The 111618-nt window shown below is 68.3% G+C and carries 111 protein-coding genes, 3 tRNA genes and 1 pseudogene (2 of these 115 running past the window's edge); 41 read left to right on the top strand and 74 right to left on the bottom strand.

Annotated elements, in window-relative coordinates; translation table 11 throughout:
* The 4 genes from DS837_RS04300 to cobD all read right to left on the bottom strand — a co-directional run.
* Positions 1-1259: the 5' portion of a methyl-accepting chemotaxis protein gene (locus DS837_RS04300; RefSeq protein WP_149163561.1), read on the bottom strand. Its footprint begins 49 nt before the window's first position; only the first 1259 of its 1308 coding nucleotides appear in the window; the start codon lies at positions 1257-1259; its stop codon lies beyond the left edge, outside the window.
* Positions 1234-1785, bottom strand: coding sequence for a PAS domain-containing protein (locus DS837_RS04295; protein WP_149163560.1), 552 nt, complete (start codon positions 1783-1785; stop codon positions 1234-1236). Before DS837_RS04295 ends, DS837_RS04300 begins: the two co-directional genes overlap by 26 nt.
* Before the next feature lie 255 nt (positions 1786-2040).
* Positions 2041-3642, bottom strand: coding sequence for a sensor domain-containing diguanylate cyclase (locus tag DS837_RS04290; protein WP_149163559.1), 1602 nt, complete (start codon positions 3640-3642; stop codon positions 2041-2043).
* A gap of 155 nt (positions 3643-3797) precedes the next feature.
* Positions 3798-4820 carry a threonine-phosphate decarboxylase CobD gene (gene cobD / locus DS837_RS04285; protein WP_149163558.1) on the bottom strand — a complete coding sequence of 341 codons (1023 nt, stop codon included), beginning with the start codon at positions 4818-4820 and terminating at the stop codon, positions 3798-3800.
* A gap of 35 nt (positions 4821-4855) precedes the next feature.
* On the opposite strand from cobD, the gene cbiB reads away from it, so the two are divergent.
* A complete protein-coding gene (gene cbiB, locus DS837_RS04280) occupies positions 4856-5818 on the top strand; it encodes an adenosylcobinamide-phosphate synthase CbiB (protein WP_149163557.1) in 963 nt (320 codons plus the stop codon).
* A 42-nt stretch (positions 5819-5860) separates the two neighbouring features.
* On the opposite strand, the gene DS837_RS04275 is transcribed toward cbiB, so the two are convergent.
* From DS837_RS04275 to DS837_RS04235, 9 genes are all read right to left on the bottom strand, one after another.
* Positions 5861-7279 carry a homospermidine synthase gene (locus DS837_RS04275; RefSeq protein ID WP_149163556.1) on the bottom strand — a complete coding sequence of 473 codons (1419 nt, stop codon included), beginning with the start codon at positions 7277-7279 and terminating at the stop codon, positions 5861-5863.
* A gap of 140 nt (positions 7280-7419) precedes the next feature.
* A complete protein-coding gene (locus DS837_RS04270; protein WP_149163555.1) occupies positions 7420-8694 on the bottom strand; it encodes a type III PLP-dependent enzyme in 1275 nt (424 codons plus the stop codon).
* A gap of 421 nt (positions 8695-9115) precedes the next feature.
* A complete protein-coding gene (locus DS837_RS04265) occupies positions 9116-9940 on the bottom strand; it encodes a hemerythrin domain-containing protein (protein ID WP_149163554.1) in 825 nt (274 codons plus the stop codon).
* Between the two features lie 132 nt (positions 9941-10072).
* A complete protein-coding gene (locus tag DS837_RS04260; protein WP_149163553.1) occupies positions 10073-10636 on the bottom strand; it encodes a 1,2-dihydroxy-3-keto-5-methylthiopentene dioxygenase in 564 nt (187 codons plus the stop codon).
* Between the two features lie 100 nt (positions 10637-10736).
* Positions 10737-11972 carry an MFS transporter gene (locus DS837_RS04255; RefSeq protein ID WP_149163552.1) on the bottom strand — a complete coding sequence of 412 codons (1236 nt, stop codon included), beginning with the start codon at positions 11970-11972 and terminating at the stop codon, positions 10737-10739.
* A gap of 133 nt (positions 11973-12105) precedes the next feature.
* Positions 12106-12978 (bottom strand): VOC family protein, encoded by an 873-nt coding sequence (locus DS837_RS04250; protein WP_149163551.1) that lies wholly within the window; start codon positions 12976-12978, stop codon positions 12106-12108.
* Between the two features lie 89 nt (positions 12979-13067).
* Positions 13068-13580, bottom strand: a complete 513-nt coding sequence (locus DS837_RS04245) for a thioesterase family protein (RefSeq protein ID WP_149163550.1) — start codon at positions 13578-13580, stop codon at positions 13068-13070.
* Between the two features lie 46 nt (positions 13581-13626).
* Positions 13627-14019 (bottom strand): MerR family transcriptional regulator, encoded by a 393-nt coding sequence (locus DS837_RS04240; RefSeq protein ID WP_094302185.1) that lies wholly within the window; start codon positions 14017-14019, stop codon positions 13627-13629.
* A gap of 135 nt (positions 14020-14154) precedes the next feature.
* Positions 14155-15873 (bottom strand): long-chain-fatty-acid--CoA ligase, encoded by a 1719-nt coding sequence (locus tag DS837_RS04235; protein WP_149163549.1) that lies wholly within the window; start codon positions 15871-15873, stop codon positions 14155-14157.
* 235 nt (positions 15874-16108) lie between these two features.
* On the opposite strand from DS837_RS04235, the gene DS837_RS04230 reads away from it, so the two are divergent.
* The 3 genes and pseudogenes from DS837_RS04230 to DS837_RS04225 all read left to right on the top strand — a co-directional run bounded on the left by DS837_RS04230 (position 16109) and on the right by DS837_RS04225 (position 16874).
* Positions 16109-16417 carry an SCP2 sterol-binding domain-containing protein gene (locus DS837_RS04230; protein ID WP_014240763.1) on the top strand — a complete coding sequence of 103 codons (309 nt, stop codon included), beginning with the start codon at positions 16109-16111 and terminating at the stop codon, positions 16415-16417.
* Positions 16418-16449: 32 nt separating this feature from the next.
* Positions 16450-16566 (top strand): annotated as a pseudogene (locus DS837_RS32535) (DUF6134 family protein); the annotation flags it as partial.
* Positions 16567-16589: 23 nt separating this feature from the next.
* Entirely contained in the window at positions 16590-16874 is a 285-nt protein-coding gene (locus DS837_RS04225; RefSeq protein ID WP_038527656.1) for a DUF1488 family protein, read from the top strand.
* 84 nt (positions 16875-16958) lie between these two features.
* Here the strand turns inward: DS837_RS04225 and DS837_RS04220 are convergent, their stop codons facing one another.
* The 3 genes from DS837_RS04220 to DS837_RS04210 are packed head-to-tail and all read right to left on the bottom strand — an operon-like array spanning position 16959 to position 19515.
* The gene (locus DS837_RS04220) at positions 16959-17711 is read right to left on the bottom strand and encodes an ABC transporter ATP-binding protein (protein ID WP_038527654.1); all 753 of its coding nucleotides are present in this window, start codon (positions 17709-17711) and stop codon (positions 16959-16961) included.
* Positions 17699-18463, bottom strand: coding sequence for an ABC transporter permease (locus DS837_RS04215; protein WP_186452926.1), 765 nt, complete (start codon positions 18461-18463; stop codon positions 17699-17701). The genes DS837_RS04220 and DS837_RS04215 overlap by 13 nt, the downstream gene beginning before the upstream one ends.
* Before the next feature lie 5 nt (positions 18464-18468).
* Positions 18469-19515, bottom strand: a complete 1047-nt coding sequence (locus DS837_RS04210) for an ABC transporter substrate-binding protein (RefSeq protein WP_149163548.1) — start codon at positions 19513-19515, stop codon at positions 18469-18471.
* A gap of 262 nt (positions 19516-19777) precedes the next feature.
* Between DS837_RS04210 and DS837_RS04205 the strand changes: the two genes are divergently transcribed.
* The gene (locus DS837_RS04205; protein ID WP_149163547.1) at positions 19778-20665 is read left to right on the top strand and encodes a hypothetical protein; all 888 of its coding nucleotides are present in this window, start codon (positions 19778-19780) and stop codon (positions 20663-20665) included.
* A gap of 63 nt (positions 20666-20728) precedes the next feature.
* Here the strand turns inward: DS837_RS04205 and cysC are convergent, their stop codons facing one another.
* From cysC to DS837_RS04190, 3 genes are read right to left on the bottom strand one after another with little or no spacing between them, the layout of a single operon-like run.
* Positions 20729-22603, bottom strand: coding sequence for an adenylyl-sulfate kinase (cysC, locus tag DS837_RS04200; protein ID WP_149163546.1), 1875 nt, complete (start codon positions 22601-22603; stop codon positions 20729-20731).
* Between the two features lie 18 nt (positions 22604-22621).
* Positions 22622-23419: a sulfate adenylyltransferase subunit CysD gene (gene cysD / locus DS837_RS04195; RefSeq protein ID WP_035674621.1), complete on the bottom strand. Its 798-nt coding sequence runs from the start codon at positions 23417-23419 to the stop codon at positions 22622-22624.
* Positions 23416-24126 carry a phosphoadenylyl-sulfate reductase gene (locus tag DS837_RS04190; RefSeq protein WP_425599233.1) on the bottom strand — a complete coding sequence of 237 codons (711 nt, stop codon included), beginning with the start codon at positions 24124-24126 and terminating at the stop codon, positions 23416-23418. The genes cysD and DS837_RS04190 overlap by 4 nt, the downstream gene beginning before the upstream one ends.
* A 233-nt stretch (positions 24127-24359) precedes the next feature.
* Between DS837_RS04190 and DS837_RS04185 the strand changes: the two genes are divergently transcribed.
* The 6 genes from DS837_RS04185 to DS837_RS04155 all read left to right on the top strand — a co-directional run bounded on the left by DS837_RS04185 (position 24360) and on the right by DS837_RS04155 (position 30743).
* Positions 24360-24917, top strand: coding sequence for a precorrin-2 dehydrogenase/sirohydrochlorin ferrochelatase family protein (locus DS837_RS04185; protein ID WP_149163544.1), 558 nt, complete (start codon positions 24360-24362; stop codon positions 24915-24917).
* Positions 24914-25753 carry a uroporphyrinogen-III C-methyltransferase gene (gene cobA / locus DS837_RS04180; RefSeq protein ID WP_149163543.1) on the top strand — a complete coding sequence of 280 codons (840 nt, stop codon included), beginning with the start codon at positions 24914-24916 and terminating at the stop codon, positions 25751-25753. Before DS837_RS04185 ends, cobA begins: the two co-directional genes overlap by 4 nt.
* A gap of 24 nt (positions 25754-25777) precedes the next feature.
* Positions 25778-26110, top strand: a complete 333-nt coding sequence (locus DS837_RS04175; protein WP_149163542.1) for a DUF2849 domain-containing protein — start codon at positions 25778-25780, stop codon at positions 26108-26110.
* Positions 26111-26145: 35 nt separating this feature from the next.
* Positions 26146-27834, top strand: coding sequence for a nitrite/sulfite reductase (locus DS837_RS04170; RefSeq protein WP_149163541.1), 1689 nt, complete (start codon positions 26146-26148; stop codon positions 27832-27834).
* Positions 27821-28318, top strand: a complete 498-nt coding sequence (locus DS837_RS04165) for a DUF934 domain-containing protein (RefSeq protein ID WP_149163540.1) — start codon at positions 27821-27823, stop codon at positions 28316-28318. The genes DS837_RS04170 and DS837_RS04165 overlap by 14 nt, the downstream gene beginning before the upstream one ends.
* Positions 28319-28976: 658 nt before the next feature.
* The gene (locus DS837_RS04155; RefSeq protein WP_149163538.1) at positions 28977-30743 is read left to right on the top strand and encodes a cation:proton antiporter domain-containing protein; all 1767 of its coding nucleotides are present in this window, start codon (positions 28977-28979) and stop codon (positions 30741-30743) included.
* 139 nt (positions 30744-30882) lie between these two features.
* Here DS837_RS04155 and DS837_RS04150 read toward each other — a convergent pair.
* The 8 genes from DS837_RS04150 to DS837_RS04115 form a co-directional block, all read right to left on the bottom strand.
* Positions 30883-30959: transfer RNA gene (locus DS837_RS04150), tRNA-Pro, on the bottom strand.
* Positions 30960-31044: 85 nt separating this feature from the next.
* Positions 31045-31578: a MerR family transcriptional regulator gene (locus DS837_RS04145; RefSeq protein WP_149163537.1), complete on the bottom strand. Its 534-nt coding sequence runs from the start codon at positions 31576-31578 to the stop codon at positions 31045-31047.
* A 40-nt stretch (positions 31579-31618) separates the two neighbouring features.
* Positions 31619-31957 carry an integration host factor subunit alpha gene (locus DS837_RS04140; RefSeq protein WP_014240747.1) on the bottom strand — a complete coding sequence of 113 codons (339 nt, stop codon included), beginning with the start codon at positions 31955-31957 and terminating at the stop codon, positions 31619-31621.
* Positions 31958-32095: 138 nt separating this feature from the next.
* A complete protein-coding gene (locus tag DS837_RS04135) occupies positions 32096-33067 on the bottom strand; it encodes a beta-ketoacyl-ACP synthase III (protein WP_149163536.1) in 972 nt (323 codons plus the stop codon).
* 4 nt (positions 33068-33071) lie between these two features.
* Positions 33072-34124 carry a phosphate acyltransferase PlsX gene (gene plsX / locus DS837_RS04130; protein WP_149163535.1) on the bottom strand — a complete coding sequence of 351 codons (1053 nt, stop codon included), beginning with the start codon at positions 34122-34124 and terminating at the stop codon, positions 33072-33074.
* Positions 34125-34173: 49 nt separating this feature from the next.
* Complete coding sequence (gene rpmF, locus DS837_RS04125) at positions 34174-34359, bottom strand: 50S ribosomal protein L32 (protein ID WP_014240744.1); 186 nt, start codon at positions 34357-34359, stop codon at positions 34174-34176.
* A 105-nt stretch (positions 34360-34464) separates the two neighbouring features.
* On the bottom strand, positions 34465-35073 hold the full coding sequence (locus DS837_RS04120; RefSeq protein ID WP_149163534.1) for a YceD family protein: 609 nt from the start codon (positions 35071-35073) through the stop codon (positions 34465-34467).
* A 132-nt stretch (positions 35074-35205) separates the two neighbouring features.
* Positions 35206-35763 carry a ubiquinol-cytochrome C chaperone family protein gene (locus tag DS837_RS04115; protein ID WP_149163533.1) on the bottom strand — a complete coding sequence of 186 codons (558 nt, stop codon included), beginning with the start codon at positions 35761-35763 and terminating at the stop codon, positions 35206-35208.
* A 129-nt stretch (positions 35764-35892) separates the two neighbouring features.
* Between DS837_RS04115 and DS837_RS04110 the strand changes: the two genes are divergently transcribed.
* The gene (locus tag DS837_RS04110; RefSeq protein WP_149163532.1) at positions 35893-36360 is read left to right on the top strand and encodes an outer membrane protein assembly factor BamE; all 468 of its coding nucleotides are present in this window, start codon (positions 35893-35895) and stop codon (positions 36358-36360) included.
* Positions 36361-36445: 85 nt separating this feature from the next.
* On the opposite strand, the gene DS837_RS04105 is transcribed toward DS837_RS04110, so the two are convergent.
* The 11 genes from DS837_RS04105 to rpiB form a co-directional block, all read right to left on the bottom strand.
* Complete coding sequence (locus DS837_RS04105; RefSeq protein ID WP_149163531.1) at positions 36446-38548, bottom strand: sodium-translocating pyrophosphatase; 2103 nt, start codon at positions 38546-38548, stop codon at positions 36446-36448.
* A 205-nt stretch (positions 38549-38753) separates the two neighbouring features.
* Positions 38754-39218, bottom strand: coding sequence for a hypothetical protein (locus DS837_RS04100; protein WP_149163530.1), 465 nt, complete (start codon positions 39216-39218; stop codon positions 38754-38756).
* 99 nt (positions 39219-39317) lie between these two features.
* The gene (gene thiL / locus DS837_RS04095; RefSeq protein ID WP_149163529.1) at positions 39318-40337 is read right to left on the bottom strand and encodes a thiamine-phosphate kinase; all 1020 of its coding nucleotides are present in this window, start codon (positions 40335-40337) and stop codon (positions 39318-39320) included.
* On the bottom strand, positions 40315-40887 hold the full coding sequence (gene nusB / locus DS837_RS04090; RefSeq protein WP_149163528.1) for a transcription antitermination factor NusB: 573 nt from the start codon (positions 40885-40887) through the stop codon (positions 40315-40317). Before nusB ends, thiL begins: the two co-directional genes overlap by 23 nt.
* Before the next feature lie 33 nt (positions 40888-40920).
* Positions 40921-41385: a 6,7-dimethyl-8-ribityllumazine synthase gene (locus tag DS837_RS04085; protein WP_014240735.1), complete on the bottom strand. Its 465-nt coding sequence runs from the start codon at positions 41383-41385 to the stop codon at positions 40921-40923.
* Positions 41386-41406: 21 nt separating this feature from the next.
* On the bottom strand, positions 41407-42531 hold the full coding sequence (gene ribB, locus DS837_RS04080; protein WP_149163527.1) for a 3,4-dihydroxy-2-butanone-4-phosphate synthase: 1125 nt from the start codon (positions 42529-42531) through the stop codon (positions 41407-41409).
* On the bottom strand, positions 42528-43115 hold the full coding sequence (locus tag DS837_RS04075; protein WP_014240733.1) for a riboflavin synthase: 588 nt from the start codon (positions 43113-43115) through the stop codon (positions 42528-42530). The genes ribB and DS837_RS04075 overlap by 4 nt, the downstream gene beginning before the upstream one ends.
* Positions 43116-43228: 113 nt before the next feature.
* Positions 43229-44347, bottom strand: coding sequence for a bifunctional diaminohydroxyphosphoribosylaminopyrimidine deaminase/5-amino-6-(5-phosphoribosylamino)uracil reductase RibD (gene ribD, locus DS837_RS04070; protein WP_149163526.1), 1119 nt, complete (start codon positions 44345-44347; stop codon positions 43229-43231).
* 17 nt (positions 44348-44364) lie between these two features.
* On the bottom strand, positions 44365-44829 hold the full coding sequence (gene nrdR, locus DS837_RS04065; RefSeq protein ID WP_014240731.1) for a transcriptional regulator NrdR: 465 nt from the start codon (positions 44827-44829) through the stop codon (positions 44365-44367).
* A 33-nt stretch (positions 44830-44862) separates the two neighbouring features.
* Complete coding sequence (glyA, locus tag DS837_RS04060) at positions 44863-46173, bottom strand: serine hydroxymethyltransferase (RefSeq protein ID WP_145625939.1); 1311 nt, start codon at positions 46171-46173, stop codon at positions 44863-44865.
* Between the two features lie 54 nt (positions 46174-46227).
* Positions 46228-46659 carry a ribose 5-phosphate isomerase B gene (gene rpiB, locus DS837_RS04055; RefSeq protein WP_149163525.1) on the bottom strand — a complete coding sequence of 144 codons (432 nt, stop codon included), beginning with the start codon at positions 46657-46659 and terminating at the stop codon, positions 46228-46230.
* 539 nt (positions 46660-47198) lie between these two features.
* Between rpiB and DS837_RS04050 the strand changes: the two genes are divergently transcribed.
* Entirely contained in the window at positions 47199-47642 is a 444-nt protein-coding gene (locus tag DS837_RS04050; protein ID WP_014240726.1) for a Ros/MucR family transcriptional regulator, read from the top strand.
* 144 nt (positions 47643-47786) lie between these two features.
* Here the strand turns inward: DS837_RS04050 and DS837_RS04045 are convergent, their stop codons facing one another.
* Complete coding sequence (locus DS837_RS04045) at positions 47787-48098, bottom strand: hypothetical protein (RefSeq protein ID WP_247889750.1); 312 nt, start codon at positions 48096-48098, stop codon at positions 47787-47789.
* Between the two features lie 328 nt (positions 48099-48426).
* Positions 48427-48669, bottom strand: coding sequence for a DUF6898 family protein (locus DS837_RS04040; protein WP_149163524.1), 243 nt, complete (start codon positions 48667-48669; stop codon positions 48427-48429).
* A 127-nt stretch (positions 48670-48796) separates the two neighbouring features.
* Between DS837_RS04040 and DS837_RS04035 the strand changes: the two genes are divergently transcribed.
* The 5 genes from DS837_RS04035 to DS837_RS04015 all read left to right on the top strand — a co-directional run bounded on the left by DS837_RS04035 (position 48797) and on the right by DS837_RS04015 (position 51263).
* A complete protein-coding gene (locus tag DS837_RS04035) occupies positions 48797-49309 on the top strand; it encodes a YciE/YciF ferroxidase family protein (RefSeq protein ID WP_149163523.1) in 513 nt (170 codons plus the stop codon).
* A 113-nt stretch (positions 49310-49422) separates the two neighbouring features.
* Positions 49423-49845: a hypothetical protein gene (locus tag DS837_RS04030; RefSeq protein ID WP_149163522.1), complete on the top strand. Its 423-nt coding sequence runs from the start codon at positions 49423-49425 to the stop codon at positions 49843-49845.
* A 79-nt stretch (positions 49846-49924) separates the two neighbouring features.
* Positions 49925-50344, top strand: a complete 420-nt coding sequence (locus DS837_RS04025; RefSeq protein ID WP_149163521.1) for a hypothetical protein — start codon at positions 49925-49927, stop codon at positions 50342-50344.
* Complete coding sequence (locus DS837_RS04020; protein WP_149163520.1) at positions 50341-50805, top strand: DUF488 domain-containing protein; 465 nt, start codon at positions 50341-50343, stop codon at positions 50803-50805. The genes DS837_RS04025 and DS837_RS04020 overlap by 4 nt, the downstream gene beginning before the upstream one ends.
* An 8-nt stretch (positions 50806-50813) precedes the next feature.
* Positions 50814-51263, top strand: a complete 450-nt coding sequence (locus DS837_RS04015) for a GNAT family N-acetyltransferase (RefSeq protein ID WP_149163519.1) — start codon at positions 50814-50816, stop codon at positions 51261-51263.
* Positions 51264-51278: 15 nt separating this feature from the next.
* Here the strand turns inward: DS837_RS04015 and DS837_RS04010 are convergent, their stop codons facing one another.
* The 3 genes from DS837_RS04010 to DS837_RS04000 all read right to left on the bottom strand — a co-directional run bounded on the left by DS837_RS04010 (position 51279) and on the right by DS837_RS04000 (position 54751).
* A complete protein-coding gene (locus DS837_RS04010; protein WP_149163518.1) occupies positions 51279-52052 on the bottom strand; it encodes a hypothetical protein in 774 nt (257 codons plus the stop codon).
* A 135-nt stretch (positions 52053-52187) separates the two neighbouring features.
* Positions 52188-53765 carry a cisplatin damage response ATP-dependent DNA ligase gene (locus DS837_RS04005; protein ID WP_149163517.1) on the bottom strand — a complete coding sequence of 526 codons (1578 nt, stop codon included), beginning with the start codon at positions 53763-53765 and terminating at the stop codon, positions 52188-52190.
* On the bottom strand, positions 53762-54751 hold the full coding sequence (locus DS837_RS04000; RefSeq protein WP_149163516.1) for a ligase-associated DNA damage response exonuclease: 990 nt from the start codon (positions 54749-54751) through the stop codon (positions 53762-53764). The genes DS837_RS04005 and DS837_RS04000 overlap by 4 nt, the downstream gene beginning before the upstream one ends.
* Positions 54752-54900: 149 nt before the next feature.
* Here DS837_RS04000 and DS837_RS03995 point away from each other — a divergent pair, with 149 nt between their 5' ends.
* Positions 54901-55821 carry a pseudouridine-5'-phosphate glycosidase gene (locus DS837_RS03995; RefSeq protein ID WP_149163515.1) on the top strand — a complete coding sequence of 307 codons (921 nt, stop codon included), beginning with the start codon at positions 54901-54903 and terminating at the stop codon, positions 55819-55821.
* Between the two features lie 110 nt (positions 55822-55931).
* Positions 55932-56345, top strand: a complete 414-nt coding sequence (locus tag DS837_RS03990) for a hypothetical protein (RefSeq protein ID WP_149163514.1) — start codon at positions 55932-55934, stop codon at positions 56343-56345.
* Between the two features lie 79 nt (positions 56346-56424).
* Here the strand turns inward: DS837_RS03990 and DS837_RS03985 are convergent, their stop codons facing one another.
* The 4 genes from DS837_RS03985 to DS837_RS03970 all read right to left on the bottom strand — a co-directional run bounded on the left by DS837_RS03985 (position 56425) and on the right by DS837_RS03970 (position 64600).
* Positions 56425-57309, bottom strand: a complete 885-nt coding sequence (locus DS837_RS03985) for an S-methyl-5'-thioadenosine phosphorylase (RefSeq protein ID WP_149163513.1) — start codon at positions 57307-57309, stop codon at positions 56425-56427.
* A gap of 77 nt (positions 57310-57386) precedes the next feature.
* Positions 57387-58085 (bottom strand): rhomboid family intramembrane serine protease, encoded by a 699-nt coding sequence (locus DS837_RS03980; protein ID WP_149163512.1) that lies wholly within the window; start codon positions 58083-58085, stop codon positions 57387-57389.
* Positions 58086-58211: 126 nt separating this feature from the next.
* On the bottom strand, positions 58212-62546 hold the full coding sequence (locus DS837_RS03975) for a translocation/assembly module TamB domain-containing protein (RefSeq protein ID WP_149163511.1): 4335 nt from the start codon (positions 62544-62546) through the stop codon (positions 58212-58214).
* Positions 62547-62659: 113 nt separating this feature from the next.
* Positions 62660-64600, bottom strand: a complete 1941-nt coding sequence (locus DS837_RS03970) for an autotransporter assembly complex protein TamA (RefSeq protein WP_247889749.1) — start codon at positions 64598-64600, stop codon at positions 62660-62662.
* 271 nt (positions 64601-64871) lie between these two features.
* On the opposite strand from DS837_RS03970, the gene typA reads away from it, so the two are divergent.
* On the top strand, positions 64872-66698 hold the full coding sequence (gene typA, locus DS837_RS03965) for a translational GTPase TypA (protein ID WP_149163510.1): 1827 nt from the start codon (positions 64872-64874) through the stop codon (positions 66696-66698).
* 109 nt (positions 66699-66807) lie between these two features.
* Positions 66808-67284 carry an OsmC family protein gene (locus tag DS837_RS03960; protein ID WP_149163509.1) on the top strand — a complete coding sequence of 159 codons (477 nt, stop codon included), beginning with the start codon at positions 66808-66810 and terminating at the stop codon, positions 67282-67284.
* A gap of 35 nt (positions 67285-67319) precedes the next feature.
* Here DS837_RS03960 and DS837_RS03955 read toward each other — a convergent pair whose 3' ends face one another.
* From DS837_RS03955 to DS837_RS03945, 3 genes are all read right to left on the bottom strand, one after another.
* The gene (locus DS837_RS03955) at positions 67320-67502 is read right to left on the bottom strand and encodes a hypothetical protein (RefSeq protein ID WP_149163508.1); all 183 of its coding nucleotides are present in this window, start codon (positions 67500-67502) and stop codon (positions 67320-67322) included.
* Positions 67502-67678 (bottom strand): CsbD family protein, encoded by a 177-nt coding sequence (locus DS837_RS03950; protein ID WP_149163507.1) that lies wholly within the window; start codon positions 67676-67678, stop codon positions 67502-67504. The genes DS837_RS03955 and DS837_RS03950 overlap by 1 nt, the downstream gene beginning before the upstream one ends.
* Positions 67679-67799: 121 nt before the next feature.
* Complete coding sequence (locus tag DS837_RS03945) at positions 67800-68213, bottom strand: HIT domain-containing protein (RefSeq protein WP_149163506.1); 414 nt, start codon at positions 68211-68213, stop codon at positions 67800-67802.
* 436 nt (positions 68214-68649) lie between these two features.
* Here DS837_RS03945 and DS837_RS03940 point away from each other — a divergent pair, with 436 nt between their 5' ends.
* A complete protein-coding gene (locus DS837_RS03940) occupies positions 68650-71259 on the top strand; it encodes a glycosyltransferase (protein ID WP_149163505.1) in 2610 nt (869 codons plus the stop codon).
* Between the two features lie 109 nt (positions 71260-71368).
* On the opposite strand, the gene DS837_RS03935 is transcribed toward DS837_RS03940, so the two are convergent.
* On the bottom strand, positions 71369-71653 hold the full coding sequence (locus DS837_RS03935) for a hypothetical protein (protein WP_149163504.1): 285 nt from the start codon (positions 71651-71653) through the stop codon (positions 71369-71371).
* 240 nt (positions 71654-71893) lie between these two features.
* Between DS837_RS03935 and DS837_RS03930 the strand changes: the two genes are divergently transcribed.
* Complete coding sequence (locus DS837_RS03930; protein WP_149163503.1) at positions 71894-72688, top strand: Crp/Fnr family transcriptional regulator; 795 nt, start codon at positions 71894-71896, stop codon at positions 72686-72688.
* 233 nt (positions 72689-72921) lie between these two features.
* Positions 72922-73335, top strand: a complete 414-nt coding sequence (locus tag DS837_RS03925) for a response regulator (RefSeq protein ID WP_149163502.1) — start codon at positions 72922-72924, stop codon at positions 73333-73335.
* A gap of 25 nt (positions 73336-73360) precedes the next feature.
* Here the strand turns inward: DS837_RS03925 and DS837_RS03920 are convergent, their stop codons facing one another.
* A complete protein-coding gene (locus tag DS837_RS03920; RefSeq protein WP_149163501.1) occupies positions 73361-74068 on the bottom strand; it encodes a Crp/Fnr family transcriptional regulator in 708 nt (235 codons plus the stop codon).
* A gap of 162 nt (positions 74069-74230) precedes the next feature.
* Here DS837_RS03920 and DS837_RS03915 point away from each other — a divergent pair, with 162 nt between their 5' ends.
* On the top strand, positions 74231-74644 hold the full coding sequence (locus DS837_RS03915; protein ID WP_149163500.1) for a hypothetical protein: 414 nt from the start codon (positions 74231-74233) through the stop codon (positions 74642-74644).
* On the opposite strand, the gene DS837_RS03910 is transcribed toward DS837_RS03915, so the two are convergent.
* Together DS837_RS03910 and DS837_RS03905 are read right to left on the bottom strand one after the other, a co-directional pair.
* The gene (locus DS837_RS03910) at positions 74616-75155 is read right to left on the bottom strand and encodes an isoprenylcysteine carboxyl methyltransferase family protein (protein WP_149163499.1); all 540 of its coding nucleotides are present in this window, start codon (positions 75153-75155) and stop codon (positions 74616-74618) included. The two genes, DS837_RS03915 and DS837_RS03910, sit on opposite strands and share 29 nt — an antisense overlap.
* Before the next feature lie 11 nt (positions 75156-75166).
* A complete protein-coding gene (locus DS837_RS03905) occupies positions 75167-76216 on the bottom strand; it encodes a type III polyketide synthase (protein WP_149163498.1) in 1050 nt (349 codons plus the stop codon).
* 166 nt (positions 76217-76382) lie between these two features.
* On the opposite strand from DS837_RS03905, the gene DS837_RS03900 reads away from it, so the two are divergent.
* Positions 76383-77108, top strand: a complete 726-nt coding sequence (locus DS837_RS03900) for a DUF502 domain-containing protein (protein WP_149163497.1) — start codon at positions 76383-76385, stop codon at positions 77106-77108.
* Between the two features lie 21 nt (positions 77109-77129).
* Here DS837_RS03900 and recG read toward each other — a convergent pair whose 3' ends face one another.
* The 4 genes from recG to cobU form a co-directional block, all read right to left on the bottom strand.
* Positions 77130-79211, bottom strand: coding sequence for an ATP-dependent DNA helicase RecG (recG, locus tag DS837_RS03895; protein WP_149163496.1), 2082 nt, complete (start codon positions 79209-79211; stop codon positions 77130-77132).
* A gap of 372 nt (positions 79212-79583) precedes the next feature.
* Complete coding sequence (locus DS837_RS03890; protein WP_149163495.1) at positions 79584-81059, bottom strand: cobyric acid synthase; 1476 nt, start codon at positions 81057-81059, stop codon at positions 79584-79586.
* Positions 81060-81062: 3 nt separating this feature from the next.
* Positions 81063-81689, bottom strand: coding sequence for a cob(I)yrinic acid a,c-diamide adenosyltransferase (gene cobO / locus DS837_RS03885; protein WP_149163494.1), 627 nt, complete (start codon positions 81687-81689; stop codon positions 81063-81065).
* The gene (cobU, locus tag DS837_RS03880) at positions 81686-82210 is read right to left on the bottom strand and encodes a bifunctional adenosylcobinamide kinase/adenosylcobinamide-phosphate guanylyltransferase (protein ID WP_149163493.1); all 525 of its coding nucleotides are present in this window, start codon (positions 82208-82210) and stop codon (positions 81686-81688) included. The genes cobO and cobU overlap by 4 nt, the downstream gene beginning before the upstream one ends.
* 162 nt (positions 82211-82372) lie before the next feature.
* Here cobU and DS837_RS03875 point away from each other — a divergent pair, with 162 nt between their 5' ends.
* Together DS837_RS03875 and DS837_RS03865 are read left to right on the top strand one after the other, a co-directional pair.
* On the top strand, positions 82373-83368 hold the full coding sequence (locus DS837_RS03875; protein ID WP_247889748.1) for an extracellular catalytic domain type 1 short-chain-length polyhydroxyalkanoate depolymerase: 996 nt from the start codon (positions 82373-82375) through the stop codon (positions 83366-83368).
* 427 nt (positions 83369-83795) lie between these two features.
* On the top strand, positions 83796-84188 hold the full coding sequence (locus DS837_RS03865) for a hypothetical protein (RefSeq protein ID WP_149163492.1): 393 nt from the start codon (positions 83796-83798) through the stop codon (positions 84186-84188).
* Positions 84189-84218: 30 nt separating this feature from the next.
* On the opposite strand, the gene DS837_RS03860 is transcribed toward DS837_RS03865, so the two are convergent.
* On the bottom strand, positions 84219-84680 hold the full coding sequence (locus DS837_RS03860; protein WP_149163491.1) for a hypothetical protein: 462 nt from the start codon (positions 84678-84680) through the stop codon (positions 84219-84221).
* A gap of 163 nt (positions 84681-84843) precedes the next feature.
* Between DS837_RS03860 and DS837_RS03855 the strand changes: the two genes are divergently transcribed.
* The gene (locus tag DS837_RS03855) at positions 84844-85497 is read left to right on the top strand and encodes a DsbA family oxidoreductase (RefSeq protein ID WP_149163490.1); all 654 of its coding nucleotides are present in this window, start codon (positions 84844-84846) and stop codon (positions 85495-85497) included.
* Positions 85497-85916 (top strand): alternative ribosome rescue aminoacyl-tRNA hydrolase ArfB, encoded by a 420-nt coding sequence (gene arfB / locus DS837_RS03850; protein ID WP_014240675.1) that lies wholly within the window; start codon positions 85497-85499, stop codon positions 85914-85916. Before DS837_RS03855 ends, arfB begins: the two co-directional genes overlap by 1 nt.
* Positions 85917-85922: 6 nt before the next feature.
* On the opposite strand, the gene DS837_RS03845 is transcribed toward arfB, so the two are convergent.
* Positions 85923-86366, bottom strand: a complete 444-nt coding sequence (locus DS837_RS03845) for a PRC-barrel domain-containing protein (protein ID WP_149163489.1) — start codon at positions 86364-86366, stop codon at positions 85923-85925.
* Between the two features lie 157 nt (positions 86367-86523).
* Here DS837_RS03845 and DS837_RS03840 point away from each other — a divergent pair, with 157 nt between their 5' ends.
* On the top strand, positions 86524-88398 hold the full coding sequence (locus DS837_RS03840) for an AI-2E family transporter (protein WP_149163488.1): 1875 nt from the start codon (positions 86524-86526) through the stop codon (positions 88396-88398).
* Between the two features lie 3 nt (positions 88399-88401).
* On the opposite strand, the gene DS837_RS32335 is transcribed toward DS837_RS03840, so the two are convergent.
* The 4 genes from DS837_RS32335 to DS837_RS03820 all read right to left on the bottom strand — a co-directional run bounded on the left by DS837_RS32335 (position 88402) and on the right by DS837_RS03820 (position 94241).
* The gene (locus DS837_RS32335) at positions 88402-89337 is read right to left on the bottom strand and encodes an ACT domain-containing protein (protein WP_247889747.1); all 936 of its coding nucleotides are present in this window, start codon (positions 89335-89337) and stop codon (positions 88402-88404) included.
* 52 nt (positions 89338-89389) lie between these two features.
* Entirely contained in the window at positions 89390-93016 is a 3627-nt protein-coding gene (gene mfd / locus DS837_RS03830) for a transcription-repair coupling factor (RefSeq protein WP_149163486.1), read from the bottom strand.
* A gap of 10 nt (positions 93017-93026) precedes the next feature.
* Positions 93027-93329 (bottom strand): FAD assembly factor SdhE, encoded by a 303-nt coding sequence (locus DS837_RS03825; protein WP_149163485.1) that lies wholly within the window; start codon positions 93327-93329, stop codon positions 93027-93029.
* Between the two features lie 132 nt (positions 93330-93461).
* Positions 93462-94241, bottom strand: coding sequence for a crotonase/enoyl-CoA hydratase family protein (locus tag DS837_RS03820; protein WP_149163484.1), 780 nt, complete (start codon positions 94239-94241; stop codon positions 93462-93464).
* 198 nt (positions 94242-94439) lie between these two features.
* Between DS837_RS03820 and DS837_RS03815 the strand changes: the two genes are divergently transcribed.
* From DS837_RS03815 to DS837_RS03805, 3 genes are all read left to right on the top strand, one after another.
* Positions 94440-95036, top strand: a complete 597-nt coding sequence (locus tag DS837_RS03815; protein WP_149163483.1) for a hypothetical protein — start codon at positions 94440-94442, stop codon at positions 95034-95036.
* 176 nt (positions 95037-95212) lie between these two features.
* Positions 95213-96511, top strand: a complete 1299-nt coding sequence (egtB, locus tag DS837_RS03810; protein ID WP_149163482.1) for an ergothioneine biosynthesis protein EgtB — start codon at positions 95213-95215, stop codon at positions 96509-96511.
* Positions 96512-96594: 83 nt separating this feature from the next.
* On the top strand, positions 96595-96927 hold the full coding sequence (locus DS837_RS03805; protein WP_149163481.1) for a (2Fe-2S) ferredoxin domain-containing protein: 333 nt from the start codon (positions 96595-96597) through the stop codon (positions 96925-96927).
* Between the two features lie 61 nt (positions 96928-96988).
* Here the strand turns inward: DS837_RS03805 and DS837_RS03800 are convergent, their stop codons facing one another.
* Positions 96989-98152 (bottom strand): nicotinate phosphoribosyltransferase, encoded by a 1164-nt coding sequence (locus tag DS837_RS03800; RefSeq protein WP_145625986.1) that lies wholly within the window; start codon positions 98150-98152, stop codon positions 96989-96991.
* Between the two features lie 363 nt (positions 98153-98515).
* Between DS837_RS03800 and DS837_RS03795 the strand changes: the two genes are divergently transcribed.
* The 3 genes from DS837_RS03795 to DS837_RS03785 all read left to right on the top strand — a co-directional run bounded on the left by DS837_RS03795 (position 98516) and on the right by DS837_RS03785 (position 101560).
* Entirely contained in the window at positions 98516-99028 is a 513-nt protein-coding gene (locus tag DS837_RS03795; RefSeq protein ID WP_149163480.1) for a flagellar basal body-associated FliL family protein, read from the top strand.
* A gap of 113 nt (positions 99029-99141) precedes the next feature.
* Positions 99142-100494 (top strand): glutathione-disulfide reductase, encoded by a 1353-nt coding sequence (gene gor, locus DS837_RS03790; RefSeq protein ID WP_149163479.1) that lies wholly within the window; start codon positions 99142-99144, stop codon positions 100492-100494.
* Positions 100495-100663: 169 nt separating this feature from the next.
* Positions 100664-101560 carry a manganese catalase family protein gene (locus tag DS837_RS03785; protein ID WP_149163478.1) on the top strand — a complete coding sequence of 299 codons (897 nt, stop codon included), beginning with the start codon at positions 100664-100666 and terminating at the stop codon, positions 101558-101560.
* 54 nt (positions 101561-101614) lie between these two features.
* Here DS837_RS03785 and DS837_RS03780 read toward each other — a convergent pair whose 3' ends face one another.
* A complete protein-coding gene (locus DS837_RS03780) occupies positions 101615-102964 on the bottom strand; it encodes an AmpG family muropeptide MFS transporter (RefSeq protein ID WP_149163477.1) in 1350 nt (449 codons plus the stop codon).
* A gap of 216 nt (positions 102965-103180) precedes the next feature.
* Between DS837_RS03780 and DS837_RS03775 the strand changes: the two genes are divergently transcribed.
* Positions 103181-104566: a class II 3-deoxy-7-phosphoheptulonate synthase gene (locus tag DS837_RS03775; protein ID WP_149163476.1), complete on the top strand. Its 1386-nt coding sequence runs from the start codon at positions 103181-103183 to the stop codon at positions 104564-104566.
* A gap of 117 nt (positions 104567-104683) precedes the next feature.
* Here the strand turns inward: DS837_RS03775 and DS837_RS03770 are convergent, their stop codons facing one another.
* From DS837_RS03770 to DS837_RS03745, 6 genes are all read right to left on the bottom strand, one after another.
* Positions 104684-105136, bottom strand: a complete 453-nt coding sequence (locus tag DS837_RS03770) for a flagellar basal body-associated FliL family protein (protein WP_149163475.1) — start codon at positions 105134-105136, stop codon at positions 104684-104686.
* A 141-nt stretch (positions 105137-105277) separates the two neighbouring features.
* Complete coding sequence (gene gabD, locus DS837_RS03765) at positions 105278-106771, bottom strand: NADP-dependent succinate-semialdehyde dehydrogenase (protein ID WP_149163474.1); 1494 nt, start codon at positions 106769-106771, stop codon at positions 105278-105280.
* Between the two features lie 141 nt (positions 106772-106912).
* The gene (panC, locus tag DS837_RS03760; protein WP_149163473.1) at positions 106913-107803 is read right to left on the bottom strand and encodes a pantoate--beta-alanine ligase; all 891 of its coding nucleotides are present in this window, start codon (positions 107801-107803) and stop codon (positions 106913-106915) included.
* Between the two features lie 151 nt (positions 107804-107954).
* Positions 107955-108119: a hypothetical protein gene (locus tag DS837_RS03755; protein ID WP_014240656.1), complete on the bottom strand. Its 165-nt coding sequence runs from the start codon at positions 108117-108119 to the stop codon at positions 107955-107957.
* Between the two features lie 231 nt (positions 108120-108350).
* A tRNA-Val gene (locus DS837_RS03750) sits at positions 108351-108425 on the bottom strand.
* Between the two features lie 132 nt (positions 108426-108557).
* A tRNA-Val gene (locus tag DS837_RS03745) sits at positions 108558-108632 on the bottom strand.
* 165 nt (positions 108633-108797) lie between these two features.
* On the opposite strand from DS837_RS03745, the gene DS837_RS03740 reads away from it, so the two are divergent.
* Positions 108798-109703, top strand: coding sequence for a DUF3108 domain-containing protein (locus DS837_RS03740; protein WP_170295724.1), 906 nt, complete (start codon positions 108798-108800; stop codon positions 109701-109703).
* 4 nt (positions 109704-109707) lie between these two features.
* On the opposite strand, the gene DS837_RS03735 is transcribed toward DS837_RS03740, so the two are convergent.
* On the bottom strand, positions 109708-110001 hold the full coding sequence (locus DS837_RS03735) for a hypothetical protein (protein WP_149163471.1): 294 nt from the start codon (positions 109999-110001) through the stop codon (positions 109708-109710).
* Between the two features lie 145 nt (positions 110002-110146).
* Positions 110147-110827 carry an HAD-IA family hydrolase gene (locus DS837_RS03730; RefSeq protein ID WP_149163470.1) on the bottom strand — a complete coding sequence of 227 codons (681 nt, stop codon included), beginning with the start codon at positions 110825-110827 and terminating at the stop codon, positions 110147-110149.
* A gap of 340 nt (positions 110828-111167) precedes the next feature.
* Between DS837_RS03730 and glmU the strand changes: the two genes are divergently transcribed.
* A protein-coding gene (gene glmU / locus DS837_RS03725) for a bifunctional UDP-N-acetylglucosamine diphosphorylase/glucosamine-1-phosphate N-acetyltransferase GlmU (protein WP_149163469.1) crosses the window boundary here: on the top strand, positions 111168-111618 show its 5' end (the start). 905 nt of this gene lie beyond the right edge of the window; the window shows 451 of its 1356 coding nt (coding positions 1-451); it begins with the start codon at positions 111168-111170; the stop codon falls past the right edge of the window.

The raw sequence follows: 111618 nt of genomic DNA, 5'->3' as shown, positions 1-111618 counted from the left end.
TTCAGCGTCACGGCGCGGCGCGCCAGCTCGCCGGCGGAGGATAGCACTTGGCTGGCGGCGGCACTGGCGTCCTGCGCACCGGAAGACACGCTGGTCACCGCGTCGGCGACGGTGCGCACGCCGGCTGATGCCTCGCGGATGGAGCGGCTGATCTCATCGATCGCCGCGCTCTGCTGTTCGGCGGCGCCGGCGATGCCCACGGCGATCTCGTCGATGTCGTGGATCATGCCGCCGACATGCTGGATCACCGCTGCCGTGTCGCGGGTCACCGACTGGACCTGGGCGATCTGGGCGGCGATGTCCTCGGTCGCCTTGGCGGTCTGGTTGGCGAGGTTCTTCACTTCCGTCGCCACCACGGCAAACCCCTTCCCGGCCTCCCCGGCCCGCGCCGCCTCGATGGTCGCGTTGAGGGCCAGCAGGTTGGTCTGGCTGGCGATGTCGTTGATGAGCTGAACGACCGCGCCGATCTGGTCGGAGGCGGCCAGAAGCGACCGGATGGTGGCGTCCGCCTCCCGCACCTTCTGCACCGAGCTGCGGGCGAGATCGGCGGTGCGGGACACGCCCTGGGCCACCTCGCCGATGGCGCCGGACACCTCCCCGGTCGCCGCGGCCACGCCGTCCACATTCGAGGATACCTGCTCCGCCGCGGAGGCCGCGGAGAAGGATTGCTCGCTGGCCGTGGCGGCGGTTGCCGTCATGGCGGTGGAGGACGCTTCAAGCTGGGCGGCGCTGGCCGACAGGCTCTGCGCCACCTCCCTGATGTTGGCGCCGATGCGGGTGGCGCTCTCGATGAACTCGCGGCTCTTGCCGTCCATGGCCGCCAGCCCGTCGTTGATCTGGCGGGCATAGGCGCCGAACTCCCCGACCATGCCGGTCATCACGATGCGCCGGTAATATTGCCCCTCCGCCGCGTGCTGCATGGCGGCGTTGGCCTCTTTCCCGAAGGACTCGACGCGGTCCAGCAGACGGTTGATGGTCCGCAGCATGTCCGCGATCGGGCTGTCCCCCTGGATGTTCAGGATGCGCGGCTGAAGATCCCCCTTCTCCGCCGCCGCGATGACCGTGCTGGCCTTTCGGATGGTCCGGTTGGTGAGCGCCAGCCAGCGGATCGCGGCAAGACAAGGCAGAACCGCCAGCAGCCCAAGCGCGGCGACGACGGTGTCGCCGGCCATGAAACCGTACCCCGCCTGTGCCCCCGACAGCAGGGCGGCCGAAGCGGCGGCGGCGAGCGATTTAGAGACTGAAGACAAACTCGTCATAGCTCGTGCCCTTGTCGCGCAGAAGTTTTTCCAGCATGGCACCGGAGGCCGCCATGGCCGCGTTCCGGTCGGCGTGCCGCGCCTCTTCCGCCCGCAACGCGGCGTAGAGGCCCGCCGCCGCGTCAACCGCGGGGCGTGTCGGCACGCGCCGGCTCGAATGGTAGCCGGTGATGGTCCGCCCGTTTCCGCTGTCCGGAGTGCCGAAAACCGGCGTGACGTGGGCGAACACCCAGTAATGGTCTCCGTCCTTCGCCCGATTGACGACATAGGCGAAGATTTCGCTTCCGGCCTCGATGCGGGTCCACAGCAGCTTGTAGACGCAGCGCGGCATGTCCGGATGGCGGACGATGTTGTGCGGTCGCCCCAGCAATTCCGATTCACCGTAGCCGCTGACGCGCAGGAACACGTCGTTGGCGTAGGAAATGCGTCCCTTGAGATCCGTCTTGGAGACGATGATCTCGTCAGGGTGAAAGGTTCGTTCCCGTCCGGTCAGGGTATCGTGTGTGCTTCTTATGCCGACCGCCATGACCGTCCGCCTTTCAAACACGCGACAAACAGGCCACCAACTCGACCGTTGGTAATACCTTTTGTTGATCGACTCATAGCGTACGTAATAATCGGTTGGCTTTAAAAACGGACGGCGATGGGCTGCGGCAAATTGTACCACATGCGTCGCGCGTATAAGGGGTTGAAACAAAACGCACAACATTGAGTCAAAGGCGAAAACGAAGCCGCCTTTATGGGCGGAATCGTGCCGATTCTCTCTCTCTAGAATGGCGGATCACATGCCCGGTTCGTAAACGACGACTCGGTTTCGCCCTTCGCGCTTGGCCCGGTAGAGGGCAAGGTCGGCCCGGTGGATCGCCTTTTCGAGCGTATCGTAGGCACCGTCCAGCGCGGAGATGCCGATGCTGCTGGTCAAATGGAACCGGCCTTCGGGTCCCGGAATCGCCATGCGGGACAGGTGGCGGCGCACTCGTTCCGCCACCACGCGGGATTCCTCCGCGGTGGCGCCGGGAAGAACCACCACGAACTCTTCGCCGCCCAACCGGCCGAGAATATCGTACTCGCGCAGAATGGCCTGACAGCCGCCGGCCACCATGCGCAGGGCGTCGTCGCCGGTGGCGTGGCCGTAGCTGTCGTTGATGCGCTTGAAATGGTCCACGTCCAGCACGAAGACCGACATCGGCTCGCTGAAGCGGTGGGCGCGGGCCAGCTGCGAGCGCGCCAACTCCATGAAGGAACGCCGGTTGTAAATTCCCGTCAGCGGATCGCGGGACGCCATGTCCCGCAGCGCCTCCTCCATGTTCCGGCGGTCGGTGTAGTCGTAGATCCAGGCGAGATTCACCTGAACGCCCTGGATCACCGCTTGGTTGACCGTGAACAGCGTCCAGAAGGACGACCCGTCGGCCCGGCGGAACTGCACCTCCATGTTGGTCACCGACCCGAAGGAGCGCAGGCGATCGATCACCCGCTCGCGCTGGTGCCGGTCCAGGTAATAGTCGCGGGCCTGCCGGCCGATCAGATCCTCGCGCTTCAGACCGATCAGTTCGGCGAAGCGGGTGTTGACGAAGATGATCTTGCCGTCGTCGCGGCGCGACACCGACACGCCGATCGGGCTCTGCTCCAGGATGGCCTGGAGCCGCTCCTCGCTGGGCAACCCCTCGGTCAGGTCGTGGATCACGCCGACGATGCCGCCCAGGTTCCCGGTGCTGTCGCAGAAGACGGCCTTGGTCAGGCTGGACAGGCGGGTGGTGCCGCCGACGAAGGGAACCGCCTCCTCGTAGCTGCGCTGGCCCCAGTTGACGGTCAGCTCGTGATCCTGGTCGGCGTGCGCCTTGGCGATGCGCGGGTCCATCACGGCAAAGGCGGTCTTGGCGACGATGCTCCGACGCTCAAGTCCGGTGTAGCGCTCGAAGGCGTCGTTGCAGTCCGTGTACTCACCGGCCGCGTTCTTCACGAAAACGGGAACCGGCAGCGTCTCGAACAGCACCTCCTTCATCAGGAGCTGGTCGCGCAGCGCGGCTTGCGCCTGCCGGTGGTGGGTGACGTCGGTGTAGACCCGCAGCGACTGCCGCTCACCCAGCGGACCTGCGAGGGGACCGACCGACTCCGCCACCCACACGATTCCGCCATCCTGGCAGCGCAACCGCCGCTCGCCCGGCGCGTCCGGCGGTGTCGGGAGGAAGGCATCCTCCGGCTCCAGCGCCGTCAAGCCGAGGCCGGTCAGGCCGCCGGGAGCATAGCGCAGCAAACCGTGCAGGGCGGGGTTGGCGTACAGAATGGTCCCTGTGTCCGTGGTGACGCAGACCCCCGTCGGCAGCGTGTCGAACACACGCCACAGCGCAACACGGCTTTCCTCCGCATCCCCAGAAGGACTCATTGTACCGACCGAATCCAGCGTGGCCCCCACAGCGTCATGGAAGTTTCTTGCGCCACGATAAGGCAAACCAGGAGTACGTTAGCCCATGCGCCTTTTTGCCCCTGTGTGCCATCTTGTCGCGCTATGGTGGTGATCGCCTATCTTGAGCACAAAATCTATCGGATTTTGAACATTTCGCATGCAGCCGTCACACGGTCTTCGGCTGCCCTGTCCGCCGGCAATCCCAGCCTCAGCCAATCCTGCCGATAGTCGAACCGGCGCACCAGCACCCCGGCCCGGCCCAACGCGTTGTAAAGCCCGGCAGCCTGGGAATCGTCAATGAGACGAAAGAGCGATGTCCCTCCGGCGACGCTCAACCCCACGCCCGCCAACCGGGCGTCGAAGCGGGCCGCCGCGTCGGCCAGACGGCGCCGGGTGGCGGCGATCCATGCCGAATCCGACAAGGCCGCGGTGGCGACGGCCAGCGCCGGACCAGACACCGCCCAAGGTCCCATGGCCGTGCGCAAGGCCCCCACCAGCGCCGGTTCGCCGAGCAGAAAGCCGAGCCGCACCCCAGCCAGCCCGAAGAACTTGCCGAAGGAGCGCAGAATGACCAGCCCGGCGCGCCCGGCCTCCGCCGCCACGCTGCACTCCGGGGCGACCTCGGCGAAGGCTTCGTCCACCACCAGCCAGCCGCCGCGAGCCGCCTGCCGCTCCGCCAGGGCCAGCAGGGTTTCCGGCGGAACGATGCGTCCATCCGGGTTGTTCGGATTCACGACGACCATCACGTCGGCGCCGCAGGCTTCCAGCGACTCCACCGCCGTCACGCGATGACCAGCCACAGCCCAGCCCGCGGCGTGCTCGGCGTAGGTCGGCCCCAGGACGGCAACCGTTCCCAGGGGTCGCAACCGCGGCAGGAGTTGAATCAGCGCCTGGGAACCGCCCGCGGCCGTGACATGGTCTGGCGACGGCGCTCCATAACAAATGGCCGCAGCCTCGCGCAGCGCCGTTTCAGCGGAGCGGCCCGGCAGCCGCGTCCAGGCCTCGGCCGGGATGGCGGGAAGCGGATAGGGCCAGGGGTTGATACCCGTGGACAGGTCCACCCACGGTTCCGGAGCCCCCGGAAAGGCCGCCCGCGCAGCGTCGAGGTCTCCGCCATGGATGATCCTCTTGGACCCCGCCGCCGATTCCGCCATCATCCCGCCCCTTCCCTTCCCCCAGAGGATTCGATCCCGTGGAGCTTCATCCGTCCGTGCTCGCCGCCGCTCTCCTCATCGAGGCCGCCGTCGGCTATCCGGACGCACTCTACGCACAAATCCGTCACCCAGTGGTGTGGATCGGGGCGCTTATCGCCCAGCTTGACCGCGCGCTCAACCGGGAGCGTGATTCTTTTGCCATCCGCAAGGCGGCGGGGGTGCTGGCTCTGCTCGTCCTGCTGCTGGTGGTGGGTGGCGCGGCGTCGGCGGTGGCCGGGCTGTGCCGGCATCTGCCGCTCGGCGGCCTCCTTGAAGCGGCGCTGGCCTCCACTCTGCTGGCGCAGCGCAGCCTGCACGACCATGTCGCCGCGGTCGCCGCCGCCTTCCGCGACGGCGGGCTGGAGGCGGCGCGCGGCGCCGTGTCGCGCATCGTCGGCCGCAACCCGGCCACCCTGGACGAGCATGGGGTAAGCCGCGCCGCCATCGAAAGCCTGTCGGAAAATTTCTCGGACGGGGTCGTCGCTCCGGCCTTCTGGTTGCTGGTCGGCGGGCTGCCGGGAATCGCGCTCTACAAGGCGATCAACACCGCGGACAGCATGATCGGACACCGCACGCCCCAGCACGAGGCGTTCGGCTGGGCCGCGGCGCGGCTGGACGATCTGGTCAACCTGCCCGGCTCCCGCCTGTCGGCGCTGCTGATCTGGGTGGCGGCCCGCTTCACCGAGGGTGCCGACGCCGCCGAGTCCTGGCGGTCGGTGCGGCGCGACGCCCACCGCCACCGCTCGCCCAACGCCGGCTGGCCGGAGGCGGCGATGGCCGGGGCGCTCGACCTCCGGCTCGGCGGGCCGCGGGTCTATGGCGAGGTGCGGATCGAGGACGCCTGGATGGGGCCCGGCCGCACCGCCGCCACCGCGCAGGACATCACCCGCGCCCTTCACCTCTACCGGCGCGCCTGCATCGCCCTGGTGGCCGGCGCGCTGCTGCTGGCGCTCACTCTCTGAGCGCGCCAAAGGAAAAGGGGCTCCGAAGAGCCCCTTTCCCAATCAGACAACCCGGAAGTTCTTGAACTGCCAGGGATCGTCGTGGTCGACGTCCTCGGGGAACAGGCGCTCGCGGTCCTGCAGCGGAGTCCAGTCGCCATAGGCGCCGACCAGCTCGCCGAGATAGGGCTTGGCGATCTCCAGGATGCGCTGGAAGTCGATCTCGTCCGGCTCGACGATGCCGCGGTTGGGGTTCTCCAGCGCCCAGACGATGCCGGCCAGGACCGCCACCGTGACCTGCAGGGAGGTGGCGTTGTTGTAGGGCACCAGAGCGCGCGCCTCGTCGATGCCCAGGCGGGAACCGAACCAGTAGATGCCCTTTTTGTGGCCCATCAGCAGCACGCCCAGCTCGTCGGTGCCGCTGACGATCTCGTGCATCATCAGGCGCTGGCTCGGCTGCATGTACCAGTTCTTGCCGGCCAGCTCATGCACCGACTTCACCGCGTCGTCGCACGGGTGATAGGCGTAATGCACGGTCGGACGGTAGGTGACGTGGTTGCCGTCGCGCTGGGTGTAGTAGTCGGCGATGGAGATCGCCTCGCTGTGGGTGATGAGGAAGCCGTGGAACGGCCCCTCCAGCGGGGTCCAGGTGCGCACGCGCGTGGAGGCGCCCGGACGCATCAGGTAGATGGCGGCGTCGCAGCCGAACTCGTGGCGGCGCCCGTCGACCGGGAAATGCTTCTCGTGGCTGCCCCAGCCGAGTTCGGTGGGCTGGCAGCCCTCGCCGACGAAGCCGTCGATCGACCAGGTGTTGACGAACTCGCCCACCTTCTTCGGCTCGTTGGACACCTGGGTGTCGCGCTCGGCGATGTGGATCACCTTGACGCCCAGCTTGGCGGCCAGGGCGCCCCAGCCGGCGCGGTCCTTCGGGACCTCCGTCGATTCGCCGGTGTCGGCGGCGACGTTGAGCAGCGCCTGCTTGACGAAATGCGAGACGAGGCCGGGGTTCGCGCCATGGGTCAGAACGGCGGTCGGCCCGCCCTCGAAGGCGGCGCGGTGCGACAGCGCGGTCTCACGCAGGGCGTAGTTGGACCGCAGCGACGGCGACAGGGACGGATCGGTGTAGCCGCCGGCCCACGGCTCGACGCAGGTGTCGATGTAGAGCGCGCCGACCTTGTGGCAGAACTCGAACAGGGCGACGGACGACACATCCACCGACAGGTTGACCAGGAAATCGCCCTTGCCCAGCATGGGCTCAAGCACCTGGGCGTAATTCTCCTTGGTCAGCGGCAGGTTGATGAATTTGACGCCAAGCTCATCCGCCTCGGCATGACCGCGCTCCTCGGCGGTGACGATGGTGATCTGGTCCTTCGTGATTCCGATGTGGCGCAAAATCAGGGGCAACACTCCCTGGCCAATCGATCCGAAGCCGACAATGACCATGCGGCCGGTGAAGGTGATGTGCTTGGTGTCCAGGGTCATCTAAGACGGTCCCCCGTGGTTGGCGTGACAGAAATACAGCCCGTCACCCTCGCGCCTCTTGCAAAGGCGGAGGGTGGCGGACCAACGATGGTTTACGGTGATTTTTTAGGGATATCCACAGCTTTCCCGCGATGCGGGACTTATGCCACGCAGCTCTTCAGAACATAGCCGGGTGTTTCCAGCAGCGGCGCGTCCGAAACCTCGACCACGCGGGCTTGGTCGAACCCGTTGAAGGCAGTGCGCAGGCAGGAGCCGTAAGCCCCCAGCTGGCCCAGCTCGATCCAGTCGCCGGCGCGGATGTCCGCCGGCAGGTGGAACGGGCCGTTCATGCGGTCCGCGCTGTCGCAGGTCGGGCCGTAGAAGGCGAAGGCCTCCACCGGCTCGTCGCCCATCGGCGCAAAGGGACGGATCATGCGGGCTGGGAAGCGGAAGCCGGGAACGCCGGCGTCCGACAGGGCGCCGTAGACGCCGTCGTTGATGAACAGCTCGTTGCCGCGGCGCTTCACCACCTGCACGACCAGCGACACGCCCGGCGCGACCAGCGCGCGGCCCGGCTCGCACCAGACGCGGCAATGGGCCGGCAGGTCGAGCTTGGCCACGCCGCGGGCGATGGCCTCCATGAAGTCGCCGAGCGGCGGCGGGGTGACGCCCGGATAGGAGACGGGGAAGCCGCCGCCGACATCCAGAACGTCGATCACCACGCCCGACTCCGCGATGATGCGGCCGGCCAGCTCCAGCGCCCGCTCATAGGCGGACGGGTCGAGCATCTGCGAGCCGACATGGAAGGACACGCCGACCTTCGGAGCCACCATGCGCACCGCCTGGAGCAGTTCCACCACCTCCGTTGCCGGAGCGCCGAACTTGCCGGACAGGTCGTAGACCGCGTTGCCCTTCGGCAGGGCCAGACGCACGACGAGGCCGAGGTCCTGGGCGTCGCCCGTCTCCTCCAGGATCTTCTGAAGCTCCTCCATGCTGTCGAGCACGAAGTCGCGCACGCCGTACTGCTGATAGGCGGCGCGGATCGCCTCGCGGCCCTTCACCGGGTGCATGTAATGCAGCACCGCGTCCGGGAACATCTGGCGGATCAGGCAGATCTCGCCGGGCGAGGCCACGTCGAAGTGGCGCACGCCGCCGGCCCACAGGGCGCGCAGCACCGCCGGCTCCGGGTTGCACTTCACGGCGTAGAGCACGTCGCCGGACACCGCGGCGTCGAAGGCGGCCACGAAGCTGGACGCGGTGTCGGCCAGGACGCCCGGACGGATGCAGTGCATCGGCTCCTCGGGCCGGGCCAGCGCAACCGCCTGATGGACGGAGGTGCGGCGGTCCGACACCGGCGAAGCGCCGAAGGACGGGGGGGAGACGGAAACGCCGCGGCGAAGCGGGGCGACGGCGGAACGGGAACGGATGAAGCCCATGGCGCACTCCTTACCCTGGGCCACCCGGCGCGGGGCGGTCCAGCGAACAGACGGGAATCCGACACGGCCTTCAAAGCCGCGGACCGGAATTCGGGTTGTGGTGAAAGGTGACGGAGAAAAGCCGGGTCAAACGCTCACGAGCGGGCTAACAGCTCCGCAGGTTCAAAGCGTCGATGTCCGGCTATGGGCTACCGTCTGAGAGCCCTGCCGTGGAGAGCCAACATGCCTACCTCCCTCTCGGGACCGGCCCACTGATGACCGGTTCTGCCAAAAAGGACGCGGTACGTCGTTGCATAACCACAGAGGGCCATTGGCACGTGCGAGTGCGTCGTCCCCGATGAATTACGCTTTTTCCCCGGCGATTCAAGTGATTTTTTGATGACAGGCCGGTATCGGCCCGGGATCAGAACGATGGCGGCGATCAGCGGGGCGCCGCGTCCGCCGCCTCGGCGAAGGTCGGGCGGTCGGAGCCGAGCACATGGTCTATCAGCCAGAAGCGCAGAAAGCCGCGCACCGCGACGCCGGGGTCGAGCCGTCCGTTCTCCACCTGCTGGCGGATGCGGGCGAACTGGCCCTCCAGCTGCCGGTGATGGTTGCGGTGGGCCACGAAACGGCCGGGCGCAACGCGGCGCAGCACCCCTTCCTCCATGGCGAAATGAGCGTGCACATGGTCGTGCAGGAGCCCCAGAAGGTCCAGCGATTCGCTGGTCGGCGCCCCTTGGCGGCTCATCGCGTCCAACTCGTTCATAAGGTCGGCGAGTTGGCGATGCTGCGCGTCGAGCGGCCCCACCCCGACGTCGAAGGCGCTGTTCCAGGCGATCAGGCTCCGCCCTTCCGGTGCCAGGGAGGCGTCGCGCACCAGCGCAGTGTAATCGCCGTCATGCCGAATCTCATGCCCGCACAACGCGGCGTCCAGCGTGCCCGCCACCGTGCACAGGAAGTCCGAGGTGACATCGCAGTCGCGCACATAGTCGATGAGCCGCCCGAACTGCTGGTCCAGCATCGCGTGATGGCTGGCGTGTTCCTCCCACCGGGTGAATCCGGCGGCGCGGATGATCACCTCCTCATGGTCGAAATGCATGCGCATCTCGTCCGCGAACCGGCTGAAGCGCGGAACCATGGAGTCACGGGAAGCGCCGGCCGCGCACGCGCGGCGGATGGCGTCGACATGGTCCATCAGCGAGCTGTGGGCCGCGTCGATGAAGCCGTTGCCCGTGCGCGGGACGGTATGGCCGTCCGTGGTCATGGAGCCTCCGAGGCGGGTGGCGCGCCGCCATGGGGTCGGCGCCGATACCGAAGGGCTTGTAACAGCACCGGTTTTCGCCCGCAATCGGCTGCGGCGAAAGGTAACGGCGGCGGCTGGGTCATGGCGGCTGGATCATGGAACGGCACCGGTTTCCGGCTCGAACTTCGGAAATCGGTCGGCGATCACGTCGCCGGTGAAGGACGCCACCCAGCCGTCGGGGCGCGTGAAGAATCGGATGGCGGTGAACTCCGGGTCCGGCCCCATGTCGAACCAATGCTTCGTCCGCGCCGGGATGCTCAGCAGGTCTCCGGCGCCGCAGACGATGCGGAACACTTTTTCGTCCATGTGCAGGTAGAAGGCACCGACGCCCTGCACGAAGAAGCGGGCCTCGTCCTCCTCGTGGGTGTGTTCCGCGAGAAAAGCGGCGCGGCGGACCGCCGCGTCCGGCAGGCCGCGCGGCATCCGCACCACGTCGGCGGATTGGAAGCCCCGCGCCTCCTTCAGGGCCGCCACCGGCCCGGCGTAGGCCTCCAGCACCGCCTGGGCGTCGGCGGCGTCGGGGACGGCCCGGGGCTCCTGCCATCGCTCGAACAGCACGCCGGCGAGCGCCAGGTGGGCGGTGACCAGCGCCGGGTCGGCGGACGACAGTTCCACAACGGTGGGATCGGTGTCGCTGTAGACGGACAAACGTGCCATGGCCGCCTCGTTGTGCAGATGCACCCAGAATGAGGCGAAGCGGCGCGCAGCGCAACCAAAACGGTTGAAGCCATACCTCAGTATGCGCGCAATGAACGAATCAGCGGCGCAGCGCCAGCCCCAGCGCCACGATCAGGTCGACCGCCAACAGAAGCCCGACGAATCCGCCGACTCCGGCCCAGCCGAACCCGTGCCAGAAGACGCCGCCCAGTGTCCCGGCGATGGTGGAGCCCATGTAGTAGCAGAACAGATAGATCGCCGAGGCCTGCCCGCGGTTGACCGGCGCCCGTTGCCCGATCCAGCCGGAGGCGATGGTGTGGACCCCGAAGAAGGCGAAGGTGAACAGGGCGATCCCCGGCGTCATCGTCCACAGGCTGTCCGGGGTCATCAGCGCCAGCCCGGCCGCCATCATCGCCGCAGCAGCGGCCAGCACCCGCCCGCGCCCCAGCCGCACCGCCAGCCCACCGAACAGCGGCGAACTGACGACCCCGCAGAGATAGACCGTGAAGACCGCCCCGACCGCCGCCGGGCGGAGATCGAAAGGCGGCCCCAGCAGGCGGAAGCCGATGTAGTTGAAGACGGTAACGAAGGCTCCCATGGACAGGAACCCCATGGCGAACAGGGCGAGCAGCCCGCGGTCCATCAGATGCCCGCGCCACGCCGCCGCCAGCTCCCGCATGCCCGCCGGCCGACGCTGGAAATTGCGCGATGCGGGAAGCGCGAACCACACCGCCAGTGCGGCGGCAATTCCCAGCGTGCCAATCACCCCCATCGCCATGCGCCAGGACGCAACGTCGGCAACCAGAGCCGTCAGCGCCCGCCCCGACATGCCGCCCAGCGCCGTTCCGCCGATGTACAGGCCCATGGTGACCCCGGCGGAGCGCGGATCCACCTCCTCCGACACGTAGGCCATGGCGACGGCGGGAAGACCGCTGAGCGCCATCCCTTCCAGCGCCCGCACCAGCAGCAGCGACGCCCAGTCCGGCGCCATCGCGCCGCTGATGCCCAGCGTACCGGAGGCGAGCAGGGAAAGCGCCATGATCGCCTTCCGCCCGAACCGGTCCGACACCGCCCCGGCGACCAGCAGCGCGAAGGCCAGGACGCCGGTGGACACCGACAGGGCAAGGCTGGACTGCGCCGGGGTGACGCCGAACTCCTGCGTGAACTCCGGCATCAGCGGCTGCACGCAGTAGAGCGCGGCGAAGGTGGAGAAACCGGCCACGAAGAGGATACGGCTCGCCCGCTTGTAGGCCGGCGTGCCGGCGACGAGGTAATTCGCCGCCGCCCCCTGCCCCGCCGGTTCGATCTGAACCCTGCCGAAATCGCCGTCCGCCACGTCGGTCCGTCCCCATGATGCGCTGCAGCATGCACGCAGGAGGGGAATGTGCGCCCGCCACAGCGTCCTGTCCAACGGATCGGACGCAGTGCAGCAATATGATTCCGTTATGACGAACCGGCGGCCGGCTGGGTCAGGGGATCAGCGCGCCGAGGTCGAAATCCTTGGCGAAGGCGAGCATGGCGCCGCAGGCGCTGGCGGATGACACGCGCAGCACGCCGTTGCCGAGGACGGTCGGGAACTTGCTCTTTTGAAGCGCTTGTTGGGCGCGCTCCAGGTCGGCCACCGTCAGCACCATCCCGGCCAGGAAGGGGCGCGCAACCGCCAGCGCCGGGTCGCCGGTCCATCCCCAATGAAGCGCGGCGGGGTCGGCGACCACGATCGGGGCGCTGCCGGTCGGCACGACGCGCGCCGGCCCCCGCGTCTCCACCACCGCGCCGAACAAGCGGGCGTAGGAGGCTGCGGTGGCGTCCGGATCGTCCGCGGCGACGACCAGGGCGGCGAGTCCGGTCACCGTGTTGTCGTGCTGGACCAGCTCCGGACGCCAGACCACCTCGGGGGTGTGGTGCTGGCACAGGAAGACCCGCCCGCCCCACTCCGGCACACCGTCGATCGGGGTCGTTGTGAAGCGCGCCTGCTGCGCCCCGCCCGGCAGCTCGACGGGGCGGCCGAACTCCACCGGCTCGCCCGCCGGATAGCCGGCCTCGACCAGGAGGCGTTGCGCCGCCCGCGCGTCGTCGGTCTTCAGAGCCGCCGCGGCGATGCCTTCGCGGGTTTTCAGAACGTCGCTGAAATAGGTGGTGAAGGGGTGCGGCTGCTCGATGGCGAGCAGTTCCAGATAGTCGCCCGCCCCGAACATCATGGTGTGGTTGGCCGACTTGAGCTCGCCATGCCGGCCCCTCGGCGAGACGGTGAAGCCCATGCGGCGGTAGGCGTCCTGCGCCTTCTCCAGATCGCGGACGACGATGACGAGATGGTCGATGCCGTTGATTCCGTGTGCGCCCATGACCCTTGCCCTTCCGCTTTGCCGGCTTTTCACGTCCAGCCAGCCATAGTGCAACGGGCCGGCACGGCGCAAGTGTCGGGGCGCAAGCGTCAGGGCGCCAGCGGTCGCTCGCGCCACGCCGCCACGACGTCCGGCATGGGCGGCGATTCACGGTGCTCGCCGTGGATCGCCAGGATGTCCGCCGGCGGCACCACGGCGCCGCGCGCCACGAAGGCGCCCTGCACCACCGCCAGCGCCGCCGTGCCCGTGGCGGTTTCCACCCGGTGCTCGATGAAGAAATACTTGTCGTCCCAGCACAGCACGCGGGTCGCCAGCTCGAAGCGCTGGAAGGGCGCCAGCGGACGGCGGAAGCGCAGGTTGGCGGCGCCGATCACCGGTTGCCAGCGGTGACGCAGGATCGACCGCCCCATGCCGGAGCGCAGCATCAGATCGACCCGCCCCAGGTCCATGACGCTGAAATAGCGGGCGTTGGTCATGTGCATGTTGAGGTCGAGGTCGGTCGGCCACACCCGGAAGCGCAGCCGCGCCGGTGCCAGGAACCCCACCGCCCGCCCCGCCAAGGCGGCCACGACGACAGCGATCAGTCGGAACAGCAAATTCATAATCCCACCCCCTCCGGCCCGGCCGGGCGGACGGGACCGCACCGGCTCAGGCGCTCTTGGACGCCAATCCGCGCTCGTCCAGCGCGGCCTGCACCTGGGCCTCGATCTCCCGCAGTTCGCCCACGGTCGCCTCCAGGTCCTGGCGCTGCTGTTCCAGGTCCTTCAGCCGCGCGTCGATGCGCTTCTGCAGAACCTTCAACTGCTCCACCCCGCCATCGACGTTGTAGAGGTCGAGATACTCGCGGATCTCCGCCAGCGAGAAGCCCAGCCGCTTGCCCCGTAGGATCAGCTTCAGCCGGGCGCGGTCGCGCTTGGTGTAGACGCGGTTGTTGCCCAGGCGGTTGGGCGACAGCAGCCCCTTCACTTCGTAGAAGCGGAGGGCGCGCGGCGTGATGCCCAGTTCCTCCGCCAACTGATTGACCGTGTAGAGCTGTTCCATGGTGGGGGGCACGCCTTCCGTCACGTCGCGCCGCGGCGGCGTGGGGGCGAGGGCCGCTCGTTCCACACCGCCGGACGGCGTCTCCGTTCCTACCACACCCGCCGCGATGTGACAAAGCCGCGCGCCTTTCCCCCGTCACCCCTCCGGCTTCTCCAAACTCTCGGCGATCAGTTCCTTCTTCGACAGCTTGCCGACGGCCGTCTTGGGCAGCTCGGCGCGGAATTCGATCAGCTTCGGCATCTCGATCCGCGAGATCTTGTCGCGCAGGAAATCCTTCAATTGCTCCGCGGTCAGGCTGGCTCCAGGCCGGAGCTGGACGAAGGCCTTCGGGCTCTGGCCGCGGTAGTCGTCGGGGATGCCGATGACGCAGACGGCGACCACGTCCGGGTGCTGGTGGATGGCCTCCTCGATCATGCGCGGATAGACGTTGTAGCCGCCGCAAATGATCAGGTCCTTCAACCGGTCGAGCAGGAAGACGTAGCCGTCCTCATCCATCACCCCGACGTCCCCGGTGAACAGCCAGCCGCCGACGATGGTGCGACGGCTCTCCTCGTCCTTGTTCCAATAGCCGGCCATGACGTTGGGGCCGGACAACACGACCTGCCCCTTCTCGCCCGGCGGCAGGACGCGGTCGGGATCGTCGAGCGCGCGGATCTGCACCATGATGCCGGGGAGCGGCAGGCCGATGGAGCCCTCCTTGTTGATCCCGGTCAGCGGGTTGCAGGCGCAGACCGGCGACGCCTCGCTGAGGCCGTAGCCCTCGACCAGCACGCAGCCGGTGGCCTCCTCGAACCGGCGCTTCAGCTCCATCGGCAGCGGCGCCCCGCCGGAGATGCAGTAGCGGATCGACCGCATCGGGTGGCGCGCCACGTCGGGATGGCTCAGCAGCGCCTTGTACATGGTCGGCACGCCGGGCAGCAGGGTGGGCTTGCGCCGCGCGATGGTCTTCAGGACCTGCAGCGTGTCGAAGCGCGGCAGCATGACCAGCTCAGCCCCCGCCGCCAGCCCCATGTTCAGGATCACCGTCATGGCGAAGACGTGGAAGAAGGGCAGGACGGCGAGCATCCGCTCCTCCCCCAGCGCCATGCCGGGGAACCAGGCCTGCACCTGCCGGGCGTTGGCCACGAGGTTGGCGTGGGTCAGCATCGCCCCCTTGGGCACGCCGGTGGTCCCGCCCGTGTATTGCAGCACCGCCACGTCGCGCCGCGGGTCCACCCGAACCGGCTGGACCACACCGTCGTTGGCGAGCAGCGCGTCGAAATCCACATGCCGCCCGTCCTGCGGAATGCTGGCCAGCTCGCTGCGCTTCAGCACGCGGAACAGCACGCTCTTCACCGGGGACAGGATGGAGGCCATGCGGCAGACGACCACCGTCCTCAGCCGCGTGCGGTCCAGCATCGCCTCGATGCGCGGGTGGATCTGCTTCAGATCGAGCGTGACCATGATCTCGGTCCCGGAATCCTCGATCTGGTGCGCCAGCTCCCGCTCGACGTAGAGCGGGTTGTAATTCACCACCGTGCCGCCGGCCTTCAGAATCGCGTAATAGGCGATCACATAGGTCGGCGTGTTCGGCAGGCACAGCCCCACCCGCACACCCGGCCTCACCCCCATCGCGGCGAAGCCCTTGGCCGCCCGGTTCACCAGCCCCAGCACCTCCGCGTAGCGGTAGCGGCGACCGAGGAAGTCCAGGCACGGACGGTCGGCGTAGCGGCGGGCGGCCTCCTCGAACAGCTCGGCCAGCGGCATCACGGCGATCGACTGGTCCCAGGCGATGCCCTCGGGGTAATGGGCCAGCCAGGGATGGGCCGGCGTGTCGTCCCCGAGGCTGCCCCGCCGCGCAAGATTCTCGGTCATTTCCGATCCTCCCGGCTGCGCGGCGGCTCAGGACAAGCGACGGCGGAAGGCGGTGCGGGGCGTTCGGAGTCCGGGCGCGGCGGCGGTCTGCATGGTTTCACTCCCCTCGATTGATTTGATGGTTCCCGGATCATTGAGGCACCGGAAACGTTTTGGTTATGACGTTGACGTAAACGTAAACTCCGCCTACTGTCAAGATCCGACAAACACGAACCCAGGGGAGAGAGACCGATCCATGGTTGAGGACATCCTGCGCGAGCTCCAGTCCCGCTCCACCAGCTTCCGCAGCCTGAAGGCCGATGTCCGCTTCGCGCTGGAGGACGGCGAGGCGGTGCGGGTCAACGCCCGCGAGACGCCCGTCGCCATCGCGCGGGAGGACGCCGGGGACGCCGATCCCGACTGCACCATCCGCATTTCGGCCGAGAACCTGAAGAAGCTGATGGACGGGCGGCTGAACCCGATGCTGGCCTTCACCATGGGCAAGCTGAAGGTGGACGGCTCGATGGGCGTCGCCATGAAGCTGGCGCAGCTTCTCGACGACTGAGCACCTGCGACTGAGCGACGGAAACCGGACGGCGGCACCACCGCGTTTCCGGCGACGTGGAACGCGACCTTTGGTTCGACGCGCAGGGCACGCTTTTGAAGACCCGCTTCAAGCGCAGCGGCTACGATGTTACCTACATCCTGGACTGAGATGTGTTCTGCGTGAGGGTGTGATGCCGCTGTTCGTGTTCCCCGACGACCCGTCCTGGAACGAGGAGGCCGACGCCGTGGAGTTCGCGGTGGAAGTCGGGGAGTATCACGGGCGGGTCTTCGTCCCGCGCCGCGCCTTGCAAACCCTCGCCGGCCATCTGCCGAAGCCAGATGAGGCGCTGCAATATGTCTGCCTGAACCGCCCGGTCTTCGACAAGGCGGTGGAGGCCCGCATCATGGACCGCAAGCTGGACCCGGATGCGAACGTCCATTTGACGGCGCGGGACGTGCGGCGGGTGGCGCCGTAGGGTTGAGTGGTCGCGTCGGGCCCCCCTCCCGACCTCCCCCCGCTTCGCAAGGGGAGGGTTGGGTGGGGGCCCGGTTCGACACTGTCAAATGCTGTAATTGTCCGCGATTCCCGAGCGCAACTGCTCGACCTGCTCGCGGAAGCCGCCGCTGTCGCGGCCCGGCTCGTTGCGCACGTCCTGGACGATGCGCGCCGGGCTGCCGCCCAGAACGATGATGCGGTCGGCGAGATGCACCGCTTCTTCCAAATCGTGCGTGACGAACAGCACGGTTTTGCCCGTCTCGCGGTGGATGCGCAGCAGTTCGTCCTGAAGGCTGTGCCGCGTGATGGCGTCGAGCGCGCCGAACGGCTCGTCCATCAGCAAAATGTCGGGATCGACGGCCAAGGCGCGGGCGATGCCGACGCGCTGGCGCTGGCCGCCCGACAGCTCGTAGGGCCAGCGTCGCCCGTAATCGTCCAGCCGGACGAGGCGCAGCGCGGCGGCCACCCGCTCCTCCCGCTCGGCGGTGGAGATCGGCAGACCCTCCAGCCCGAAGCGGACGTTCTTGGCGACCCGCCGCCAGGGCAGCAGGCGGGCGTCCTGGAAGACGAGGCTGACCGGGCGGTGGCCCGGCTTCTTCGTCTCGTGGATGGTGACGGCACCGGCACGCGCCGTGTGCAGCCCGGCGACGACGCGCAGAAGCGTCGACTTGCCGACACCCGACGGCCCGACGATGGCGACGAAGCTGCCGCGCTCGATGGACAGGTCGACGTCGACCAGCACCGGCGGAGCCTCGGCGCCGTAGCCGATGGCGACGCCCTTCAAATCGATCACAGCGGAGCCGTTTACTTTTGCCATGCGAGCACCCGCTGCTGAACCTGCATGAACAGGAAGTCGCAGACGCCGTAGAGCGCCGCGATGGTGACCATGTAGAGCACGACGATGTGCGTGGCGAGCAGGCCGGAGGCGTCGGACATGCGGGCGCCCAGGCCGGAGATGCCGAACAGTTCCGCCGCCACCACGGTCATCCATCCCTGCCCCAGCCCGGCGCGCACGCCGGACAGGATGCCCGGCAGCGCGCCGGGCAGGACGATCTTGAACAGGCGCGGGATCAGCCCGCCCTGCCCGAAGGCGTGGCCGAGTTCGATCAGGTCCTTGTCCACCCCGCGCACCGCGCTGTAGGTGGCGTAGTAGTTGATCCAGAAGACCGTCAGCGCGATCAGGAAGGTCGCCGCCGACTTGCTGACGCCGAACCAGATGATGGCGAAGGGAATCCAGGCGATGGACGGGATGGGGCGCAGCATGCGCACCACCCAGGCCTGGAAGGCGTCCCAGACGCCCCAGGTCGCCGCCGCCGTGCCGAAGGTGATGCCGAGGACGGTGCCGAGCGCCAGCCCTGACAGGTAGTGCGACAGGCTGGCGAAGACCATCGCCTGCCAAGTGCCGGAGCGGAACTCCGCCAGGAAGGCACCGGGCACCGCGCTGGGCGACGGCAACAGCCCGGCGGGCACGACGCCGCTGCGCGCCAGCGCTTCCCAGGCAAGCAGGAAAGCGCCGACGCCGAGCGCCGACAGGGCGATGGAGCTGTGAAGCTTCAGCGGTTGACGCATCACGCTTACTTCGCGGCGGCCGCGTCGTAGAAGCGGAAGTCGAACGCCTCCGCCACCGGGATCGTGCCCTCGGCGGAGCCGATCTCCTTGGCGTAGGCCATCATCTGCTCGACCGCCGGGACGACGCCGTGCGGGTCGGCGACGAACTTGGACCCCGGCGAGCGGAAGGCGGCCTCCAGCGTGGCCGGTTCCATCAGGCCCTTGCCGAGATACTCGTTGGCGACCTTGGCGGAACGGGCCGGGTCCTCGGCGATCTGATCCACGGCGCGGATGTGCGCCTTGAGCAGGCGGGTCAGCGCCTCGCCATGCTCCTTGGCGACCGGGCCGCGGACCGCGATGACGGTGCCGGGCTGGTTCGGGAACATCTCCGCGCCGGTGGCGAGCAGACCGACGTTCGGATCGACCTTCTGGGTCACGGTCACCGTCGGCTCACGGATCGTCGCGGCGTCGAGGGCACCGGCGAGCAGGGCCTGCTGGGTCTTCTCGATGCCCATGGAGATGATCTCCACGTTGGCCGGGTCGGCCTTCACCACCTTGAACAGCCAGTGTCGCAGCACGGTGTCCGGAACCGAGCCCGGCGGCTGCGTGCCGATCTTGACCTTGCGGCCGCTGTCGGCGACGAACTTCGCGATGGACTCCGCGGTGGCCTTGCCGCCCAGCGCCTTGGCGAATTCGCCGCGGCTGGCGACGACCATCTCCTCGACCGCCGAGTTGGCGATGACCGACACGTCCGCACCCTTCGAACGGGCGACCAGGACCGGGGCGACGCCGGCATAGAGCAGGTCGATCTTCCCGGCGGCCATCGCCTGGATGGCGTGCGGGCCGGATTCGAACTTGGTCAGCTTCAGGTCGATGCCCGCCTCGCGCGCCCAGCCTTCCCCTTCCAGGATGAACAGCGGCGCGGCGGCGAGGATGGGGATGTAGCCGACCTCCAGCTTCACCGGATCGGCGGCGCGGGCCGCGCCGGGCGTCAGGGCGGTCAGGGACGCGGCGGTCAGGGATGCGACGGCGGCCACAGCCAGCATCGCGGAACGTCGGGTCAGGGCGGTCATGGGATCCATCCTCGCAGGAAATTGCCCGCCTATTTAGCACATCCCCTATCGGAAGGAAGAGTGAATTGCACAAATTTGCGTGATGCAATGAGCAATTTAACTGTGAAAACTGGTTCTTTTGGTCGTTAAAAACCCCGGCAAAAGCGGCTCTCCCAGCCACCGACCTTTGCCGTCACGATTACTTCAACCTCTAATTATCATTTATGAAAGATTAGCAACCGGTAACCCATTATCCGGTATGAGCCACAGCGGGAGAGGGAACATGACGGCCATCGACTCCACAAGGGCGCAGCCCTTCGCATCCACCCTTTCCCAATGGACCAGAACCGGCCCGACGAAGCTTCAACCCATCATCCCGGAAAACGGCTCCAGCCCCGCGGGCGATCAGGTGACCTTGTCCGCTCAGGCCAAAGGCCTCATGGCCGGCGGTTCGGGAGCGAATCCGGCCATGGGAGCACCAAGGGAGTTCGCCATCACGGGCATCCCGCCGGCGAGCAGCGACCCGACAGACGACTATTTCGCAAAAATGCATAAGTATTTTGAGGATCTGAACAATTTTACAAAAAAGACCCTCGGCCTGGGCGATCGGGTGGGGGTTGGACTCACCGGCGACATCATAAACGTCATGAAGAAGGCAGCGGCGAAGGCGGGCATCGTCGAGCCGGAAATGCCCGCCTCGATCAAGGCGATGAAGGAGGAACGCGAGGCGCGCAGCGCGTCCGAACCGGAGAAGGAACCGGGGCCGGGGATGAAGGGGACCTCTCTGATCACCCTTTACATGCCGGAGGAGGAAGGCGGCGGACAGGTTGAAATATGGCTCGACAACAAGGGCCTGGACAAGCTCGCCGACCTGTCGGCGCAGACGGTCAAATCCAGCCTCGTCGACCTGATGAAGGGCGACGACAAGGCGGCCGCGGCGAACGCCGCGATCGACAATGGCATTTTCGGAAAGGCCTTCGCGGAGAACGCCGCCTGGCATCCGGAATTCCGGACTCCGAAAGCGCGCATGGCCTATTTCGACCCGAGCGTGGAACCCGGCGAGTCCCCGCTGTTCATGATCCAGTCGAAGGCGCAAGCCGGATACGTGTCCCAGCACGCCGGTGATCTGGCGGCAAGCCTCATCAACCTGCTGAAGGCGGCAAAGGATTGAGGCGCCGACCTCCCCTTCCCGAAGGAAACGGAAAGCCGACGCCCCTCGTGATGCCCGTCCGCGTTACACCCGGTCGCGCTTCAGGGCGTTCCGGCCGAACGCGCCGTCCACATAGTCGAGCAGTTCGCCCAGCGCCTCCACCGGGGTGACCGCGCCGGTGTCGATGGTCAGCTCCGCCGATTCCGGCGCCTCGTAGGGGGCGGAGACGCCGGTGAAGTCCGGGATCTCCCCGGCGCGCGCCCGGCGGTACAGGCCCTTGGGATCGCGCGATTCGCAGGTGGCGAGATCGGCGGCCACATAGACCTCGTGGAAGCGCTCGCCGCCGATGGCCCGCGCCCGCGCCCGGTCGGCCTGGAGCGGCGAGATCAGCGAGGCGATGACCAGAACGCCCGCGTCGGCGAACAGCTTGGCCGTCTCGGCGACGCGGCGGATGTTCTCCGCCCGGTCCTCCGCCGAGAAGCCCAGCCCGGCGTTCAGCCCGTTGCGGACATTGTCGCCGTCCAGCACGAAGACCTGCCAGCCGCGGTCGAACAGGGCGCGCTCCAGCGCCATGGCCAGCGTGGACTTGCCAGCCCCGGACAGGCCGGTCAGCCAGAGGACGCCGCCCTTGTGGCCGTTGGCGGCGTTGCGCTCGTCCGCCGTGACGGCGTGCGAGACCTCGGTCGTGTTGGCCGAGGCGGCGGGCCCCTCGTCCACCTCGACGACGATGCAGCCGCCGACCACGTCGTGGCCGTCGATCAGCACGCCGCGCCCGGTCCGCGACAGCGCCGACGCGAGGTCGACGGCGATCGGCGAGCGGGAGCGCAGGACGACCTCGGCCACCTCGTTGCGGTGGACGGCCTTGGCCGGGGTGCTCGACAGGTCCTCGATGTCGATGACGGCGGTGATGCTCTCCACCGTCACGCGGTGCTCGCCCGTCGTGATCTTCAGCGTGTAGGTCTTGCCGACCGCCAGCGGCTCCGAGGTCAGCCAGAAGGCGCGGACGCCCAGCCGGTGGGTGACGTGCGGCGCCCCTTCCTCATGGTGCGCGACATGGCCGCGCTCGGCGAAGATACGCTTGTCGAGCGTGATGCCGATGCTCTGCCCGGCCTGGGCGGCGACGATGGGCTGGCTGTGGTTCCACCCCTCGATGCTGACCACCGTGGCGGTGGCGCCGGTGGGCGAGAAGCGCAGCGTGTCGCCGACGCGCAGCCGCCCGCTCTCGATCCGGCCCGCCAGAATGCGGCGGTCGTCGGGCTTGTAGACGTCCTGGAGCGGGAAGCGCAGCGGCAGTTCGGTCGGCGCCTGCTGCGGGCGGAAGGCGTCCAGCGCCTCCACCACGGTCGGGCCGTCGTACCACGGCGCCTTGTCGGAGCGGCTGACGATGTTGTCGCCATGGCGCGCCGCGATCGGGATCACCGTGGAGGTGTGCAGGCCGAGTTCCGCCAGATAGGCGCGGATCTCCTGCGACACCGCCTCGAACCGGTACTGGTCGAAATCGACGCGGTCCATCTTGTTGACGGCGACCGCCACTTGGCGCACGCCCAGCAGATGCAGCAGGAAGGCGTGGCGGCGCGACTGCTCCAGCGCGCCCTCGGCGGCGTCGATCACCAGCAGCGCGGCGTCGGCCTGGGAGGCGCCGGTCACCATGTTCTTGAGGAACTCGGTGTGGCCCGGCGCGTCGATGATGACGTAGGGGCGCTGCTCCGTCTTGAAATGGATCTGCGTGGTGTCGATGGTGATGCCCTGGTCGCGCTCGGCCTGGAGCGCGTCCATCACGAAGGCCCACTCGAAGGGCATGCCGCGCTTGCGGCTCATCTCGTGGACCTGCTCCACCTTACCGTCGGGCAGGCTGCCGGTGTCGTTGAGCAGACGCCCGATCAGCGTCGACTTGCCGTGGTCGACATGGCCGACGATGACGATGCGGAGTTGGCCGTTCAGTTCGTTCCGGATGTCCATGGTCCCAATCCCCGCTTCTTACATGTAGCCCGAGCTGCGCAGGCGCTCGAAGCTGTCCTCGGCCTCGTTGTCCATGGCGCGGCCGGCGCGCTCCGGAATGCGGGTCACGACCAGTTCGGCGATGATCTCGTCGATGGTGCCGGCGGTGCTGTCCACCGGGAAGGTGATGTTCTTCTCGCCCAGCGAGCGGTAGCGCTTGCCGTCCTTGGCGAAGTACAGCGGGACGATGGGAATCCCCTCGCGCTTGGAATAGCGCCAGATGTCCAACTCGGTCCAATGCAGCAGCGGGTGGATGCGGACGTGGGTGCCTTCGTCGAAGCGGGTCTTGTAATGGTCCCAGAACTCCGCCGGCTGGTCCTTCACGTCCCAGTCGCCTTCCAGCGAGCGCGGGGAGAAGACGCGCTCCTTGGCGCGGGTCGCCTGCTCGTCGCGGCGGATGCCGACCATGATGCCCTGGTACTTGCCGGTGCGCAGGAGGTTCTTCAGCCCCTCCGTCTTGCGGGCGGCGGCGCGGGTCAGCGGCGGCAGGGTCTGGTCCATGTCCGCTTCCGGCGGGCACGCCTCCACCCGCAGATCGAGGTCCCACTCCCCGGCGATGCGGTCGCGGAAATCATAGACCTCCTGCAGTTCCATCGCGGTGTCGAGCTGGACGACCGGGAACGGCACGCGCCCGAAGAACGCCTTGCGGCAGAGCCAGAGCAGGACGTTGCTGTCCTTTCCGATCGACCACAGCAGAGCCAGCTTGTCGATGCGGTTGTAGGCCTCGCGGAGGATGTAGATGCTCTGGCTCTCAAGGTAATCGAGATCGGCGGTCATGGTGCGGTTCCGGTCTTCTTGAAGGTGTGTATGCCGCATTCGGTCTTGGCGGTTCCGGCCCAGCGGCCCGACCGCGGGTCCGCACCGGGAGCGACGCGCTCGGTGCAGGTGAAGCAGCCGATGGACAGGAAGCCGTCGGCTTCAAGCGGGTGGCGCGGCAGGTTGCGCCGGGTGAATTCCTGCTCGATCCGCTCGCGGTCCCAGTGGGCCAGCGGGTTGATCTTGATGCGGCCCGTGCCCTCTTCCGCCTCGAACAGGGGAAGGGTGGCCCGCGTGCTCGCCTGGAAGCGCTTGCGTCCGGTCACCCAGGCGTCGAAGCCCTCCAGCGCGCGGTCCAGCGGCACCGTCTTGCGCAGATGGCAACAGGCGTCGTGCGAGCGGGTGAACAGCAGGCCGTCGGGGTCCTCCGTGGCCAGTTCCGCGTCGGTCGGGCCGATCGTCCGCACGCCGGTCAGGCCGAGCGCGGCGATCAGCTTGTCGCGGTAGCGCAGCGTTTCCCCGAACAGCTTCCCCGTGTTGACGAAGAGCACCGGAAAGGACGGGTCGGCTTCCGCCGCCAAGGCGAGCAGCACCGCCGATTCCGTTCCGAAGGACGAAACCACAGTGACGCGGCCGTCGAATTCATCACGCAGAAGGGCGTTCAGAAGCACCGCCCCGTCCAGCCGTCCGTAACGTTCGGTCAGATCGGCCACGCGGTCGCGTTTCACAGCCCGAGCAAGTCCATCAAGCATGGCCTGTTTGCCTATCCACTAAGTGGAGTATTTGTTCTGAATTGCACATTAACACCAGTTTCACGGCGTTGCAATGCATATACATTGTCTATATGTATTATAGGTTTAAGCGAGTTTGTGAAATCTGTTGATTGCACCCCGCCATCGCGCTTAAATGCGCCCATGATGCCTTTTCACGATAACTTCGGTGTGCATTCCGGGTGGCGGCGGTGATCCCGGTCGCTCTCGACCCGACGCATGTGCGGATCGCGCTGGTCGGCCAAGGGCCGTTGGCGAAGCGCCGTCTTGCTCAGTTGCTGGAGGGCGGTGCGGCACCGGCGGTCTATTCACTGGAACCGGATGCGGAATTGATCGCCCTCTCAAGTGCGACCCTGCGCCGCGCCCTGCCCTCGCCCGCCGATCTGGAGGGCGTGCAGGTGCTGTTCGTCGTCGGCATCGACGACCCCGCTGCGGAGGCGCTGGCCCGTCAGGCGCGCGAACGCAACATCCTGGTCAACGTCGAGGATGTGATTCCGCTCTGTGATTTCCACGCGCCGTCTGTGATACGGCGCGGCGACCTTCTGATGACCGTTTCCACCGGCGGCCGGAGCCCGGCACTGGCCCAACTTCTCCGCGAACGGCTGGAGACTCTGTTCCCCGCCGTCTGGGCGGACCGGCTGGCGGAAGTCGCCGCGCTCCGCGACCGCCTGCGGGCCGCCGGCGCCAAGGGACCCGAGGTGCTGCGCGCCTGCCGGGACATGATCGCCGCCAAAGGATGGCTGCCATGATCGCATCGTCACTTCTGTCCCGGACTCTCCTGTCCCGCCTGCCCGCCTTCGAGCCGGGCAGCGTCTGGCTGGCCGGGGCCGGTCCCGGCGATCCGGGCCTGCTGACCCTGCTGGCCGCCAAGGCGCTGGGCGAGGCCGACGCCATCGTCCACGACGCGCTGGTCGGCGACGGCATCCTGGAGGCCGCCAACCCCGACGCCCTGCTGGTGGACATGGGCAAGCGCGCCGGCCACCCCTCGCCCAAGCAGGAGGCGATCAACGCCCGGCTGGTGGATCTGGCGCGCGAAGGCCGGCGGGTGCTGCGGTTGAAGGGCGGCGACCCCTTCGTCTTCGGGCGCGGCGGCGAGGAGTGCCTGGCGCTGGCCGAGGCCGAAATCCCCTTCCGCGTGGTGCCCGGCGTCACCGCGGGGATCGGCGGGCTGGCCTACGCCGGCATCCCGGTGACCCACCGCGGCTTCGGCACCACGGCGACCTTCGTCACCGGCCACGACAAGACCGGCGGTCTTCCCGCCGATCTGGACTGGGACGTCCTGGCGCGGATGCCCGGCGCGCTGGTCTTCTACATGGCGCTGGGCACCATCGGGACCATCGCCGAGCGGCTCGAAGCCGCCGGCAAGCCGCCGATGACCCCGGTCGCCATCGTATCGAGCGCCAGCACCGAGGCGCAGAGCGTCATCGAGACCAATCTTGCCCATTGCGCGCGGGACGTCGTGCGGCTACAGGCCAAGCGCCCCGCGATCGTCGTGGTCGGCGAGGTCGTGCGGCTGCGCGCCGTGATCGGCGCGTGGCAGCAGACCACCGGCCAGCATCCGTTTCCCATCGCCGTGTCGGCGTGAGCGTACGTGTTAGGAGTTGAAGGCATGGCGTTGAACGATAAGTCCAGCAACGAGGCGGCGTTGAAGGCCATCACCGCCAACCGCCTGCGCGACGGCGAGGTGATCTTCCTCGCCCCCGGCCCGGATCTCCGCTGGGTGGAGCGTCTGGACGACGCCGCCCTGTTCGAGGACGCCACCGCCGACGCCGCTCTGGCCGCCGCCAAGGCCCAGGCCGAGGGCGAGCAGTTCGCCGTGGACGTCTACGCCTTCGACCTGCGCGTCGCGGACGGGCAACGGGTGCCGGTCAAGACGCGGGAGCGCATCCGGGCGCTCGGCCCCACCGTCCGCATCGATCTCGGCAAGCAGGCTGCGGCCTGAACCAGGCGGCCAACATTCTTGATAGGGCGAGTTCCATGAACCACATCGCGCCCGGCCGCAACGCCGGGGTCTACAGCTACGACGACATCGACCGCCGCTTCGTCGCGGAGCGCGTGGAGCAGTTCCGCGCCCAGGTCGAGCGCCGCCTGTCCGGCGAGCTGACCGAGGAGGAGTTCAAGCCCCTGCGGCTGATGAATGGCCTCTACCTCCAGCTCCACGCTTACATGCTGCGCATCGCCGTTCCCTACGGCGTCCTGACCTCCCGGCAGCTCCGCAAGCTGGCCGAGATCGGGCGCAAGTACGACAAGGGCTACGGCCACTTCACCACCCGCCAGAATCTCCAGTTCAACTGGATCAAGCTGGAGGACACCCCGGCGATTCTGCACGAGCTGGCCGAGGTGGACATGCACGCGCTGCAGACCAGCGGCAACTGCGTGCGCAACGTGACCACCGACCAGTTCGTGGGTGCTGCGCGGGACGAGGTGGTGGACGGGCGCGTCTACGCCGAGATCCTGCGGCAGTGGACGACCCTGCACCCCGAATTCACCTTTCTGCCGCGCAAGTTCAAGATCGCCATCATGGGGTCGGACGCCGACCGCGCGGCCATCCGCGTCCATGACGTCGGCGTCTTCGCCAAGCGCAACGAGCGGGGCGAGGTCGGCTTCACCTTCTACGTCGGCGGCGGTCTGGGCCGGTCTCCCTTCATCGGCAAGCTGGTCCGCGACTGGGTGCCGGAGGAGGACTTCGTCGCCTATCTCGAAGCCATCCTGCGCGTCTACAACCAGTATGGCCGGCGCGACAACATCTACAAGGCGCGCATCAAGATCCTCGTCCACGAGCTGGGCCAGGAGAAATTCACCCAGGAGGTCGAGGAGGAGTTCGCCCGTCTGCGCGGCCCGAAATACCGCCTCGCCCCGGAGGTCGTCGACGAGATCCGCCGCCGCTTCGGCGGCCCGGCCTTCGAGACGCTGGCCGACGAGCCGGAGTCCTTCCAGGCCGCCAAGGCGGCGAACCCAGACTTCGCCCACTGGGTGGCGGTCAACGTGCTCGCCCACAAGGTCCCCGGCTACGCCGCCGCGACCATCTCGCTGAAGCCCGCCGGCGGCATCCCCGGCGACGCCACGTCGGAGCAGATGGAGTTGGTCGCCGATCTGGCCGACGCGCACAGCTTCGGCGAACTCCGCGTCAGCCACGCCCAGAACCTTGTCCTCGCCCATGTCCGGCAGGACGCGCTGTTCACCCTGTGGACGGCGTTGGAGGCCAACGGGTTGGGCACGCCGAACGCCGGGTTGATCGGCGACATCATCGCCTGCCCCGGCCTCGACTACTGCGCGCTGGCCAACGCCCGCTCGATCCCGCTGGCCCAGGCCATCTCGGCCCGCTTCGCCGACCCGGCGCGCCAGCAGGCCATCGGCGAGCTGGGCATCAAGATCAGCGGCTGCATCAACGCCTGCGGCCACCACCATGTCGGGGCCATCGGCATCCTCGGTGTCGACAAGAAGGGCGAGGAATTCTACCAGATCACCGTTGGCGGCGACCCGACCCTGACCACGGCGATCGGCGACATCCTCGGCCCGGCGGTGACCGCCGACGAGACGGTGGACGCCATCGAGGCCATCGTCGAGGTCTATCTGTCCAACCGGCACGACGGGGAACGCTTCATCGACACGCTGAAGCGCGTCGGCCACGGCCCGTTCAAGGAGAGAGTCTATGCCGCTCATTAAGGACGGCCGCATCGTCGAGGACGAGTGGATCGCGGTCGCCGACGGCGAGCCGGTTCCCGCCGACCGTCCCGCCATCGTCACCTTCGAGCGCTGGCAGGCGGAGCGCGCGAGCTTCGACGGGCGCAACGCGGCGCTCGGCGTCCGGGTCATGAGCGGGACTCTGGCCCCGGCCATCGCGCCGGACCTGGACCGCTTCGCCCTGGTGGCGATCGAGTTCCCCAAGTTCCGCGACGGCCGCGGCTTCTCCACGGCGCGCGAGCTGCGGGAGCGCTTCGGTTATCAGGGTGAGATCCGGGCGGTCGGGCACGTCATCCCCGACCAGTACCGCTTCCTCCTGCGCACCGGCTTCACCTCCGCCGAGGCGCCGGAGAACACCAACCCGGAGAGCTGGGCGCATGCCCTGACGGAGATCACCGTCGCTTTCCAGCCGTCGCTGGACGACCCGCAGCCGCTGTCGCTCCTGCGCCGCCGTCTGGGGTCCTGACACGCATCGCGCCGCGCCCGTTCCACCAAAGCATGGGAGCGGGCGCGGCGCGGTTCACATCCCGCCGAACGCCCAGAACAGCCCGGCCGCTGCCGCGGCGGCGAGCGCGACTAGCACCCCGGCGGCGGTACGCCGCAACCGGGCCTCGCGCCGTTCGACCTCCTGGCGCTTTCGCAGAAGATACTGCTGCTCCGGCCCGAGAAAGGCCCCTGAATCGCCGTCCAGAGAGACGGAGCGTTTCGCATTGCCCCGGCTTCGTACGACAGGGGACATCCGGACCTGCGGTCGCGGCACCCGTCCTTCAAGGACCATCGATTCGCCCGCCAGAGAGCGTCCTGCCCCCGACCGGCCGCGACCCGCCCTTTTGGATGCCTTGCGTCTTTTGCTCGCCATGCTTTTCACCTCTCCGTCCGCCCGCGGAGCATAGCGGTCCCGGCCCGCTTATCCAGTCCCGGAACGCGACAAGCCAGCAAAGTCACACCGCATGCATTCCGGGTCTTACGCCGAAGCATCGGGCAATTGAGGCGAATTTACGGCAATCCCACTTTAGTCCCCGCGAATGCGGGCGAACGACTGGAAAAATCCCGACAACATTGCTCACACGGCCCGCCGAAATCCGTACTATGCGGCATCGCGCCGATGCAGCCAGGATTTTCGCATGTCCCATGACGTTCCGCTTATTTCCATGATCGCCATCGCATTCGGGTTGGCCTTCATCTTCGGATACCTCGCTGATCGCATTCGCTTGCCTCCCCTCGTCGGGTATCTGGTCGCCGGCATCATCATCGGTCCCTTCACGCCGGGCTTCGTTGCCGACGGTGCCTTGGCCGCCCAGTTGGCCGAGATCGGCGTCATTCTCCTGATGTTCGGCGTCGGTCTTCATTTCTCGCCTTCGGACCTGCTGGCGGTCCGGAAAATCGCCATTCCCGGCGCGGTCGGACAGATCGGCCTCGCCACCGCGTTGGGCGTCGGGCTGGCCTGGCTGTGGGGCTGGAGTCTCGGCGCCGGCCTCGTGCTGGGCCTCAGCCTGTCGGTGGCGAGCACGGTCGTGCTGTTGAAGGCCCTGGAAGAGCGCGACATGCTGAACACCGCGGAAGGCCGCGTGGCGGTCGGCTGGCTGATCGTCGAGGACCTCGCGATGGTCCTGGCGCTCGTTCTGCTGCCGGCCCTGGCGGAGGTCCTGGGCGGCCACGCGCCGGGCGTCGCCGGGGACCATGGCGGCGGGTCGGACGGGCCGATCTGGCTGACGTTGGCCCTGACGCTGGGCAAGGTGGCGGCCTTCTCCGTTCTGGCGATCGTGCTCGGCCCGCGCGTCGTCCCGGTGATCCTGACCAACGTGGCGCGCACCGGCTCGCGCGAGCTGTTCACCCTGTCGGTTCTCGCCATCGCGCTCGGCGTCGCCTACGGCTCGGCGGTTCTGTTCGGCGTGTCCTTCGCGCTGGGCGCCTTCTTCGCCGGCGTGGTGCTGAACGAGTCGCGCTTCAGCCACAAGGCAGCCACCGATTCGATGCCGTTGCAGGACGCCTTCGCCGTTCTGTTCTTCGTGTCGGTCGGCATGCTGTTCGACCCGTCGATCCTGCTGCGCGACCCGCTGGCGGTCATCGCCGTGGTGGCCCTGATCGTGGTCGGCAAGTCGCTGATCGCCTTCGGCATCGTGATCCTGCTGCGCTTCCCGGTGGGCATGGGTCTGGCGGTGTCGGCCAGCCTCGCGCAGATCGGCGAATTCTCCTTCATCCTCGTCGGGCTGGGGCTGTCGCTCGGCCTGTTGCCGGAGGAGGGGCGCGACCTCGTGCTGGCCGGGGCGCTGTTGTCGATCACCTTGAATCCGGCGGTCTTCGCCGGGGTCGCGGCCCTGCGCAAGCATCTCCAGGCCAAGCGCGCCGCCGGTGTACCGCCCTATGGCTGGGAGCAGTTCGAGCAGCTCCAGAGCAGCCTCGCCGACGCCCGCCACCAGGCAGAGGAGCGCGAGAAGGAGCACGACCTGCAAATCCAGGCGCTGGCCAAGACATTCCCGGTGCTGTCGCTGCTGGACGCCCACGAGCAGGAGCGGCTGATGATGCTGTTCCGGCCCAAGTCGGCGGTGCCCGGCGAGCGGATCATCCGCAAGGGCGACCGCGCCAACGCCATGTACTTCATCTCCTCCGGCGCCGTGGAGGTGCTCATGGAAGGCCAGACCATCCGCCTGGGCGCCGGCACGATGTTCGGCGAGATGGCGCTGCTGAGCGGCCAGCGGCGCAACGCCGACGTCGCCGCGGTCGACTACTGTCAGCTTCAGGTGCTGGAACGGCGCGACTTCAACCAGTTCACCGCCCGCCATCCGGCGCTGCGCACCGCCCTGATCGACATGGCCGCGCAACGGCGCAAGATGAATCAGCAGGACGCCGCCACCGACGAGGCCATGGCCGCGTCGGAGAGCGCCGCCTGAGCCGACGCGGTTTGCAACGGAACCGCCGCCGGCTTCTCCAGAGAGGCCCGGCGGTTTCCGCAGACCGGCCGTTGGAGAAAAGCAAAAGAAAAGGCCTTGGAGCCGATCAGCTCCAAGGCCTTTTCATCTTCCGGAACATTGGTCGGAGCGACAGGATTTGAACCTGCGACCCCCAGACCCCCAGTCTGATGCGCTACCAGGCTGCGCTACGCTCCGTTCGACGGACCGCCCTTCGTTCCGGAAGGGAGCGGGACTATAGCCGGGACCTTGGTCCAACGCAAGCGCTACAGTTCACTTTTTTTCACGCTTCTCGAATTTCTTTCTCTTCTCCCACCGCGAGCAGAAGACGCGCCTCCCTCAACTCATCGATGGCCTGCGCGATGGCCTGCCGGATGGTGTCCGACAGGCCGTCGAGCGCAATGATCGGAGCATTCACCGCCACGACGTCCAGAGCCCCGCGCACCTCATCCGAAGCGGGCTCAGGAGCGGCCGGCTCTAAGCGAACCGGCTCCAAGCGAACCGGCTCAAGGGGGAGCGGTTCATCCGCCTCCGCCCTCCGGGCGTCCGGATCGTCGTCCACCTTCCCGTCCTTCAGTAGGCGCTGGACACCCTTGATCGTGTAGCCTTCGCCATACAGCAGGTTCTGAATCTGCCGCAGCAGGTCCACGTCTTCCGGGCGGTAGTAGCGCCGCCCTCCACCGCGCTTGAGCGGGCGGAGTTGCGGGAACTTGCCCTCCCAGAAACGCAGCACATGCTGCGGCACGTCCAGGTCGGACGACACCTCGCTGATCGTGCGGAACGCCGTGGCGGACTTCGTGGTGCCGCGCGCCTTCATATCCGGGAAACCCTTGTTGTCGGCCGGTTCGTGCGGCGGATCAGGAGACCGCCTTCACACGCTGCGCCTCGGCTTCCTCCGCCTCCACGACCTCGTTGATGCGGTTCTTCAGGACGTGGCTCGCCCGGAAGACCAGGACGCGCCTGGGCAGGATCGGAACCTCTTCGCCGGTCTTCGGGTTGCGGCCGACCCGCTGCCCCTTCTGCCGGATCTGGAAACTGCCGAAGGACGAGATCTTGACCATCTCGCCGCGGGCCAGGGCGTCGGAGATCTCCTCCAGAACGCTTTCGACCAGATCGGCGGATTCGTTGCGCGACAGGCCGACCTCTTGATAGACCGCTTCGCTGAGCTGCGCGCGGGTGACGGTGTTCTGTGACATGGTTCGCTTCCCCCCCGAAACCATAGGGGAAAAACCGTAATCCGGGGAAAGAACCCGGTCAATTCAAAAGCTTGGATCGCGTCGTTGTGAGCGGCGCAGCAAACGCACCCGTGCGGGGAAGCGAAGCGGGTGCGCCGCTTACCAGCGCACCATCGCGGCACCCCAGGTCAGGCCACCACCGATGGCTTCCATGAGGATCAGGTCGCCACGCTTCACGCGGCCGTCGTGCACCGCTTCGCACAGCGCCAGCGGGATCGAGGCGGCGGAGGTGTTGCCGTGGCGGTCCACCGTCAGCACGACCTTGTCGGTCGGCAGCTTGAGCTTGCGGGCGATGCCGTCGATGATCCGCTGGTTGGCCTGGTGCGGCACCAGCCAGTCCACCGCCGACGGCTCCAGACCGTTGGCGGCCAGAGCCTCCTCGACGACCGAGGACAACTTGCTGACGGCGTGGCGGAACACGTCCTGGCCGTTCATCCGCACATGACCGGCCGTGCCGGTGGTGGACGGGCCGCCATCGACGTAGAGCAGCCCGTACTGGGCGCCGTCCGAATGCAGGTGGGTGGACAGCACGCCGCGGTCCGCCGACGTCCCGGCGGCGTCGTAGCCGTCCATCACCACGGCCCCGGCGCCGTCGCCGAACAGGACGCAGGTGGTGCGGTCCTTCCAGTCGAGCAGGCGGGAGAAGGTTTCCGCACCGATGACCAGGGCCCGGTTGGCCTGCCCGATGCGGATGAAGTTGTCGGCGATCGACATGGCGTAGACGAAGCCGGCGCACACCGCCTGGATGTCCAACGCGAAGCCCTTGGTCCCCAGCGCCGCCTGCACCTTCGTCGCGGTTGCGGGGAAGGTGTTGTCTGGAGTCGTTGTCGCCAGCACGATGCAGTCGATGCTGGCGGCGTCCACCCCAGCATGCTCCAGCGCGCGGGTCGCCGCGGCAATGGCGAGGTCGGAGGTCAGTTCCCCGTCGGCGGCGATGTGCCGCGACCTGATGCCGGTACGCTGGACGATCCACTCGTCCGAGGTGTCCACACGGGCTTCGAGGTCGCGATTCGTGACGACGTTGGCCGGGAGGTAGGAACCGCAGCCGAGAATCCGGGAACGCTTGACCATGATGTTAGACCGCCGCCGCCTTCGTGTCGGGAAGAGGCTTGGCGTCGGCAAGACGCTGCATCTCTTCCTTGATTCGGTCGTTGAAACCGTTTGCCGCCAGATTGTAGGCCACACCGATGGCGTTGGCGAACCCGATGGCGTCGGTGCCCCCGTGGCTCTTCACGCAGACGCCGCGCAGGCCCAGGAACATGGCGCCGTTGTAGCGGCGCGGATCGGTGCGCTGCTTCAACCGCTTGAAGGCCCCGCGGGCCAGCAGGTAGCCGAGACGCGCCGTCCAGGAGGACTGGAACGTCCGGCGCAGGAACTCCGTGAAGAGCTTTGCCGTGCCTTCGGCGGTCTTCAGGGCGACGTTGCCGGTGAAACCGTCGGTGACGATCACGTCCACCGTGCCGGTGGCGATGTCGTTGCCCTCGACGAATCCGTGGAAACGTCCGGGCAGCGGCATCTCGCGCAGACGGGTCGCGGCGGCGCGCACCACCTCGTTCCCCTTCACCTCTTCCGAACCGATGTTCAACACGCCGATGGTCGGCTCGGACAGGTTCAGCGCCGTGCGCGCGAAGACCGCGCCCATCACGGCGAACTGCACGAGATTCTCGGGCTGGCATTCGGTGTTGGCGCCGAGGTCGAGCATGACGCTCTCCCCGCGCAGGGTCGGGAAGAAGGAGGCGATGGCCGGACGGTCGATGCCGGGAATCGTCTTCAACACGAACTTCGCCATGGCCATGAGCGCGCCGGTGTTGCCAGCGGACACCACGCAGGCGGCTTGCCCGCTCGCCACCGAATCGATGGCGAGACGCATGCTCGACTGGCGCCCGGCGCGCAACGCGACCGACGGCTTGGCGTCGCCGGCCACGGCGTCCGGGGTGTGGCGCACCTCGGCCACCGCTCTCAAGGCGGGCCGCTGCGCGAGCAGCGGCTCGATGCGGGCGGTGTCCCCGAACAGCAGGTAATGCACCTGCGGGTGACGCTCGCGGGCGATATCCGCCCCGGCAATCACCATGTCGGGTCCTTTGTCACCGCCCATGGCATCAAGGGCAATGGTCAGGCGCTGGCTCACCGCGGACAGGCTCCCTGGCTAGGACGTAGGGCGGCCAACCAAACCGCCATCAGGCCGCCGGAGCGCTCTGAACCACTTCGCGCTGGTCGTAGTGACCGCAAGAGCCGCAGACATGGTGCGGGCGCTTCAGCTCGCCGCAGTTCGAGCACTCGGCGTAGGACGAGGTCGGGAGAGCGTGGTGCGAGCGACGCATGTTGCGGCGCGACTTGGAGGTCTTCTTCTTCGGAACAGCCATGGCCGTAAACTCTCTTCATTGTAAAAGGCGGCCCGAAGAGGGGCCGCCTGACGCGAGCGGCATTCAATACGGCAATTGCCCCCGAAGGGCAAGCCCGTTCCGCCCTCAATTCTGTCGTTTCAGACGTTCCAGCGCGGCGAACGGGTTCGGCTTCTCCGGATCGGCGCCGGCATCATCATCGGCGGGGGCCATGCCCTCCTCCTCCTCTTCGCCTTCGCTGTATCCGTCGAACGCCACGCCTTCTGCATGAGGATAGGGGTCGAGCGCCAGGGACAAATGCTGGGCGGTCAGTTCGCCGATGTCGATGCGTCCGTTGGTCATCGCCTCCGGAATGTCCTCCTCGGCGACGTTCGGGTCGATCTCGATCTCGTCCTCCTCGCCGGGGACCATCGACTCCGGCGCAAACAGCGCGCCGAAGCGCTCGGAAACCTCGGCGGGCACCGGCTCCAGCGTGATGACGCAGGTCTGCACCACGTCGGCCTCCAGTTCCCCCTCCACGCGCACCATCTGGCCGCCGCGCACGGAGCGCAGGCGGATCCGGGCGGTCAGCCGCCCGATTCCCTCCAGTTCGAAGCGCTCGGCCAGCGCCTTGCGCTCGGCCTCTGTCGCCTCGATGGTTTCGACCAGATCGCCCTCGCGGTGGACGGCGTCGGCGCGGACGATGCGCGAGAATTCCGGCGCGGGGCCGGCGGTGAGCGGGGGCGTGTTGCGCATGTCAGGCAGTTCCTTGTCACAGCGTCCGTTCTGGAACGGACGCCTTCGTCTCAGTGTCAGATGAATTCGGACGCCGGGAAAGGCAAGTCCAATTGGCGCATCCAATAGTAAGGAGAGACCCGATGGGTGCGATCAGCCGGCGCCGGGCGGCAAACCGAAGCGGACCTCTCCGGCCATGAGCGACTCCAGCGGTTGCCTCTCCAGCCCGGCGGCTTCACGCCGGACATAGGCCGCCAGGACGGCCAGCCGCTGCGGCGGCACCTCCGATGCGGTGCCATAGACGTTGTTGTCGAGCGCCACCTGCAACGCCGCGTCGCCCTCGTCACCGTCTTCGGCGGCGAGCGCGCGGTCGTAGACCTCGATCCGGCCGGCGATGCCGCGCGCCATGGTCTTGATGCGCCGCCCGACTCCGCTGTCGCCCACCCCCTGCTCCATCAGCGATTTCTCGAAATGGTCGATCATCGCTTCGAAGAGAAGGCGTGAGCGGTCCGCGGCGGCGGCCCCCTGCCCCTTCAGGCGGCGCATCACCAAGAAGACGTGAAGCACCACCATGTCGAAACGCCCGTCCAGCGTGTCGGGAACGCCAAGGTCACGGTAGAAGGCCGGCTGGCGGGCCTGCGCCGCGATGGTGAGATAGAAATCGGCGACGGCGCGGGCTTCACGCCGGCGCCGGAACAAGCGGTCAAGCACGGTTTCTCTCTCGCTCGGAGTTTCGTTGACAGGACAAACCGCGCGATGCGATTGTCCCGGCATTGCGGGCGGAGTCCGGCCTGCCGCAAGGGTCCGGCGGTCCGCCCGCGCCATCATAGCCTGAGCACCATGACGAGATCGATTCCTTCGGCGCTGTGCGCCTTCGCCTTTCTGGGTCTCGCCGTCTCCGCGTGCTCGCCCACCGTGGCGACCCGCGGCAACATGGCGGACCCCGACCGCATCGCCGAGATCAAGGCCGGCCAGTCGCGGCGGGAGGATGTGGCGGACATCCTCGGCACGCCGACCTCCGTGGGAACCTTCGACCAGAATGTCTGGTACTACATCGGTCAGAAGACGGAGAAGGTCGCCTTCTTCCAGCCGAGCGTGATGGAGCGCCGCGTCGTCGTCGTCCATTTCGACGATGGAGGCGTGGTGACGGAGATGAAACAGCTCGACGCCACCGACGGTCAGCAGATCGACATCGTCGATCGCAGCACCCCCACCGCCGGACGCGAGATGAGCTTCCTGGAACAGATGCTCGGCAACGTCGGACGCTTCTCCGCCAAGGATTCGCGCAACCGCGGCCCCGGCCGCTGACGCCAACCGGCACGCTGAGACATGAAAAGCCCCGCTTCCGCGGGGCTTTTCTTTTGGCGCCGATCCGGGATCAGCCGATCCCCTGTCAACCAATCTGGGCGAGGATCGCCAGCAGCAGGATCGCCACGATGTTGGTGATCTTGATCATCGGGTTGACCGCCGGGCCGGCGGTGTCCTTGTACGGGTCGCCGACGGTGTCGCCGGTGACCGCCGCCTTGTGCGCGTCGGATCCCTTGCCGCCGTGGTTCCCCTCCTCGATGTACTTCTTGGCATTATCCCAGGCGCCGCCGCCCGAGGTCATCGAGATGGCGACGAAGATCCCCGTCACGATGGTGCCCAGCAGCATGGCGCCCAGAGCGGCGAAGGCCTGGGCCTGACCGGCGATGGCGGCGATGACGATGTACAGGACCACCGGCGCCAGCACCGGCAGCAGCGACGGAATGATCATTTCCTTGATCGCGGCGCGGGTCAGCATGTCGACGGCGCGGCCATAGTCGGGTTTCGCGGTGCCCTCCATGATGCCGCTGATCTCGCGGAACTGGCGGCGCACCTCCACCACCACCGAACCGGCGGCGCGCCCGACCGCGGTCATGCCCATCGCCCCGAACAGGTAGGGCAGCAGGCCGCCGATCAGCAGCCCGACGACCACATAGGGATCATCCAGCCGGAACTCGACCGCCACGTTCGGGAAATAGTGTTTCAGATCCTGCACATAGGCGGCGAACAGCACCAGCGCGGCGAGGCCGGCGGAGCCGATGGCGTAGCCCTTGGTCACCGCCTTGGTGGTGTTGCCGACGGCGTCCAGAGCGTCGGTCGTGACGCGGATGTCCTTCGGCATGTCGGCCATTTCAGCGATGCCGCCGGCGTTGTCGGTCACCGGGCCGTAGGCGTCGAGCGCCACCACCATGCCGGCCAGCGCGAGCATCGTGGTCGCGGCGATGCCGATCCCGAAGATGCCGGCCTGCCCGTAGGCGATGATGATGCCGACGCAGATGACCAGGACCGGAAGCGCCGTCGCCTCCATCGACACCGCCAGCCCCTGGATCACGTTGGTGCCATGCCCGGTCTCCGACGAGCGGGCGACGCTGCGCACCGGGCGGAAGGCGGTGGAGGTGTAATATTCGGTGATCCACACCAGCAGGCCGGTCACGCCCAGCCCGACCAGCGAGGAGACGAACAGGTTGCCGCCGGTCACATAGCCGCCGCCGTTCAGGGGAATCGGCCGGGTGAAGCCGAACATGATCGCGGTCACGATCAGGATGAGCACCAGCGAGATGCCTGCGGTGGCGGCCAAGCCCTTGTAGAGGGCGGCCATGATGTTGTTGTTGCTGCCCAGCTTCACGAAGAAGGTGCCGGCGACGGAGGCGGCGATGCAGACCGCGCCGATGACCAGCGGGTAGACGAGCAGCAGGCGGATCACCTCGCCCGAAAAGAAAATCGCCGCCAGCAGCATGGTGGCGACGATGGTGACGGCGTAGGTTTCGAAGAGGTCGGCGGCCATACCGGCGCAGTCGCCGACGTTGTCGCCCACATTGTCCGCGATCACCGCGGGGTTGCGGGGATCGTCCTCCGGGATGCCGGCCTCGACCTTGCCCACCAGATCGGCGCCGACGTCGGCCCCCTTGGTGAAGATGCCGCCGCCCAACCGCGCGAAGATGGAGATCAGCGAGGCGCCGAAGCTGAGGGCGACCAGGGCCTCCAGCACGGCGCGGACCTCGATCGGGTCGGTCACGCGGTAGATCATCGTCAGGATGCCGTAATAGACACCCACCCCCAGCAGACCCAGACCGACCACCAGCATGCCGGTGATCGCCCCCGCCTTGAAGGCGATGTCCAGCGCCGGGGCCAAGCCATGGGTCGCCGCCTGGGCCGTGCGCACGTTGGCCCGCACCGACACGTTCATCCCGATATAGCCGGCGGCCCCCGACAGGACCGAACCGATCAGGAAGCCGATCGCCACATGCAGGCCGAGGAAGGCGCCGAGGATGATGAGAAGAACCACGCCGGCGATGGCGATGGTGGTGTACTGGCGATTCAGATAGGCTCGGGCGCCCTCCTGCACGGCCGCAGCGATCTCCTGCATGCGGTCGGAACCGGCGGAGGCCGCCATGACTTGCTTGCCCGCGTAATACCCATACGCCAGGGCCAACAGGCCGCTGGCGATGATGATGACGAACGCTGCTGCCATCGGTTCCCCCAAATTCTTATGGTTTCGGGCCCGATTACCGCCTTGTCGTGAAAACGACCCGTACAAACGAAGGTGGATGACGGGCGAGTTGTTCCGAAAAAGGATGCCGAAGAGAATGGCACAATGCAACAGCCGCTGCGCTCGAATAGGCGCGGCGATTTGGCCGAGGCGCTCCTGACTTTTGGATAGGCTTTTTTCAGAACGGTTACAAATTGCGCTGTGTAACCACCTGAACAAGAACATTTTGCACCACACCCTCCCCCACGACTTTCGCGGCTGCGGCGGCAAGTTTTTCTTTTACGGCAATGATGTTGACCAAGTTGCCGGTCATCACCGACCGGTCGTCCACGGCCGCATAAAGGGCCGACAGGCAGCGGTCGTAGACGAGCGGCTGGCGGGCCTGAACATAGGGAACCTTGTCGAGAACCACCTCCAGCGTGACGACCACCGTCACGAACTGCTCGACCTTCTGCGTGCCGATGGCCGGAACGACAAAGGGAGCCATGCGGACGAAGCCGGTGGGCGGCTTGGGCGGCGGCTCCTCCTTCTTGGGGGCCGATTCCTCGTGCTCGACGAAATACTTGTTGTAGATCATCCAGCCGCCGAAGCCTGCGCCGCCCAGCAGCAGCAGGCCCAAAACCAGCAATATGACGGCCTTGATCACGCCCATCCTTTCCCGGAAACGGAACGGATCGAGCCTAGCGCCGCCCTGCTTTCGATTGCGTTAAGCGGAGTCGCGGGATGACGGTGCTAAGGAATGGCGATGCCGTCAGAAATGGTCCCAGCCGCGAGTCGGCAGGTCCAGAACCCGCCCCTGCGCATCGGTCACCGTGACGTCACCCACCGGTCCGTCCAACAGATGGCCGATGGCGGTCACCGGCACGCCGGTCTCCGCCGACAGGGCGGCGAGCGCCGGAGCGGCGCCCTCCGCCGCGGTGAAGAGCAGTTCGTAGTCGTCGCCGCCGGTCAGAGCCATGGCGAAGCGCACCGGATCGTCGCCGATCACCGTCCTTGCGGCGTCCGACAGAGGCACCCGCCCCGACTCCAGAACCGCGGCGCAGCCCGATTCCTCGCACAGATGGCCGAGATCCGCGACCAGACCGTCGGACACGTCGAGACAGCCGGTCGCCAGCCCGACCAGACGCGGACCCAGCGTGGTCCGCGGATCGGGCCGCCGCAGGCGCCCCAGCAGCACAGCGCGTGCCGAGTCGTCGGTCACCTCCAGCGTTCCGTAGGCGATCCGCAGGCCGAGCGCGGCGTCGCCGATGCTGCCGGTGACGTAGACGCGATCGCCGGGACGCCCGCCCCAACGCGGCACCGCCCCGCCCTTCGGCACCAGACCGAAGGCGGTCACCGACAAAGTGATGGGGCCGGTGGTCGAAACCGAGTCGCCACCCGCCAGAGCGATGCCGAACCGGGCCTGATCCTCCCCCAGACCGGCGGCGAAGCCGGCCAGCCAATCCTCCCCCACCGTCTTCGGCAGGGCGGTGACCAGGGTGTAGGCATAGGGGGCCGCCCCCATGGCGGCAAGGTCCGACAGGTTGGTGCGCAGCAGCTTCGCGGCGATGTCGCCGGGCGCGTCGTCGGGAAAGAAGTGGACGCCCGCCACCATGGCGTCCGTGGTGACGACCAGTTCCTGGTCCGGTGGAACGCCGAACACGGCGGCGTCGTCGGCAAGCCCGCGGGCGCCCGGAAAACCGGACGCCAGCGGCCTGAAATAGCGGTCGATCCGCCCGAACTCGCCGAGCGGCTTGCCGGTCTTTGCCCTAGCGGTCTGTGGGCTGGTCACGGCTGGGGTCCGGCTGGGCCAGTTCGTCCGGCCGCAGCGCGCGGGCCACATGGTCGAGCACGCCGTTCACCATGCCCGGCTCGCGCGCCGCGAAGAAGGCGTGCGCCACATCCACATACTCGCTGATGAGGATGCGCGGGTGCGTGTCGTTGTGGACGAACAGCTCGTAGGCACCGGCCCGCAGGATGGCGCGCATCAGCAGTTCCAGCCGGTCCAGCGCGTAGCGCGGCTCCAGCGCCGAGGCCAGCATGCCATCCACCTCCGTCCGGCGGTGCGCGGCGCCGCGGACGATGTCGGCGAACAGCTGCGGATCGGCGGAGACGAACTTCGCCCCGTCGATCTCCTCGCCCAGCCGGTGATTGATGAATTCCCCGATCACGGATTCCACGGCGATGCCGGTCGGTTCGATCTGGTTCAGGTCGATCTGGTACAGGGCCTGAACGGCGGCAAGGCGCGCGGCCTTGCGCCGGGCCTTGGCCGATCCGCCACCCGTCCGGTTCCGGGAGCCGCGCTTCTGTTTCGCGCGGCCAGCCGCGTCGTCGTTGCTCATGATGCTCAGTCTGTCAGGAATTGCACCGCGGGGTCACCGCGGATAGAGGCGGAATTGGCGCTTGAGTTCGATCATGTCAAGGCAGGCGCGCGCCGCGAAACCGCCCTTGTTCTTGGCCGTGACGGAGGCCCGCGCCCAAGCCTGCTCGCGGTTCTCCACGGTCAGCACGCCGTTGCCGATGGCCAGCGCGTAGCGCAGCGCGAGGTCCTGGAGACCGCGGGCGCTCTCGTTGCAGACGATGTCGTAATGGGTGGTCTCGCCACGGATCACGCAGCCCAGCCCGACATAGCCGTCGAAGCGCTTGCGCGCCGTGAAGAAGTCCATGGAGCGCAGGGCGTACAGGATCGCCGCCGGAATCTCCAGGCACCCCGGGACCGAGACGCGCTGGTAGGTGGCGCCCTCCTTCTCGATCTCGGCAATGGCGCCTTTCACCAGTTCGTCGGCGATATCCTCGTAGAAGCGGGCTTCCACGATCATCAGATGGGGCTTTTCGGTCATCTCGGGTCGCTCGGCTGACGGTTACTGGTCATGCAGGGGAATCGGGCGGTGGCCGAGCACGGTCAGGCCGTACCCCTCCAGCCCGATGATGGACTTCTTGCGGTTCGACAGCAGAACCATGTCGCGCACGCCCAGGTCCAGCAGGATCTGCGCGCCGACGCCATAATCCCGCAGGGCGGGGGTCGGGTTCTCGTGGCCTTCCAGCCGCGCCATCACCGATTCGGTCAGGCTGTTCGCCATCGGCTCGCGCAGCAGGACGATGACGCCGCGGCCTTCCCGCGCGATCATCTCCATGGAGGCCTGAAGCTCGCCGTCGCGCGCGGCGCTCTTGTCGCCCAGCACGTCGTCCAGCACCGACAGGGCGTGCATGCGCACCAGCACCGGCTCGTCGCCGGAAATGTCGCCGCGCACCAGCGCGATGTGCTCCGCGTAGGCCACCTTGTTGACGTAGACGTACATCTGGAAACGCCCGCCGAAGCGGCTGTCCAGCGTCGCCGCCAGCTTCTGCTCGACGATCGTCTCGGTGCGGCGGCGGTAGGCGATCAGGTCGGCGATGGTGCCCACCTTCAGCCCGTGGAACTGCGCGAACTTCACCAGATCCGGCAGGCGGGCCATGGTGCCGTCGTCGTTCATGATCTCGCAGATCACGCCCGCCGCGGACATCCCGGCCATGCGGGCGATGTCCACCGAGGCCTCCGTGTGGCCGGCGCGGACCAGCACGCCGCCGTCGCGGGCGAGCAGCGGGAAGACGTGGCCCGGCGTCACGATGGCGTCCGGCCCGGCCGCCGGGTCGATGGCGACCTGGATGGTGCGGGCGCGGTCGGCGGCCGAAATTCCGGTCGTCACACCCTCGCGCGCCTCGATGGAGACGGTGAAGGCGGTCTGGTGGCGGGTGCCGTTCTGCTGCGCCATCAGCGGCAGGCGCAGCCGCTCGATGTGGTGCTGGTCCATGGCGAGGCAGATCAGGCCGCGCCCGTACTTGGCCATGAAGTTCACGGCCTCGGGGGTCGCGCACTGGGCCGGGATGACCAGATCGCCTTCGTTCTCGCGGTCCTCGTCGTCGACGAGGATGAACATCTTGCCCTGACGCGCCTCCTCGAGGATCTCCTCGGGGCGCGACAGATACTCGTGAAACTCGGACGTCATTCCTGCCCTGCCAGCCGCGCCACATACCGCGCGAGCATATCGATTTCCAGGTTCACCCGGTCCCCGGCCTTCAGCGCGCCGAAGGTGGTCGCATCCTGGGTGTGCGGGATGATGTTCACGCCGAAGCGCGCGCCATCGACCTCGTTCACCGTCAGCGACACGCCGTCCAGCGCCACCGACCCCTTGGAGGCGATGTACTTCGCCAGGGTGGCCGGCGCCTCGAAGGTGAAGCGCTTCGACTCGCCGTCGGCGCGGACCTCCACGACGGTGGCGACGCCGTCGACATGGCCGGACACGATGTGCCCGCCCAGTTCGTCGCCGACCTTGAGCGCGCGCTCCAGATTGATGCGCGTGCCCTCGGCCCAGCCGCCCAGCGTCGTCTTCGACAGGGTCTCGGCGGAGGCCTGGACGGCAAACCAGCCCGGCCCCTTCTCGACCACGGTCAGGCAGACGCCGTTGTTGGCGATGGACGCGCCGATGGGAACCGTCTCCATAGCGAAGACGGTCTCGACGGTGAACCGGGTGTCGCCCTGCCGTTCCACGGCCCGAACGCGCCCAACATCGGTGATGATTCCGGTGAACATGGGCCGGCAATTTAGCAGGTTTTCAATCGTGTGAAAGATTCATCCGCACGGCGTGCCACGCAACGGACTGTTGCGCCCGGCACGGTGCCGGACGTCCTGCAAACCGGCGCCGCTCACCCCCGGCGGACGTAGCTTTCCACGAGGTCGTCCCCGGCCGGACGCAGGTCGGTGCGGCGGAACCGCGCCATGCGCTCCAGCCCGTCCACCCCGAAGGCGTGGACCGCCGGCAGCCCGTCGCCGCCCATGACCGAGGCCGCGCGGAACCACTCCAGCCGGTCCACCAGATTGGAACGCAGCAGCGAGGCCGCCAGCGTGGCGCCGCCCTCCACCAGCACGCGGGTCAGGCCGCGGCGGGCCAGGGCGACGCTCGCCTCGACCAGATCGGGCAGGCCGGCGGAGTCGGCGGGCACGCGGATCACCTCCAGTCCGCAGTCCTGGAAGACGGCCAGACGGCTGGGGTCGGCGTCCTCCCGCGTGACGACCCAGGTCGGCACGGACCGCGCGCCCGCGGCCAGCTTCCCGGTCAGCGGCAGGCGCAGCCGGCTGTCGACGACGATGCGCACGGGCGAACGATGGGCCAGCCCCGGCAGGCGGCAGGTGAGTTCCGGATCGTCGGCCAGGGCGGTGCGGATGCCGACCATGATCGCGTCGTGGGTGGCGCGCAGCCGGTGCCCCCAGGCCCGCGCCGTCGGACCGGTGATCCATTGCGACTGGCCGCTGTGGGTGGCGATGCGCCCGTCCAGCGTCGTCGCCGCCTTGAGTGTATAGAGTGGGCGTTCGTCCTGGATGCGCCGGAAGAAGCCCTCGTTGAGCGTCCAGGCCGCGTCCTCGCAGACGCCGGTGTCCACCGCGACCCCGGCGGCGCGCAGCCGCTCCAGCCCGCCGCCCGCCACCCGCGGGTCGGGATCGCCGCAGGCGACCACCACCCGCGCCACCCCGGCCTCGACCAGCGCCAGAGCGCAGGGCGGGGTTTTCCCGTAATGGTTGCAGGGCTCCAGGGTCACATAGGCGGTCGCGCCGTGGGCCGCGCCGCCGGCACGAGCCAGGGCCTCCGTCTCGGCATGGGGCCGTCCGCCCGGCTGGGTCCAGCCGCGCCCGACCACCACACCGTCGCGCACGATGACGCAGCCCACCGCCGGGTTCGGCCATGTGTTGCCGAGCCCGCGCGCCGCCAGGGCCAGGGCAGCCCGCATGTGGCGGACATCGTCGGGATGGATGGCTTGCTTCGCCATGGGCGCCGCCCGCCCCCTCACCCGTTCTGGGCTTCGGGGGCGAGCTGCTCGACGAACTCGTTGAAGTCCGACGCCTCGCGGAAGTCCTTGTAGACCGAGGCGTAGCGGATGTAGGCGACCTGATCGAGCGTCTGGAGCGCCACCATGATCATCTCGCCAATCTGCTTCGACGGGATCTCGCTCTCGCCGGAGGATTCGAGCTGGCGCACCAGACTGTTCACCACCCGGTCGATGCGGTCGGCGTCGATCGGGCGCTTGCGCAGGGCGATGCGCATGGAGCGCAGGAGCTTTTCGCGGTCGAAAGGCTCCCGCTGGCCGGTGCTCTTCACCACCGTCAGCTCACGGAGCTGAACGCGCTCGAAGGTGGTGAAGCGCGCGCTGCAACTGGGGCAGAACCGCCGTCTGCGGATCGCCGAGTTGTCCTCGGTCGGTCGCGAGTCCTTGACCTGGGTGTCCTCGTGTCCGCAGAACGGGCAGCGCATGTCCGGCCTTTCCCCTTTAGTCGGTCTTGATGATTACAGGGTCGGGTAGATGGGGAAGCGGCGGCACAGCTCGCGCACCTCCTCCCGCACCTTCGCCTCGACCGCCGCGTTGTCGCCGGAGTTGCTGGCGGCCAGACCGTCCAGCGTCTCGACGATCAGGCGGCCGACCTGCTCGAACTCGGCCACACCGAAGCCACGGGTGGTCGCCGCCGGGCTGCCCAGACGGACGCCGGAGGTGATCATCGGCTTCTGCGGGTCGAACGGCACGCCGTTCTTGTTGCAGGTCATGCCGGCGTGCTCCAGGCTCGCTTCGGCGGCCTTGCCGGTCAGGTTCTTCGGGCGCAGGTCGACCAGCACGATGTGGCTGTCGGTGCCGCCGGACACGATGTCCAGACCGCCCTCGATCAGCACCTTCGACAGGGCGCGGGCGTTGTCCAGGACGCTCTTGGCGTAGGCCTTGAACTCCGGACGCAGCGCCTCGGCGAAGGACACCGCCTTGGCGGCGATGACGTGCATCAGCGGGCCGCCCTGCAGGCCGGGGAACACCGCCGAGTTGATCTTCTTGGCGATCTCCTCGCTGTTGGTCAGCACCATGCCGCCGCGCGGGCCGCGCAGCGTCTTGTGGGTGGTGGTGGTGACCACGTCGGCGTAGGGGAACGGGTTCGGGTAGACGCCGCCGGCGATCAGGCCGGCATAGTGGGCGATGTCCACCATGAAGTAGGCGCCGACCTCGTCCGCGATGGCGCGGAAGCGCTGGTAGTCGAGGACGCGCGGATAGGCCGAACCACCGGCGATGATCAGCTTCGGCTTGTGTTCGCGGGCCAGACGCTCGACCTCGTCGAAGTCGATCAGGTGGTCGTCACGGCGCACGCCGTACTGCACGGCCTTGAACCACTTGCCCGACAGGTTCGGCGCAGCGCCATGGGTCAGGTGGCCGCCGGCCGCCAGCGACATGCCGAGGATGGTGTCACCCGGCTGGAGCAGGGCGAGGTTGACCGCCTGGTTGGCCTGTGACCCGGAGTTCGGCTGGACGTTGGCGAAGCCACAGCCGAACAGCTTGCAGGCGCGCTCGATCGCCAGCGTCTCGGCCACGTCCACATACTCGCAACCACCATAGTAACGCCGGCCCGGATAGCCTTCGGCGTACTTGTTCGTCATGACCGAGCCCTGGGCCTCCAGCACCGCCTGGGAGACGATGTTCTCGGACGCGATCAGCTCGATCTGCTCCTGCTGGCGGACCAGCTCGTCGCGCACCGCGCGGGCCAGTTCGGGATCGGTCTCGGCGAGCGAGGCGGCGAAGAAGCGGCCGATCTCGGCGCGGGGGTCGGCGTTGGTCACGGTCATGGCAGGGCAGGTCCTTGGTTCAGAAAGCAGTCACGGGCCGGATGAGAGGCCGTCTCATCCCATCTTGGCGATTCGCCGGCTGTGCCGCTCACCGCCTTCGAAATCGGTCGTCAGGAAGGCGTCCACGCAGTCCTTGGCGATCTCCGCGCCGATGGTGCGCGCGCCGAGCGCCACCACGTTCGCGTCGTTGTGCTGGCGCGCGAGGCGGGCGGTCGTCACGTCGTGCACCAGCGCCGCGCGGATGCCCGGATGGCGGTTCGCCGCGATGCTGATACCGATGCCGCTGCCGCAGATCAAAACGCCGCGCGCCGCGCGCTTGTCGTTGATGGCACTGGCCAGCGCCGTGGCGAAATCCGGATAATCCACCGATTCCGGACCGTTGCAGCCGAGGTCCAGCACCTCGTAGCCGTTGCCGGCCAGCCAGGAGGCGATCTGGGCCTTCATCTCGTACCCCGCGTGATCGGACGCGATCGCGATGGTGGTCATGAAAGAAAAACTCCGTGCACGAATACGAATGGCGCCGGCCCGGGGAGAAACACCCGGCGGGGACGGCGGCATGGCGCGCAAGCTACCAGATATCGCCCCGAACCGCCAGAAGGACACAACGCACAGGGGCTTTGCGCCGGACACAGAACCGCAAAAAGGGGGGAATGCCAGGCGTCGGCGCGGCGAAGGGAAGCGGATCGGCGATGCATGCCGAGAACAAATGTTTCTCTATTTCCCGCCACCGTTGACGTTAACGGCCAGTAAGCAGGTCGACCGATTCGGTCTCACACCACGAATCGGTCAGTTGCGGTGCCCGATTCCCATGGTCTTGCCTAGCTTCCCCGCACTAGACGATGCCTAAACGTGGGGCAGTGCAGCCGCAGCCCGGCCATTTCCTGCGACATCTGATTTGCCACGCCTTGTAACTTCATGCAGTTTGCAAATAACTTAATTCGCTCCTCTCGAAATTATATTGACACCCAAATCACGCTGTGCAACTTGGTTGCTAGGGACAAAATGAAAAATCAGGACTAATGGCAATGAGTGACCAGCTTCGCGCCGATGTGCCCGATAACGAGCTTCTGCGGATGACCGCGGACATCGTCTCCGCATATGTCAGCAAGAACGTTCTGCCGGCGCAGCAGATTCCCGAGGTGATCAACACGGTCTACTCGTCGCTGACCGGGCTGAACACGCAGCCCCGAGAAATTCCGTCGGAGCCCCTGAAGCCCGCCGTGCCGATCCGCAAGTCGGTGACGCCCGAATACATCGTCTGCCTGGAAGACGGCAAAAAGCTGAAGATGCTGAAGCGCCATCTGCGCTCCACCTACAACATGTCGCCGGACGAATACCGGGCGCGCTGGAGCCTGCCGCCGGATTATCCGATGGTTGCGCCGAACTACGCGGCGCAGCGCTCCGAGTTCGCGAAGCGGATCGGCCTCGGCCGCAGCTCCGGCCGCCAGACCCGCCGCAAGGCCGGCTGAGCGCCAGCACCGTCCTGAACGAACAGGGCCGGCCCCCCGCAAGGGAAGCCGGCCCTGTGTCGTTTCGCCTTCATGTCCCTGTCGGCCCTGGATCACTCGGACCGTGGCGCGGACGGGCTTTGCCGAACCCGCCGGCGCCGCTCCTCACCCACAGTTGCGGCCAGACAGGCGGCAATTGAATCGTTCCACGTTGCGAGTCAGCTCCTGCCCTGTGCTGGTGTTCTCCTCGTTCAGGCAGCGCAGATAGTCCATGGTCTTGTCCACGTACTCCTTCACCTCGAACTGGCAGCTGGCCATCTTGTCCGCGCTTACGAAGGTCGTGGTGTCGCCCATGCAAAGCGGAACGCCGGGCTTCGTGCAGATGATGGTGGTCTCCGACCATGCCGCCGGGCTTTGCAGCGCTACGGCCAGCACCAGCAGCGTGACCGCCGGCTTCAGGATATCTCTCAACAGCACGGGCATTCTCCGCAAGACCGTCACGCAACGCATTGCGATCGTCTCCCTCCGCATTCGGCCAGGACCACCGCACCTGGAAAGCACCGTCCAGGAAGCAGGGAGGTCCGTTCGTTCGTGGAAGGGGTTCTACAGGCGTTACATCCGATGCACCAGTGCCCACGGCGTGGCATAGGTCTAGAGTCGGATTTGAGCAGTTCACCCCCGGACCGGTTCCGCAGGTCCGGCACCGGGATGTCAGTGCTCACCATCAGCAGAAGCCAAGACTAGCCGCGCCCCCCGCCCCGCCGGGAGGGCGCGCTTCTTGGCGTCAGTATTCGCAAAAAGCCGATCAGCGTTTCACGGCGTCGCGCTTCATGACGAACTGGAGTTTGCTGATCGCGGTCCGCTTCAGCAGTTCCAGACTGCCGGTAGCCGGCCCGACGACCGACACCTCCGTCGCGGTGACGGGATCGATGGCCATCACCTTCAGATAGCTGCCGACCCTCTGGAACTCGAACAGCACCTCGCCGAGACCGCTTCCCGTGCCGTTTCCAGCGGTCTGGCCTTGTCCAGGCGCCCGATTGCCCACCATCGCATTTCTCCATCGCCGGCCTTCGCCGGTCCCGTTACCACCTTAGCACAGCGCAACCGTCCCGGAACCCCGTCTGCCACGTCCTGTTGTTGGCGGACGACGCACACAGCAAGGGAGTACCGGCACCATGGCTGCCAAGACCATGCAGGATCTGCTGATCGAAGAGCTTCGCGACATCTACCACGCCGAGAAGCAGCTCACCAAGGCGTTGCCGAAGCTGGCCAAGGCGGCGCATTCCGAGAAGCTCCGCGCGGCTTTCGAGTCCCACCTGGAAGAGACCCGCGGCCAGATCGAACGGCTGGAGCAGGTCTTCGAGGAGTTGGACACCCGCACCCGCGGCAAGCATTGCGACGCGATGGAGGGGCTGATCAGCGAAGCCCGCGAGATCATGGAGATGGGCCTCGCCCCGGAGGTGCAGGACGCCGCCCTGATCGCCGCCGCCCAGAAGGTGGAGCATTACGAGATCGCCAGCTACGGCACCGTCCACGCCTACGCCACCGCCTGCGGCCTCAGCAAGGTGGCGGAGTTGTTGGAACAGACTCTGAACGAAGAGAAGGAAACCGACAAGAAGCTGAACGTCCTGGCCATCAACGACGTCAACAAGAAGGCGATCCAGGCCAGCGGGCAGAAGGCGGCCTGACGACGGCGCGCCGGGTCATAAGCCGAATCTCTTGTTACAGCGGGGGCCATTGAAGGCGGGCGGGTGAGCGCCTACTATCGGGGTCACCCAATCGATTTTTCCGGTGCCCGTTTATGCGCAGGGTCGCGTCCTTCCTCGGTTGCCTTCTCATCGCCGCCACCGTCGCCGGTTCGGCCATGGTGGCTCGGGCGGCGGAGGGGCCGGCGGCCCTGCCACCCTCCGTCCGCATCAAGCCGGTGATGGTCCCCATCGTCACCCGCGGGCAGGTCGAGCGTTACACCCAGATCGAGGTGATGCTGGAGGTGGCGAACGCCACCCGGCTGGGTGAAGTCCAGGTCGCCATCCCGCGGCTGCACGACGCCACGCTGCGCGCCGTCTATCAGGGAATCGACGAGGGCTGGATCGTTCGCGGCAACATCGCCAACATGCCCGCCCTGCGCCGCAAGATCGACGAGGAAAGCGTCAAGCTGTTCGGCAAGGACGTGGTCAGCCGCATCCTCATCACCCCGCTCGCCCGGCAATCCTCCTTTCCCTGACCCCCTTCCCCGTTCCGGCGGTTGCCTCCCCGGCCGCTTCGCGGCAGCATGGCGGCCTGACCGGGAGGGAAACGCGAGAATGGCCGTGGTTTATGTGGCGCGCAGCGCCGCGCTGACGAAATGGGCGTCCGACGTCGGACAGGGAAAGCACATCTTCAAGCTGGGCGTTGCCGCCGACCAGGACGCCGCCAAAACCGCCATCGACGCCGGCTGGGCGGGCGAGAGCGATTGGCGCCTGATCCACAGCCGGGACGTGCCGGACCTCGAGGAGGACGCGGTGATCGAGCGCCTGATGCGCAAGGAAAAGGTCATCGATCCGACCTACTACCCGAAGCTGAAGGGCACCTCCGGAGTCTTCCGCATCACCCTGACCAACGTGCAGAACAGCCTTCTCGTCGCCAAGGCGATGTCCCCCGACGAGCCGCTGACCGACGTCAAGGTGAAGCCCAAGGACATCGCGGAGTACATGATCCGCAACGCCCTTCCCGCCCCGTCATGAGCATTCCGCCGCTGCTCTACACCATTGGTTACGAAGGCGCTTCCTTCGACTCCGTCCTGCGTGCATTGAAGGCGCGCGGGGTCGGGGTTCTGCTCGACGTGCGCGAACTGCCTCTGTCCCGCCGCGCCGGCTTCTCCAAGAGGCCGCTGTCCGCCGGTCTCGAGGAGGCCGGCATCGGCTACGTGCATCTGAAGGGGCTGGGCACGCCCAAGGAAGGACGCGTCGCCGCCCACCAGGGCGACCTGGACCGCTTCTGGTCGATCGTCGACGCGAAGATGCAAACGCCGGAAGCCGAGCACGACCTGAACCGCGCCGCCGCCCTGGCGCGGGAGCGCCCGGCCTGCCTGCTCTGCTTCGAGGCGTCGCCGCACCTCTGCCACCGGCTCCGCGTCGGCGAGAGTCTTCACAGCCGTTTCGGCTTCACGGTGGAGCATCTGAACCCCACCGACCTCTCCTTCTAGGGGCTGACATGCATTCCCGCTGGTACCGCTTCGCCGATCTGTCCGCCGGCACCTTCCACGACATGCTCCACCTGCGCCAGAGCGTGCTGGTGGTCGAGCAGGCCTCGCCCTTCCCCGACCTCGATGGACGCGACCCGGTGGCGCAGCATCTGGCGTTGTATGACGGCGATGCACCGACGCCGGTCGGCTACGCCCGCATCTTCGGCCCCGATGCGGAGACCGGCGCCACCTCCTTCGGGCGTCTGGCGGTCGCACCGGCGTGGCGCGGGAAGGCGCTGGGCCGCCGGCTGGTCGCCGAATGCCTGGAGCGGCTGGCCCGGGACTGGCCGGAGCACGACGTGCAGATCAGCGCGCAGCTTTACCTGGAAGGCTTCTACGGCGGCTTCGGCTTCAGGCGCGTCAGCGGCATCTACGACGATGTCGGCATCGACCACATCGACATGCGGCTGAGCCGATAGGGCTGAGAATTTTGCCTATTTCTTCGCTTCGGCCAGGATGTCGCCGGCCTCCTTTCGGATGACGTTGAGGTTCTTCAGCAGGATCGCCAGCGCCTGATCGTAGTTGAAGGCTTCCTCCGATTCGTCCGGAATGTCGGTGTCGTCGGCGGCGACCGAGACCTTGGCCTTCTTCTTCACGGTCGCGAAATACTCGCTGCCGGTCTTCTCGAACCCCTTGATGGCCTTTTGCAGGGCATCGACGTCGTTGGCCCGGGTGGCGGCGTCCAACGCCTTCGTCGCCTTCTCCAGTCCGCTCGAGGCCCGGAAGGCGAGCAGGAAGCCCTCGGCGGGCTTCTTCTTGCCGGTCAGCGCCTCAAACATCTTCTTGGCGGCGGTCCAATCGGCGAAGAAGGTGGTGGCGGGCATCTCCTTGCCGCTGCCGGCCTTCTCCAGCGTCTTCAGAGCGGACAGGCTTTCCAGCTGAGCCATCTGCTCGACGTTCATGGCGCCGCCCAGCATGTCGGCCGCCACCTCGACGGCGCCCTCGTTCTTCGCCTTCTGCGCCTTCACGATGACCGCGCTGAGCTTCGCCCGGAAAATCTTGGTCGCTTGGAGCAGGTCGGCCAGCGCTGCGCGCAGCGCCTTGGCATCGCCCGCCTTGTAGGCCTTGTCCCAGGCCGCGGCGGCCTTCTCGACGTCGCCGGACTTCTTCACCACCGCCAGGGCGTCGCCCGAGTTCGGGATCTTCTTCGCCTCGGCTTCGCACTTCGCCTTGTGTTTCTTGAATTCGGCAGCGGCGGCGAACGGCATGGTCAGGTCTCCGGCTTGATGTCTTCCATCCCGCTCGACCGCAGCGAACGGTTGCAGAAGACTAAGCGCCATCCCGCCGGCGTCAACGTGGACCCGGTTCAAAATGGAAGAAGCGCCCCCCTCGCTCCAACCACCCTACCCCACGACCATCGCCTGGAGCGTCTCCAGCCGGTCGGCCTCCGCCGCCGGCTTGTCCCAGCGGATGCGGTGGACGCGCGGGAAGCGCATCGCCAGACCGCTCTTGTGGCGGCTCGACGGGTGCACGCTGTCGAAGGCGACCTCCAGCACCAGCCCTGGCTCGACCTCGCGCACCGGGCCGTAGCGGCGGGTGGTGTGGTTGCGCACCCAGCGGTCGAGTTCCACCAGCTCCGCGTCGGTGAAGCCGAAATAGGCCTTGCCGACCGGCACCAGCTCCTCGCCGCGCCAGACGCCGAAGGTGAAGTCCGAATAATAGCTGGACCGCTTGCCGTGCCCGCGCTGGGCGTACATCAGCACGGTGTCGAGGGTCAGCGCCCCGCGCTTCCACTTGAACCAGGGCCCCTTGGGGCGCCCGGCGACGTAGACGCTGTCCTTGCGCTTCAGCATCAGCCCTTCGATGCTGTTCTCCCGGCTGCCCTCGCGCAGGCCCTTCAGCGCCTCCCAGCCTTCGAAGGGCACCAGCGGCGACAGGTCCATCCGCCGGGGCCGCACCGCGTCGTGCCAGCGCTCCAGCCGGGCGCGCCGCTCGGTAAAGGGCAGGCCGCGCAGGTCCTCCTCGCCGTCGAATAGCATATCGTAGAGCCGCACCCAGGCGGGAAACTCCTTGAGCATCGCGGCGGTCACCGTCTTGCGGTTCAGCCGCTGCTGGAGGTCGTTGAAGGGCGCGATCGCGCCCTCGTCGCGGGCCACCAGCAGCTCGCCGTCCAGCACGGCGTCGAAGGTCATGTGATCGGCGATGTCCGGAAAGGCGCCGGACACGTCGTCGCCGGTGCGGCTGTAGACGCGCCGCTCGCCGCCGCGGGCCGCCAGCTGCACGCGGATGCCGTCCCATTTCCATTCGGCGGCGTAGTCGGCCGGATCGAGCCCGGCCATATCCTCCTCTTCCAGGGGGTGCGAGAGCATCAGCGGGCGGAAGCCGGCGCCCTTCCCCGCCGCCGGCCGGTCGGACTTCCCCTCGAGCCAGGCGAACAGGTCGGCGTAGGGCGGGGTCAGCCCATGCCAGCACTCCTCGAGGTCGCCGAGATCGACCTTGCCCCACTCCGCCAGCGCCGTCTTGGCCAGCCGCGCCGACACGCCCACCCGCAGACTGCCGGTGATGAGCTTGAGCAGCGCGAAGCGGCCCGAGGACTCCAGCGTGTCGAGCCAACCCTCCACCATCCCCATCACCTGCCCGCGCTTGGCCGCGCGCAGCGTTTCCACCACCTCGGTCATGGAGGGCGGCAGGCTGTTCGCCCGCTCCGGACGCTCCGGCCAGATCAGCGCCACCGTCTCGGCGAGGTCGCCGACATAGTCGTAGGACAGGGCGAACAGTTCCGGATCGACGCGGGTGGCGACGAGCTGCCGGATGGCCGCCGGCTTGGCCTCGTGGAAGACCAGCGATTCCGTCAGCGCCGCCAGCGCCCAGCCGCGGTCGGGGTCCGGCGTGGTGGCGAAGAAGTCGGCCAGCAGGCGGATCTTGCCGTTGCGCGCCGGCATGAAGACCAGCCCGTCGATCAGCGCGGAGAAGTTCTTCACGCCCCTTCCTCCTCCTCGAAGCCGACCATGGCCAGGGCGCGGGCGCGGATGCCGCGCTGGGTGGCGTGGTGGACCAGCGCCTCCTCCCGGCCATGGGTCACCCAGACCTCGGGCGCCGCGACCTCGTCGAGCGTCTGGGTCAGCTCGTCCCAATCGGCGTGGTCGGAGATGACCAGCGGCAGTTCCACGCCGCGCTGGCGCGCCCGTTGGCGAACGCGCATCCAGCCGGAGGCCATCGCCACCACTGGGTCGGTCAGCCGCCGCGCCCAGCGGTCGGCCACCGCGCCCGGCGGGGCCAGCACCAGGGCGCCCTTCAGCTCCTCCTTCGCCGCGACGGTGGCCGGGCGAAGCTCCCCCAAGGGCACGCCGAAGCCCTCGTAGAGTTTGCAGATCGGCTCCAAGGCGCCGTGCAGGTAGATCGGCCGGTCATAGCCGGCGGCGCGCAGCAGCGAGATCACCCGCTGGCATTTGCCCAGCGCGTAGGCCCCGACGACGTGGCTGCGCTCCGGAAAGATCGACAGCGAGTGCAGCAACTTGTCGATCTCCCCCAGGTCCGGCGGATGGCGGAAGACCGGCAGGCCGAAAGTCGCCTCGGTGATGAAGACGTCGCAGGGCACCGGCTCGAACGGGGCACAGGTGCGGTCGAAGCGGCGCTTGTAGTCGCCGGACACCACCACCCGCGTGCCGGCATGCTCCAGCACCACCTGCGCGCTGCCCAGCACATGGCCGGCCGGGACCAGCCGCACCGTCACGTCGCCGATGCGGATCGCCTCGCCGTAGTCGAGCGTCTGCGCCGCCGCCCCCGCCCCCTCGCCCAGCCGTTGCCGCATGATGGCGAGCGTCCCGGCGGTGGCGAGCACATGGGCGTGGCCGGGCCGGGCGTGGTCCGAATGGCCGTGGGTGACGACCGCGCGTTCCACCGGACGCAGCGGGTCCACGTAAAAGCCGCCGGGCTCGACGTAGAGTCCCTCGGGGCAGACCTTCATCCAACGTTCGGCGGGGGAGCGGGCGGGGCTTTGTGCAGGCATGTGCTGCAATATAGGCCGTCCTCACGAAAGGACAAAATTCCGATTCCCCCGGTTGCGCCGAGGCGGAGCGCAGCGCAGGATGCGGGAGAACGAGGGAGGTTCCGACCATGCACGACCGCCTGTCCCCAACGCCCGAGGTCGCCGCCGCCCTGGCCGAGGGCCGGCCCGTGGTGGCGCTGGAATCCACCGTCATCTCCCACGGCATGCCCTACCCAAAGAATCTGGAGACGGCGACGGCGCTGGAGGACGCGGTGCGGGCCGAAGGGGCGGTGCCAGCGACCATCGCCGTCCTCGACGGGCGCATCCGCGTCGGGCTGGACGCCGAGTCCCTGGAACGGCTCGCCAAGGGCGGCACCGGCGTCATGAAGCTGAGCCGTCGCGACCTGCCCGTCGCGCTGGCGACCGGGGTGCCGGGCGCCACCACGGTGGCCGCCACGATGATCGCCGCAAGGCTGGCCGGGATCGCCGTCTTCGCCACCGGCGGCCTGGGCGGGGTGCACCGCGGCGCCGAAACCAGTTTCGACGTGTCGGCCGACCTCGACGAGTTGGCCCGCACCAGCGTCTGCGTCGTGTGTGCGGGTGCTAAGTCGATTCTCGACCTGCCGAAGACGCTGGAGGTGCTGGAGACCCGCGGCGTTCCCGTCCTGGGGCTGGGCACCGACGCGTTTCCGGCCTTCTACAGCCGCAACTCTGGTCTGCCTGTCTCTCATCGCTGTGACAACGTGCACGAGGTCGCGGCCATCCTGCGTGCCAAATGGGAGCTTGGGCTGGAGGGTGGCGTGGTCCTTGCCAACCCCATCCCGGAGGCCGACGCGCTTGACGGCGGCGCCATGGAGCAGGCCATCGCTCAGGCCCTAAGGGATGCGGAACATCATGGAATCACGGGAAAATCCGTCACGCCTTTTCTCCTCGCGGCGCTGGAGCGAATCACCGGCGGGCGCAGCCTGACCGCGAACATGGCGTTGATCCGAAACAACGCCATCATCGCGGCGCGGCTGGCGGCGGCTTACGCGGCGTTGACGGCGTGATAGGTCATAGGCCATTGCGCATAAGAGGTAAGCCATCCGTGTCGTCCGGATTTAAGTCCCCGTTAACTGACGCCGGGTGAATCTGCGCTCGTTCTTCAGCGGAGGTCTCTATGCGTGCGCCCAGCCCGTCGAACCTGGTTTCCCGGATGATCGCCATGGCCGCCCAGCCCGACGAGGGCATCGGCGAGCCCGATAACCGCCCGGCTGCGCGGGTCAGGAAAATCGTCTGGGCTTCCCAGGCGGCGAAATTGCGAAGCTCCCTCTCCTCCCGCCTCGTCCACGAGATCGAATGCGCAGTGTCCGCCGACCTCGACAGCATGGAGTTGCCGGAGGTGTTCTTCACCTCCGTCGAGTTCGCCGGCCGGGTCATCACCTGCGACCTGGACGCCTCGGGAACCGCCTCGATCTTCGGCCTGATCGACATCAGCGATTACGACGAGTTGGTGGAGGAGGCCGGCGACGACGCGCTGTTCGGAGTCGACTGGGACGGCGTCTACGTCACCCCGGCGCGCACCCGCCACTGAGGCTTTCCGCCCGGCTTAAAAGACAAAGCCGCGGGACCCGGACGCACGCCGGGTCCCGCGGCTTTTTCCATTGGCGCCCTCAGCCGAGCGCGCGGGCGAGGATGACGTCGAGCGCCTTCAGCATCTCCGGGTCGCGCTTGTCCGGCGCGGTCATGATCGCGTGGTCGAGCGCGGTGTGGCAGCCCTGGGCGCACAGCCCGTCGCGCACCTGGAGCTTCGGCGCGAGCGTCTTGACCAAAGACCGCGCCTTGCCGGCGTTGGCGACCACCACCCGGATGACGGCATCCACGGTGACGTGGTCATGCTCCGGATGCCAGCAGTCGAAGTCGGTGACCATGGCGACGGTCGCGTAGCACATCTCCGCCTCGCGGGCGAGCTTGGCCTCCGGCATGTTGGTCATGCCGATCACGTCGCAGCCCCAGCTCCGGTACAGCTCGGATTCGGCCTTGGTCGAGAATTGCGGGCCTTCCATGACCATGTAGGTGCCGCCGCGCTGGTGCGGGACCTTCAGCTCCACAAGCGCCTCTTCGATCAGGTCGCCCAGCCGCCCGCAAACCGGATGACCAAGCGCCACATGCGCCACCAGACCGGTGCCGAAGAAGCTCTTGCTGCGGGCGAAGGTGCGGTCGATGAACTGGTCGATCACCACGAAGGTGCCCGGCGGCAGATGCTCCTTCAGCGAGCCGACGGCGGAGACCGACAGGATTTCGGTCACGCCCAGCGCCTTCAGCGCGTGGATGTTGGCACGGAAGTTCAGCTCGGAGGGCGGAATGCGGTGACCGCGGCCGTGGCGCGGCAGGAAGACCAGCCTCTGCCCGTTCAGATCGCCCGTCAGCAACTCGTCCGACGGGTCGCCGAAGGGCGTTTCCACCTTCACCCAGCGCTGGTTCTCCAAGCCGTCGATGTCGTAGACGCCGCTGCCGCCGATCACGCCGAGCACCGGCGCGGACCCGGTTTGCGCCATAGTCACATGCCTCCGTCAATGGGAGGGCGCAGTATTCCGCCCCGGCCTCGCAAAGGCAACGGTCACGGCAGATATCGTCACAGGGTGCGCAGAAGCACCACGACCAGGGTCAGATAAACGGCGGCCTTCGCCGCGGTGCCGAGGCGCGCGACGCTCCACAGCGCCACGCCGGGACGGCGGAACAGGGCGACCAGCGCCATCCCCGCGCCGAACCCGCCCAGATGGGCCGCCCAGGCCACGTCGCCCATGGCGGAGTCCGGAGCCGGCGGCATCAGCGTCATCGCCACGTTGATCGCCAGGAAGCTGCCCACCACGAAGGAGGCGGGAACGCGCGGCCCCGGCGTCACGCCGAGCGTCGCCTGCGGGTGCAGCAGCAGAAAGGCCCCCATCACCCCGCAGATCGCCCCGCTCGCCCCGACCAGCGGCGCCATGGTGTCAACGGCCAAGGCGCCCTCCACAAAGGCTCCCGCCGCCGCGCAGAGCAGGAAGAACAGCAGGTAGCGCAGGCTGCCCATCGCCAGCTCGACCGCGCCGCCAAAGGCCCAGAGCGCCAGCATGTTGCTGACCAGATGCACAATGTCGCTGTGGATCAGCACATGGCCGAACAGCCCGCGCCACACCGCCCAGGTCGGCAGCGGTCCGGCCATCTCCACCGTTCCGAAGAAATAAGCGGGAACGAAGGCGAGGGACTCCGGTGGTAACCCCAGCACGAAGGCCAGCGTGCAGGCCATGACGATGCCCAGATTGACGTAGGGAATCCTTCTGGCAGCGCGCACCGCTCCCCCTTCGCCGATGGCCGGAGCCTTGGCGGCGCGGCCTTCATCCTTGCTCGATATGGGGGCTCTTGCGCCGATGACCAGCGCCCGAAAGCGGCGTCCAGCCAGGAGCAAAGCCAGGACCGGTCAGTAATTCCACTCCCACTTGACGCCGACGCGGGTGTCGGAGTCGGCGCCGACGTCCGCCTGGGCCTTGATGTTCTTGGTGATGTCGACCTCGACCGTGGCGCGGCTCTGGTTCGCGCCGATGCCCTGTTCCACCCCGACATAGACGCGGTCGCTGACGTAGCGCCCGGCCTGCACCGCCCCACCCTTGCCGTCGGCCCCACCGGTGAATTCCAGCCGGTCGATGCCGAGACCGCGGCGCAGGTTGCCGATCAGACCGGGCCCGCCACCGCCGAAGCCGGCCAGCGTCGCCGCGGACTGGGCAAGCTGAACCGCCTCCACCGCGCTCAGGCTACCGACCGATTTCCCGAACAGAACGGCCGACAGCACCTCGTCCTGCGGCAAGCCCTGCGGGGAAGTCAACTCCAGCTTCGGCTGACCGGCGGTGCCGGTGACCAGAATCTGGGCGGTCACGTCGTTGGCCGTGGCCTCCGCCAGGAAATCCAGCCGCGGGTCGATGGCGGGGCCGCCGTCGAACTCGATGATGCCGCGCTTAAAGACGAAGGTCTTGGCCAGGATGTCCAATTCGCCCTTCAGCATGTTCAGCCGCCCGCTGACCAGCGGCTGGCTGGAGGTGCCGGTGACGGCGAGCTGGCCGGCGAACTCGGCCTCCAACCCGCGGCCCCGGACGAAAATCTGGTTTTGCGCGCTGATCGTCAGGTCGAGGATCATCGCGAAGGCCGGCTCCGGCGCCGCGGCCTGCCCGTTGCCCGCCTGCCCGTTGCCCGCTTGGCCGTTCTTCAGGCTGACCGGCTGCGCCTTGCGGCCCTTGCCGACCTCGACGACCTTCAGGTCGACCACGTTGGGCGGGGTCTGGTTGGGGATCTGGATCTCCGCCCGCTCGATCCGCACGGGGCCGGCCAGACGCGGATTCAGGAAGCTGCCGGTCAGCGTCAGGTTGGTGCCGATGGTGACCGCGGCCAGATCGTTCTGCACCAGCCGCGCCCGGTCGGCCTGAATGGCGAGGTCGAGCTGCTGCTGCGGGTCCGCGGCGGCGGGACGGATCACGCCGCGAGCGCTGATCTCGCCGCCGTTGGCGGTCCGCCCGCGGAAGCTCTGGATGGTGAAGACGTCACCGTCACCGACAATACGGGCGTCGATGTTGCTGATGATGGCGCCGCTCGCCCGGTTCTCGTAGCGCCCGTTGGCCAGAGTCACCGTTCCGCCCAGCCGCGGGGCCGCCACGGTGCCGTCGACGCTCACGTCCAGCCGCAGGGTGCCGCGCGCCCGGTCGCCGGTCGCCGCCAGCAGGTCGTTGGCCAGCGAGGCGTCGATGGCGCCGCGGAGCGCCGCCTCCAGCCGGCCGCGCTCCGGCACCGAGAAGGCCAGTGTGTCCGGGTCCATGGCCAGCGGCGCGGCGGCGGACAGGGTCACCCGGCCCGCGTTGTTGCCGGTGGCGACGTCGCCGTCCACCGACAGGCGGGCCTCCCGCCAGCGGGCGTTGACGGTGGCGTTCAGGCCCGGCACGCCGGCCTGGGTCGTCTGCTGCGCCTTCAGGTTGACGACACGCACCGTGGCGTCGGCTTGCGGGCGGCGAACGGTGCCGCCGAGAGTCGCCTGCGCGTTCAGCGTGCCGTCCAGCCGGAGGGTCGGGTTCGCCAGCCGGGCCAGCGCCATCGGCACGCGGTCCAGCCGCAGCTCGCCCGACAGCCGCTCCCCGTTCAGGCCGAGATCGGCGGCGAGCTGGGCGTTGCCGCTGACCAGCCGCAGGCCGGACACCTCGTAGCGCCGCTCGCCCAGGGCAATGGCTGCGGGCTGGGTCAGCCGGAAGGATTCGCCGCTGTAACGGCCCTGGAGCCGGTCCAGCCGGATGCGGTTCAGCGCGCCGTTCTGCGTAAACTCCCCGGCCAGCTCGAGCCCCAGCGGATCGCGCCCGGCCCCCGCGGCTTCCGCCCGGAAAGCGGCCTTGGCGAGCGAGCCGTCCACGCTGGCCGTCACCCGGGACAGGTCGTTGCCGGCGGCGGCCCCGTCCTGAAGCTCCACACGCGCCTTGCCGCTGGCACTGCCCAGCGCATCGGCGACGTCGGCGTTGGCGGTCAGGCGGCGCGCGGCGAACAGCGGCCCGCCCTCCCCCTCGACGCGGAGGTTGGTGGCGTTGGCGATCAGGTTGGCCGCCTGCTTGCCGTTCGGCGCGTCGAGCGCGACGGTGAAGCCCGCCGCCCCGGTCAACGGCACGCCGGCCAGCTCCGACAGGGCCTGAAGCTGCGGCAGGTTGCCGTCGAGCTTGCCAGTCGCCGTCATGGCGTCCAGCGCCACGCGCACCGCCCCGGTGATCCGGTTCGGCCCGTTCGCCACGGCAAGGTCGCTGATGCGCAGCGCCTGCCCCTCCAGCGCGTAGGCGGCGTCCGCCGTTAGCCCGGCGCCGGCCAGCTCGGTGCGGGCCGACACACGCCCTTCCGGGGCGGCCGGCAGGTTCTGCGCGGTGGCGTTCAGCCGCGTGTCGCCGAAGCGGCGCCCCTGCACGACGAGGTTCCGCGCGTCCAGCGCCGCCTCGGCCACCAGCTTGTCCAGCGGGCCTTTCGCCGTCGCGTCGAGCGTCAGGCCGCCGGCCATCTCCGTCCCAGCGGCGGTGCCCACCGGGGCGAGGTCCGTGATCTCCAGCCGGGTCTTCGCGTCCACCGCCCCGTCCGCCAGGGCCGCCTCCCCCGTCAGACGCCCGTTGCGGCCATCCACCGTCAGGTCGGTGAGGCGCATGGCGCCGCCCGGCTCCATCACCGCCTCCGCGCCCAGGCTGACGTCGCGGCCGAGCACGCCGTCGGCGGGCGTTCCGGTTTCCAGACCGCGCAGCGCGCCGCTAAGGCCCGCCGTCAGCGTCCCATCCTCCTGCCGGCGCACCGGCCCGGCCAAGGCCAGCGAGCCGGCCAGCGGTTGTCCGGCGAGGGCGGAGAGGCGCGACAGGTCGTCGGCGTTCAGCGACACCGTCACATCGGCGGTCTGGCCCCAGCCGGTCACATTGCCCTGCGCCCCGGCGCTGGCCGCCGCGGTGGTCAGGGTCACGCCCTCGATCCCCACCGTTCCGGTGTCGGCGTTGATCCGCGCCCGCCCGTCCAGCCGCACCTCCGGCCCGGCGACCGAGGCCAAGGCGGGATCGTCGGCGGCAAGGTCGCGGATCAGCCCCTCCACCGCCACGGTCAGCGCGTCGAGCGTGCCCTGGGCGGTGCCCGACACGGTGCCCTCCCGCCAGGCGATGCCGGGGGCGAAGCCGTGCAGGGTGGAGTCCGGCCCGGCCTGAACCTCGTAACGCAGGTCGAGGCTGCGGCGGTCGGCGCCGATACGCCCCGAGAGATTGGCCGTGGCGGCGGCGGTCTCGACGGCCACCGGCTGCAACGTCAACGCCCCGTCCGGAGCGACCACCACGGTGCCCTTCAGCGCCGGCTGCGGCCCGGCCAGCGGCGCGATGTCGGGGCCGAGCAGGGTCGCCACGTCGCCGGTCGCCGCGATGGTGACGGCGTGCCCTTCCGGCACTGCCTTGATCGTGGCGTCGGCGGCCAGCCGCGCGGCGTTTTCCGCCGCCGCGGTGAAGGTGCCCTTCCAGTCGTCCAGCGAGCCCTGCCCGTCCAGCGACGCGCTGACCGGCGGCGCGCCGGGGATGTTCAGCGCGGTGGCGATCAGCCCGCCCGCCGGCTCCGACGCCTTCAGATTCAGGTCGAGCCGCTTGTCGTCGGGGTTGAAAGCGACGTCGAGCGCCACCGTTCCCGGCTGTTCGCCCAGCCGGTCCACGTTCAGATGCGCCTCCAGCGACGACCCGCCGGACGCGAGGTCCAGCGACCCGTCGATCTTCAGCCGCGCCTCCTGTCCGATCAGCGGCTCCGCCAGGACCAGCTCGGCGATGGCCAGCTTGTCCACGGCGACGCCCACCGGCAGGCTGGGCAGCAGCGAGGTCGGCCCCTGGTCGGGCGGCGGCTCCGGCCCCTCTGCGGGCAGCGGCGCGCGCTCCACGACGACGCGCTGCGCCTCGATGGCGTCGGCCTTGGCCCGCCCGGTCAGCAGCGCGGTCGGAGCGAGGTTGACGCGCAGGTCTTCCAGCCGCAGCCAAACGCCCTCGCGGTCGGCGACCGTGACGTCCGAGATCGTGAAGTTGACGGGGACCGCGCCGCCGATGGTGCCGATCCTGACCTGGAGGTCCGGGCCGTTCACCGCCTTTTCGATGGTCTGGGCGATCCAGCGCCGGACGGCGTTGGCCGGACCCCAGCCGCCCCCTTCGGAGTCGGCCGCACGGGCGGCGTCCGTCAAGACCGCCCCGCTGAGGACGGCGATGGCCAGAAGAAGGACGATCAGACGACGCAGACCCGACACCACGCACCCCGTTGCGGCATTCCCCGAATGGTATAACGGGAAAGAGCATGGGCGATCCCGATCCAAGTGGCAAAAATGCGACCCGACCCGGCATCACCGGTTGAAAGGACGAATCAGAAGGCCTGACCCAGACTGAGATAGAGCTGCCACTTCGCATCGCCGGAGTCGGCGTTCAGTGGGAAGGCGACGTCCGCCCGCAAGGGTCCGAAATCGGTGTAGTAACGGGCGCCGATGCCCGCGCCGACCTTCAACGGCTCCTTGAAGTCCGGGAAGGCGCTGTCGAAGACGGTGCCGGCGTCGACGAACGGCACGATGCCGACGGTCTCGGTCACCTTGACGCGCAACTCCAAACCGGCTTCGAACAGCGACCGCCCACCGGTCGGGTCACCGTAGATGTCGCGCGGTCCGGCCTTCTGGAAGCCGTAGCCGCGCACCGACCCGCCGCCGCCCGCATAGAAGCGGTGGTCCGGCGGAACCTCGTCCAGCGAGGCTCCCACCGTGCTGCCAACGCCGATTCGCGCCGCCGCGACGTAGCGCCCGTCGTCGGACAGATCGCGGTAAGCCGACGCGTTGATCTGGAAGCTGGTGAAGATCGAATCCGTATCCCCGGCGTAGGGGAACCAGGGGGTGGCGAGCAGCGAGGCGCGGTAGCCTCTGGACGGGTTCAGCAGATTGTCCGAGCCGTCCCAGGCGATGCCCAGCGGCACGCCGATGAAGCCGGTCTGGTACTCCCGCAGATTGTTGCGGACCCGCCCGCGCTCGCCCGACACGCCGTAGGAGACCTTGAGCTGGTCGGTCACCTGCCGCTCCAGCGAGGCCGAGCCGATGGTGGCGACGCGGTCGTAGGCCGGCGGCTGCTCCGAGGCGACCTGGAAATCCAGGATCAGCGACTGGCGCGGCGCCAGGAAATCGGGCTTGCGGAAGTTGGCGGACAGGCGGATGTCCGGCAGGTCCAGACTGCCGCGCGGCCCCTGCGCCGCGCCGTTGTCGCCGCCGATTCGCCCGACCTCGACGCCCAGCCGCAGCCGCTCCGCCCCGCCGAACAGGTTGCGGTGGCCCCAATAGGCCGAGCCGCCCACGCCATCCTCCGACGAGTAAAAGGCGCTGGCCCCGATGAAGCGGTGCAGCTTCTCGGCCAGGGTCACGTCCACCGGCGTGACGCCGCCCGGCCCCGGCTCCTCGGCCAGCCGCACCCGCACCGTGTCGAACACGTCGAGCTGGGCGATCTGCTGGCGCGCCCGGTCGACTTTGGCCGGGCTGTAGATGTCGCCCTGCTTCCAGGGCAGGCGCCCGCGGATCAGCCCCTCGTTGACGCTGGCCAGCCCGTCGATCTTCGTGTCGCCGAACATCACCAGCGGTCCGGGATCGACCGAATAGGTGACGTCCATGCTGTGGTCGTCGTGGTCCACCACCACCCGCCGCTCGGCGACGGTGGCGAAGGGGTGGCCGCGGTCGGTCATCCGGCGCAGCAGCGCGGACTGGGCGTCCACCACCTGCGGCGCGCGCGCCCGCTCCCCCACCGGCAGGCCGATGTCGGCGGGAGTCACGTCGCCGCCCGGCAGCGGCGCGCCGTCGGTGGAGGCGATGGTGATGGTCTTGAAGCGGTAGGCGGGACCGGGCGTCACCGCCACGGTCACCTTGGCCGGGGTCCGGGCCGCGTCCACCCGGATGTCCAGCACGGCGTCGTAGAAGCCGGCGGAGCGCAGCGCCGTCTGCAGGCGCTCCCGGTCGTTGCCGGCCCGCCGCTCCAGCCCCAGCACCGACGGCGGCGGGTCGTCCTTCAGGCTGACCAGCGAGGAGCTGTCGCGCAGCAGGGTGCGCAGATCGTCGTCGTCCAGCCCGGTGAACTCCACCTCATAGGGGATCTGCGGGCCGGGAGCATCGGGGGTGGGGTCATCCTGCCCGGAATCGTCCGGCGCCGCAGACGGCGGAGCGCCCTCCTGTATGGGGTCCGGCGCCGGGTCCTGCGCGCGCAACGGGTCGCCCGGCACGGCAACGAGCGCGCTGGACAGGAGAATGATGGCGAGGCGGGAAGCGGAAACGCGGCGGGTCATCAACCGACCATGTGGGATTCCTTGTTTCAGACGCCAATGATTCGGTCGCCGTGACGCAAGGAAATTCCGCATAGGCGCTTTGGGCGAGTTTCCTCCACCACGCCGCTTGCGTTATGAAGCCGGATCATTATATTGCGTCGCAACAGTTTCCCCGGCAGAGCCCCCCGATCGATCTCGGAGGGTTTTTTTGTTGTGCGCGGCCGACGTGCCGCGGTGTCGGGGCGGCATTGCGCAACGGAAGCCCCAGAGCGGATTTAAGAGTCCCCGACACATGAATCTTCGTAACGTCGCCATCATCGCGCACGTCGACCACGGCAAGACGACCCTGGTCGATCAGCTCCTCAAGCAGGCCGGTTCGTTCCGCGAGAACCAGCAGGTCGCCGAACGCGCCATGGACTCCAACGACCTGGAGCGCGAGCGCGGCATCACCATCCTGGCCAAGTGCACGTCGGTCCTGTGGAACGACCTGCGCATCAACATCGTGGACACCCCCGGCCACGCCGACTTCGGCGGCGAGGTCGAGCGCATCCTCTCCATGGTGGACGGCGTGGTCCTGCTCTGCGACGCGGCCGAAGGCCCGCTGCCGCAGACCAAGTTCGTGCTGGGCAAGGCGCTGAAGCTCGGCCTGCGCCCCATCGTCGTCATCAACAAGGTGGACCGTCCCGACGGCCGTCCGCACGAGGTGCATGACGAGGTGTTCGACCTCTTCGCCTCGCTCGACGCCTCGAACGAGCAGCTCGACTTCCCGACCCTGTTCGCCTCGGGCCGCAACGGCTGGGCGACCACGGACCTGGAGAACGGCGCCCGCGAGACGCTGACCCCGCTGTTCGAGCTGATCCGCGACCACGTCCCGGCGCCGAAGGTGGAGGAGGATCTGCCCTTCGCCATGCTGGCGACCACGCTGGAGGCGAACCCCTATCTGGGCCGCATCCTGACCGGCCGCATCCAGACCGGCAGCGTCAAGGTCAACATGGCCATCAAGTCGCTGAGCCGCGACGGCAAGCTGATCGAGAACGCCCGCATCAGCAAGGTGCTGGCCTTCCGCGGCCTTGAGCGCGTTCCGGTGGACGAGGCGCACGCCGGCGACATCGTCGCCCTGGCCGGCCTGACCACCACCACCGTGGCCGACACCATCTGCGCGCCGGAAGTGGCCGAGCCGCTGAACGCCCAGCCGATCGACCCGCCGACCCTGGCGATGACCTTCTCGGTCAACGACAGCCCGCTGGCCGGCCGCGAGGGCGACAAGGTCACCAGCCGCATGATCCGCGACCGCCTGTTCCGCGAGGCGGAAGGCAACGTGGCGCTGCGCATCTCCGACACCGAGGGCGGCGACGCCTTCGAGGTGGCCGGCCGCGGCGAACTGCAGCTCGGCATCCTGATCGAGACGATGCGCCGCGAGGGCTACGAGCTGGCCATCAGCCGTCCGCGCGTGCTGTTCAAGACCGACCCGCTGAACGGGCAGCGCCTGGAGCCGATCGAGGAAGTCGTCGTCGACGTGGACGAGGAGTTCTCCGGCACCGTCGTGCAGAAGATGGCGGAGCGCAAGGCGGACCTCATCGAGATGCGTCCGTCGGGCGGCAACAAGACCCGCATCGTCTTCCACGCCCCGTCGCGCGGCCTGATCGGCTACCAGGGCGAGTTCCTGACCGACACCCGCGGCACCGGCATCATGAACCGGCTGTTCCACGGCTACGCGCCCTACAAGGGCACGATCGCCGGTCGGCGCACCGGCGTGCTGATCTCCAACGCCGACGGCACCGCGGTGGCCTACGCGCTGTGGAACCTGGAGGATCGCGGCCCGATGCTGATCGATCCGGGCGTTCCGGTCTATCAGGGCATGATCATCGGCGAGCACACCCGCGGCAACGACCTCGAGGTCAACGTCATCAAGGGCAAGCAGCTCACCAACATCCGCACCACCAGCAAGGACGAGGCGGTTCGCCTGACGCCGCCGATCCAGATGACGCTGGAGCGCGCCCTGTCCTACATCGGCGACGATGAGCTGGTGGAGGTGACGCCGAAGTCCATCCGCCTGCGCAAGCGCTACCTCGACCCGAACGAGCGCAAGCGCCACGCCCGCGCGGCGGAAGCCAGCTGAACCTTCGGGACATAGGGTTCATGGGATTGCGGGAGGGCTTCGGCCCTCCCGTTTTCTTTTCAGGACCGATGTTCGCGGCTACCCTTCCGGAAAAGCACTCGGAGGGACCATGTCAGGGCGCGAACATCATTACGGCACGACGGTCACCTGGATGGGCAACCAGGGCAGCGGCACCGCGGGCTACAAGGCCTACAGCCGCGACCTTGAGATCGCCGCTCCCGGCAAGCCGCCGATTCCCGGATCGTCCGACCCGGCCTTCCGCGGCGATCCCGCCCGCTACAACCCCGAAGACATGCTCGTGGCCTCGCTCTCGGCCTGCCATATGCTGTGGTACCTGCATCTGTGCGCCGTGAACGGCGTCACCGTGACCGCCTACACGGACGAGGCCGCCGGAACGATGGCCGAGGACTCCAGCGGCGGGGGCCGCTTCACCGACGTCGTCCTGCGCCCCCGGGCCACCCTCGCCCCCGGCAGCGATCGCGCCAAGGCCATGGCCCTGCACCACGAAGCCCACGAGAAATGCTTCATCGCCAACTCGGTGAATTTCCCGGTGCGGGTCGAGGCGCAAATTACGGTCGAGTCATAAAGAAAAACCCCCTTCCAAACGGAAGGGGGCGATTCCTAGTCCCGCAAGCTCTTCTTCTTGATGTCGGGCTTCTCGCCCAATTCGTCGAACTTGTCCTGAACGGGCTTGTCGGGGTCGCCGGAGGCTTTCCCGGTTTCCTCGATGAGCTTGTCCTCGATCCGCTGCGCGGCGTCGGACGGGGCATCGTCCTTGCGATGCCCCCGCTCATCCGCGCCCATCACTTGTCGCCTTTGAGGATGTCCTTCACCTTGCCGACGACCTTGTCCAGCTTGCCCTCGGCCTTGTCGGCGCGACCCTCATCCTTCAAATCCCGATTGCCGGTCAGGTCGCCGGTCTGCTTCTTGACTTCGCCCTTCAGCTCCTTGCCGGCACCGGTGATGCGGTCGGTGTTCATGGTGCCTTCTCCTTCGATCGGTGAATGTTTCAGCGACCGTAAACAGGGCCGCAAAAGAAACGTCACGCCTTCGCTTGGTCGCAAAGGGAGAGGGGTTGGTCGCGTTGGGCGTCGCGAAGCCTCACCTTTGGCGCATCTCCTCCCCGATCTTTCGGATCAGGTTGTTTCGCTCCTCCGGGCTGTAGCGCTCCGCGAAGCCCGAGCCCCACACCGGCCCCGGCCATGCCGGGTCCGCCTTGGAGCGGGCGATGACGTGGATATGAAGTTGCGGGACCAGATTGCCCAGGGCACCGACGTTGATCTTGTCAGGGCTGAACAGAGTTTCCAACGTGCGCGAGGCCCAGGCGATCTCGTCCACCAGCCGGTGCTGGTCCTCACGGGGCAGCTGATGGATCTCCGTCAGGCCATTCCGGGCGGGAACCAGGATCAGCCACGGCCATACCCGGTTGTCCATCAGCAGGACGCGGCACAGCGGTAATTCGGCGACCGGGGCGGTATCGGCCTGCAAACGATCGTGCAGATGGAACATCGTCATGGGGTCCCGTGTCTTCCCTTGGGCTCACAAGGTTTTCCTTGCGGCGTTCGCGGAAGAAAACGCCCATCCGATGCGTTCGTCCAGTGGGGATTGCCGCCGCAGGGCTGATCACCTGCGCGCCGGAGCAGGACGGGTTGCTGGACACTGGTTGCGGGACTAGGAAAAATGTATAAACTGCCGCACGATCTTTATTCGGTCCGGTGATGTTCCGGTCGGTGACGTTCGGTCTTCCGGCTTATGCGGATCGCGCGGCGGATTGAGACGAGTCCTGCAACCAGGGTGATGGGTACGGGTGTTCGGTCCGAAGGCGGTGTCGGGGCGGCGAGTCCCCCTGCGTGCCGATCCGGTCGAACCCCTTCGCTGAATTGAAAGATGCCCGGCCGGGGCGGACAAAGTCAGGACGGCCGGCAGACGTTTGGGACAAAGAAAGACGGTCATGCGCAAGTCGGCGATCGCGGCTCTTCTTCTCGTGATCCTGGGCAACATCGGAGTCTGGGCGCTGTGGAACCGCCCGGTCGCCGAACGGTCCTGGGGCGGCGCCATCAGCGGCGTCGGCTACACGCCCTTCCACCCGGACAAGAGCCCCTCCAAGGGCGACAAGGCCTCGGCGGAAGACATCGAGAAGGACATGAAGGCCCTGGAGGGGTCGGTCAAGGGCGTGCGCATCTACTCCACCACCGACGGGTCGGAGCAGGCGGCGCCCATCGCCCGCAAGTACGGGATTCCGATCACCGCGGGCGCCTGGATCGCCGGCAAGCCGGAGATCGACGAGCCGGAGATCAACGGCCTGATCAAGCTGGCGCGCGACAACAACAACGTCCGCCGCGTCCTGGTCGGCAACGAGGCGATCCTGCGCGCCGACGTCACCGTCCCGCAGGCCATCGAATACATCAAGCGCGTGAAGAAGAAGGTCAACGTCCCCGTCTCCACCGCGGAGCCGTGGCACGTCTGGCTGGAGCATCCGGAGCTGGCCGACGCCGTGGATTTCCTGGCCGTCCACCTGCTGCCCTACTGGGAAGGCGTTCCCGCCGACCAGTCGGTCGATTACGCCATGTTCCGCTACAACGAGCTGAAGACCAAGTTCCCGAACAAGCACATCCTGATCTCGGAAATCGGCTGGCCGGCGGACGGCCCGTGGCGCCGTGGCGCCGAGGCGAGCCAGGTCAATCAGGCCAAGTTCATCCGCACCTTCCTGAACGTCGCGGCGCAGAACAAGCTCGACTACTTCATCATGGAGGCCTTCGACCAGCCCTGGAAGCGGGAGATCGAAGGCACCGCCGGCACCAGCTGGGGCCTGTGGGACGCGTGGCGCAAGCCGAAGTTCCCGATGATCGGCGAGGTGACGGAGCTGCGGAACTGGCCGCTGATGTGCGGCGTCTCCATCGCGGTGGGCTTCCTGCCGCTCGTCTTCTTCCTGTGGCGCCGCGGCGGCGACCTGAAGTTCGGCGGGCAGATCTTCTACGGCGCGATGATCCAGGGCGTGTCGTCGGTGCTGGTCTTCACCTTCACCGCGGCCAGCGTCGCCGGCCTCGCCACCACCACCGAGATCGCCTGGGGCATCCTGGTCTTCTGCCAGCTCGTCCTGCTCGCCGTCATGCTGATCGACGGGCTGGAGCTGACCGAGGTCGTCTGGCAGGACCGCTTCAAGCGCAAGTTCCAGCCCTGCTCGGCGGCGCCCCTGCCCAACGCGCCGAAGGTGTCCATCCATGTGCCCTGCTACAACGAGCCGCCGCACATGGTCATGGAGACGCTGGACGCGCTGGCCCGGCTGGACTACCCGAACTACGAGGTCCTGCTGCTCGACAACAACACCAAGGACCCGGCGGTGTGGCGCCCGGTCGAGGAGTATTGCCGCAAGCTGGGGCCGAAGTTCCGCTTCTTCCACCTGGACAACTGGCCGGGCTTCAAGGCCGGCGCGCTGAATTTCGGCCTCGCCCAGACGGCGCCGGACGCCCAGCACATCGCCGTCATCGACAGCGATTACCAGGTCCACCCCGACTGGCTGAAGGCGACGATCCCGCACTTCAACCGGCCGGAGGTCGGCTTCGTGCAGTCCCCGCAGGACTACCGGGACTGGAGCCACGACCTGTTTCAGCGGATGATCAACTGGGAATACGCCGGCTTCTTCCACATCGGCATGATCCAGCGCAACGAGCGCAACGCGATCATCCAGCACGGCACCATGACCATCATCCGCAAGTCCGCGCTGGAGGAGGTCGGCCGCTGGGGCGAGTGGTGCATCACCGAGGACGCCGACCTCGGCCTGCGCCTGTTCGAGCACAAGTACGAGGCGGTCTACATGCCGGAGAGCTACGGCAAGGGTCTCGTTCCCGACAGCTTCTCCGCCTACAAGACGCAGCGCTTCCGCTGGGCCTACGGCGCCGTGCAGATCCTCAAGCACCACTGGCGCGACCTGCTGCCGGGCGGCCCGCGCCTGACCGCCGGGCAGAAGTATCACTTCATCACCGGTTGGCTGCCCTGGTTCGCCGACGCCGCCCACATGATCTTCGGCATCGCCGGCATCATCTGGTCGCTCGGCCTGCTCGCCTTCCCGAAGTATTTCGAGTTCCCGCCCAGCGTCTTCATGATCCCGACGCTCAGCGTCTTCGCCTTCAAGGTCGGCGCCTCGCTCTGGCTGTACGAAGCGCGCGTGAAGTGCGGCTTCTGGGACAAGGTGGGGGCGGCCATCGCCGGCATGGCGCTGACCCACACGGTGGGCCGCGCCATGTGGCTGGGCATGTTCACCTCCGGACGGCCCTTCGTCCGCACGCCGAAGTGCGAGAACCAGCCGGCGCTGATGCAAGCCTTCCTGATGGCGCGGGAGGAGATCGCGCTGCTGCTCGGCCTGTGGGGCGCCGCCCTGGCCATCGTGGTGGTGTTCGGCCACGAGAACCGCGACGCCTTCATGTGGTCGGGCCTGCTGGTCGTGCAGTCGCTGCCCTATCTGTCGGCCTTCATCACGGCTCTGATCAACGCCTTCCCGAACATCGGGCTGGGCAAGCAACGGCCGGAGCCCACGGAAGCCGCCAAGGCCGGAGCGGACTGACCCCTCCCGTTCGCCGATTGGTTACAGCGCAGAGCCCCGCCAGAGGATGGCGGGGCTCTCTTCGTTTCGCCCGATCAGCGTTTTGTCCGCCCCTTCAGTCCCGGGCTCTTCAGTCCTGGGAACCGCCGTCCGCCATCTGCCCGACCCCGACATGGACCGACGCGGGATGGGCAGCGTTCACCTGGATCATCAAGCGCTCGACGATCTGCAGCGCCAAGCGATGCAGGTTCGGGTCCTCACCCTTCGCGTCGCGATTCTGGTGGGCGGCGGCGGCATCCTCGAGCGCGGCATGCGCCTCCTCGAGTCGCAGGACGCCCCGTTCCACCAATGCGAGCATAAGGGATTCACAAATCGAGAGGGCAGCCAAACCCGCCGCATCCCGCTCCGCCGCCATGCCGCCCCCCGCACTCGTCAGTTCCCCGCCGATGACCGCTCAAATCCCCATACGGCCAATGCACCAACAGTTTTGTATATGATCCCTCACCTGACCGGTCGAGAAAATCTTATCCCCATTAACCTATGTTATAGATGGTTTTATCGTTTGGCTTAATCGTTCGAGGCCGCCCGGAATTGGGCTGGCCGTGGCACTCGCTTCGGGGCCATAACTATTGGACGATCAAAGGCTGGAACAGAAATGACCCGCGCCCAGGCCAACATGCCTTCATCTCCACTGGGGCGCAAGATCACCAGTTACATGAGCCTCAGAGACGAGGAAAAGACTTTCCTTAGCGATTTGGAGCGCAATGTTACCCGGCACGGCTCGCGATTCGATCTTCTTCAGCAGGGCGAACGCTACGGTTGCGTGCGCGTTATGCGCAAAGGCTGGGCGATCCGTCACAAGGCGCTTCCCGACGGCCGTCGGCAAGTCGTCAACTTTGTCCTGCCTGGCGATATCATCGGCTTTTACTGCAACCTGTTCGAGACGGCGGACCACGGAGTCACCACACTGACCCCCGCTGAAGTCGCCAACTTTCAGCCGGAACGAATCATCGAACTGTTCAAGCTCTTCCCGCGTCTGGCCGCCGCCCTCGCCTGGTCGGGTGCCAAGGAAGAGGCGATCATCGCCGAACGGCTGCTCAGCGTCGGGCGTCGCACCGCGCTGGAGCGGACCGCCCACCTGATCGTGGAATTGCTGCGACGGCTGAGCATCGTCGGTCTGGTCGAAGAGGGACGCTTCACCCTGCCGGTCACCCAGGAAATCCTGGCCGACGCGCTGGGGCTCAGCATCGTGCACATCAACCGGACGCTCCGCCGGTTGCGCGACATCGGGCTGATCGATCTGGCGGGCCAGCAGATCACCGTCCACGACGTGAAGCAGCTCGCCTCCGTCGGACAGTTCGACGAGCTGTATCTGCACCTGATCCAGGCGCCCAAGCAATTGGAGCACGCGCTGGACGCCAAGTCCGAGCGCAAACGTGCGGGCGATTGATCGGATTGTCAGTTCCCATCGATATCCCCCTCCGATTAACCTATGACAATGCGACAGCGAGCGGATCGATATAGAATCTAAATTGCCTGTTTGGATAACCGAGCAGGCAGACCACCAAGCGGACAGCAGCCACCCCGAGACGGCTTTTCCAACCAGGCCGGACCAAGGGGTATCGGGCAGCCAGCATCGCCGTCCTGCTGTTCATTGATCCGCCGCTGTTCATTGGATAATGCATGACCGACGCTCCTCTCGCCGGCCGATCCGCAAGCTCCGGCACACTGACGGTCGCCCTTCTCGAGGACGACATGGTGCTGTGCCTGTGCATGGAAACCCTGTTCGAGGATTGGGGAATGCTGCTGGTCAGCGCCCCGACACCCGCCGCTCTTCTGGACGCGCTGAGGGGCGGGACGCTTCCCGACGTCCTGGTCGCCGACTATCATCTGGGACGTCACGGCAAGGCACCTGAGTCGGTTCGGGCAGTGCTGGCGGAAATCGGTCCCGCCCTCCCCGTCATCATCACCACCGGCGACGAGTCCGCGGCGACCCAGACGGAAATCCGCGCCGCCGGCTGGCATTTCCTTCCCAAGCCCTACGACCCCGAATCGCTTCGCACTCTGATCCTGACCGTTCTGGAGCGGACGGGCTGATACGCTGGAGTTGGACGCCGCTCTGTCAGGCGCCGGCTCGAACATCCTCCACCAGCGCTTCCAGTTTGTGCAGATCGCGGACGACCAGCGCGTCGGACTGCCGCTCCACCAGACCGTCGCGAGCGAGATCGTTCAGCACGCGGGCGACCGTCTCTCTGGCGGTGCTGACCCGGCTGGCGATGTCGGCATGGACGGGGATCGGCGCGATCACCGCCGTCCGCCCCACCACGCGCCCGCGCTTGGCCAGCCGCAACAGTTCGGCGTGGACACGGTTGTTGGCGCCCAGCGTGGACAGTTCCATCACCCGGTCGGTGGCGATGCGGACGACCCGGCACAGCCGCCTCATCACCGCCATGGCAAGATCCGGGTGGCCGGTCACCAGATCCTGAAAAGGCCGGGGTGCCAGGAAGGCGATCAGCGTTCCCTCCTCCAGCGCCACCGCCGAGGCTGACCGGGGAAGCCCGTCGATGGCGGCCATCTCGCCCAGGAAGCCGCCGGCCTCGATGTCGTCGAAACTGATCTCGCGGCCCGCCGGGGAATGGCTCAGCACCCGCACGCATCCATCAACCACCAGCACGACGTCCCGTGAGTCCCCCTGGTGGTCGATGATCTGCTCGTTCGCATGAAAGCGCCGCCAGCGGCACTGACGCGCCACGGCGGCGCGCTCCTCCGCAGACAGCGGGCTCAGCAACGCAATTCCATCCAGCCGGGAAGATCCAGCGTCGGCAGGCACGGGGTCGCATCCTTTTCTAACAACCGCCCTCAAGCGCAGCGTGGAGCATAGCCGGACCTGCGCAAAGGTGGAACCGCCTCCCTCCAACGGGTGTCGCTAACGTCCCGTTAACCCTGAAAGCGGCAGAACGGACGGGACGCGCCCACCGGAATTGAGAGAGTCATGTCGTTCCAATTGCCCTCCGGCCCCGTTCCCCGCAGCCTGATCCCCAACGCCGGCCGCGTGGATTCGCAGCGCCTGCTGTCGGTCGTCGCCATCCCCTTCGCCGCGGCCATCGCCATGGCGACCGCCGTGGCGGCGATGGGCGGCGTGACCGATCCCATCGCCGAAGCCGGCGGGCCGATGTATTTCGTCCTGAACTTCGTGAAGTTCTGCTATCTGGCGGTGTCGATGGCACACCTGTCCGGCGCCCTGGCGGAGCGCGCCAACGGCGGTCTGCCCGCCGGCCTGTGGCTGGACGAGATGGACCGCTCGGAGCCGGAGTCCCGCGAGTCTTTCTGGCACGCCTTCCCGAACCATCTCGACGGTGCGGCCATCGCCGGCTGCGTCACGATGCTGTGCTTCCTGCTGACCTGAGCGTGCGCCGTCCGGACAGCGCGCCGTCCTCGACACGGATGCGGTGCAGGGTCAGCGGCACGTTCAGCAGCGTGGCCAACACCGCGATCCACCACGCCCCGAAGACCAGGGGCAGCACGGCCAGTTCCCCCGCCACGACCAAGTAGTTGGGGTGGCGGACCCAGCGGAACGGCCCGTGCCGCACCAGCGGCGCGCCGGGCAAGGTGACGATGCGGGTGGTCCAGAACCGCCCCAGCGTGGCGATCACCCAGACCCGCCCGGCCTGCAACAGAACGAACAGGGCGAGCAGCCAGCCGTTGATCGGCGCGTCCGCCGGCACGACGGCGAACAGCAGGGCCAGCCAGCCGGCGTGCAGACCGACGAACAGCGGATAATGGGCGGCCCCGACCTCCTGCGCGCCCTCGGCCAGCAGGCGGCGGGTGTTGCGTTGGGCGACGACGAGTTCGCCCAGACGCTGGGCCGCGACCAGCAGCAGGATGACGTGGGGCCAGCCCAGCGGCAGCGTCTCCATTCCAAGCGCTCCTAAAGGTCGATCTGGGCCAGCGCGGCGGTGAAGCCGGGGCCGAGCGCGCTCATCAGGTGGGGGCCGCGGGCGCCCGACGCGATGCGCCGCTCCAGCACGAACAGCACGCTGGCCGCCGACATGTTGCCGCAGCGGCGCAGCACCGCCCAGGCGTCGTCCAGCCCGGCGGAGACCGGGGCGCAGACCTCCTCCAGCGCGTGCAGCACCTTGGCGCCACCGGGGTGGACGATCAGCCCGGCGAGGTCGCTGCGGGCCAGCCGCCGCCGCTCCAGGAAGCCGTCGATGACCGGTTCCAGCCGGTTGCGGATCAGCGCCGGGATGCTCTGGCTGAAGATCACGCCGAGTCCGTCGTCCTCGACCCGCCAGCCCATCACGTCCTGCGTTCCCGGCCAAGTGTGCTCCGCACCGTCCACGAGGCGCGGTCCCTCGCCCTCCCCATCGGCGCGCAGCACCGCCGCCGCCGCGCCGTCCGCGAACAGGGCGCTGGCGACGACATTCGTCGGGGTCGCCTCGGCCGAGCGGAAGGCCAGCGTGCAGAGTTCCACCACCAGGAACAGCACCGTCCGCCCCGCCATCGCCTGGGCGATCTGCCCGGCACGGGTCAATCCCAGCACGCCGCCGGCGCAGCCCAGCCCGAACAGCGGCAGCCGCACCGTGTCGGGCTGGAAGCCCATGCGCTCCAGCAGAAGCGCCTCCAGGCTGGGCGTGGCGATGCCGGTGGTCGAGGCGCAGACGATGGCGTCCACATCCCGCGGCCCCAGGCCGGCGCTGGCCAGCGCCTGCCCCGCCGCCTCTTCCAGCAGGGACAGGGCGCCGTCGCGGAAGGCGGCGGTGCGCTCCGGCCAGCCGCGCGGCTCCATGTACCAGTCGATGGGCATGACGGCGTGGCGCGTTTCGATGCCGGTGTTGGCGAAGACCGGAACCAGCCGTTCGAAGTCGCGCATCCGCGGCCCGAAAACCGCCCGCGCGACGCCGAGCGCCTCGTCCTGGCTGAGGCGGTGGGGCGGCAGGGCGGTGGCGAGCGAGAGGATGCGGGGGGTATGGGTCATCCTCAGCGATGTGATGCGCGCGGGGGTGGCGGACCAGCCCCCCGGAGGGAGTTCCTTCGCTTGCTCCCCCGCGACTCTTTCCCGCCTGCCGATACGTCGTTGTGGATTGAGCGGAAGCCATGTCCTGTATCACTATATCGGGCGTCGGATTTTCGGGGGTGGGGCGGTGGATCGGAACGAGCAGAGCAGCCAGAGCGCGGCGGACGAGAGCACGTCCCACCGGCCCGCCGGCATCGGCCTGATGGGGCGGCTGCGCGCCTATTTCCTGGCGGGCGTTCTGGTTACGGCGCCGATCGCGGTCACGGTCTATCTCGGCTGGTGGCTGCTGGCCTTCATCGACGGCCATGTGCGCCCGCTGATCCCCTCCGCCTACAACCCGGAAAACTACCTGCCCTTCTCGATCCCCGGCATCGGGGTGCTGACGCTGATCATCGTGCTGACCCTGATCGGGGCCTTCGCCGCCGGCTATGTCGGGCGGCTGGTCGTGCGCATCGGCGAAGGCGTGGTGGAGCGCATGCCGGTTGTCCGCTCCGTCTACGGGGCGGTTAAGCAGATCATGGAAACGGTGCTCGCCAAGAAATCCAAGGCCTTCCGCGAGGTCGTCCTGGTGGAGTTCCCGCGCAACGGCATATGGTCGCTGGGCTTCATCACCGGCGCCGCCCATCCGGAGGTGCAGAAGATCTCTGAAGAGGAGATGGTGCACGTCTTCATCCCCTGCGCCCCGCCGACCGCCGGCTATCTGGCGATCCTGCCGCGGCGGGAGGTCACCGTTCTGGACATGACGGTGGAGGACGGGCTGAAGCTGGTGATGTCCGGCGGCATCGTCACTCCGCCCGACCGCAAGCCCCGCGAGGTGAAGGCCGCGCTGCTGGACGAGCGGAAGCGGGCGTGAGAGCGTTCCGACGCCCTTTTCTCACCCGGACCGCAACGTCTTCACCGCGGCGTCCCGCTCGAACAGGTACAGCAAAGTGCGCAGCGCCTGACCGCGCTCGCCGGCCAGATCCGGATCGCGGTCCACGATCAGCTTCGCGTCGTCGCGGGCCGCGGCCAGCAGGTCGCCGTGCACCGCCAGATCGGCCATGCGGAACTCCGGCAGGCCGGACTGGCGGGTGCCCAGCACCTCCCCTGCGCCGCGAAGACGCAAATCCTCCTCGGCGATGACGAAGCCGTCCTCGGTGTCGCGCATCGTCTTCAGGCGGGCGCGCGCCGTCTCCGTCAGTTGCGGGTCGAACATCAGCAGGCAGGACGACGGCTTCTCGCCACGCCCCACCCGGCCGCGGAGCTGGTGAAGCTGGGCGAGGCCGAAGCGCTCGGCGTGCTCGATCACCATGACGGTGGCCTCGGGCACGTTCACGCCGACCTCGATGACCGTGGTGGCGACCAGCACGTCGAGGTTCCCGGCCTGGAAGGCGGCCATCACCGCGTCCTTGTCCGGACCGCGCATCTTGCCGTGCACCAGCCCCACCCGGTCGCCGAAGGTGGCGCGCAGGAAGGCGTGGCGCTCCGTCGCGGCGGCGAGGTCGGTCTGTTCCGATTCGTCCACCAGCGGGCAGACCCAATAAACCCGCGCGCCCTCCTGAACCTTGCGGTGGATGCCGTGCACCACCTCCTCCAGCCGGTCGAGCGCGATGGTCACGGTCTGGATCGGCTTGCGCCCCGCCGGCTTCTCGGTCAGGCGCGACACGTCCATGTCGCCATAGGCGGTCAGCGTCAGCGTGCGCGGGATCGGCGTCGCCGTCATCACCAGAACGTCCACCGCCCGCCCCTTGGCGGAGAGCTGGAGCCGCTGGTGGACGCCGAAGCGGTGCTGCTCGTCGATCACCGCCAGCGCGAGGTCCTTGAAGGCGACGTCCTCCTGGAACAGCGCGTGGGTGCCGACCAGCAGCGGCAGCTCGCCCGAGGCCAGCCGGTCCAGCACCGCCTGCCGCGCCTTACCCTTGTCGCGCCCGGTCAGCAGGGCGAGGTCCACCCCCGCCGCCTTGCACAGCGGGGCGAGGCTCTCGGCGTGCTGGCGGGCCAGGATCTCGGTCGGCGCCATCAGGGCGGCCTGATGGCCGGCCTCCACCGCGTTCAGCATCGCCATCAGCGCGACCACCGTCTTGCCGCTGCCGACGTCGCCCTGGAGCAGGCGCAGCATCCGCCGCTCCGCCGCCATGTCCTCGTAGATCTCCGCCAGCGATGCGGCCTGGGAGTTGGTCAGCGAGAAGGGCAGCGCCGCGGCCACCTTGGCGCGCAGCCGCCCGTCCCCCTGGATCACACGGCCCGACAGGCGGCGCTGCTGGATGCGGACCAAGGTCAGGGCGAGCTGGTTCGACAGCAGCTCGTCATAGGCCAGCCTTCGGCGGATCGGGTTGGTCGGGGCGAGGTCGGCCTCGTCCTCCGGCGTGTGGGCGCGGCGGATCGACTCGTGCCAAGTCGGCCAACCGTTGCGGGAACGCCACGCGGCGTCCTGCCATTCCGGCAGTTCCGGCACGTCGTTCAGCATGGCCCGCACGGCCTTGCGCAGCGTCTTGGCCGGTAGACCGGCGGTCATCGGATAGACCGGCTCCACCGCCTCGATCTCGTCCTTCGACTCCAGCGGGACCACGGCGTCGGGGTGGGTGATCTGCGGCGTGTCGTGGAACCACTCCACCTTGCCGGACACCACCACCGTCTTGCCGACCGGCATTTGCCGCTCAAGCCAATCGCCCTTCACATGGAAGTAGATCAGCTCCAGCACGCCCGTCTCGTCGGTGCAGCGGACCTTGTAGGGATGGCGGGAATTGTGCGGGGCGGCGTGCGAATCGATGCGCACCGTCATGGTGGCGATCCGCCCGTTCGGCGCCTCGGCGATCTTCGGGGCGTAGCGGCGGTCGATGACGCCGCAAGGCAGATGCCACAGCAGGTCCACGACCTGCGGACCGGCCAGCTTTTCGACGAGCTTGCCCAGCCGGGGACCGAGGCCGGGGAGCGCCGTCACCGGGCGGAACAGGGGGAAGAGAACGACGGGACGCACGGGAATGGAGTCTCGGCAGCGGGGATACGGGGCCTGTGGCACCCATTCAAGCCCGCCGAGGGGGCTCCGCGTCAAGTGCGGCGGTTTCCGAAAAAGGCCGGGAGGGGAAAAGAAGACGGCGGTGTGCAAGGGTTGGGGGGAAGCCTGGGCGGGGGACGCCGATCCAAGGCAAAAACCCGATGCACACCGCCGCAAGAAACGATCCGAGGGTATGCGGGAACATTCCGGATCGTGTGTGGCCGGCGGCGGGAACCGCCGGTGGATGACTCGCCAGTAATCAACGTCGTCAATGACTGCAGTTCTAGCGCGTCCCGCCTGACCCCAGCGTTGCGGGATCATGAAATCGGTTTCATGAAGCGCTGGAGCCGCCGGTCACCGCGCCGCGGCCAGCAGGGCGTCGATGTCCACATGTTCCCCCAGCCGGGCGGCGATGCGATCGAGCGCCTCTTCGACCGTCGCCGCGTAGGACTGGCCGGACGCCTCGCCGCCCAGCCCCGTCAGGAAGGCGGCGCGGAATGCGTCCGCCCCGAACAGGCCGTGCAGGTAGCAGCCCATCACCCGCCCGTCTGCGGACACCGCGCCATCCGTCCGCCCGCTGGCCAGGGTCAGCATCGGGCGGGCGCGGTCCGGCCCCTCCGTCCGGCCCATGTGCATCTCGTAGCCGGCGACCGCGGCCCCCGTGGCGGAGTCCGTACCGGTCGCCTCCTCCAGCACTTTCGGCCCCTTCAGGACGGTCTCGACATCCAGCAGCCCCAGCCCCTCGGCCTCGCCCGGAGGCCCCTCGATGCCGTCCGGGTCGGCGATGCGGCGGCCGAGCATCTGGTAGCCGCCACAGATGCCCAGCACCCGCCCGCCGCGCCTGCGGTGCGCCGCCAAGTCAATGTCCCAGCCCTGGGCGCGCAGCACCGCCAGATCGGCGATGGTCGCCTTGCTGCCCGGCAGGATGACCAGATCGGCGTCGCCCGGCAGCGGCTGGCCGCGCGGCACCATGGACAGGGCCACGTCGGGTTCCTGGGCCAGGGGGTCGACATCGTCGAAGTTGGCGATGCGCGACAGCATCGGCACGGCGACGCGCAGCCGCCCCCCGGAACGGGTCGTCCAGGTGTCCAGCGCCACCGCGTCCTCCGCCGGCAGCAGGGCGGCGTCGGCCAGCCAGGGCACGACGCCGAAGCTCGGCCAGCCCGTGCGCTCGGCGATGACCGACAAGCCGCTGTCGAACAGCCGCACGTCGCCGCGGAACTTGTTGATGAGGAAGCCCGCCACCAGCGCCCGCTCCTCCGGCGGAATCAGGGCGTGGGTGCCGACGAGGCTGGCGATCACCCCGCCGCGGTCGATGTCGCCGACCAGCACCACCGGCACGCCCGCCGCGGTGGCGAAGCCCATGTTGGCGATGTCGCCGGCCCGCAGGTTGACCTCGGCCGGGCTGCCCGCCCCCTCGACCACCACCACGTCGGCCTCGGCCTTCAGCCGCGCGAAGCTGTCGAGCACGGTGGGGAGGAGCTGCCCCTTGCGCGACTGGTAGTCGCCGGCCCGCGCCGTGCCCGCCACGACGCCGCGCACCACCACCTGGGAGCCGACGTCCGACTGCGGCTTCAGCAGCACCGGGTTCATGTGGACGGACGGCGCCACCCCGCAGGCCCGCGCCTGCAACGCCTGGGCGCGCCCGATCTCGCCGCCGTCGGCGGTGACCGCGGCATTGTTGGACATGTTCTGCGGCTTGAAGGGCCGTACGGTCAGGCCCCGGCGCAGCAGCGCCCGGCACAGCCCGGCCACCAGCAGCGACTTGCCGACATCGGAGCCGGTGCCCTGAAGCATGATCGCGCGCGAGGGCGTCTTCGCTGCGGCCATGGCTCAGAACTCGACGCCCGGCTGGGCCTTGATGCCCGCCTGGAAGGGGTGCTTGACCAGGGTCATCTCGGTCACGAGGTCGGCGGCCTCGATCAGCTCCGGCTTGGCAGTGCGGCCAGTGACCAGCACATGCAGCCCCTCGCGCCGCCCGGTCAGCACCGGCAGCACCTCCTCCACCGGCAGATAGCCCATGCGCAGGACGATGTTCAGCTCGTCGAGCACGACGAGGCTGTACTGGGGGTCGGCCATCAGCTCCTGCGCCTTGGCCCAGGCGGCCTTGGCGGCGGCGATGTCGCGCTCGCGGTCCTGGGTCTCCCAGGTGAAGCCTTCGCCCATCGTGTAAAAGTCCACGAGGTCATCGAAGCGCTCCAGCGCCACCGTCTCGCCGGTGGACCAGGCGCCCTTTACGAACTGCACGACGCCGACCCTCATGCCGTGCCCGGCGGCGCGCAGGATCAGGCCGAAGGCGGCGGTGGACTTGCCCTTGCCGTTGCCGGTGTTGACCATCAGCAGGCCCTTCTCCTGCGTCTTGCTGGCCATCACCCGGTCGTGCAGCGCCTTGCGCCGCTTCATCTTCTCGGCGTGGCGTTCGTTCTGGTCGGCGTCGTTCCGGTCGGCGTCTTCGGTCATGGTTTTTCTCCCTTCAGCAGCAGCGGCAGCCCGGCGGCGACGAAGGCCACCCTCTGGGCCACGGCGGCGATGTCCTGATGCAGCCGCCCCGCATGATCGCGGAAGCGGCGGGCCAGTGCGTTGTCCGGCACGATGCCCAGCCCCACCTCGTTGGAAACCAGCACCACCCGCCCTTCCACACCGGCCAGAGCGGCCAGCAGGTCGGCGGTGCGGGCGGGAACGTCGGCGTCGGCCATCATCAGGTTGGACAGCCACAGCGTCATGCAATCGACCAGCACGCCCGTCCCGGTGCCGGCGTGGCGGCGCAGCGCGCCGGGCAGGTCGAGCGGCTCCTCCACCGTCGTCCAGCCGGGGCCGCGGTCCTCCTTGTGGCGGGCGACGCGGTCGGCCATCTCAGCGTCCCAGATCTGGGCGGTGGCGATGTAGACCCGCGGGCCGGGCGATGCGGCCACCAGCCCCTCGGCATAGCGGCTCTTGCCGGAGCGGGCGCCGCCCAGGACCAGGGTGATGTCGGTGCTCATGATGGGCGGATCACCTGGAGGCTTGCGGGGTGGGCGCTTGCGGAACCGGATGGTTAGCGCAGTTGGCGGCCCGGCGCAAACCGCCATGGCGGTTGTCCTGCGCCACCTCCGTCCCTTACCATCCGCCGCCTTCCTTTCCGAACGATCCCGGAGCCGCCGATCGTGACCGACACCACCCGGCCCCGCCCGGCCCTGGCCCGCGCCGCAGCCTTCCTCCGCCGCCTGACCGGAAAGCTGTTCCGCCGCGGCGCGCCCGTCCCGCCGCCCCCGCCGAAGCCCGTACCCGTGACGGAGCCGATGGACTCCGGGGTCTTCACCGGCGAGGCCGGCTCGCTCGCCTACCGCCTGTTCGTGCCGATGGGTACGGCGACGGGACCGCGCCCGCTGCTGGTCATGCTGCACGGCTGCACCCAGTCGCCGGAGGACTTCGCCGCCGGAACCCGCATGAACCGGCTGGCCGAAGAGGCCAGTTGTCTCGTCCTCTATCCGGAGCAGACCCCCGCGGCGAACGACAAGAAGTGCTGGAACTGGTTCAACCCCGTCCACCAGCGCCGCGAGCGCGGCGAACCGGCGCTGATCGCCGGAGCCGCCCGGCAGGTCCTGGCGGAGCGAGGGGCCGACCCGCAGCGCGTCTACGTCGCCGGGATTTCAGCGGGCGGGTCCGCCGCGATGGTCCTGGCGACCACCCACCCAGACCTGTTCGCCGCGGTGGGCGTCCATTCCGGCCTGCCCTACGGCTCGGCCAGCGGCGTGCCCTCCGCCCTGCTGGCGATGAAGGCCGGCTCCTCGCCCGGTCAGCGTCCGGCGGCGGGGGCTCCGGTGGTTCCGGCCATCGTTTTCCACGGCGACGCGGACAAGGTCGTGCATCCGCGCAACGGCGATCATGTGATGGCCCAGGCCACCACCAACGCGGAGGGGCTGACCGCGCAGACCGAGGACGGACAGGCACCCGGCGGGCGCGGCTTCACGCGCACCATGCACAAGGACCGCGATGGAGCGACGCTGTTCGAGCAGTGGATCGTCCACGGCAGCGGCCACGCCTGGTCCGGCGGCAGCCCGGACGGCACCTACACCGACCCGCAGGGGCCGGACGCCGCGCGGGAAATGCTGCGCTTCTTCCTGTCCCACCGGCACACCGAGCCCGCAATAAGCGCGTGAGGCCGCGATTACCACTTTTGCACAGCCGAATTCGCGACGCCCGTGCCATAAACTCCTTCAGCACCCACCAGACCACCGATCCGGCCATGCGCGTCACCGCTCCCCGCCTCGCTGCCTTCGGCGCCCTCGCGCTGTGCCTGTCGGCAACGCCGACGGTCTAGGCCGCCAACGTCTCCGCCGGACAGGCCGAGGCGAAGGAGGCCGCCAAGTCGCTGGGCAACTGCACGCCCGCCAAGGTGGAGGTGATGAGCTACGTCACCGGCCGTTCTGGCCAGACCGTGTTCAAGGTGGGCTGCACGGAGGACAAGGACACCTTCGTGCTGGTGCAGTGCCGATCGCGAATCTGCACGCTGCTGCGCTGATTCATGGCTTTTTAATCAGGTTTGCCTGGAATCGGACTCGAACACGGGACGGGGTGCAAGGGGTGATGAGGCTCGCTCAGTCAATCGCGGTGCTGGCGCTGGCGGCCCTTCCTCTGGGCGCCTGCAGCGGGCCGATGATGGTCGCCAGCCTCGGCGCCGACCTCGCCTCCGTCACCAGCACCAAGAAGACGCTCGGCGATCATGTGGTGTCCGCAGCGACCGGGCGCGACTGTTCGTCCGTGTCCTTCTCGGAAACCGGGCATTATTGCCCGGAGAAGGTCTACGTCGACCGCTCCCGTGTCTATTGCTACAAGACGCTGGCCGACGTCGACTGCCACCACATTCCCGACCCGCACCGCAACGGCCACACCGCCTTGGCAAGCCCCCCGCCGGACATCCGCCCGGAACCGCGGCAGCCGGGCTGGATCGAACGGATGATGACCGCGGCGGAGCAATAAGCCCGGCGGAGTAAGCCCCCGCGCCGTTCCTCAGCGCATCTTCTTCGCCACGAAGGCCTTGGCGAGGGTCATCATCGCCTTCTCATGAGTGACGCCGCCCTGCCCGCCCTTGCCGGCGGGAACCACCATGGTGGCGGACTTGACCGGAGCGGGTGAGCCGGCGCGGCCGCGCGTCGGCGGTGCGTCGTCGTCCCCGGGATCGCGGCCGAGGCGGCTCAGCACGTCGGCCAGCGCCTCCTTGCTCAGCGCCGAATCCGCGGAACCACGTGACCGGCCCGGTGCCGAGGGTGCCGGACGGCTGGGCGCCGACGGGCGGACGCCTCGCTCGATCGCCGCGGCGGCGATGGCCTTCAGGAAGGGCTGCGAGATGCCCAGCAGAAGCTGCGGGTCCTCGGCCGCCCAGGCCATCAGCAGCTTCTGCGCGGTCGCCCGGCTCCCCTTGGCCGCCACCAGCGCGTCGCGCACCTTGCCGTCCACATAGGAATTCGCCATCGCCACACGCCTCCGACCGCCGCGGACCCTCATCCGCGAAACTCAGCGACTCTCCGGCGGCAAGGGTTAACAAAGAGTTGCAAAAACGGCCGCCCAAACGCGGCGGGTCGTCCCACGGGCAGGGCGGTTGCGCGGTGGGGCGTGAATGGGGGATAGTGGGCCTATGCTGATCGAAACCTACGCCGACCTGATCTGCCCCTGGTGCTACATCGGAAAGCGGCGGCTTGCCCGCGCGCTGGCCGACCGGCCCCGCGTGCAGGTGGAGCTGCGTTGGCAGCCGTTCCAGCTCAACCCGGACATGGCGCCGGGCGGCATGGAGCGCAGCGCCTATCTGGCGGCCAAGTTCGGCGGCACGGAGCGGGCGCGGCAGATCCATCTGGTGGTCGAGGAAACGGCGGAACGCGACGGCCTGCCGCTGCGGCTGGACCGCGTCCGGCGCACGCCCAACAGCTTCGACGGGCATCGGCTGATCCGCATCGCCGCCCGCCACGGGCTGGGCGACCGCATGGCTGATGCGCTGTTCCATGCCTATTTCGTGGACGGGCTAGACATCGGCGACCGCGACACGCTGGCCGCCACCGCCGCCGGCCTGGGCTTCGATTTCGCGGACATCAAAACTCTGCTGACCGGCGATGCCGAAACCACCGCCGTCTTCAACGCCGACGCCACGGCGCGCCAACTCGGCCTTCAGGCGGTACCCTGCTACATCTTCAACCGGCGTTACGCGCTGTCCGGCGCGCAGGAGCCCGCCAGCTTCCTCCCGCTTCTCGACCTCGGGGTCGAGGAGCAGGAGGGCGTGACGGCGGCGGCCGACTGATGATCCGGGTCACCCCGCGCATCAGCCTGGACGAGAGCGAGCTTCAGGAGAGCTTCATCCGCGCCTCCGGTCCCGGCGGCCAGCACGTCAACAAGACGGACAGTGCGGTGCAACTGCGCTTCGACGTGGCGGCCTCGCCCAACATCCCGGACGACGTGAAGGCCCGGTTGGTCCGGCTGGCCGGCTCGCGCATGACGGCGGCGGGGGTGCTGATCATCGTCGGCGACACCTACCGCAGCCAGCTGCGCAACCGCGAGGATGTGCGGGAGCGGTTGATCGACCTGATCCGCGACGCGACGGTGGTGCCGAAAAGCCGCCGTCCGACCAAGCCGACCCTTGGCTCCAAGAAGCGCCGTTTGGAGGCCAAGGGTCAGAGGTCCGACATCAAGCGTCTGCGCTCCGGCAAGCCGGAGGACTGATGCCGATTAATACGTGGTCTTCTGGCGGCTGAGCGAGATCATGTTCCCGCCATACTGGAACTCGGGCAGGTTGGCGAACTGGTCCTTGGTCAGCTGGGTCGCCACGATGGTGTCCTGCTGCTGGTTGTAGCGGACGTTGTCGATGTCCAGCGCCACGTTGCGTCCGCCGATTCCCATGATGCCGCCGGTGGAGACCACAAGCTGGCTCGGACGGTTGCTGCGGTTGAACAGAACGTCCTCGACCTGCCCCACCTTCTGCCCATCATAGGCGACGACGGACTTGCCCAGCATGGCCTGCGGCTCGATCCGCGAGGCGGTCTGGAGCGACTGCTCGGACATCGGGCGGGACGCCTGCTCGCTTCCCCCACCAAACCAGCTCGACGTCTCGGCGCAGCCCGCCAGGGCCAGAAGCGCCACCGCCGACAGGACCGGAACAGCAACCTTACGCATAGCCCCCTCCTTCTGACGAGATAACCACGCGGGTTTAAACAGGCCGTCGACCGCAATCGTCACGGTGTCTTGCGGCGATCGCGTCCGACGCACCGGAACGCGCCGCGTCCGGCCGTGTTCTGCACTCTCTCAACTCTCCCCCGAGGCTCCGCAGATCATGGCCGAAGACACCGCCCGCCGGTTGCAGGCCCGCCCCATCCCGGTGCCGAAGGCCGCCCCGCCCGCCTCCACCCAGACGACGCTGCTGGTCATCGCGCTGGTGGTGGCGACCCTGTATCTGGGAAGCGACATCCTGGTCCCCATCGCGCTGGCGGTGCTGCTGACCTTCGTCCTGGCGCCCATCGTCAGCCGGCTGGAGCGGCTGCGTCTGGGCCGGGTGCCGTCGGTGCTGGCCGTGGTGGTTCTGGTCTTCGCGGGCATCGCCGGTTTCGGCACGGTGGTCGGCGGACAGATCGCCGATCTCGCCGACAACCTGCCCAGCTACCAGCGCAACGTCCACGCCAAGCTGGATTCGCTGCGCTCCAGCGCGTCGTCGGCGGGCAGCGGCGGGGTGGTCCAGCAGGCGACCGAAGCCTTCCGCGATCTGAAGCAGGGGCTGGAGCAGGTGACCGGGGAAACCCCGCCCGCCGCCACGGCTCCCGCCAGCGCCCTGCCCGCCCCCGGCGTCGCACGGGAACCGGTGCCGGTGCGGATCGAGCAGGACGGCTCCGACGCGCTGACCATCATCAGCGACGTGCTGGGGCCGGCGATGGCGCCGGTCGCCACGGCCGGCATGGTGCTGGTCTTCACCATCTTCATGCTGCTGCAACGGGAGGATCTGCGCGACCGGCTGATCCGGCTGGCCGGGTCCGGCGACCTCAGCCGCACGACGGAGGCCATGAATGACGCGGGCGAGCGGGTCAGCCGCTATCTGCTGATGCAGTGCGTGGTCAACGTCACCTATGGTCTGCCCATCGGGATCGGGCTGTGGCTGCTCGGCGTGCCGAACCCGCTGCTGTGGGGCATGCTGGCGACGGTGCTGCGCTTCATTCCCTTCCTGGGACCGGCGATCGCCGCGGCCTTCCCGATCCTGCTGTCCTTCGCGGTCGATGCAGGATGGACCCTGCCGCTGCTCTGCATCGCCCTGTTCGTGGCGGTGGAGCTGTTCTCCAACAATGTGGTGGAGCCCTGGCTCTACGGCTCGGCCACCGGTCTGTCCTCGCTGGCGATCATCGTCGCGGCGGTGTTCTGGACCACGCTTTGGGGGCCGGTCGGCCTGCTGCTGGCGACTCCACTGACCGTCTGCCTCGTCGTGCTGGGACGGCACGTGCCGCAGCTTCATTTCCTGGAGGTGATGCTGGGCGACCGCCCGGTCCTGCCCGACGAGGCCAAGCTGTACCAGCGCCTGCTCGCCCGCGACCCCATCGAGGCCATGGAGATCGCCGAGGAAAGGATGAGCAAAGGCGGGCTGGTCGAGGCCGGACACGGCCTGCTGATCCCCACCCTGTCGCTGGCCGAGCAGGACCGCCAGCGCAACCGCCTGAACCCCGAGGGACGGCAGGCGGTAGCCGAGGGCATGGTGGCCCTGCTGGACGAGATGATGGAAACCTCCCCGCCCGCGGCGGAGGACACGCCGCTGGTCCTGTGTATCGGCGCCCGCAACGACCTGGACGAGGCGGCGGCGGCGCTGCTCGGCCACCTGTTGCGCCCGCGCGGGCTGCGCGCCGACGTGATCCCCTGCGAAAAGGTGTCCGTCCGCGCCATCGCCGCCCTGGCCCCGACCGGCGTGTCGGCGGTGGTGCTGTCCTATCTGAACCCGTCCGCCCTCTCCCACGCCCGCCGGCTGGTGCGCCGCCTGCGCCTGCATTTCGGCCCGAACGTGCCGATCCTGCTCTGCCTGTGGAGCGCCCACCCCGAAGCCGACGCTCCGGAGCACGCCATATCCCAGACCACCGCCGACCGTGTCGCCACCAGCCTGACCGGCGCCGTCACCCAGTTGGAGGAGATGGGCGTGCTCGCCGCCGTCGAAGCGGAGAAGGCCCCGCAGGCGTAACGGTCAGGAGGGCGCCACGACGGTGCAGACGCGCTTCAGCGCGTCGGCCGCGCGCTCCACGTCCTCGTCACGCACCAGCACGTAATCGGTGTCGTAGGTGGACATGGCGAAGATCGGCACCCGCGCCTGGGCCAGCGGCACGGCGATGCGCGCCAGCACGCCGAACAGGGAGAAGTCCAGCGGCCCCTCCACCTTGAAGGCGCGCCAGCCACGTTCCGCCGTCACCCCGTCCGGCACGCGGGATTCGCGGCAGAGGATCGACAGCTCCTCCCCCGTGCGGGTGGCGCTGACCAGCGGGTCGGTCCAGTCGAGCCACATCGGCATCCCGTCCCCCGGCGCCAGCCGCGCCACCGCCAGCCGGTCGGGCAGCACCGACAGGGTCAGCGGCTTGGTCTCCGGCAGCAGGGCGGCGTCCAGCGTGGCTCGGTCCACCTCGAACGGCTTCAGGATGCGCTTGGCCCTCGCGGCCAGCGACGGAATGCGCGAGCGCATGGCCCGGCCCAGCATGTCCGCCGCGACCGGGCGAAGCTCCGGATCGTCCGCCGCCAGATCGACCATGGCCTGAAGCGCGGCGCTCTGCACGATCCGGCTGGCCCGGTTCTCGAACCAGCCCTCCAGAAGCGCCACCACCCGCTCGCGCTGCTCCCCGGTCAGGGTCAGGCGCGGCAGGATCGCCGCCAGATGCCAGCGCACCTCGGCCTGCTCGATCGCCGCCCCCTCGGTCAGCAGCCGGTCGGCGAAGGCGTCCAGCGGGCGGGCGTCGCCGCGCGACACCCGGTCCAAGGCGTCGGCGGCGCGCATCCGCACCCCGGCGTCGCCGTCGAACAGGCAGGCCACCAGTTCCGGCAGCCGGGCGGGGTCGGCGGCCACCGCCTCCGCCACCGTGGGAATGTTGCCGAAGGCCCGCCGATCGCCGCCAAGCGCCAGGGCCTTAGCCAAGCCCTTGTCCTTGGGCCCGATGTCTCTCGGACCGCTATCCTTGCTCATCGCCTCAGCGCCGCCCGAAGGGACGCGAGGGGATGTTCCGGCCGAACTTGGACCCGGCCTTCAGCGCGCTGGGACGCGGCGGAGGCGGGGGCGGCGGAGGCGGAGGCGCCTCGCCCTTCGGCACAGCCCCGCCGCCGGCCATCTGGGCGAGATCGCTCATCAACCGGTTGACGCCGCGCACCCGCTGGGCCTCGTCGGTCCATTCGCGGGTGTAGACCAGCTTGTGGTCGGGCCGCAGCTTCATCAGGCTGATCTGCTGGCTGATGTAGGTCAGCAGCTTGGCCGGCTCGGCGTAGCTGTTGTTGCGGAAGGTCAACACGGCGCCCTTCGGCCCGGCGTCCACCCGCTCCACCCCCGCCTGCCGGCAGAGCTGCTTGATGGTGACGACGTCGAGCAGGTTTTCCACCTCGCCCGGCAGCTTGCCGAAGCGGTCGATCAGCTCCGCCGCGAAGCCGTCGATCTCCGCCCGGTCCACCAGATCGGCGATGCGGCGGTAGAGCGACAGGCGCACCGTCAGGTCGGGGACATACTCCTCCGGGATCAGGACCGGGGTGCCCAGGTTGATCTGCGGGGTCCAGGGCTGGTCCTCCGCGCCGCTCGGAACCTGCCCGTCCATGCCGGCGCGGGCGTTGGCGACGGCCTCCTCCAGCATGTGCTGGTACAGCTCGACGCCGACCTCCTTGACGTGGCCCGACTGCTCCTCGCCCAGCAGATTGCCGGCGCCGCGGATGTCCATGTCGTGGCTGGCCAGCTGGAAACCGGCGCCCAGGCTGTCCAGCGTCTCGATGACGTGCAGCCGCTGCTGCGCCGTGCCGGTCAGCGGCTTGTTCGGCGCGTAGGTCAGGTAGGCGTAGCCGCGCACCTTCGACCGGCCGACGCGCCCGCGGATCTGGTAGAGCTGGGCCAGACCGAACATGTCCGCCCGGTGCACGATCAGCGTGTTGGCGTTGGGGATGTCGATGCCGCTCTCGATAATGTTGGTGGCGAGCAGCACCTCGAACTTGCCCTCGTCGAAGGCGGTCATCACCTCCTCCAGCTCGCTGGCCGGCATCTGGCCGTGGGCGGTGACGATCTTGACCTCGGGGACCAGTTCCCGCACCCGCTCGGCGACCTTGGGCAGGTCCTCCACGCGTGGGCAGACGTAGAAGGTCTGGCCGCCCCGGTAATGCTCGCGCAGGATCGCCTCGCGCACCACCACCGGGTCGTAGGGCAGCACGAAGGTGCGTACCGCCAGACGGTCCACCGGCGGGGTGGCGATCAGCGACAGCTCGCGCACGCCGCTTAGTGCCATCTGGAGCGTGCGCGGGATCGGCGTGGCGGTCAGCGTCAGGACGTGCACGTCGGCGCGCAGCTCCTTCAGCCGCTCCTTCTGCTTCACGCCGAAATGCTGCTCCTCGTCGACGATGACCATGCCGAGCTGCTTGAACTGAACGCCCTTGCCGAGCAGCGCGTGGGTGCCGATCACGATGTCGGCGGTGCCCTCCGTCAGCTCCTGCTTGACCTTGGTCTGCTCCTTGGGCGTCACCATGCGCGACAGCTGGACGACGCGCAGCGGCAAACCCGCAAACCGCGTCGTGAAGGTCTTGAAGTGCTGCCGCGCCAGCAGCGTGGTCGGCACCACCACGGCAACCTGCTGGCCGCTCATGGCGACGAGGAAGGCGGCGCGCAGCGCCACCTCCGTCTTGCCGAAGCCGACATCGCCGCAGACCAGCCGGTCCATCGGGCGGCCCGAACCAAGGTCGGTGAAGACCTCCTCGATGACCTTCAACTGGTCGTCCGTCTCCGGGTAGGGGAAGCGGGCGGCGAATTCCTGATAGACGCCCTCCGGCGTGTAGACCGGGTCGGCCTTCTTCAGCATGCGCTCGGCGGCGATCTTCAGCAGCGCCTCGGCCATGTCCTTCAGGCGCTTCTTGACGCGGGCCTTGCGGCCCTGCCAGCCGGCCCCGCCCAGCTTGTCGAGCTGCGCGTGCGCGTCCTCCGACCCGTAGCGGGTCAGCACCTCGATGTTCTCGACGGGGACGTAGAGCTTGTCGCCCCCCTCGTAGATCAGCCGCAGGCAGTCGTGGGGGGCGCCGGACACCTCCAGCGTCTCCAGCCCGTCGTAGCGCCCGATGCCGTGGTCCATGTGCACCACGAGATCGCCGGAGGCCAGCGCCGTGTATTCGGCGATGAAGTTGGCGGCCTTGCGCTTCTTCTTCGCCGCCGGGCGGACGAGGCGGTCGCCGAGGATGTCCTGCTCGGTGATGACGGCCATGTCGGCGGAGGTGAAGCCGTGCTCCATCCCCAGCACGATCATGCCGATGACGTGGCGGTCAAAGCGGCGGACGTCCTCGATGCTCTCCGCCGGCTCCAGCCCCGGAATGCCGTGGTCGCCCAGCACCGTCATCAGCCGGTCGCGCGACCCCGCGGAATAGCCGGCCACCAGCACGCGCCGCCCGTCGGCGCGCAGGGCACGGATGTGGTCCTTCACCGCCTCGAAGACGTTCACGTCGGGCCGCGCCCGCTCCTCGGCGAAGTCGTGGCCGCGGCGCCCGCCGGCGTCCAGCGTGCCCTTGATGCCCGGCGGCGTGCCGAAGGGCTGGAGCTGCGCCACGGCGTGGGCGGCGAACAGGTCGTCCCAGGCCTGCGCGTCGAGGAACATCATGCCGACCGGCACCGGCTTGTAGACCGGCGAGCCCGTCCGCTTCTCGATGACGATCATGCTCTCGCGGGAGCCGTGGAAGTCCACCACCTGCGCGATTCGCGAATCGCGCGACTCCGTCGCCTGATGGTCCAGCGACAGGATGGCCTTGGGCATGTAGGCCAGCAGCGATTCCATCGTCTCGTGGAACAGCGGCAGCCAATGCTCCATGCCGCCGTACTTGCGCCCGGCGCTGATCGCTTCGTAGAGCGGATCGTCGTCGGTGACGGCGCCGAACAGCTCGCGGTAGCCGGAGCGGAAGCGGGCGATGCCGGCCTCGTCCAGGAAGACCTCGGACATCGGCTTCAGGTCGATGCCGTCGCGCTTGTCGGTGGTGCGCTGCGACATCGGGTCGAAGCTGCGCACGGCCTCCAGCTCGTCGCCGAACAGGTCGAGGCGCAGCGGCTCGTCGGTGCCCGGCGGGAACAGGTCGACGATGCCGCCGCGGACGGCGAACTCGCCCGGTTCGCGCACCGTCTGGGCGCGGGTGTAGCCGTTGCCGGCCAGATAGCGCTGCAGCTTCTCCAAATCGATCCGGTCGCGCAGCTTCGCCGAGAACACCGCGTCGCGGAAGGCGGCGCGGGGCGGCACCTTCTGCACCATGGCGTTGACGGTGGTCAGCACGACCAGCGGCGCCGCGTCCGCCTTGCGCGCCAGCAGGCGGGTCAGCGTGTCGATGCGCTTCGCCACGATGCCGCCGTTGGGCGACACCCGGTCGTAGGGCAGGCAGTCCCAGGCCGGGAAGACCTGCACCTCCAGCGACGGCGCGAAGAAGGCCAGCGCCTCCGCCAGCTGGGCGGCGCGGGTGTCGTCGAGCGCGACGTGGAGAAGTCCGGCACTCCCCGCCCGCTTGGCGAGGTCGGCGAGGACGCGGGCGTCATGACCGGCGGGGGCGCCGCCGACCAGAAGGCGGCCGGAGCGTCCCGGCTGCAACTGTTCGAAGCTGGGCAAGGATCGGGCCTCAGGACCCCTGACGGGGCGTGTAGCGGAACTGGGTCAACAGCTGCATGACGTCGGTGTCATGCTCGGCGGGTAGCGGCTCACGCCCGGCGTACCAGTTGTAGAGGTCGGGGTCGCTGAGTTCGAGCAGCGCCTCGTAGCGGTCGAGCTGCGCGTGGTCGAACTCCGGGACATGGGCGTCGGCGAAGCTGCCGATCAGCAGGTCCATCTCGCGCATGCCGCGGTGCCACGACCGGAAGCGCAGCCGCTTGCGCCGGTTTTCCAGGGATTCGCCGCTCTCGGACAGGGTGTTCTCGTCGCTCATGCCATCCACGCCAAAAAGCCCCGGCCCCGGAAGATAGGGGGCGGAGCGGTCCACATCCACCCCCGCATCCTGCACACCGGCACGCCCCCGCGCAAACCGAAATGCCGGACGATCCCCCGGAAGGAGCTTGATTCAGCGCGCCAGCCACGCCTCCAGCCCGTCGCGCAGGTCCGCCCCCGGCGCCAGCCGGGCGAAGCGCTCGGTTTCCACCGCCAGCCCTTCGCCGATGGTCATGTTCAGCCCGCGGGTCACCGCCCCCAGAATGCCGGACACCGCGGCCGGGGAATGCCGGACGATCCGCCCAGCCAGTTCGAAGGCTGCGGGCAGCAGGGCGTCGTGGGCCACCACCTGATTGACCAGCCCCACCGCCAGCGCCGTCGCCGGCGGGAAGGCGTCGCCGGTCAGCAACCATTCCAACGCCCGCTTGCGCCCGGCGTTGCGGGGAAGCCGCTGCGTCCCGCCGAAGGTCGGCATCATGCCGAGCTTGATCTCCGCCTTGGAGAAGGTCGCCCGCTCGCTGGCGACGGCGAGGTGGGCGGCCTCCAGGATTTCGCAGCCGCCGCCGTAGCAGATGCCGTTGACCGCGGCGATGATGGGCTTGGGGAAGGACTCGATCCGCGCGCACAGCGTCTGGCCGGGCCGGAACGCCCGCACCGCCGCCTCCGGTCCACGCCGGACGGCCTGGGTGAATTCCGCTATGTCCGCCCCGGCGGAGAAGGCCCGCTCCCCGGCGCCGGTGACGACGACCGCCCGCACCGCCGCGTCGGCCTCCAGCGCGTCCAGCGTGTCGAGCATCGCGGCGGCCAACGCCGTGCTGATGGCGTTCAGCTTCTCGGGCCGGTTCAGGGTGAGGGTGGCGATTCCGCCGGCGGTGACGCACAGCACGGGGTTGGCGGGGTCGGTGTAGGGCATGGCGCGTTCCTTTTTCCTGCGTTCGGGATGCCCCACTGTCGAGCCCGAGCCACGCTCCTGGCAAACGAGTACGCCGCGTGTTCGGGTGAGCAACGCTCACCTGAAACCGGGCCTGCGCCGCACGCCAAAGCGTCACCTTGACAGAATCGCGACAGTTGGTACACTGAACAGTCCCAGCCATTAGCCGTGGAGGTCGCCATGACCGACGGTTCGATCGGACGCTCGGAACCTCTGGTCCGCTCGGCCGGCGTGGTGGAGCGCACCGGCAGCGCGACCGACCGCAAGCAGCGGCGACAGAATCGGCAGGACCTGCAACAGCAGGAGCGCGAGCAGCAGGAACGCCGCGACCAGGACGAAGCCAACCACAAGCGGCGGCGCCTCTACGACCTGCTGTTCGACGAGATCGATGAGCTGGACACGCTGAACGCCGGGCAGCGGGCGCGCATCAAGCAAAATCTGCGCGCGCAGCTCGCCAACCGTCGTCCGCCGCCCCATCTCGCCCCCAACCTCGCCCAGCCGCCGCCGGCGGATCAGGACATCGAACGCATCGCGGCGGCGCTCCTCGAAAAGGCCGTCGCGGCCCATCCGGTCGACCATGACCACATCGTCGACATGGCGGCGCCGACAAACCCCGCGCTTCCGCCAGGACAGACGGCGGAAAACGTGGCGCTCGCCAACCAGCTCCGCGATTGCCTGGAACAGCGCACGACGACATCCCGGCGTGTTGCCGTGTATCTGCGCCTGCTTCTGACACTCGAAGGCGCCTTCCGTCCGCATCTGGTGGTGGACGCATAACCACAACCCCACCGCGGGTGTTATGCGCGAATTCGGAGAAAGCCCTCCTCCGATGCGCCACCCAGGATGGTCGGGCCATGCGGCACAATGGCCCTGTTGTTTCTCCGGCGGAGTCCGGGCGCGTCCCCGCGCCGTTCCCGCCGCGGAAAAACCCGCTCCCGCAGGGAGGTTCCCCCGTGCCCGACACCCATCTCGCCACGCATGCCCAGCCGTCCGGCGACGCCCTTCGCCAAGCCCTTTCCACCCGTTTCCAAAAAGTCCGCGCCCGCACCGCTGAACTCGCGGCTCCCTTGTCGCCCGAGGACCTGATGGTCCAGTCGGTGGCCGACGGCGCGCCGGCCAAATGGCACCTCGCCCACACGACGTGGCTGTTCGAAACCACCGTCCTGGTGCCCTGCAACCCCGGCTACCGCCCCTTCGACCCGGCCTTCCTGACCCTGTTCGCCGCGCGCGACGACCGCTTCGGCAGCCACCAGCTTCCCTCCCCCACCCTGCGCCTGCTCTCCCGGCCCAACGCGGCGGAGGTGATGCGCTACCGCGACCATGTGAACGCCGCGGTGCTGCATCTGCTGAACCAGGCCGACGAGGCGGACCTGCCGGAGATCGCCGATCGTGTGATCGTCGGGATCACGCACGAGCGGCGCCACCAGGAACGGCTGCTGACCCACATCAAGCACGCCTTCTGGAGCAACCCGCTGCGCCCCGCCTACGACCAGCCGCCGCAGGCCGTTCCGACACCGCCGCAGCCGGAACGGTGGATCGAGCATGAGGGCGGCCTCGTCGAGATTGGGCTGACAGACGCCGGGGCCGGGTTCGACCATGAGGGGCCGCGCCACCGCGTCCATCTGCAACCCTTCCGCCTCGCCGTCCTGCCGGTGTCCTGCGGTGCCTTCCGCGAGTTCATCGAGGATGGCGGCTACGCGAAGCGCGCGCTCTGGCTCGCCGACGGCTGGGAAGCGGTGCAGACCGAGGGGTGGCAGGCCCCGCTCTATTGGGAATGGCGCGACGGCGCGTGGCAGATCTTCACGCTCTACGGCATGCGCCCGCTCGATCCCGCTGAGCCGGTCTGCCATGTCAGCTGGTTCGAGGCGGACGCCTTCGCCCGCTGGGCGGGCAAGCGCCTGCCGGATGAGGCCGAATGGGAAGCGCTCGCCTCCCGTTGCGACAGCATGGGCAACCTGCTGGGCACCGGCCACCGCCACCCGCGCCCCAGCACCTGCCACGGCGACGGCCCCTGGCAGTTGTTCGGCGACGTGTGGGAATGGACGCGCAGCCCCTTCGTCCCCTACCCCGGCTACCGCCTGCCCGACGGGGTGGACGAGGCCGTCCATGGCCGCTTCATGATCAACCGCATGGTGTTGCGGGGCGGCAGCTGCGTCACCCCCTTCGACCACGCCAACCCGACGACCCGGCATTACCTGCGGCCAGAGTCCCGCCTGTCCTTCACCGGCCTGCGGCTGGCTGAGGATGCCTGAGACATTGGAATCGTTTCAAATGGTGGCGCTGCACCGCAGCAGGCTCTATAACCATAATTAAATTATGGCCTATGGAGCCTTTGATGCCCCTCGATCTGCCACAAGTGTTCCGCCACCACGTTTTCTGTTGCTCCCAGCAGCGCCCGCCCGGCCATCCGCGTGGGAGCTGCGCGGCGAAGAACGCCCACCCGCTGTGGGAACAGCTCGGCCAGCGCATCCAGGCCAAGGGATTGCTGGGCGTCGGCATGGCTTGGACCGGCTGCCTCGGCTTCTGCTCCGCCGGGCCGCTGATGGTGGTCTATCCGGAGGGCCTGTGGTACCGCCCGGAAACGCCCGAGGACATCGACGAAATTGTCGAGTCGCACCTCGTCAACGACACGCCGGTCGAACGGCTTGTGATGGTGCTGACCCGCTGAACGCAAAAGCCCCTCCGCGGCACGGCCGGCGGAGGGGCTTTCTTCTTGCGAAACGACGATGCTACTTGCGGAACAGGAACTCGCGGCCGACCTTCACACGCTTCTCGCCGTCATATTCGATGATGTCGGCGGTGGCGTAGGTTTCGGTCCAGCGCTCGGGCAGATAGCTGCCGGTGCCGATGATGTCGACGGGGGCGTTGGCCTCCGCCATCAGGCGGCACTTGGCCGGGCCGAAGCCGGAGCTGGCGACGATCTTCACCGCCGGGAAACCGGCCTCGTCCAGCTTCTCGCGCATGAAATGGATCGCCGCCGCCGACACGCCGGTGCCGATCAGGTAGCGGAGCTGCGTCTCGTCGCGGTAGCCGCGGATGGAATGGGGGGCGTGCCGCTCCAGCACGGCGTAGGAGCCCGGCGGGTCCAGCCCCTCCAGGAAGCGCCCGCCCGGCGTGTCCAGCCGCACCGCCAGCTTGCCCTGCGCGGCGAGGCCGGGGAAACGGCGGCAGACCTCCATCGCGTCGGTCACCTCGCGCCCGAAATAATCGACCAGGACGGTCAGCGGCAGTTCGGGGAAGGTCTCGTGGAACATCTCCGCCGCCCGCACGGTCGATCCGGCGTAGCCGATCAGCGCATGCGGCATCGTGCCCATGCCCTTCTTCTGGCCGAAGAAATGGGCGGTGGCGTCGGTGGCGTTGCCGATGAAGCCCTTGGCGCCGACCTTGCGCTTCGCCCGGTCCGACCCGACCGAGGCGGCGTAGGCCATCATCTCCTCCATCTCCGTGCCGGCGCAATGACGCGCCTCCATGGCGAGGAAGGCCGTCTTCGGCAGGTCGGCGCACATGGTGAAGGCGTTGTAGGCGCCGACGCAGGCGGGGCCGAGCTTCTGCAAGATGATCGTCTCGGTGTCGACCAGATGGTAGAAGGAGCCGGTGATGTAGAGGATCGGCTCGCCCGCACCGACCCACTTCCCTTCCGGGTAGTTCAGGACGATGTCGAGGTCGAACCCGCGTTCCCGCGCCACCGCCTCCAGCCATTCGATGGCGAGTCGCGGCGCGCAGACCACCGGACGGCGCATGAAGATGGCGTAGGTGACCTTCTTGTCACCGAATTTCCCGACCGCCTCCTTGGTCCGCTTGAAATAGGTGTCGGTCCATTCGGTGATGGCCGACGCGGGCGGATGGCTGGCGGGCGCGTGACTGGCCGGCGGCTGGTTCCTGGTCTCGTCCATGGCGATGTCCTTGTCTTCCCGCTCTTGCCCTTCGCGACGATCACGTCCGGAGGCCGCTCCCACCGTGGGAACGGCAATCCGATTGAGAAACCAGCATTATACGCCCCGGCCCTCCGGTGGAAGAGGCTTCATCCGCTACGGCCAACCGCCGCAAGCAATGGTGATTTACCAAAAATACGCTACGAAATCCGGCGCATTTCAAACACAAAGAAGCCGAGAAGAGATGCGCAGTTCCACACTGTAATGCGCTGTCGCCAAAAAGTATAAAATACCTATATTTGACGCCTTCCTTTTACCCATCCACCATGCACTCAAGAACAGGCGCCACCCCCTATCGGCGCCGGGAAATGCGACGAGGTCGGCATGAGCCGGACAATCCGCCAGAACGCGCCGAACATTGCGGCAGGCCCCTCGACGGCAGCCCCCTCGACGCTGGATCGCCTGAGCCGCCGGGTGGTGGTCGGGCTTCTCTGCACCATGGCCGGGCTGGCCGCCGCGGGCACCGGCGGGGCCTTCCTGCTGAAGCCCGGCACGGCGCAGGCCGGGCGTGTGGTCGGTGATACGCTGCGGACCGCCGCCAACTACGCGCGGCTGCCGGCGATGATCTTCACGCTGAGCGACGGCGACCGGCTGCGCGAGCTGCGGGTCCGCGTGGTGCTCGACATGGAGCCGACCGCCCCCGCCAAGACGGTGGAAAGCTACGGGCCGCGCATCGCCAGCGCCATGACCAACGTGATGCTGGACACCGACCCCGGCGAACTGCGTGGGCGCAACGGCGCCTTCTACATCAAGGATGCGGTGATGCGCACCGCCGCGAAGGAACTCGGCGCGATGAAGATCCGGCAGGTGCTGGTCCAGGAACTCGTCATGCGCTGACGGAAGGCCCGCTCCGCCCACGCCGACGCCGGCCCTCCAACGCTCGACAGGGGCGGCGGAATGGGGAACACTCCCCCCTCCCGTTCGGATCTTGGGATTGCAAGGAGACGGCCGTGGCCGAGTTCGATTTCGACCTTTTCACCATCGGTGCCGGCTCCGGCGGCGTCGCGGCCAGCCGGCGGGCCGCGGCCATGGGGGCCAAGGTCGCCATCTGCGAAGGCAGCCGGGTCGGCGGCACCTGCGTCATCCGCGGCTGCGTGCCGAAGAAGCTGCTGGTCTACGCCGCCCAGTTCCGCGACGCCTTCGAGGACTCCAGCGCCTATGGCTGGTCCACCACCACGCCGGCCTTCGACTGGGCGACGCTGATCGGTCGCAAGGACGCGGAGATCGACCGGCTGAACGGCATCTACATCAAGATGCTTGAGAACTCCGGGGTCGCCCTGCACACCGGCTTCGGACGGCTGATCGACCGCCACACGGTGGAGGTCGCCAACCAGCGCTACACCGCGAAGAACATCCTGGTCGCCACCGGCGGCTGGCCGGCGCTGCCCAAGATTCCGGGGATCGAGCACGCCGTCACCTCCAACGAGGCGTTGCAGCTCGGCACCCTGCCCCACTCCGTCATCATCCTGGGCGGCGGCTACATCGCCGTGGAGTTCGCCGGGATCTTCCGCGGCCTGGGCGCCGAGGTCACGATCATGATCCGCGGCGAGGAGCTTCTGAACGGCTTCGACGACGACATCCGCGTCGCCCTGGCGCAGGAGATGCGCAAGCGCGGCATCACCATCCTCACCCGCACCCAGCCGGTGAAGGTCGAGGAGGGCCCCGGCGGCTTCACCGTCACCGACCAGCTGGGGCGGGAGCATTCCGCCGGCCTCGTCATGGCGGCGACCGGGCGTCGTCCGAACACGCGCGACCTCGGGCTGGAGGCCGCCGGCGTCGCGCTGGACGAGGCCGGGGCGATCCGGGTGGACGAGTATTCACGCACCAGCGTGGACAACATCTTCGCCGTCGGCGACGTGACCGACCGCATGGCCCTGACCCCCGTCGCCATCGCTGAGGGGCGCGCCTTCGTGGAGACGCTGTTCAACGACAACCCGACCAGCATCAGCTACGCGAACATCCCGACCGCCGTCTTCTCCATCCCTCCGCTCGGCACCGTCGGCCTGACCGAGGCGGAGGCGCGGGCGAAACACGCAACGGTGGACATCTACAAGGCCGGCTTCCGCCCGATGAAACACACCATGTCAGGCCGCGACGAGCGCGTCCTGATGAAGCTGGTCGTGGACGGCGAGAGCCAGCGCGTGCTCGGCTGCCACATGATGGGCATGGACGCGCCGGAGATCGTCCAGGGGCTGGGCATCGCCCTGAACTGCGGCGCCACGAAGAAAGATTTCGACCGCACCATCGCCCTCCACCCGTCCACCGCGGAAGAGTTCGTCCTGATGCGCGAGAAGGTGTCCTGACGATCGGACATAAAACCAAAGGTCAGGAGCCTGATTTCCTGGAACGCTTCTAAGAAGCCTGTGTTGAGGGCACACGACGATGGCGGCGGCACTCACGGCGGCGGTCAAGCACCCCCGCGGAAGCCGTCGCCTCCCATCCTTCATCCAGGCAGCGGGAGGGCTCCTACGCATGTTCATGCACAACAAGAACCTGATGTACACGGTCCGCGTCGCCGAACCGGACCCGAAGCTGGCCAGCCTGATGCTGGAACAGTTCGGCGGCCCCCAGGGCGAGTTGGCGGCGGCCTTGCGCTACTTCACGCAGGGCCTTTCCGACGAGGACCCGGGCCGCAAGGACATGCTGATCGACATCGCGACCGAGGAACTGAGCCATCTGGAGATCATCGGCAGCATCGTCGCCATGCTCACCAAGGGCGTGAAGGGCAAGCTGGCCGAGGGCGCCGAGGAGGTCACCGACCTCTACGCCGACATCGCCAAGGGCAACGGCAGCCACACGCTGGCCCTGCTCTACGGCGGCGGCCCGGCGCTCACCAACTCCGCGGGGCAGCTCTGGACCGGCGGCTACATCGACAGCATCGGCGAGCCGACCGCCGACTTGCGCTCCAACATCGCCGCCGAATCGCGGGCCAAGATCATCTATGAGCGCCTCATCAACATCACCCCCGACCCGGGCGTGAAGGACGCGCTGACCTTCCTGATGACCCGCGAGGTCGCCCACCAGAAGATGTTCGAGAAGGCGCTCTACTCGATCGACAACAACTTCCCGCCGGGCAAGCTGCCGGGCAACCCCGAATACACCGACAAGTATTACAACATGAGCCAGGGCGACGGCGACATGCGCGGCCCGTGGAACCAGGGCGAGCAGTGGGAGTTCGTGAACGTCACCCCCGACCAGGCCCCGGTCAGCGGCGGCGATGGCAACCCCTCGGTCCGGCTGGCGGCGGAGGAGATGAAGGCCGTCAACGAGGCCGCCAAGCGCACCATGTCGCGCACCGACGTGAACCCGGTGACGGGTGCCGACCTCGGCGCCGGCCCCGGTTCCGGCAAGATGACCCCGGTGAAGTAAGGCCCCGATCCCCCTCCCCCGCCCAGCGGGGGAGGGTCAGGGTGGGGGCAAGTGTCACGTTCCGGCCTTCACCACCGCCTCGTCCCGCCTTGGCCGGGTCATCAGCCACAGCAGAACCAGCAGCCCCGGCACCGCCCCGCCGGTGGACAGCAGGAAGAAGCTGCTCCAGTCCATCCGCTCGGCCAGCCAGCCGGACGACGCCCCGAACAGGTCCCCGCCCAGCTTGTAGAAGCTGCTGAGCAGCGCGTATTGCGTGGCCGTGTAGGCCGTGTTGCACAGGCTCGACAGATAGGCGACGAAGGCCGCCGTCGCGATGCCGCCGCAGACATTCTCCAGCGCCACCGTCACCGCCAGCGCCGACACGTCATGCCCGACCTGCGCCAGCATGACGTAGCCGAGGTTGGACAGCATCTGCATCAGCCCGCCGACCAGCAGCCCGCGCAGAACGCCGATGCGCCCGACCAGCACGCCGCCGATCAGCCCGCCGATGATCGTCGCCCACAGGCCGAACAGCTTGGTGACGTTGGCGATCTCCGTCTTCTCGAAGCCGAGATCGACATAGAAGGGCGCCGACATCACACCCGCCAGCACGTCCCCCAGCTTGTAGCAGGCGATGAACAGCAGGACCGCCGCCCAAGCGGGCCGCGTCATGAACTCCACGAAGGGCGACACGACGGCGCCGTAGATCCAGGCCAGCAGGTCCGCCTTCCAGCCGGTCAGGTGCGGGCGGGCGGCCAGCCAGTCGGCCACATGCTGCTCCCGCGCCTTGGTCTCCGCGGTGTCGGCGACCTTCGGCTCGCGGTTCAGCAGGATCGTCACCATGCCGATCGCGACCAGCCCGGCCATGACGTAGTAGGCGACGTGCCAGCCGAAGAACTCCGCGAGGTACAGGGCCCCCGCCCCCGCCGCCAGCATGCCGAAACGGTAGCCGAGCACGAGGATGGCCGCACCCGCAGCCTGCTGATGCTCCTCCAGCACTTCGACGCGGTAAGCGTCGACCACGATGTCCTGGCTGGCCGAGAAGAAGGCGACCACCACGGCCAGTATGGCGGTCCACCACAGGTCGGTGACCGGGTTGGTGCTGCCCAGCCCGATCAGGGCCGCCATCAGTCCGACCTGCGCCACCAGCGCCCAGCCGCGCCGCCGCCCGAACAGGCGGGTCATCACCGGCAGGCGCAGCCGGTCGATCAGCGGCGCCCAGACGAACTTCAGCGCGTAGGGCATGGTGACCAGCGCGAACAGGCCGATGGCCGTCTTGCTGACGCCGCCCTCGCGCAGCCAGATCGACAGGGTGGAGCCGGTCAACGCCAGCGGCAGCCCTTCCGAAAAGCCGAGGAACAGAATGGCCAGAACGCGCCGGTCAAGATAGACGGAGGCCGCCTGACCCCAGGAGGATGGTTTCACCCGTTAACCCTTCCGCACACCTGCGTAACCGTCTGTATAGGCCGCTCCCGAAGGTCCCGGCCAGCGCGCTTTTTCGGGCGCCACGCCGCATCATCCATTGCGGAAGTTGCGGTCGAAACTATGGAAAAATTTCCCGGCAACCGCTATACAGAGTACCCCTCCGGCTGTCATCCGGCCGGCTGCGGGAACCCTTAGCACAAGGAAAGAGCGGGCGTCATGGTTGAGCGTTGGTCCCCCGACAGCTGGAGGTCGAAGCCGGCGAAGCAGCTTCCGACCTATCCGGACCCGTCCAAGGTCGAAGCGGTCGAGCAGCGCCTGTCCTCCTATCCCCCACTCGTCTTCGCGGGCGAGGCGCGCCGGCTGAAGGACAGCCTCGCCGCCGCCGCCGCCGGCAACGCCTTCCTGCTGCAGGGCGGCGACTGCGCGGAGAGCTTCGCGGAGTTCCATCCGAACAACATCCGCGACACCTTCCGCGTCCTGCTTCAGATGGCCGTGGTGCTGACCTTCGGCGCCGCCATCCCGGTGGTCAAGGTGGGCCGCATGGCCGGGCAGTTCGCCAAGCCGCGCTCCGCCGACACCGAGGTGCTGGAGGGGGTCGAGCTTCCGTCCTACCGGGGCGACATCATCAACGGCTTCGACTTCACGCCGGACGCCCGCGTTCCCGACCCGGAGCGCATGATGCAGGCCTACACCCAGGCCGCCGCCACGCTGAACCTGCTGCGCGCCTTTTCCCAGGGCGGCTACGCCGACCTGCACAAGGTCCATCAGTGGACGCTGGGCTTCGTCGAGCGCTCCCCCGCCGGTGAGCAGTTCCGCGAGATCGCCAACCGGCTGGACGAGACGCTGGGCTTCATGGCGGCCTGCGGCATCACCGCCCAGACCACCCCGCAGATCCGCGAGACCGAGTTCTTCACCAGCCATGAGGCGCTGCTGCTGCCGTTCGAGCAGGCGATGACTCGCGTCGACAGCACCACCGGCGACTGGTACGACGTGTCGGCCCACATGCTGTGGATCGGCGACCGCACCCGCCAGCTCGACGGCGCGCATGTCGAGTTCCTGCGCGGCGTGAAGAACCCGATCGGCCTGAAGTGCGGCCCGACCACCGATCCGGACGAGCTGATCCGCCTGATCGACCTGCTGAATCCGACCAACGAGCCGGGCCGCCTGACCCTGATCGTCCGCATGGGCGCCGACAAGGTGGCGGACAAGTTCCCGCCCCTGCTGCGCAAGGTGCAGCGCGAGGGCCGCGTCGTCGTCTGGTCGAGCGACCCGATGCACGGCAACACCGTCAAGTCCTCCAGCGGCTACAAGACCCGCCCGGTGGAGAAGGTGCTGTCGGAGGCGCGCGACTTCTTCGCGGTGCACGAGGCCGAAGGCACCCACGCCGGCGGCGTCCATTTCGAGCTGACCGGCCAGGATGTGACGGAGTGCACGGGCGGCGCCCAGGCGATCACCGACCACAAGCTGGCGCTGCGCTACCACACCGCCTGCGACCCGCGGCTGAACGCCAGCCAGGCGCTGGAGTTGGCCTTCCTGCTGGCCGAGGAGTTGAAGCGCGCCCGCCTGAAGCGCGACGCCGACCGCCGCGCGGCGGCGGAGTAAGTCTTTCCCCCTCCCCGACCCTCCCCCGCTCCGCGGGAGAGGGGGCAAGTCTTCCCTCTCCCGCGAAGCGGGGGGGGGAACCCGCGCGCAAGCGCGGTAGGGTGGGGAAGCGCCCTCCTACCGCACCACCATCCGCTCCAGCAGGACCTCGCGCACGCGGATGGCCCGGGCCTCGCGCTTCATCACGCTCGCCACGGTGCTCTTGATCAGGTTGGCGCCCTCGGCCCCGCTCAATTGGCTTGGCTCGATCTGGCGAAGACGGTCGGCCATCTGATCGGCGATGCGGGGAACGAAAGCCGCGGCCGGGTTCGGGTCCCCGGTGGGCTCGATCTCCAGCAGCACGCGGATGTCCACCAGACGCGCGTCGCTGCCCCCCAGCGTGAAGGTCATCGTCGGCAAGGACGCGTAGGTCTTCTGCGGCTTGCCGTCGCCACCGGCGCTGCGGGCGCCGGATTTGGCGGACACCACGGTCCAGGTGCCCAGCGCGGCGAGCAGCACCAGGACCACCGCGACGAGGATGGGCATCAGGGACACCGATTCCCCATCGGAGCGCTGCAGCAGGAACCGCACCGGGCCGCCTTTCCCCCATCATTCCCCTGATGGGAGCATGGGCAAATTTAACGATGATTTATCCTAGATAAAAAAACGGAGCCGGTCAAAGCGCGTCGCGCGACCGGCCCCGCTTTTTTACTTGAATTCGTCCACCGGCATTCAGCCGCCGATGCCGCCCATGCACAGATACTTGATTTCCAAGTAATCCTCGATGCCGTACTTGGACCCCTCGCGGCCGATGCCGCTTTCCTTCATGCCGCCGAAGGGGGCGACCTCGGTGGAGATGATGCCCTCGTTGATGCCGACGATGCCATATTCCAGCGCCTCCGCCACCCGCCAGACGCGGCCGATGTCGCGGCTGTAGAAGTAGGCGGCCAGGCCGAACTCGGTGGCGTTGGCCATGCGCACGGCCTCTTCCTCCGTCTCGAAACGGAACAGCGGGGCGACCGGACCGAAGGTCTCCTCGCGCGCCACCTTCATCGCCGGGGTCACGTCGGCGAGGATGGTCGGCTCGAAGAAGCTGCCGCCCAGATCATGCCGCTTGCCGCCCAGCACCACGCGGGCGCCCTTCTCCGTGGCGTCGCGGATGTGGTCCTCGACCTTCTCCACCGCGGCCATGTCGATCAGCGGCCCCTGCTGCGCCCCTTCCGTGGTCAGGCCGGGGCCGACCTTCAACGCCTTCACCGCCTCGGCCAGCTTGGCCGCGAAGGCGTCGTAGACTCCGGACTGCACCAGCAACCGGTTCGCGCAGACGCAGGTCTGGCCGGTGTTGCGGTACTTGGAGGCGATGGCGCCCTTCACCGCCTCGTCGAGGTCGGCGTCGTTGAAGACCAGGAAGGGCGCGTTGCCACCCAGCTCCAGCGACACCTTCTTCACCGTGCCGGCGCATTGGGCCATCAGCTCCTTGCCGATCTCGGTGGAGCCGGTGAAGGTCAGCTTGCGCACGGTCGGGTTGCCGGTCATCTCGCCGCCGATGGCGCGGGCGGAGCCGGTGACGACGCTGAGGATGCCCGCCGGAATGCCCGCCCGCTCCGCCAGCACCGCCATGGCGAGCGCGGTCAGCGGGGTGGCGGTCGCCGGCTTGATGACCATCGGACAGCCGGCGGCCAGCGCCGGACCGGCCTTGCGGGTGATCATCGCCGCCGGAAAGTTCCACGGCGTGATGGCGGCGGTGACGCCGATCGGCTCCTTCGTCACGACGATGCGGCGGCCCGGCAGATGCTGCGGGATGGTGTCGCCGTAGACGCGCTTGCCCTCCTCGGCGAACCATTCGATGAAGGACGCGGCGTAGGCCACCTCGCCCCGTGCCTCGGCGAGCGGCTTGCCCTGCTCCGCCGTCATGATGCGGGCGATATCCTCCTGGTTCGCCATCATCAGGTCGAACCACGTCCGCAGGGTCTTCGCGCGCTCCTTCGCGGTCAGGGCGCGCCAGGCCGGCCAGGCGCGCTCGGCGGCGTCAATGGCCCGGCGCGTCTCGTCCGCGCCCATCATCGGCACGCTGCCCAGGACGCTGCCGTCGGCGGGGTTGGTCACGTCCACGGTCTTGCCGCTGTCGGCGTCGATCCACCGGCCATCGACGAAGCACTGGAAGCGCAGCAGCTCGGCGTCCTTCAACCCAAGACGGCGGGCGGTGTCCACGGAATCGTACGGCATGGTGCCTTCCTTCCCTCGTTTCTTGCGCGCGGCCTCACGGTCGGCCGCGCGTTCGGCAGAGAGTATAGGGCACCACGCCCGCTCTGCGATCCTTCCCGTGGCATGGGCAGGGCACGCGGACCGGGGAAGAGGGGTCGGCGGTTACGCCGGAAGGACCGGCACGTTGTCGATGAGGCGGGCCTTGCCCATCCAGGCGGCGGCCAGCAGGCGCGCCGGACGCTCCATGCGGCTCACCGGCGCCAGCGTGTCGGCGTCGCGCAATTCGACGTAGTCGATGGAGCCGAACCCGGCGGCGGTGATGCGCGCCCGCACCGCCTCCAGAACCTTGGCGGCCTCCGCCCCGCCGGCCAGCGCCGACGCGGCGTCGAGGAGCGCGCGGTTCAGTTCCGGCGCGCGGGCGCGCTCGTCGGCGGACAGATAGGCGTTGCGCGACGACATGGCGAGCCCGTCAGCCTCGCGCACCGTCGGCAGCCCCTCCACCCGCACCGGGATGTCGAGATCGCGGGCGAAACGGCGGATGACCATGAGCTGCTGGTAATCCTTTTCCCCGAACACCGCCACGTCGGGCTGGGCCTGCAGGAACAGCTTGGTCACGACAAGGGCGACGCCGCCGAACATCTGCGGCCGGAAGGTGCCGCACAGCCCCTCCGCCGGGCCGCCGACCGAGATGGCCGTGGCGAATCCCTCCGGATACATGGCACGCACCGTGGGAGCGTAGAGCAGATGACAGCCCGCCGAGGCGAGCTTGCGCGAATCCCCGGCCTCGTCGCGCGGGTAGCGGTCGAAGTCCTCGTGCGGGGCGAACTGGGTGGGGTTGACGAAGACGCTGGCGACCACCTGGTCGGCCAGCTCCCGCGCGCGGCGCACCAAAGCGAGATGGCCGTCGTGCAGCGCCCCCATGGTCGGCACCAGGGCCACCGTCTTACCGTCGCGGTGCCAGGCGGCGACCTGGGCGCGGAGATCGTCCACGCTGCGGACGACCGACAGGGGCTGTTCCGACTCCGGCAGGCGGGCGGCGGCGAGGGAGGTCATGGCGGGTGCTCCACAGGCGTCATAAACGGCGCTGGGATAAACCGCCGGACCGGCGCTGTCCAGTCATGGAATTAACCGGACGAGCCCGAATTTGAAATTTTTCCATCCGGCGGGCGGGTTGTGCCGTGCAGCCAGCCCGCCCGCGGGCGGGTCAACGCATCAGCGTGACGACGACCAGATAGGTCAGGTTCACCCAGGCGCCGAGCGTGGCCAGGAGGACCAGGGTGGCCGGAGACAGCACCACCGAACCGAGGATCACGACGAGCGCCACGACCAGCAGGCCGAGGGCGAGAAGGGTCACGCGCGTATCTTCCATGTCACTGCTTCCAGATGATTGAGCAAATCGGATGTTGGAAGCGATAGACGAAAACCCCACGCGCTGTAGCTGATCTGAATCAACTGCGATGGCGTTCGTCTCAAAAAGGCACGCGCGATTGGACAAGGGCATTTTGTGGTGTTACGTCCAAGCACAGGACCACGCAACCTGCGCGACGACCCATTACTGGCGAATTCCAACGATGTCTCGGAGAAGAGGCGGTGTTTGGGATGGTGGGCGCAGTAGGGATTGAACCTACGACCCCACCCGTGTGAAGGGTGTGCTCTCCCGCTGAGCTATGCGCCCATCCCAAAGAAACAACCGTTGACGCACCACAGAGACGACAACGCGAGGCCCGACGGACCTCGATCCTGACCGGCCCTTGTGGTGGAGGGGATGGTACCATCCGCAAAGCCCGTGAACCACCGGACTTTGGGATGGTGGGCGCAGTAGGGATTGAACCTACGACCCCACCCGTGTGAAGGGTGTGCTCTCCCGCTGAGCTATGCGCCCATCCCAGTAAAACCGCGTCGGCATCAGGCTCGTTTCGCTGTCGCGTCGTTGCCGCCGCTGCGGTGAGGCGGGTTTCTAAAGGCCCCGCCCCCTCCTGTCAAGCACCTGTTTCACACCAATATCAAAGAAGCCCTTCCAACCGGAGCCCCCGATGAGCCAATGGACATGACGCACCGGACCGCGCTTCCCGCCCAACGTCCCGCCAAGCATCCCGCGGCCGCCGTCGTTGCCGGCCTCATCGCAGGAATAATGTGCGCGGCGTTCGCCGGGCTGTTCCCCCTGCCCGCGCATGCGCAACGCTGGCAGTTGGATTACCGCGTCCATGTCGGCGGCGTGGCCGTGCTCGACGCGCGGGCGGAGCTGACCCTGACCGAGGGCCGCTACAGCGTCCAGGTCGACGCGGCGACGGACGGCTTCCTGGGGCGTCTGTTTCCTTGGGAAACCCGATCGCTCAGCGTCGGCACAGTCCGGCCCGACGGCGTCGCTCCGATCCGCCACACCCAATCCGGCCTCCTGCGCGGTTCTCCGCGCACCGTCACCTTGGATTACGGCCCGGACGGCCGCGTTCGCACGCAGGTTTCCCCGCCCCCGGAGGAGGAGGACCGCGACCCAGTCCCCGAGGACCTCACCCGGCAGAGCCGCGATCCGTTGAGCGGAGTCGTGGACATGATGCTGGCCGGGCACGGCGAGGGATGCCAGCGCACCGTGCCCATTTATGATGGGCGCCGCCGATACGACATGATCTTTACGGATCGGGGAATGACCATGGTCGGGGAGTCGCGCCATTCGGTGTTCTCAGGCGCGGCACGGCAATGCCGGGTGTCCCACAAGCCGATCGCCGGCTACGAGCGCACACCGCGCCAGCCCTTCTGGCAGCGCGGCGGAGGCCGGGAGGAGCGCCCGCCCGTCGATCTGTGGATCGCTCCGGTGGAGGGGGCCGGCCCGCCCCTGCCCGTCCGGCTGGAGACCGACAGCGGATTCGGCGGGGTGGTCGTCCACCTCACCGCCGTCCGCAAGACCGACCAGACGGCGGAGCGCCCCGCCGGGCCGGTGCCCTCACCGCTTCGTTGACGGATCAGGCGCGCCCGACGCTGCCGCTGCAGGCGGTGGGATGGTACAGCAGTTCGGCCATGGGCCGCTCGGCCAGCGCCTGTTCGCACAGGCGGTTGAACTCGGCCATCTTGCGCTGGAGGTCGCTGTGGTGGGCCATCATCCGGTCGAAATCGGCGGTGGCCGAATCGATCTGGCTGTTGGCCGGGGTGCGGTTGGCGGTGTGGCCTTCGATGGACAGAGCGTCAGCCGACAGGGCGTCGGCGGACAGGGTCTTGCCGGTCTGGGTCTTACCGGGGAAGGCAAGGATCTGGGCCATCGGGTGTCTCCTTCGCTCACCACCATTCGATGCACCCATCCAACTACATTTACCTTTCGTTAGCCACCGTTAATCTCTCGTTAACCATGACAAGAAGGAGACCTACGGCGAAGCCCTCGCTGGACGTGGCATCGCGGTCGGCCACTCAGGCGCCCAGCCGCCGCAGGGCGTCCGGCAGGTCGGCAATGCGGTCGAGCAGGATGTCGGCGCCCAGCTCCTGCACCGGCATGCGGGGATAACCGTAGGTCATCGCCACCACCGGCACCCCGGCGGCGCGGGCGGCCTTCACGTCGTTACGGTTGTCCCCCACCATCGCGGCGTTGCCGCCGCCCAGCGCCTCGACCACCCAGGACAGATGACGCCCGTCCGGCTTCTTCACCGGCAGCGTGTCGCCGCCGGCCAGCGCGCCGAACAGGGGCAACAGGTCCAGAGTGTCCAGCAGCTTCCGGGTGATCCGCTCCGGCTTGTTGGTGCACAGGCCCAGCTTGACGCCGCTGTCCGCCAGCCCCGCCAAGGTTTCCGGCACACCGGGATAGAGCGTCGGAGGCTCGTCATCGTGGAAATAGGCGTCGAGATAGTCGTCGAGGGCCGGCTGCAACGCCGCGTCGGTCAGGGCGTCGCCGGTCGCCGCGAAGGCGTGGCGGACGAGGGCGGCCGACCCGTCGCCCACCATGCCGCGCACCTGCTCCTCGGTCAGGGCGGGCCGCGCGAAGCGGGACAGGGTGCGATTCAGGACGCGGGTCATGTCCCGCGCGCTGTCGATCAGCGTGCCGTCCAGGTCGAAGACGACCACGGAGAAAGGAATGGTGGCGGACATGGCGGACATCGGCGTGGGTTCCGTGATAGCCCAAAGGTGAGCGGCACCCCGTTCGATAGCACGACCCACCCCCGGCGGCGACCCCTTGTTCCGGCGATCCACTCCCGGCATAGGCCCTTCGGCGCCACTGGCGCGGCGTGCGTACACCCTCGGGCCGCGTTTTGTGTATGTCAGATTGACACAAAAGTTGACTTGGGGTCCTGGCGCCGGATGTGGCACTCAATGCTTGGGGACGGACCGTTTGCGCTTGAGGACGGACCGTTTGCCCGGATTTTGATGCGCACGCTTTTCCACCCGTTTGCCATAACCCGTTTGCCATAACCCGTTTCCAATACTGCAGGGATATCCGATGACTCAGCACCGCCCGCTCGCCTGCGTCATTCTCGCCGCCGGCAAAGGCACCCGCATGAAGTCGGACCTGCCAAAGGTCCTGCACCGCGTCGCCGGCCAACCGATGGTCGGCCATGTGCTGTCCGCGGTGAGGGCGCTCGACCCCGACCATGTGGTCGTGGTGGTCGGCCCCGGCATGGACAATGTGGCCGACGCCGTCGCCCCCTACCCCACCGCCGTCCAGCACGAGCAGCGCGGCACCGCCGACGCCGTGCGCGCCGCCTTCGGCCTGCTGGAAGGCTTCGACGGTGACGTGGTGGTGCTCTACGGCGACACGCCGCTGGTCACGCCGGACACGCTGCGCGCCATGGTCGCCGCGCGGCGCCAGCCGAGCGACCCGGCGGTCGTCGTGCTGGGCATGCGCCCCGACGATCCCGGCGCCTACGGCCGCCTGATCCTGAACGCCCGCG

Source organism: Azospirillum brasilense, assembly GCF_008365405.1.
GTDB classification, from domain to species: Bacteria; Pseudomonadota; Alphaproteobacteria; order Azospirillales; family Azospirillaceae; genus Azospirillum; species Azospirillum brasilense_D.
This window is presented reverse-complemented; position numbering and strand designations above follow the sequence as displayed.

Bases quoted from the DNA above. Each gene is read 5' to 3' on its own strand.
- DS837_RS04295 (WP_149163560.1), bottom strand. From the start codon at position 1,785: ATGGCGGTCGGCATAAGAAGCACACACGATACCCTGACCGGACGGGAA.
- DS837_RS04290 (WP_149163559.1), bottom strand. From the start codon at position 3,642: ATGAGTCCTTCTGGGGATGCGGAGGAAAGCCGTGTTGCGCTGTGGCGT.
- cobD (WP_149163558.1), bottom strand. From the start codon at position 4,820: ATGATGGCGGAATCGGCGGCGGGGTCCAAGAGGATCATCCATGGCGGA.
- DS837_RS04275 (WP_149163556.1), bottom strand. From the start codon at position 7,279: ATGACCCTGGACACCAAGCACATCACCTTCACCGGCCGCATGGTCATT.
- DS837_RS04270 (WP_149163555.1), bottom strand. From the start codon at position 8,694: ATGGGCTTCATCCGTTCCCGTTCCGCCGTCGCCCCGCTTCGCCGCGGC.
- DS837_RS04265 (WP_149163554.1), bottom strand. From the start codon at position 9,940: ATGACCACGGACGGCCATACCGTCCCGCGCACGGGCAACGGCTTCATC.
- DS837_RS04260 (WP_149163553.1), bottom strand. From the start codon at position 10,636: ATGGCACGTTTGTCCGTCTACAGCGACACCGATCCCACCGTTGTGGAA.
- DS837_RS04250 (WP_149163551.1), bottom strand. From the start codon at position 12,978: ATGGGCGCACACGGAATCAACGGCATCGACCATCTCGTCATCGTCGTC.
- DS837_RS04245 (WP_149163550.1), bottom strand. From the start codon at position 13,580: ATGAATTTGCTGTTCCGACTGATCGCTGTCGTCGTGGCCGCCTTGGCG.
- DS837_RS04240 (WP_094302185.1), bottom strand. From the start codon at position 14,019: ATGGAACAGCTCTACACGGTCAATCAGTTGGCGGAGGAACTGGGCATC.
- DS837_RS04235 (WP_149163549.1), bottom strand. From the start codon at position 15,873: ATGACCGAGAATCTTGCGCGGCGGGGCAGCCTCGGGGACGACACGCCG.
- DS837_RS04230 (WP_014240763.1), top strand. From the start codon at position 16,109: ATGGTTGAGGACATCCTGCGCGAGCTCCAGTCCCGCTCCACCAGCTTC.
- DS837_RS04225 (WP_038527656.1), top strand. From the start codon at position 16,590: ATGCCGCTGTTCGTGTTCCCCGACGACCCGTCCTGGAACGAGGAGGCC.
- DS837_RS04220 (WP_038527654.1), bottom strand. From the start codon at position 17,711: ATGGCAAAAGTAAACGGCTCCGCTGTGATCGATTTGAAGGGCGTCGCC.
- DS837_RS04215 (WP_186452926.1), bottom strand. From the start codon at position 18,463: ATGCGTCAACCGCTGAAGCTTCACAGCTCCATCGCCCTGTCGGCGCTC.
- DS837_RS04210 (WP_149163548.1), bottom strand. From the start codon at position 19,515: ATGACCGCCCTGACCCGACGTTCCGCGATGCTGGCTGTGGCCGCCGTC.
- DS837_RS04205 (WP_149163547.1), top strand. From the start codon at position 19,778: ATGACGGCCATCGACTCCACAAGGGCGCAGCCCTTCGCATCCACCCTT.
- cysC (WP_149163546.1), bottom strand. From the start codon at position 22,603: ATGGACATCCGGAACGAACTGAACGGCCAACTCCGCATCGTCATCGTC.
- cysD (WP_035674621.1), bottom strand. From the start codon at position 23,419: ATGACCGCCGATCTCGATTACCTTGAGAGCCAGAGCATCTACATCCTC.
- cobA (WP_149163543.1), top strand. From the start codon at position 24,914: ATGATCGCATCGTCACTTCTGTCCCGGACTCTCCTGTCCCGCCTGCCC.
- DS837_RS04175 (WP_149163542.1), top strand. From the start codon at position 25,778: ATGGCGTTGAACGATAAGTCCAGCAACGAGGCGGCGTTGAAGGCCATC.
- DS837_RS04170 (WP_149163541.1), top strand. From the start codon at position 26,146: ATGAACCACATCGCGCCCGGCCGCAACGCCGGGGTCTACAGCTACGAC.
- DS837_RS04165 (WP_149163540.1), top strand. From the start codon at position 27,821: ATGCCGCTCATTAAGGACGGCCGCATCGTCGAGGACGAGTGGATCGCG.
- DS837_RS04155 (WP_149163538.1), top strand. From the start codon at position 28,977: ATGTCCCATGACGTTCCGCTTATTTCCATGATCGCCATCGCATTCGGG.
- DS837_RS04145 (WP_149163537.1), bottom strand. From the start codon at position 31,578: ATGAAGGCGCGCGGCACCACGAAGTCCGCCACGGCGTTCCGCACGATC.
- DS837_RS04140 (WP_014240747.1), bottom strand. From the start codon at position 31,957: ATGTCACAGAACACCGTCACCCGCGCGCAGCTCAGCGAAGCGGTCTAT.
- DS837_RS04135 (WP_149163536.1), bottom strand. From the start codon at position 33,067: ATGGTCAAGCGTTCCCGGATTCTCGGCTGCGGTTCCTACCTCCCGGCC.
- rpmF (WP_014240744.1), bottom strand. From the start codon at position 34,359: ATGGCTGTTCCGAAGAAGAAGACCTCCAAGTCGCGCCGCAACATGCGT.
- DS837_RS04120 (WP_149163534.1), bottom strand. From the start codon at position 35,073: ATGCGCAACACGCCCCCGCTCACCGCCGGCCCCGCGCCGGAATTCTCG.
- DS837_RS04110 (WP_149163532.1), top strand. From the start codon at position 35,893: ATGACGAGATCGATTCCTTCGGCGCTGTGCGCCTTCGCCTTTCTGGGT.
- DS837_RS04105 (WP_149163531.1), bottom strand. From the start codon at position 38,548: ATGGCAGCAGCGTTCGTCATCATCATCGCCAGCGGCCTGTTGGCCCTG.
- DS837_RS04100 (WP_149163530.1), bottom strand. From the start codon at position 39,218: ATGGGCGTGATCAAGGCCGTCATATTGCTGGTTTTGGGCCTGCTGCTG.
- nusB (WP_149163528.1), bottom strand. From the start codon at position 40,887: ATGAGCAACGACGACGCGGCTGGCCGCGCGAAACAGAAGCGCGGCTCC.
- DS837_RS04085 (WP_014240735.1), bottom strand. From the start codon at position 41,385: ATGACCGAAAAGCCCCATCTGATGATCGTGGAAGCCCGCTTCTACGAG.
- ribB (WP_149163527.1), bottom strand. From the start codon at position 42,531: ATGACGTCCGAGTTTCACGAGTATCTGTCGCGCCCCGAGGAGATCCTC.
- DS837_RS04075 (WP_014240733.1), bottom strand. From the start codon at position 43,115: ATGTTCACCGGAATCATCACCGATGTTGGGCGCGTTCGGGCCGTGGAA.
- ribD (WP_149163526.1), bottom strand. From the start codon at position 44,347: ATGGCGAAGCAAGCCATCCATCCCGACGATGTCCGCCACATGCGGGCT.
- nrdR (WP_014240731.1), bottom strand. From the start codon at position 44,829: ATGCGCTGCCCGTTCTGCGGACACGAGGACACCCAGGTCAAGGACTCG.
- glyA (WP_145625939.1), bottom strand. From the start codon at position 46,173: ATGACCGTGACCAACGCCGACCCCCGCGCCGAGATCGGCCGCTTCTTC.
- rpiB (WP_149163525.1), bottom strand. From the start codon at position 46,659: ATGACCACCATCGCGATCGCGTCCGATCACGCGGGGTACGAGATGAAG.
- DS837_RS04050 (WP_014240726.1), top strand. From the start codon at position 47,199: ATGAGTGACCAGCTTCGCGCCGATGTGCCCGATAACGAGCTTCTGCGG.
- DS837_RS04040 (WP_149163524.1), bottom strand. From the start codon at position 48,669: ATGGTGGGCAATCGGGCGCCTGGACAAGGCCAGACCGCTGGAAACGGC.
- DS837_RS04035 (WP_149163523.1), top strand. From the start codon at position 48,797: ATGGCTGCCAAGACCATGCAGGATCTGCTGATCGAAGAGCTTCGCGAC.
- DS837_RS04030 (WP_149163522.1), top strand. From the start codon at position 49,423: ATGCGCAGGGTCGCGTCCTTCCTCGGTTGCCTTCTCATCGCCGCCACC.
- DS837_RS04025 (WP_149163521.1), top strand. From the start codon at position 49,925: ATGGCCGTGGTTTATGTGGCGCGCAGCGCCGCGCTGACGAAATGGGCG.
- DS837_RS04020 (WP_149163520.1), top strand. From the start codon at position 50,341: ATGAGCATTCCGCCGCTGCTCTACACCATTGGTTACGAAGGCGCTTCC.
- DS837_RS04015 (WP_149163519.1), top strand. From the start codon at position 50,814: ATGCATTCCCGCTGGTACCGCTTCGCCGATCTGTCCGCCGGCACCTTC.
- DS837_RS04010 (WP_149163518.1), bottom strand. From the start codon at position 52,052: ATGCCGTTCGCCGCCGCTGCCGAATTCAAGAAACACAAGGCGAAGTGC.
- DS837_RS04000 (WP_149163516.1), bottom strand. From the start codon at position 54,751: ATGAAGGTCTGCCCCGAGGGACTCTACGTCGAGCCCGGCGGCTTTTAC.
- DS837_RS03995 (WP_149163515.1), top strand. From the start codon at position 54,901: ATGCACGACCGCCTGTCCCCAACGCCCGAGGTCGCCGCCGCCCTGGCC.
- DS837_RS03990 (WP_149163514.1), top strand. From the start codon at position 55,932: ATGCGTGCGCCCAGCCCGTCGAACCTGGTTTCCCGGATGATCGCCATG.
- DS837_RS03985 (WP_149163513.1), bottom strand. From the start codon at position 57,309: ATGGCGCAAACCGGGTCCGCGCCGGTGCTCGGCGTGATCGGCGGCAGC.
- DS837_RS03970 (WP_247889749.1), bottom strand. From the start codon at position 64,600: ATGACCCGCCGCGTTTCCGCTTCCCGCCTCGCCATCATTCTCCTGTCC.
- typA (WP_149163510.1), top strand. From the start codon at position 64,872: ATGAATCTTCGTAACGTCGCCATCATCGCGCACGTCGACCACGGCAAG.
- DS837_RS03960 (WP_149163509.1), top strand. From the start codon at position 66,808: ATGTCAGGGCGCGAACATCATTACGGCACGACGGTCACCTGGATGGGC.
- DS837_RS03955 (WP_149163508.1), bottom strand. From the start codon at position 67,502: ATGGGCGCGGATGAGCGGGGGCATCGCAAGGACGATGCCCCGTCCGAC.
- DS837_RS03950 (WP_149163507.1), bottom strand. From the start codon at position 67,678: ATGAACACCGACCGCATCACCGGTGCCGGCAAGGAGCTGAAGGGCGAA.
- DS837_RS03945 (WP_149163506.1), bottom strand. From the start codon at position 68,213: ATGACGATGTTCCATCTGCACGATCGTTTGCAGGCCGATACCGCCCCG.
- DS837_RS03940 (WP_149163505.1), top strand. From the start codon at position 68,650: ATGCGCAAGTCGGCGATCGCGGCTCTTCTTCTCGTGATCCTGGGCAAC.
- DS837_RS03935 (WP_149163504.1), bottom strand. From the start codon at position 71,653: ATGGCGGCGGAGCGGGATGCGGCGGGTTTGGCTGCCCTCTCGATTTGT.
- DS837_RS03930 (WP_149163503.1), top strand. From the start codon at position 71,894: ATGACCCGCGCCCAGGCCAACATGCCTTCATCTCCACTGGGGCGCAAG.
- DS837_RS03925 (WP_149163502.1), top strand. From the start codon at position 72,922: ATGACCGACGCTCCTCTCGCCGGCCGATCCGCAAGCTCCGGCACACTG.
- DS837_RS03915 (WP_149163500.1), top strand. From the start codon at position 74,231: ATGTCGTTCCAATTGCCCTCCGGCCCCGTTCCCCGCAGCCTGATCCCC.
- DS837_RS03910 (WP_149163499.1), bottom strand. From the start codon at position 75,155: ATGGAGACGCTGCCGCTGGGCTGGCCCCACGTCATCCTGCTGCTGGTC.
- DS837_RS03905 (WP_149163498.1), bottom strand. From the start codon at position 76,216: ATGACCCATACCCCCCGCATCCTCTCGCTCGCCACCGCCCTGCCGCCC.
- DS837_RS03890 (WP_149163495.1), bottom strand. From the start codon at position 81,059: ATGGCCGCAGCGAAGACGCCCTCGCGCGCGATCATGCTTCAGGGCACC.
- cobO (WP_149163494.1), bottom strand. From the start codon at position 81,689: ATGACCGAAGACGCCGACCGGAACGACGCCGACCAGAACGAACGCCAC.
- cobU (WP_149163493.1), bottom strand. From the start codon at position 82,210: ATGAGCACCGACATCACCCTGGTCCTGGGCGGCGCCCGCTCCGGCAAG.
- DS837_RS03865 (WP_149163492.1), top strand. From the start codon at position 83,796: ATGAGGCTCGCTCAGTCAATCGCGGTGCTGGCGCTGGCGGCCCTTCCT.
- DS837_RS03860 (WP_149163491.1), bottom strand. From the start codon at position 84,680: ATGGCGAATTCCTATGTGGACGGCAAGGTGCGCGACGCGCTGGTGGCG.
- DS837_RS03855 (WP_149163490.1), top strand. From the start codon at position 84,844: ATGCTGATCGAAACCTACGCCGACCTGATCTGCCCCTGGTGCTACATC.
- arfB (WP_014240675.1), top strand. From the start codon at position 85,497: ATGATCCGGGTCACCCCGCGCATCAGCCTGGACGAGAGCGAGCTTCAG.
- DS837_RS03845 (WP_149163489.1), bottom strand. From the start codon at position 86,366: ATGCGTAAGGTTGCTGTTCCGGTCCTGTCGGCGGTGGCGCTTCTGGCC.
- DS837_RS03840 (WP_149163488.1), top strand. From the start codon at position 86,524: ATGGCCGAAGACACCGCCCGCCGGTTGCAGGCCCGCCCCATCCCGGTG.
- DS837_RS03825 (WP_149163485.1), bottom strand. From the start codon at position 93,329: ATGAGCGACGAGAACACCCTGTCCGAGAGCGGCGAATCCCTGGAAAAC.
- DS837_RS03820 (WP_149163484.1), bottom strand. From the start codon at position 94,241: ATGCCCTACACCGACCCCGCCAACCCCGTGCTGTGCGTCACCGCCGGC.
- DS837_RS03815 (WP_149163483.1), top strand. From the start codon at position 94,440: ATGACCGACGGTTCGATCGGACGCTCGGAACCTCTGGTCCGCTCGGCC.
- DS837_RS03805 (WP_149163481.1), top strand. From the start codon at position 96,595: ATGCCCCTCGATCTGCCACAAGTGTTCCGCCACCACGTTTTCTGTTGC.
- DS837_RS03800 (WP_145625986.1), bottom strand. From the start codon at position 98,152: ATGGACGAGACCAGGAACCAGCCGCCGGCCAGTCACGCGCCCGCCAGC.
- DS837_RS03795 (WP_149163480.1), top strand. From the start codon at position 98,516: ATGAGCCGGACAATCCGCCAGAACGCGCCGAACATTGCGGCAGGCCCC.
- DS837_RS03785 (WP_149163478.1), top strand. From the start codon at position 100,664: ATGTTCATGCACAACAAGAACCTGATGTACACGGTCCGCGTCGCCGAA.
- DS837_RS03775 (WP_149163476.1), top strand. From the start codon at position 103,181: ATGGTTGAGCGTTGGTCCCCCGACAGCTGGAGGTCGAAGCCGGCGAAG.
- gabD (WP_149163474.1), bottom strand. From the start codon at position 106,771: ATGCCGTACGATTCCGTGGACACCGCCCGCCGTCTTGGGTTGAAGGAC.
- panC (WP_149163473.1), bottom strand. From the start codon at position 107,803: ATGACCTCCCTCGCCGCCGCCCGCCTGCCGGAGTCGGAACAGCCCCTG.
- DS837_RS03755 (WP_014240656.1), bottom strand. From the start codon at position 108,119: ATGGAAGATACGCGCGTGACCCTTCTCGCCCTCGGCCTGCTGGTCGTG.
- DS837_RS03740 (WP_170295724.1), top strand. From the start codon at position 108,798: ATGACGCACCGGACCGCGCTTCCCGCCCAACGTCCCGCCAAGCATCCC.
- DS837_RS03735 (WP_149163471.1), bottom strand. From the start codon at position 110,001: ATGGCCCAGATCCTTGCCTTCCCCGGTAAGACCCAGACCGGCAAGACC.
- DS837_RS03730 (WP_149163470.1), bottom strand. From the start codon at position 110,827: ATGTCCGCCATGTCCGCCACCATTCCTTTCTCCGTGGTCGTCTTCGAC.